103 protein-coding genes and 2 tRNA genes (1 of these 105 cut by a window edge) are annotated in these 110,981 nt (G+C 65.1%); 48 read left to right on the top strand and 57 right to left on the bottom strand.

Annotated elements, in window-relative coordinates:
- Positions 1 to 864: 864 nt before the first annotated feature.
- The 17 genes from Q4E25_RS03255 to der all read left to right on the top strand — a co-directional run bounded on the left by Q4E25_RS03255 (position 865) and on the right by der (position 17,058).
- On the top strand, positions 865 to 1,803 hold the full coding sequence (locus Q4E25_RS03255; RefSeq protein ID WP_303153971.1) for a tetratricopeptide repeat protein: 939 nt from the start codon (positions 865 to 867) through the stop codon (positions 1,801 to 1,803).
- The gene (locus Q4E25_RS03250) at positions 1,803 to 2,786 is read left to right on the top strand and encodes an HAD-IIA family hydrolase (RefSeq protein ID WP_303153969.1); all 984 of its coding nucleotides are present in this window, start codon (positions 1,803 to 1,805) and stop codon (positions 2,784 to 2,786) included. The genes Q4E25_RS03255 and Q4E25_RS03250 overlap by 1 nt, the downstream gene beginning before the upstream one ends.
- On the top strand, positions 2,777 to 2,938 hold the full coding sequence (locus Q4E25_RS03245) for a hypothetical protein (protein ID WP_303153967.1): 162 nt from the start codon (positions 2,777 to 2,779) through the stop codon (positions 2,936 to 2,938). Before Q4E25_RS03250 ends, Q4E25_RS03245 begins: the two co-directional genes overlap by 10 nt.
- A complete protein-coding gene (locus tag Q4E25_RS03240) occupies positions 2,938 to 3,747 on the top strand; it encodes a TlyA family RNA methyltransferase (RefSeq protein ID WP_303153966.1) in 810 nt (269 codons plus the stop codon). The genes Q4E25_RS03245 and Q4E25_RS03240 overlap by 1 nt, the downstream gene beginning before the upstream one ends.
- Positions 3,744 to 4,655 (top strand): NAD kinase, encoded by a 912-nt coding sequence (locus Q4E25_RS03235; protein WP_303153964.1) that lies wholly within the window; start codon positions 3,744 to 3,746, stop codon positions 4,653 to 4,655. Before Q4E25_RS03240 ends, Q4E25_RS03235 begins: the two co-directional genes overlap by 4 nt.
- A 13-nt stretch (positions 4,656 to 4,668) precedes the next feature.
- Entirely contained in the window at positions 4,669 to 6,345 is a 1,677-nt protein-coding gene (gene recN, locus Q4E25_RS03230) for a DNA repair protein RecN (protein WP_303153961.1), read from the top strand.
- A 26-nt stretch (positions 6,346 to 6,371) separates the two neighbouring features.
- Positions 6,372 to 7,556, top strand: coding sequence for a putative cytokinetic ring protein SteA (gene steA, locus Q4E25_RS03225; RefSeq protein ID WP_303153960.1), 1,185 nt, complete (start codon positions 6,372 to 6,374; stop codon positions 7,554 to 7,556).
- The gene (locus Q4E25_RS03220; protein WP_303153959.1) at positions 7,556 to 8,482 is read left to right on the top strand and encodes a copper transporter; all 927 of its coding nucleotides are present in this window, start codon (positions 7,556 to 7,558) and stop codon (positions 8,480 to 8,482) included. The genes steA and Q4E25_RS03220 overlap by 1 nt, the downstream gene beginning before the upstream one ends.
- A complete protein-coding gene (locus Q4E25_RS03215) occupies positions 8,482 to 9,156 on the top strand; it encodes an NUDIX hydrolase (protein ID WP_303153956.1) in 675 nt (224 codons plus the stop codon). Before Q4E25_RS03220 ends, Q4E25_RS03215 begins: the two co-directional genes overlap by 1 nt.
- Position 9,157: 1 nt before the next feature.
- Positions 9,158 to 10,078 (top strand): site-specific tyrosine recombinase XerD, encoded by a 921-nt coding sequence (gene xerD / locus Q4E25_RS03210; RefSeq protein ID WP_303153953.1) that lies wholly within the window; start codon positions 9,158 to 9,160, stop codon positions 10,076 to 10,078.
- A gap of 72 nt (positions 10,079 to 10,150) precedes the next feature.
- Complete coding sequence (locus Q4E25_RS03205; protein WP_303153951.1) at positions 10,151 to 11,251, top strand: hypothetical protein; 1,101 nt, start codon at positions 10,151 to 10,153, stop codon at positions 11,249 to 11,251.
- A 113-nt stretch (positions 11,252 to 11,364) separates the two neighbouring features.
- Complete coding sequence (locus Q4E25_RS03200; protein ID WP_303153994.1) at positions 11,365 to 12,237, top strand: ParA family protein; 873 nt, start codon at positions 11,365 to 11,367, stop codon at positions 12,235 to 12,237.
- A 56-nt stretch (positions 12,238 to 12,293) separates the two neighbouring features.
- Positions 12,294 to 13,118, top strand: a complete 825-nt coding sequence (locus Q4E25_RS03195) for a ScpA family protein (protein ID WP_303153948.1) — start codon at positions 12,294 to 12,296, stop codon at positions 13,116 to 13,118.
- 10 nt (positions 13,119 to 13,128) lie between these two features.
- Positions 13,129 to 13,677, top strand: a complete 549-nt coding sequence (gene scpB, locus Q4E25_RS03190) for an SMC-Scp complex subunit ScpB (RefSeq protein ID WP_303153946.1) — start codon at positions 13,129 to 13,131, stop codon at positions 13,675 to 13,677.
- A 63-nt stretch (positions 13,678 to 13,740) separates the two neighbouring features.
- Positions 13,741 to 14,676 (top strand): pseudouridine synthase, encoded by a 936-nt coding sequence (locus Q4E25_RS03185; protein ID WP_303153943.1) that lies wholly within the window; start codon positions 13,741 to 13,743, stop codon positions 14,674 to 14,676.
- Positions 14,676 to 15,374 (top strand): (d)CMP kinase, encoded by a 699-nt coding sequence (cmk, locus tag Q4E25_RS03180; RefSeq protein WP_303153941.1) that lies wholly within the window; start codon positions 14,676 to 14,678, stop codon positions 15,372 to 15,374. The genes Q4E25_RS03185 and cmk overlap by 1 nt, the downstream gene beginning before the upstream one ends.
- Positions 15,375 to 15,378: 4 nt before the next feature.
- Entirely contained in the window at positions 15,379 to 17,058 is a 1,680-nt protein-coding gene (gene der, locus Q4E25_RS03175; protein WP_303153991.1) for a ribosome biogenesis GTPase Der, read from the top strand.
- A gap of 29 nt (positions 17,059 to 17,087) precedes the next feature.
- Here the strand turns inward: der and Q4E25_RS03170 are convergent, their stop codons facing one another.
- Positions 17,088 to 17,936: a class I SAM-dependent methyltransferase gene (locus tag Q4E25_RS03170; protein WP_303153938.1), complete on the bottom strand. Its 849-nt coding sequence runs from the start codon at positions 17,934 to 17,936 to the stop codon at positions 17,088 to 17,090.
- 84 nt (positions 17,937 to 18,020) lie between these two features.
- Here Q4E25_RS03170 and Q4E25_RS03165 point away from each other — a divergent pair, with 84 nt between their 5' ends.
- The 3 genes from Q4E25_RS03165 (at position 18,021) to Q4E25_RS03155 (ending at position 22,275) form a co-directional block, all read left to right on the top strand.
- Positions 18,021 to 19,460, top strand: coding sequence for an ABC transporter ATP-binding protein (locus tag Q4E25_RS03165; protein ID WP_303153936.1), 1,440 nt, complete (start codon positions 18,021 to 18,023; stop codon positions 19,458 to 19,460).
- A gap of 1 nt (position 19,461) precedes the next feature.
- Positions 19,462 to 21,234 (top strand): ABC transporter ATP-binding protein, encoded by a 1,773-nt coding sequence (locus Q4E25_RS03160; protein ID WP_303153934.1) that lies wholly within the window; start codon positions 19,462 to 19,464, stop codon positions 21,232 to 21,234.
- A gap of 87 nt (positions 21,235 to 21,321) precedes the next feature.
- Positions 21,322 to 22,275, top strand: coding sequence for a PHB depolymerase family esterase (locus Q4E25_RS03155; RefSeq protein ID WP_303153931.1), 954 nt, complete (start codon positions 21,322 to 21,324; stop codon positions 22,273 to 22,275).
- A 47-nt stretch (positions 22,276 to 22,322) separates the two neighbouring features.
- Here Q4E25_RS03155 and Q4E25_RS03150 read toward each other — a convergent pair whose 3' ends face one another.
- Positions 22,323 to 23,573: a site-specific DNA-methyltransferase gene (locus tag Q4E25_RS03150; protein WP_303153930.1), complete on the bottom strand. Its 1,251-nt coding sequence runs from the start codon at positions 23,571 to 23,573 to the stop codon at positions 22,323 to 22,325.
- A 242-nt stretch (positions 23,574 to 23,815) separates the two neighbouring features.
- Here Q4E25_RS03150 and Q4E25_RS03145 point away from each other — a divergent pair, with 242 nt between their 5' ends.
- Positions 23,816 to 23,995, top strand: coding sequence for an antitoxin (locus tag Q4E25_RS03145; RefSeq protein ID WP_303153928.1), 180 nt, complete (start codon positions 23,816 to 23,818; stop codon positions 23,993 to 23,995).
- Between the two features lie 460 nt (positions 23,996 to 24,455).
- Here Q4E25_RS03145 and Q4E25_RS03140 read toward each other — a convergent pair.
- The 3 genes from Q4E25_RS03140 to Q4E25_RS03130 form a co-directional block, all read right to left on the bottom strand.
- Positions 24,456 to 24,529: transfer RNA gene (locus Q4E25_RS03140), tRNA-Pro, on the bottom strand.
- Positions 24,530 to 24,652: 123 nt separating this feature from the next.
- A complete protein-coding gene (locus tag Q4E25_RS03135) occupies positions 24,653 to 25,051 on the bottom strand; it encodes a YchJ family protein (protein WP_303153927.1) in 399 nt (132 codons plus the stop codon).
- Complete coding sequence (locus Q4E25_RS03130; RefSeq protein WP_303153925.1) at positions 25,048 to 26,220, bottom strand: alpha/beta fold hydrolase; 1,173 nt, start codon at positions 26,218 to 26,220, stop codon at positions 25,048 to 25,050. The genes Q4E25_RS03135 and Q4E25_RS03130 overlap by 4 nt, the downstream gene beginning before the upstream one ends.
- Before the next feature lie 88 nt (positions 26,221 to 26,308).
- Here Q4E25_RS03130 and secA2 point away from each other — a divergent pair, with 88 nt between their 5' ends.
- The 5 genes from secA2 to Q4E25_RS03105 all read left to right on the top strand — a co-directional run bounded on the left by secA2 (position 26,309) and on the right by Q4E25_RS03105 (position 31,467).
- Positions 26,309 to 28,600, top strand: a complete 2,292-nt coding sequence (gene secA2, locus Q4E25_RS03125) for an accessory Sec system translocase SecA2 (RefSeq protein WP_303153922.1) — start codon at positions 26,309 to 26,311, stop codon at positions 28,598 to 28,600.
- Between the two features lie 127 nt (positions 28,601 to 28,727).
- A complete protein-coding gene (odhI, locus tag Q4E25_RS03120) occupies positions 28,728 to 29,159 on the top strand; it encodes an oxoglutarate dehydrogenase inhibitor Odhl (RefSeq protein ID WP_303153920.1) in 432 nt (143 codons plus the stop codon).
- Positions 29,160 to 29,314: 155 nt separating this feature from the next.
- The gene (locus Q4E25_RS03115; RefSeq protein WP_303153990.1) at positions 29,315 to 29,995 is read left to right on the top strand and encodes a MerR family transcriptional regulator; all 681 of its coding nucleotides are present in this window, start codon (positions 29,315 to 29,317) and stop codon (positions 29,993 to 29,995) included.
- 149 nt (positions 29,996 to 30,144) lie between these two features.
- Entirely contained in the window at positions 30,145 to 30,783 is a 639-nt protein-coding gene (locus Q4E25_RS03110) for a bifunctional nuclease family protein (protein ID WP_303153916.1), read from the top strand.
- 102 nt (positions 30,784 to 30,885) lie between these two features.
- On the top strand, positions 30,886 to 31,467 hold the full coding sequence (locus Q4E25_RS03105; RefSeq protein WP_303153914.1) for a MerR family transcriptional regulator: 582 nt from the start codon (positions 30,886 to 30,888) through the stop codon (positions 31,465 to 31,467).
- A gap of 173 nt (positions 31,468 to 31,640) precedes the next feature.
- Here Q4E25_RS03105 and Q4E25_RS03100 read toward each other — a convergent pair whose 3' ends face one another.
- From Q4E25_RS03100 to gndA, 4 genes are all read right to left on the bottom strand, one after another.
- A complete protein-coding gene (locus Q4E25_RS03100; RefSeq protein ID WP_303153912.1) occupies positions 31,641 to 32,405 on the bottom strand; it encodes a VWA domain-containing protein in 765 nt (254 codons plus the stop codon).
- 150 nt (positions 32,406 to 32,555) lie between these two features.
- On the bottom strand, positions 32,556 to 33,473 hold the full coding sequence (locus tag Q4E25_RS03095) for a 3-methyladenine DNA glycosylase (protein ID WP_303153988.1): 918 nt from the start codon (positions 33,471 to 33,473) through the stop codon (positions 32,556 to 32,558).
- A 26-nt stretch (positions 33,474 to 33,499) separates the two neighbouring features.
- Positions 33,500 to 34,909 (bottom strand): DEAD/DEAH box helicase, encoded by a 1,410-nt coding sequence (locus Q4E25_RS03090; protein WP_303153911.1) that lies wholly within the window; start codon positions 34,907 to 34,909, stop codon positions 33,500 to 33,502.
- A 51-nt stretch (positions 34,910 to 34,960) separates the two neighbouring features.
- Positions 34,961 to 36,421, bottom strand: coding sequence for an NADP-dependent phosphogluconate dehydrogenase (gndA, locus tag Q4E25_RS03085; protein ID WP_303153909.1), 1,461 nt, complete (start codon positions 36,419 to 36,421; stop codon positions 34,961 to 34,963).
- A 43-nt stretch (positions 36,422 to 36,464) separates the two neighbouring features.
- On the opposite strand from gndA, the gene Q4E25_RS03080 reads away from it, so the two are divergent.
- A complete protein-coding gene (locus tag Q4E25_RS03080) occupies positions 36,465 to 36,911 on the top strand; it encodes a PaaI family thioesterase (protein ID WP_303153907.1) in 447 nt (148 codons plus the stop codon).
- A 52-nt stretch (positions 36,912 to 36,963) separates the two neighbouring features.
- On the opposite strand, the gene corA is transcribed toward Q4E25_RS03080, so the two are convergent.
- Positions 36,964 to 38,037 (bottom strand): magnesium/cobalt transporter CorA, encoded by a 1,074-nt coding sequence (gene corA / locus Q4E25_RS03075; protein WP_303153905.1) that lies wholly within the window; start codon positions 38,035 to 38,037, stop codon positions 36,964 to 36,966.
- A 148-nt stretch (positions 38,038 to 38,185) separates the two neighbouring features.
- Between corA and Q4E25_RS03070 the strand changes: the two genes are divergently transcribed.
- A complete protein-coding gene (locus Q4E25_RS03070) occupies positions 38,186 to 38,788 on the top strand; it encodes a bifunctional 2-polyprenyl-6-hydroxyphenol methylase/3-demethylubiquinol 3-O-methyltransferase UbiG (RefSeq protein WP_303153904.1) in 603 nt (200 codons plus the stop codon).
- Between the two features lie 90 nt (positions 38,789 to 38,878).
- Here the strand turns inward: Q4E25_RS03070 and Q4E25_RS03065 are convergent, their stop codons facing one another.
- Positions 38,879 to 40,228, bottom strand: coding sequence for an NAD(P)/FAD-dependent oxidoreductase (locus Q4E25_RS03065; protein WP_303153902.1), 1,350 nt, complete (start codon positions 40,226 to 40,228; stop codon positions 38,879 to 38,881).
- A gap of 152 nt (positions 40,229 to 40,380) precedes the next feature.
- Here Q4E25_RS03065 and Q4E25_RS03060 point away from each other — a divergent pair, with 152 nt between their 5' ends.
- The gene (locus Q4E25_RS03060) at positions 40,381 to 41,763 is read left to right on the top strand and encodes a class I SAM-dependent methyltransferase (RefSeq protein ID WP_303153900.1); all 1,383 of its coding nucleotides are present in this window, start codon (positions 40,381 to 40,383) and stop codon (positions 41,761 to 41,763) included.
- Positions 41,764 to 41,831: 68 nt separating this feature from the next.
- Here Q4E25_RS03060 and Q4E25_RS03055 read toward each other — a convergent pair whose 3' ends face one another.
- The 4 genes from Q4E25_RS03055 to Q4E25_RS03040 form a co-directional block, all read right to left on the bottom strand.
- A complete protein-coding gene (locus Q4E25_RS03055; RefSeq protein ID WP_303153897.1) occupies positions 41,832 to 44,753 on the bottom strand; it encodes an FAD-binding and (Fe-S)-binding domain-containing protein in 2,922 nt (973 codons plus the stop codon).
- Positions 44,754 to 44,983: 230 nt separating this feature from the next.
- Positions 44,984 to 45,133, bottom strand: a complete 150-nt coding sequence (locus Q4E25_RS03050) for a hypothetical protein (protein ID WP_303153895.1) — start codon at positions 45,131 to 45,133, stop codon at positions 44,984 to 44,986.
- Between the two features lie 25 nt (positions 45,134 to 45,158).
- Positions 45,159 to 45,857 carry a YceI family protein gene (locus Q4E25_RS03045; RefSeq protein ID WP_303153893.1) on the bottom strand — a complete coding sequence of 233 codons (699 nt, stop codon included), beginning with the start codon at positions 45,855 to 45,857 and terminating at the stop codon, positions 45,159 to 45,161.
- 5 nt (positions 45,858 to 45,862) lie between these two features.
- Entirely contained in the window at positions 45,863 to 46,204 is a 342-nt protein-coding gene (locus Q4E25_RS03040; RefSeq protein WP_303153891.1) for a hypothetical protein, read from the bottom strand.
- 169 nt (positions 46,205 to 46,373) lie between these two features.
- Between Q4E25_RS03040 and Q4E25_RS03035 the strand changes: the two genes are divergently transcribed.
- Positions 46,374 to 46,751 (top strand): RNA polymerase-binding protein RbpA, encoded by a 378-nt coding sequence (locus Q4E25_RS03035; protein ID WP_303153889.1) that lies wholly within the window; start codon positions 46,374 to 46,376, stop codon positions 46,749 to 46,751.
- 105 nt (positions 46,752 to 46,856) lie between these two features.
- On the opposite strand, the gene Q4E25_RS03030 is transcribed toward Q4E25_RS03035, so the two are convergent.
- Genes Q4E25_RS03030 through Q4E25_RS03020 form a run of 3 tightly spaced genes read right to left on the bottom strand, consistent with a single transcriptional unit; the run spans position 46,857 to position 49,851 of the window.
- A complete protein-coding gene (locus Q4E25_RS03030; protein ID WP_303153887.1) occupies positions 46,857 to 47,750 on the bottom strand; it encodes a polyprenol monophosphomannose synthase in 894 nt (297 codons plus the stop codon).
- Entirely contained in the window at positions 47,747 to 49,297 is a 1,551-nt protein-coding gene (gene lnt / locus Q4E25_RS03025) for an apolipoprotein N-acyltransferase (protein WP_303153884.1), read from the bottom strand. The genes Q4E25_RS03030 and lnt overlap by 4 nt, the downstream gene beginning before the upstream one ends.
- A complete protein-coding gene (locus Q4E25_RS03020) occupies positions 49,297 to 49,851 on the bottom strand; it encodes an FxsA family protein (RefSeq protein ID WP_303153883.1) in 555 nt (184 codons plus the stop codon). The genes lnt and Q4E25_RS03020 overlap by 1 nt, the downstream gene beginning before the upstream one ends.
- 65 nt (positions 49,852 to 49,916) lie before the next feature.
- On the opposite strand from Q4E25_RS03020, the gene Q4E25_RS03015 reads away from it, so the two are divergent.
- Positions 49,917 to 50,495 (top strand): hypothetical protein, encoded by a 579-nt coding sequence (locus tag Q4E25_RS03015; RefSeq protein WP_303153882.1) that lies wholly within the window; start codon positions 49,917 to 49,919, stop codon positions 50,493 to 50,495.
- On the opposite strand, the gene Q4E25_RS03010 is transcribed toward Q4E25_RS03015, so the two are convergent.
- From Q4E25_RS03010 to Q4E25_RS02950, 13 genes are all read right to left on the bottom strand, one after another.
- Positions 50,492 to 51,238, bottom strand: coding sequence for an SDR family oxidoreductase (locus Q4E25_RS03010; protein WP_303153880.1), 747 nt, complete (start codon positions 51,236 to 51,238; stop codon positions 50,492 to 50,494). The two genes, Q4E25_RS03015 and Q4E25_RS03010, sit on opposite strands and share 4 nt — an antisense overlap.
- A complete protein-coding gene (locus Q4E25_RS03005) occupies positions 51,238 to 52,365 on the bottom strand; it encodes a Xaa-Pro peptidase family protein (protein WP_303153878.1) in 1,128 nt (375 codons plus the stop codon). The genes Q4E25_RS03010 and Q4E25_RS03005 overlap by 1 nt, the downstream gene beginning before the upstream one ends.
- A gap of 38 nt (positions 52,366 to 52,403) precedes the next feature.
- Positions 52,404 to 55,208, bottom strand: a complete 2,805-nt coding sequence (locus tag Q4E25_RS03000) for an RNA helicase (RefSeq protein WP_303153876.1) — start codon at positions 55,206 to 55,208, stop codon at positions 52,404 to 52,406.
- 39 nt (positions 55,209 to 55,247) lie between these two features.
- The gene (gene tatC, locus Q4E25_RS02995; RefSeq protein ID WP_303153986.1) at positions 55,248 to 56,228 is read right to left on the bottom strand and encodes a twin-arginine translocase subunit TatC; all 981 of its coding nucleotides are present in this window, start codon (positions 56,226 to 56,228) and stop codon (positions 55,248 to 55,250) included.
- Positions 56,229 to 56,427: 199 nt separating this feature from the next.
- Complete coding sequence (gene tatA, locus Q4E25_RS02990) at positions 56,428 to 56,715, bottom strand: Sec-independent protein translocase subunit TatA (RefSeq protein ID WP_303153875.1); 288 nt, start codon at positions 56,713 to 56,715, stop codon at positions 56,428 to 56,430.
- Between the two features lie 61 nt (positions 56,716 to 56,776).
- On the bottom strand, positions 56,777 to 57,733 hold the full coding sequence (locus Q4E25_RS02985) for a YafY family protein (RefSeq protein ID WP_303153874.1): 957 nt from the start codon (positions 57,731 to 57,733) through the stop codon (positions 56,777 to 56,779).
- An 18-nt stretch (positions 57,734 to 57,751) separates the two neighbouring features.
- The gene (locus Q4E25_RS02980; protein WP_303153873.1) at positions 57,752 to 58,777 is read right to left on the bottom strand and encodes a YafY family protein; all 1,026 of its coding nucleotides are present in this window, start codon (positions 58,775 to 58,777) and stop codon (positions 57,752 to 57,754) included.
- Positions 58,778 to 58,785: 8 nt separating this feature from the next.
- Positions 58,786 to 60,177, bottom strand: a complete 1,392-nt coding sequence (pafA, locus tag Q4E25_RS02975; RefSeq protein WP_303153984.1) for a Pup--protein ligase — start codon at positions 60,175 to 60,177, stop codon at positions 58,786 to 58,788.
- A 41-nt stretch (positions 60,178 to 60,218) separates the two neighbouring features.
- Positions 60,219 to 60,410, bottom strand: a complete 192-nt coding sequence (locus Q4E25_RS02970; RefSeq protein ID WP_303153982.1) for a ubiquitin-like protein Pup — start codon at positions 60,408 to 60,410, stop codon at positions 60,219 to 60,221.
- Positions 60,411 to 60,468: 58 nt separating this feature from the next.
- Positions 60,469 to 61,986 (bottom strand): depupylase/deamidase Dop, encoded by a 1,518-nt coding sequence (gene dop, locus Q4E25_RS02965; RefSeq protein WP_303153872.1) that lies wholly within the window; start codon positions 61,984 to 61,986, stop codon positions 60,469 to 60,471.
- Positions 61,987 to 62,034: 48 nt separating this feature from the next.
- Positions 62,035 to 63,615 (bottom strand): proteasome ATPase, encoded by a 1,581-nt coding sequence (gene arc / locus Q4E25_RS02960; protein ID WP_303153871.1) that lies wholly within the window; start codon positions 63,613 to 63,615, stop codon positions 62,035 to 62,037.
- Positions 63,616 to 63,691: 76 nt separating this feature from the next.
- A complete protein-coding gene (locus Q4E25_RS02955; RefSeq protein WP_303153870.1) occupies positions 63,692 to 64,528 on the bottom strand; it encodes a tRNA (adenine-N1)-methyltransferase in 837 nt (278 codons plus the stop codon).
- A gap of 33 nt (positions 64,529 to 64,561) precedes the next feature.
- Positions 64,562 to 65,815 (bottom strand): M18 family aminopeptidase, encoded by a 1,254-nt coding sequence (locus Q4E25_RS02950; protein WP_303153868.1) that lies wholly within the window; start codon positions 65,813 to 65,815, stop codon positions 64,562 to 64,564.
- A 46-nt stretch (positions 65,816 to 65,861) separates the two neighbouring features.
- Here Q4E25_RS02950 and Q4E25_RS02945 point away from each other — a divergent pair, with 46 nt between their 5' ends.
- The gene (locus Q4E25_RS02945) at positions 65,862 to 66,698 is read left to right on the top strand and encodes a RecB family exonuclease (protein WP_303153867.1); all 837 of its coding nucleotides are present in this window, start codon (positions 65,862 to 65,864) and stop codon (positions 66,696 to 66,698) included.
- Here Q4E25_RS02945 and Q4E25_RS02940 read toward each other — a convergent pair.
- The 9 genes from Q4E25_RS02940 to Q4E25_RS02900 all read right to left on the bottom strand — a co-directional run bounded on the left by Q4E25_RS02940 (position 66,695) and on the right by Q4E25_RS02900 (position 76,200).
- Entirely contained in the window at positions 66,695 to 68,362 is a 1,668-nt protein-coding gene (locus Q4E25_RS02940; protein WP_303153864.1) for a formate--tetrahydrofolate ligase, read from the bottom strand. The two genes, Q4E25_RS02945 and Q4E25_RS02940, sit on opposite strands and share 4 nt — an antisense overlap.
- A gap of 122 nt (positions 68,363 to 68,484) precedes the next feature.
- Positions 68,485 to 69,792 (bottom strand): anaerobic C4-dicarboxylate transporter, encoded by a 1,308-nt coding sequence (locus Q4E25_RS02935; protein WP_303153863.1) that lies wholly within the window; start codon positions 69,790 to 69,792, stop codon positions 68,485 to 68,487.
- Between the two features lie 240 nt (positions 69,793 to 70,032).
- Complete coding sequence (gene aspA, locus Q4E25_RS02930; protein WP_303153860.1) at positions 70,033 to 71,574, bottom strand: aspartate ammonia-lyase; 1,542 nt, start codon at positions 71,572 to 71,574, stop codon at positions 70,033 to 70,035.
- 113 nt (positions 71,575 to 71,687) lie between these two features.
- A complete protein-coding gene (gene hisG / locus Q4E25_RS02925; RefSeq protein ID WP_303153858.1) occupies positions 71,688 to 72,533 on the bottom strand; it encodes an ATP phosphoribosyltransferase in 846 nt (281 codons plus the stop codon).
- A gap of 44 nt (positions 72,534 to 72,577) precedes the next feature.
- The gene (locus Q4E25_RS02920; RefSeq protein WP_303153855.1) at positions 72,578 to 72,841 is read right to left on the bottom strand and encodes a phosphoribosyl-ATP diphosphatase; all 264 of its coding nucleotides are present in this window, start codon (positions 72,839 to 72,841) and stop codon (positions 72,578 to 72,580) included.
- Positions 72,842 to 72,934: 93 nt separating this feature from the next.
- A complete protein-coding gene (locus Q4E25_RS02915; RefSeq protein WP_303153853.1) occupies positions 72,935 to 73,633 on the bottom strand; it encodes an HAD family phosphatase in 699 nt (232 codons plus the stop codon).
- A gap of 5 nt (positions 73,634 to 73,638) precedes the next feature.
- Positions 73,639 to 74,022, bottom strand: coding sequence for a hypothetical protein (locus Q4E25_RS02910; RefSeq protein WP_303153851.1), 384 nt, complete (start codon positions 74,020 to 74,022; stop codon positions 73,639 to 73,641).
- A 25-nt stretch (positions 74,023 to 74,047) separates the two neighbouring features.
- Positions 74,048 to 75,301 carry a cysteine--1-D-myo-inosityl 2-amino-2-deoxy-alpha-D-glucopyranoside ligase gene (gene mshC, locus Q4E25_RS02905; RefSeq protein WP_303153849.1) on the bottom strand — a complete coding sequence of 418 codons (1,254 nt, stop codon included), beginning with the start codon at positions 75,299 to 75,301 and terminating at the stop codon, positions 74,048 to 74,050.
- Between the two features lie 74 nt (positions 75,302 to 75,375).
- Positions 75,376 to 76,200, bottom strand: a complete 825-nt coding sequence (locus Q4E25_RS02900; protein ID WP_303153980.1) for an undecaprenyl-diphosphate phosphatase — start codon at positions 76,198 to 76,200, stop codon at positions 75,376 to 75,378.
- 144 nt (positions 76,201 to 76,344) lie between these two features.
- Here Q4E25_RS02900 and Q4E25_RS02895 point away from each other — a divergent pair, with 144 nt between their 5' ends.
- Positions 76,345 to 77,376, top strand: coding sequence for a hypothetical protein (locus Q4E25_RS02895; RefSeq protein WP_303153846.1), 1,032 nt, complete (start codon positions 76,345 to 76,347; stop codon positions 77,374 to 77,376).
- A gap of 10 nt (positions 77,377 to 77,386) precedes the next feature.
- Positions 77,387 to 78,499 (top strand): quinone-dependent dihydroorotate dehydrogenase, encoded by a 1,113-nt coding sequence (locus tag Q4E25_RS02890; protein WP_303153843.1) that lies wholly within the window; start codon positions 77,387 to 77,389, stop codon positions 78,497 to 78,499.
- Between the two features lie 23 nt (positions 78,500 to 78,522).
- Here the strand turns inward: Q4E25_RS02890 and Q4E25_RS02885 are convergent, their stop codons facing one another.
- Both Q4E25_RS02885 and Q4E25_RS02880 read right to left on the bottom strand, forming a co-directional pair.
- A complete protein-coding gene (locus Q4E25_RS02885; RefSeq protein WP_303153841.1) occupies positions 78,523 to 78,924 on the bottom strand; it encodes a hypothetical protein in 402 nt (133 codons plus the stop codon).
- 21 nt (positions 78,925 to 78,945) lie between these two features.
- Positions 78,946 to 79,482, bottom strand: a complete 537-nt coding sequence (locus Q4E25_RS02880; RefSeq protein ID WP_303153838.1) for a YbhB/YbcL family Raf kinase inhibitor-like protein — start codon at positions 79,480 to 79,482, stop codon at positions 78,946 to 78,948.
- 286 nt (positions 79,483 to 79,768) lie between these two features.
- Between Q4E25_RS02880 and Q4E25_RS02875 the strand changes: the two genes are divergently transcribed.
- A tRNA-Leu gene (locus Q4E25_RS02875) sits at positions 79,769 to 79,854 on the top strand.
- 143 nt (positions 79,855 to 79,997) lie between these two features.
- Here Q4E25_RS02875 and Q4E25_RS02870 read toward each other — a convergent pair.
- Positions 79,998 to 81,665 carry an HNH endonuclease signature motif containing protein gene (locus Q4E25_RS02870; protein WP_303153837.1) on the bottom strand — a complete coding sequence of 556 codons (1,668 nt, stop codon included), beginning with the start codon at positions 81,663 to 81,665 and terminating at the stop codon, positions 79,998 to 80,000.
- 172 nt (positions 81,666 to 81,837) lie between these two features.
- Positions 81,838 to 82,473 carry a DedA family protein gene (locus tag Q4E25_RS02865; protein ID WP_303153835.1) on the bottom strand — a complete coding sequence of 212 codons (636 nt, stop codon included), beginning with the start codon at positions 82,471 to 82,473 and terminating at the stop codon, positions 81,838 to 81,840.
- Positions 82,474 to 82,611: 138 nt separating this feature from the next.
- Here Q4E25_RS02865 and Q4E25_RS02860 point away from each other — a divergent pair, with 138 nt between their 5' ends.
- Positions 82,612 to 83,328, top strand: coding sequence for a TVP38/TMEM64 family protein (locus Q4E25_RS02860; RefSeq protein ID WP_303153834.1), 717 nt, complete (start codon positions 82,612 to 82,614; stop codon positions 83,326 to 83,328).
- 123 nt (positions 83,329 to 83,451) lie between these two features.
- The gene (locus Q4E25_RS02855) at positions 83,452 to 84,024 is read left to right on the top strand and encodes a MarR family transcriptional regulator (protein ID WP_303153831.1); all 573 of its coding nucleotides are present in this window, start codon (positions 83,452 to 83,454) and stop codon (positions 84,022 to 84,024) included.
- Positions 84,025 to 84,042: 18 nt separating this feature from the next.
- Here Q4E25_RS02855 and Q4E25_RS02850 read toward each other — a convergent pair whose 3' ends face one another.
- A complete protein-coding gene (locus Q4E25_RS02850) occupies positions 84,043 to 84,882 on the bottom strand; it encodes a DUF3097 domain-containing protein (RefSeq protein WP_303153828.1) in 840 nt (279 codons plus the stop codon).
- Positions 84,883 to 84,915: 33 nt separating this feature from the next.
- On the opposite strand from Q4E25_RS02850, the gene Q4E25_RS02845 reads away from it, so the two are divergent.
- Complete coding sequence (locus tag Q4E25_RS02845; protein ID WP_303153825.1) at positions 84,916 to 85,704, top strand: hypothetical protein; 789 nt, start codon at positions 84,916 to 84,918, stop codon at positions 85,702 to 85,704.
- 22 nt (positions 85,705 to 85,726) lie between these two features.
- Here Q4E25_RS02845 and Q4E25_RS02840 read toward each other — a convergent pair whose 3' ends face one another.
- From Q4E25_RS02840 to Q4E25_RS02830, 3 genes are all read right to left on the bottom strand, one after another.
- Positions 85,727 to 86,806, bottom strand: a complete 1,080-nt coding sequence (locus Q4E25_RS02840) for a ferrochelatase (protein WP_303153822.1) — start codon at positions 86,804 to 86,806, stop codon at positions 85,727 to 85,729.
- 30 nt (positions 86,807 to 86,836) lie between these two features.
- A complete protein-coding gene (locus Q4E25_RS02835; protein WP_368502598.1) occupies positions 86,837 to 88,723 on the bottom strand; it encodes a DIP1281 family NlpC/P60 protein in 1,887 nt (628 codons plus the stop codon).
- 1,399 nt (positions 88,724 to 90,122) lie between these two features.
- Positions 90,123 to 90,602 carry a DUF6676 family protein gene (locus tag Q4E25_RS02830; protein WP_303153818.1) on the bottom strand — a complete coding sequence of 160 codons (480 nt, stop codon included), beginning with the start codon at positions 90,600 to 90,602 and terminating at the stop codon, positions 90,123 to 90,125.
- Between the two features lie 381 nt (positions 90,603 to 90,983).
- Between Q4E25_RS02830 and can the strand changes: the two genes are divergently transcribed.
- The 4 genes from can to Q4E25_RS02810 all read left to right on the top strand — a co-directional run bounded on the left by can (position 90,984) and on the right by Q4E25_RS02810 (position 96,325).
- Positions 90,984 to 93,800: an aconitate hydratase gene (can, locus tag Q4E25_RS02825; RefSeq protein WP_303153816.1), complete on the top strand. Its 2,817-nt coding sequence runs from the start codon at positions 90,984 to 90,986 to the stop codon at positions 93,798 to 93,800.
- Positions 93,801 to 93,962: 162 nt separating this feature from the next.
- On the top strand, positions 93,963 to 94,592 hold the full coding sequence (locus Q4E25_RS02820; protein ID WP_303153814.1) for a TetR/AcrR family transcriptional regulator: 630 nt from the start codon (positions 93,963 to 93,965) through the stop codon (positions 94,590 to 94,592).
- A 90-nt stretch (positions 94,593 to 94,682) separates the two neighbouring features.
- Positions 94,683 to 95,459 carry a hypothetical protein gene (locus Q4E25_RS02815; RefSeq protein ID WP_303153812.1) on the top strand — a complete coding sequence of 259 codons (777 nt, stop codon included), beginning with the start codon at positions 94,683 to 94,685 and terminating at the stop codon, positions 95,457 to 95,459.
- Between the two features lie 59 nt (positions 95,460 to 95,518).
- Entirely contained in the window at positions 95,519 to 96,325 is an 807-nt protein-coding gene (locus Q4E25_RS02810) for a hypothetical protein (RefSeq protein WP_303153810.1), read from the top strand.
- Here the strand turns inward: Q4E25_RS02810 and Q4E25_RS02805 are convergent.
- Positions 96,291 to 96,959 (bottom strand): NAD(P)-binding oxidoreductase, encoded by a 669-nt coding sequence (locus Q4E25_RS02805; protein ID WP_303153808.1) that lies wholly within the window; start codon positions 96,957 to 96,959, stop codon positions 96,291 to 96,293. The two genes, Q4E25_RS02810 and Q4E25_RS02805, sit on opposite strands and share 35 nt — an antisense overlap.
- Before the next feature lie 112 nt (positions 96,960 to 97,071).
- Here Q4E25_RS02805 and Q4E25_RS02800 point away from each other — a divergent pair, with 112 nt between their 5' ends.
- Together Q4E25_RS02800 and Q4E25_RS02795 are read left to right on the top strand one after the other, a co-directional pair.
- Positions 97,072 to 97,341 (top strand): ACT domain-containing protein, encoded by a 270-nt coding sequence (locus tag Q4E25_RS02800; RefSeq protein ID WP_303153805.1) that lies wholly within the window; start codon positions 97,072 to 97,074, stop codon positions 97,339 to 97,341.
- Positions 97,342 to 97,343: 2 nt separating this feature from the next.
- Positions 97,344 to 98,708, top strand: coding sequence for a PFL family protein (locus tag Q4E25_RS02795; RefSeq protein WP_303153803.1), 1,365 nt, complete (start codon positions 97,344 to 97,346; stop codon positions 98,706 to 98,708).
- 67 nt (positions 98,709 to 98,775) lie between these two features.
- On the opposite strand, the gene Q4E25_RS02790 is transcribed toward Q4E25_RS02795, so the two are convergent.
- From Q4E25_RS02790 to Q4E25_RS02755, 8 genes are all read right to left on the bottom strand, one after another.
- Entirely contained in the window at positions 98,776 to 100,407 is a 1,632-nt protein-coding gene (locus Q4E25_RS02790) for an ABC-F family ATP-binding cassette domain-containing protein (protein ID WP_303153800.1), read from the bottom strand.
- A 149-nt stretch (positions 100,408 to 100,556) separates the two neighbouring features.
- The gene (locus Q4E25_RS02785; RefSeq protein ID WP_303153797.1) at positions 100,557 to 100,964 is read right to left on the bottom strand and encodes a metal-sulfur cluster assembly factor; all 408 of its coding nucleotides are present in this window, start codon (positions 100,962 to 100,964) and stop codon (positions 100,557 to 100,559) included.
- The gene (gene sufU / locus Q4E25_RS02780) at positions 100,964 to 101,416 is read right to left on the bottom strand and encodes a Fe-S cluster assembly sulfur transfer protein SufU (RefSeq protein ID WP_303153795.1); all 453 of its coding nucleotides are present in this window, start codon (positions 101,414 to 101,416) and stop codon (positions 100,964 to 100,966) included. The genes Q4E25_RS02785 and sufU overlap by 1 nt, the downstream gene beginning before the upstream one ends.
- Positions 101,413 to 102,660: a cysteine desulfurase gene (locus Q4E25_RS02775; protein WP_303153793.1), complete on the bottom strand. Its 1,248-nt coding sequence runs from the start codon at positions 102,658 to 102,660 to the stop codon at positions 101,413 to 101,415. Before Q4E25_RS02775 ends, sufU begins: the two co-directional genes overlap by 4 nt.
- Positions 102,661 to 102,703: 43 nt before the next feature.
- Positions 102,704 to 103,462 carry a Fe-S cluster assembly ATPase SufC gene (sufC, locus tag Q4E25_RS02770; protein ID WP_303153791.1) on the bottom strand — a complete coding sequence of 253 codons (759 nt, stop codon included), beginning with the start codon at positions 103,460 to 103,462 and terminating at the stop codon, positions 102,704 to 102,706.
- 26 nt (positions 103,463 to 103,488) lie between these two features.
- Entirely contained in the window at positions 103,489 to 104,673 is a 1,185-nt protein-coding gene (gene sufD / locus Q4E25_RS02765; protein ID WP_303153789.1) for a Fe-S cluster assembly protein SufD, read from the bottom strand.
- Positions 104,674 to 106,119 (bottom strand): Fe-S cluster assembly protein SufB, encoded by a 1,446-nt coding sequence (gene sufB, locus Q4E25_RS02760; RefSeq protein ID WP_303153786.1) that lies wholly within the window; start codon positions 106,117 to 106,119, stop codon positions 104,674 to 104,676.
- The gene (locus Q4E25_RS02755; RefSeq protein ID WP_303153784.1) at positions 106,116 to 106,841 is read right to left on the bottom strand and encodes a metalloregulator ArsR/SmtB family transcription factor; all 726 of its coding nucleotides are present in this window, start codon (positions 106,839 to 106,841) and stop codon (positions 106,116 to 106,118) included. The genes sufB and Q4E25_RS02755 overlap by 4 nt, the downstream gene beginning before the upstream one ends.
- A gap of 159 nt (positions 106,842 to 107,000) precedes the next feature.
- Between Q4E25_RS02755 and mptB the strand changes: the two genes are divergently transcribed.
- The 4 genes from mptB to Q4E25_RS02735 form a co-directional block, all read left to right on the top strand.
- Positions 107,001 to 108,794, top strand: a complete 1,794-nt coding sequence (gene mptB, locus Q4E25_RS02750; protein ID WP_303153782.1) for a polyprenol phosphomannose-dependent alpha 1,6 mannosyltransferase MptB — start codon at positions 107,001 to 107,003, stop codon at positions 108,792 to 108,794.
- Positions 108,795 to 108,799: 5 nt separating this feature from the next.
- Positions 108,800 to 109,759 (top strand): ABC transporter ATP-binding protein, encoded by a 960-nt coding sequence (locus Q4E25_RS02745; protein ID WP_303153779.1) that lies wholly within the window; start codon positions 108,800 to 108,802, stop codon positions 109,757 to 109,759.
- Between the two features lie 21 nt (positions 109,760 to 109,780).
- A complete protein-coding gene (locus Q4E25_RS02740) occupies positions 109,781 to 110,542 on the top strand; it encodes an ABC transporter permease (protein WP_303153776.1) in 762 nt (253 codons plus the stop codon).
- A gap of 79 nt (positions 110,543 to 110,621) precedes the next feature.
- Positions 110,622 to 110,981, top strand: the beginning of a protein-coding gene (locus Q4E25_RS02735; protein ID WP_303153774.1) for a heme A synthase. The gene runs 612 nt beyond the window's last position; only the first 360 of its 972 coding nucleotides appear in the window; its start codon is at positions 110,622 to 110,624; its stop codon lies beyond the right edge, outside the window.

Here is a 110,981-nt window from a genome sequence, read left to right as displayed (position 1 = left end):
GGTTGTGGGAGAGTAGGTTACCGCCGACACCAAACAAAACACACAACTCAATACCGAAAAAAAGGGGCCCGCCAGGCCCGCACCAAAGCGTGCGGAAAGCCAGGTGGGCCCTTCTCATGGTTTTACCCACACACATGTGTCGGGGCTGGGTGCTACCACACAACCATCCCGGCACGGCTCCCAGCTTCAACAAGCCGCCCAGATCGGGGTGGTATCGGTGGCCTTATTGAAGCTGGGAGAACGTAGAAACCGAGACGGGCCCGGTAAATCTCCCAGCCTCAATTAGCCGCCTAGTTCGGGGCGATAATGGGGGTCTTATTGAAGCTGGGAGACCGTAGAAACCGAGACGGGCCCGGTAAATCTCCCAGCTTCAATCAGCCGCCCAGTTCGGGGCGATAACGGTGGTCTTATTGAAGCTGGGAGTAAGCAGCCGGTGCAAGCGGAGACCCGGGGACGGTCAAGTCCTGGGTAGGGGGCCGCAGACACCACCCCAAAATGGGCGGGGAAGCAAAGAGCAGGAGGAAACTGCCGTGGCGGCCTGGAGACGCTTAATGGGGCTGTACTGAAAACGGAAAAGCTCGATTTACACCATGAAGGCATATATGCGCTCGCCTGTTAGAGACGGGACGTGCGCGTACCATCAACGCCCGCGCACCATCAACGGCGAAGCGGTGTGAACAACGGCCGCGATTGCTGGGTACATGCGCTGATTGCTCAGGCCGGCGTGCGCCCAGTGGTGAGTTGGAAATTCTTTTGATTATGCGTATGGTGATCAGTCTGTCCTGTTCGTGTGGACTGCGAATTCTGACTGTACACTGAGGCAGTACACACGCTCACTTCTCATGCAGAAAGAGTATGACTTCAATGTCTGACACTAATTCCACCGGTGGAGGCGAGCACAATCGCGAGTCCTCCGAGCGCCGCTCCAAGGGCGGCCGTCCCGGCGGCAAAAAGTTCGAGGGACGCGGTGGGCGCCGCGAAGACAACAACGACGGCCGCGGAAATCGCGCGGCAAGGCGCGGAAGCGGCAAGGGCCGCGCCGAGCGCTACGATCGCGGACGCGGGAGCAAGAAGAACTCTCGTAGGAAGATCGCCCACCCGCAGCGCTCCGGTTATCGCGAAGAGCGCATCAACCAGCGCATGGCTGATCCCGATCTTCCCTCCGACATCGACATCGAGGACCTCGACCCCTCTGTTCTGCAGGACCTGAAGTCGCTGTCGAAGGAGAATGGGGAGGCCGTCGCCAAGCATATGATTATGGCCGCCACGTGGATGGAGGATGATCCGCAGCTGGCGCTGCGCCACGCCCGTGCCGCGAAGAGCCGCGCTGGCCGCGTCTCTGTTGCGCGCGAGGTCAATGGCATTGCCGCTTATCGCGCGGGAGAGTGGAAGGAAGCCCTCTCGGAGCTGCGTGCCGCCCGCCGTATTTCTGGTGGCCCAGGTTTGCTGGCCGTGATGGCGGACTGCGAGCGCGGTCTTGGCCGCCCGGAAAAGGCTATTGAGCTAGGCCGCAGTGAGGAAGCCAAGGAACTGGCCCCGGAGGACGTCATCGAGCTGGCCATCGTGGTGGCTGGCGCGCGCCTTGACTTGGGCCAAGCTGAGTCCGCGGTGGTGACCATTCAGCGGGCCAACCCCAACAAGGAAGACACCGGCATGAGCGCGTGCCGCCTGTCCTACGCCTACGGCAACGCCCTGCTCGAAGCCGGGCGCAAGGACGAGGCCAAGGAGTGGTTCCTGCATGCCCAGGCCATCGATGAGGGCGAGTGGACCGATGCCGCTGAGCGTGTAGCGGAGTGTGAATAGTGAATATTCTCAAGTCCCATGACTCGCTACTGCTTGATCTTGACGGTACCGTGTGGGAGGGCGGCCAGGCTTTGCAGTGCGTTGTTGACGTCATAAACTCCTGCGGCATTCCCGCTGTGTACGTGACCAACAACGCTTCGCGCAGCCCGCAGACCGTGGCGCGCATGCTCACCGAGATCGGCCTGGAGACGGACACCGACCGCGTGTTGACCTCCGCGCAGGCTATCTTGCGTCTGGCGGCGCGCGACTTCCCGGCTGGCACTAAGGCGCTGGTGGTCGGCGCGGATTCCTTTCGCACTCTCGCCCGCGAGGCGGGCTTCGACGTCGTCGGCAGCGCTGACGACGAGCCGGCGCTGGTTTTCCAGGGCATGCACAAGTCTGTCGGCTGGGTGGAGCTGTCCGAGGCCGCCTTGGCAATCAACCGCGGCGCGAAGTACTACGCCTCCAACCTGGATACCTCGCTGCCCACCGAGCGCGGTTTCGCCGTGGGCAACGGTTCCTTGGTCGCAGCGGTGGTCTCCGCCACAGGCGTTGAGCCTATTTCCGCTGGAAAGCCCGAGCCGGCGATGTTCGCCTACGCCGCTAAGCGCGTGAACTCGAAGCGCCCGTTGGCGGTCGGCGACCGCCTGGATACGGACATCGCCGGCGGCAACAACGCCGCAATGGATACCTTCCACGTGCTTACGGGTGTGTCCGGCGAGCTGGAGCTCATCGAAGCGCCCATGGAAAACCGCCCCAACTTCATTGGCGCGGGCTTCCACGAGCTCTCGCTCTCTGAGGCTGAGGCCCGCCCGGGCCCGCAGGGTGACTTCACCGCGCGTTTCGACGGCTACGACATCATCCTGCAGGGCGGGCACGCGAAGTCCACGTCGATCCAGGCGCTGCGCACCGTTCTGGAGGTGGCCTGGGCCGCCCCCGAACCGCCGCGCTACATCCAGCCGCGCAGCGAGGCCGCCGAAAGGGCAGTGTCCACATGGCGGTAAAACCTCACGATCCCCGTGCGGTCCCCACCCCTGAGGAGGTCGACGCCCAGGTCAACGAGATCCTTTCGGAACCTGTGGCGTCGCTGGCGGAGGAAGCCGCGCAGCTAGACAAGGCGCACGCTGTGTTGCGCGACGTGTTGCAGGAGAACTAATGGCACCACAGAGGCGTCGTCTAGATGCAGAGCTCGTACGCCGCAAGATTGCGCGCTCACGGGAACAAGCAGTGGAAATGATTAAGGCAGGGCGGGTCACCGTCGGCGGCTTCGTCGCGCGCAAACCGGCCACGATCGTGGAGCCTGAGGTCTCCATCAAGGTGGCTAAGTCCGCGGGCGATGACTGGGCTTCGCGCGGCGCGCACAAGCTGCTCGGCGCGCTGGAGGCTTTCGACGTCGATCTCACCGGGCGCAGGGTGCTCGATGCCGGTGCCTCCACGGGCGGTTTTACTGACGTGTGCCTGCGCCGCGGGGCAGCTGAGGTGCTTGCGGTGGACGTGGGCTACGGGCAGCTGCTGTGGCGGCTGCAAAACGATGAGCGGGTGACGGTGCTCGACCGCACCAACATTCGCAACCTCACGCTGGACATCACCGGCGGGCCTTGCGACGCCATGGTGGGAGACCTCTCCTTCATCTCGCTGAAGCTGGTGCTGCCGGCCATCGTCGAGTGCATGAGCGAGGGCGCGTGGCTGCTGCCCATGGTCAAGCCGCAGTTCGAGGTGGGCAAGGAACGCATCGGCGCAGGTGGGGTGGTGCGCTCGCCGGAGTTGCGCTTTGAGGTCACTCGGGATGTCGCCGAGTTTGCCCAGACCTTGGGGCTGAGCCTGCATGGCGTGGCGGCCTCCCCGCTGCCGGGGCCGAGTGGCAACGTGGAGTACTTCTTGTGGCTAGTCAAGGATGGCTTGTCCACGCCGCAGGCTACGCTAGAGGAGATGGTTCGTCGAGCAATCGAGGAGGGGCCTCAGTGACTCAGCCCGCACACACAGAGGGAATTCCGGAACGGGAGATCCTTTTGGTTCCGCACGCCAGCCGTCAGGAGAACCTGTCGGCGACGTGGCGTGCTGCCGAGCTTCTGCAAGAAGCAGGCATTACCGTGCGCGTCTGTGCCGCCCACCGAGTGCTGCCGGAGCTGCGCCACGTGGAGCACACCCCGGAGGCGGCAGCCGGGTGCGAGCTGGTACTCGTGCTCGGCGGAGACGGCACCTTTTTGCGCGCGGCGGACATGGCCCGCGCCGTCGACGTCCCTGTGCTGGGCATCAATCTGGGCCACGTGGGCTTTTTGGCCGAGTGGGAGGCGGAATCCCTGGACCGCGCCCTCGTGCGCGTCATCGATCGCTCCTACGAGGTGGAGGACCGCCTGACTATCGACGTCCGGGTTTTCGACCAAGACGGCACGCTCAGCGCCACCAACTGGGCGCTCAATGAGGCCTCCATTGAGAAGATCAACCGCTCCGGGGTGCTGGATGCCTTCCTCGAGGTCGATGGCCGCCCGGTGTCCTCCTTCGGCTGCGATGGCGTTTTGGTCTCCACCCCGACGGGTTCTACCGCCTACGCCTTCTCCGCGGGCGGGCCGGTGCTGTGGCCCTCACTCGACGCGATCCTCGTGGTGCCCAACAACGCGCACGCGCTGTTTACCAAGCCGCTGGTGGTCTCCCCGGATTCCAAGGTGGCGGTGGAGTCAGCGTCCTCGACCACGCCCTCGGTGGTGGTGCTCGACGGCTTCCGGGAGATGCCCATGCCGGCGGGCTCCCGTGTGGAGATTGTGCGCGGCGAGCGTCCTGTGCGTTGGGTGCGCCTGGACAATCAGCCTTTTACTGACCGCCTCGTGTCCAAGCTGCGCTTGCCGGTGGAAGGCTGGCGCGGGCCGCAGCGTTAGGAAGGAGTAGGCCATGCTGGTGGAGATCCATATCGAAGATTTGGGTGTTATCCAGAGTTCCTCCGCGGAGCTCTCCGAGGGCTTGACAGTGCTCACCGGTGAGACCGGCGCGGGCAAAACCATGGTGGTCACCGGGCTTCGCCTGCTCGCGGGTGCGCGTTCCGACGCCTCCCGGGTGCGCGACGGCGCACAGAAGGCCGCGGTGGAGGGTCGTTTTCTCAGCTCCTCGCCGGCGGTGGCCGAGCTGGTGGAGTCCGTGGGAGGCGAGCCGGATGAAAACGGCGAGTACATCGCCTCCCGCACGGTGAGCGCCGCCGGACGCTCCCGCGCCTACCTGGGCGGGCGCTCGGTGCCGGCCTCGGTGTTGGGCAGCTTTGCCGAGCACCTTATCACCGTGCACGGGCAAAACGATCAGCTCCGGCTGCTCGCCCCCGAGCAGCAGTTGGCGGCGCTGGATCGCAGCGAGCAGGGCATCGAGAAGCTGCGCGAGGATTACGCCGTGGCGTTTCGCAGCTGGCGGGAGCTGGCCAAGGACTATAAGCGGCGGACTGAGTCCCGCAGGGAGATGGCGCAGGAGGTGGACCGCCTGCAGTTTGCTATCAACGAGATCACGGAGGCCGCCCCGGAGCCCGGGGAGGACGCCGAGCTGGTCACGCTCATCCAGCGCTTGCAGGACGTCGACGGGCTGCGAGAGGCCGCGGCCGCCGCGTTGGTGGCGCTCAATGGCGCCGAGGACTACGACTCGGAGGACTCCGCCACCAGCCTGGTGGGCCGGGCGGAGTCGGCGGTGCTCGGCAGCAGCGACAAAGAGCTCGCGGCGCTGGGGGAGCGCCTGGCGGAGGTCTCCGCGCAGCTCTCCGATATCGCTGCGGAGCTCGGCTCCTACCTGGAGGCCTTGCCGGCGGATCCCTCCCTGCTGGAGAAATCCCTGCTGCGCCAGCAGGAGCTCAAGCAGCTGACCCGCAAGTACGCCGCGGATATCGACGGCGTGTTGGCCTGGCGCGAGGACGCGGAGACGCGGCTGGCCTCGCTGGATACCTCCTCGGAGGCGCTGGAAGAGCTGAAGAAGCAGGTCATGGCCGCTGAAAAGGAGATGGTGGCCAAGGCCAAGAAGCTCACGCAGGCGCGCACTACGGCGGCGGCGAAGCTGGGGGAGAAGGTCACCGAGGAAATCCACGGCCTGGCCATGCCGCACGCGCAGCTTGACGTGGTGGTGAGCTCCGCAAAGTACTCCAAGACTGGCGCCGATGCCGTGGAGTTTCAGCTCAACGGCAAGCCTTTGGCCAGCGCGGCCTCGGGCGGCGAGCTTTCGCGCGTCATGCTTGCCATGGAGGTTGTGCTGGCCAGCGGGGATGGCAGCACGCTGGTCTTCGACGAGGTTGACGCCGGCGTGGGCGGGCGTGCGGCGGTGGAGATTGGGCGTCGTCTAGCGCGGCTGGCTACCTCTCACCAGGTGATCTGTGTGACCCACCTGCCCCAGGTGGCGGCGTTTGCGGATACCCACCTGCACGTCTCTAAGGAGAAGTTCACCTCGGGCGTGTCCAACCTCAGCGCCGAGGAGCGGGTGGAGGAGCTCGCCCGCATGCTCGCTGGTCTGGACGGCACGGATACCGGCCGCGCGCACGCTCAGGAACTCTTTGATCGCGCACAGTCAGAAGTGGAAAAGTTCCGCGCGCCTTCCACACTTTGAGCCGGTGACGGGGGAGAATGTGGCGCATGAGTCTGTTTTCCCGAAACTCCGACCTGCCCGGCGAGCACGGCGTCTTGCGCGATTGCACGCCCGGCGGCAAAGGCATGAAGAAGTTCTCCGCCGGCGACTTCGCGGTGATCAACGCCGCGAATATCTCCCGCCAGGAGGCCCAAACGCTGGTGGACCTCAAGCCTGCCGCCGTCATCAACGTCGCGGAATTTAGCACCGGCTCCATCCCCAACTACGGCCCGCACATGCTTCTCGACGCCGATGTCACCCTGCTCGAGGGCGTGGGCGAGGACTTTGTGAGCAACTTCAAGGACGGTAAGAAGTCCCGCATTACCGAGGAGGGCGAGGTCTTTGTCGGCGACAGCCTGGTGGCTAACGCCACCCCGGTGACCCGCGAGAAGGCCGAGGAGAACTTCTCCGCCGCGCAGCGCGAGCTCATCGACCACATGGAGGCGTACTTCGGGAACTCCATCGAATTCATCCACTCCGAGGGCCCGCTGCTGATCGACGGCCTCGGCGTGCCGGACTCCGGCAGCGAGATGGCCGGGCGCAAGGTGCTCGTGGTCTCCCCGGCCGAGGATCACCGCGCCAAGATCAAGCTGCTGCGCAACTTCATCCGCGAGTACGAGCCGGTGATCATCGGCGTCGACGCCGCCGCCGATTCCCTGGTGGAGATGGGCTACAAGCCGGACTTCATCGTGGGCAACCCCTCCGACATCAGCTCGGAGACGCTGCGCGGCGGTGCGCGGGTCATCCTGCCCGCGGATCCGGACGGCACCGCGGAGGGCTTGGAGCGCATTCAGGACTTGGGAATTGGTGCGATGACCTTCCCGGCGGCGACGGACTCGGCCACCGACCTCGCGTTGCTGCTGGCGGACTACCACGGTGCGCAGATCATCGTGCAGGTGGGCGGCGCCGTGGATCTGGACGATATTTTTGCCAACAAGGAGCACGCCACCCCGGCGGCCATGCTGACCAGGCTGAAGGCGGGAACCCGCCTGGTGGATGCGGACTCTGTCATCGACCTGTACACCGCTCCCGCGGGCGCGGGCCTGGGCTGGCTGTGGGCGCTGCTGGGCGTGCTCGTGGCGCTGGCCGTGGTGGTGCTCATCGTCGGCTTGGGCGGCAGTGAGTCCTTCGGACAGAACCTCATCGATACGTGGAACAACTTCGCGCTGAGCGTGCAGGGGTGGTTTAAGTAATGGCTAAGGGTAATTCCCTTCTGGGAGCGGGCCTCGGTTTCGGTGCGGCCATCGGCATCGCACTGGGCGCGCTCGTCATCGCGCCGAACATGTCCGGCGGCGGTTCCACCAGCGCCAACGAGGAGCTGCGCCAGGAGTACCGCTCGCTGGTGCAGGACCAGCAGATCACCGAGGCACAGGTGGGCTCGGCGGATTCCGTGGTGCGCGACCTCGCGCCCTACGTCGTGGATGGCTCGCTGGCCCAGCGCCCGGTGCTGGTCATCGCCACCGGGGAGGCCGATGACTTTGAGGTCGGGCAGGTGCAGAAGCTGCTCAAGTCCGCCGATTCCGTTAATGCCGGCACCATCACCTTGAGCGACGAGTTCTTCCGCCAGGAATCTGCCGATAAGCTGCTCTCCCTGGTTACCAGCGCACTGCCGGCCGGGGCGACGCTGGATCCGAAGAAGGTGGACGCGGGCACGCACTCCGGGCAGGCGCTGGCCTCGGCGCTCATGCTGGATCCGGAGAGTACGGAGGAGCTGGCCTCGACCAAGGACCGCGCAGCACTCCTGCAGACTCTGCGGGACGCGAAGTTCATCGACTACGAGGACGGCACTATCCTGCCCGCCCAGGCAGTTGTTGTGGTGGGTGGCAAGGGCCTGGACGGCTACTTCAGCGATTCCATGCTCAAGTTCCTCGAGGGCTTTGATTCCGTGGGCAAGAGCACCGTCTTTGCCGGCCGCGTGGAGACGGCCGCGGAGGACAGGGTCATCGGCAAGCTGCGTGAAGAGGACAGCAGCATTTCCACGGTGGACTCCATCAACCGCGCTACCTCGCAGATGGCCGCGGTCATGGCCGTCAAGGAGCAGCTCGACGGCGGTTCGGGCGCCTACGGCTCGGCCGCCAGCGCGAAGGCTGCCGCACCGGCGCTGCCGAAGGACCTCTGATGACGCACAACGAGAGCACCCAGCCGGAGAAGGGCGCGCACGAGTTCCGCACCGTGAGCAGCGAGCTGCTTCTCGACGCCCCCATCATCGCCGTGCGCCGCGACGAGGTGGTCATGCCTGGTGGCAGTACAGCCATGCGCGAGGTGGTGGAGCACTTCGGCGCCGTGGCCATCGTGGCTCTTGATGCCCACGAGCGCGTGGCGATGGTGCACCAGTACCGTCGCAGCGTGGACCGCCGCCTGTGGGAGCTGCCCGCGGGCCTGCTCGACGTCCAGGGCGAGTCCGAGCTGCTCGGCGCCCAGCGCGAGCTGCAGGAGGAAGCCGGCCTTGCCGCGGGGCAGTGGTCGGTGCTGGCTGATATTGTCACCTCCCCGGGCTTTTGCGAGGAGGCGGTGCGCATCTTCCTGGCCCAGGATCTCAGCGAGGTCGAGCGTCTCGATGCCGAGGGCGACGAGGAAGCAGACATGGGCTTTGCATGGGTTGGCCTCGACGAGGCCGTCGACCGCGTGATCTCGGGGGAGATCGCCAACTCAATTGCCGCCACCGGAATCCTCGCCGCCTACGCCTGCGTGCGCGGTGGCCGCCGCCCGCGCCCAGTGGACGCCCCCTTTGACCTGCGCCCGCAGTCGATGGCCGCCCGCCGCCCGGGCCCCGATCTGAAGGCACTGAGCTAAGGTGGAGCCGCATCATCGGGCGGGCACGCCGCTGGAATCCCTCGCCCAGACCTGGCTCAACCACCTTGCGGTGGAGAAGGGCGCCTCGAAGAACACGCTGAGCAACTATCGCCGCGATCTACGCCGCTACATCGAGTGGCTGGGCGAGGCCGGCATTGAGGATCTCCGGGGCGTGGAGCGGCAGCACGTGGAACGCTACCTGGTGGATTTGCGGGGGCGGATGGCGGAGTCCTCGGCTAGCAGGGCGCTGATCGTCGCTCGTGGGCTGCACAAGTTTGCGGTTTCGGAGGGGCTGATCGACGCCGACGTGGCCGCGGAGGTCTCGCCTCCCAAGACGGCGCAACACCTACCGGAGACCCTGACGGTGGAGGAAGTCACGCGCCTCATCGAGTCGATTCCGCAGGATGAAAGCGCCACGCCTATCGATCTGCGAGATCGAGCGCTCTTGGAGCTGCTCTACGGCACTGGTGCTCGTATTTCCGAGGTCATCGGGCTCAGCGTGGATGATGTGACGGATAACGAGGGCATCCTCAAACTGCGCGGCAAGGGCGACAAGGAGCGTCTGGTGCCGGTGGGCACGCAGGCCACTAAGGCCCTTCAGGCCTATCTGGTCCGCGCCCGGCCGGTGCTTTCCCAGGGCAAGAGCCACGCGCTCTTTCTTAACACCCGCGGCGGGGCACTCTCGCGGCAAAGCGCCTGGGCGGCGCTGAAGACTGCGGCGCAGCGCGCTGAGCTGGATACCTCGATTTCCCCGCACACCCTGCGTCACTCTTTTGCCACTCACCTGCTGGAAGGCGGCGCGGACGTGCGCACGGTTCAGGAGCTGCTGGGGCATTCTTCGGTGACGACGACACAGATTTATACTCATGTCTCAAACGATTCTCTGCGTGAGGTCTGGCGCACCGCGCACCCGCGTGCCTAGCACCGAGAAGCATCCTCGCCGCGTCCACCGCGCGCATGCGCCCGAACCAGACTGAAGAAGGAAGCCATAACCGTGACTTTGCCTGCCCATGCCGCATCCCGCGGCGCTGCTATCCCCGCGCCCACCCCGGTTGAGAAGACAACGGTGAGCCGCGCCGCCGCGACCGCCTGCGGTGTACTGGCAGTGCTGGGGGTCCTCACGGGGATGCTGGGCGGCAGCGTTGACCCCCTTAACGTGGCTGTGGCCCACGCGCAGGATGGCGGCATGGACGCCTCCTTTACCGTCCCAACGGGGCAGACCACCACCGTGAGCCTGCCGGTGCCGGTGGAGGTGAACTTTGCTGCCGAGGGCTGGAGTGTCACTGCCTCCGGGGGAAGCGCCACGGTGACCGCGCCGGCCGAGGGCGGCCAGATCACCGTGCCGGTGAGCTACCAGGGGATGAGCGCCCAGCTGACCCTTATTGCGGATGCGGACACCACCGCCGAGGATGTTGTCACGCAGGGCGAGGAATTCTTGGGCGGACAGGAAGGCGCTGGGGACTCTGGTGCCGAAAACCCTGAGCCTGGACAACCCGGTGCCGGGCAGCCAGGCGGCGAAGAACCGGGCGGAGACGTGCCCAACGCCGGCCAGCCGGGCGCGGGGGAGGCCGCACCGGGGGCGCGCAGCGGCGCCGGCTGGGACGGGGTGGATACCTCGGCCACCGAGTTCCTCAACCTGGAGGCCACCACGGAAGGCAATGCCATCTCGGCGCAGCTGGGCCTGCGCCAGGCGCTGGATCTGTATAACCGCTTCAAGGCCATGGACCACGAGGGCGTGACGCTGCGCTACCTCAACGCGCAGGGCGAGTTCATCCAGGGCGTCGAGCGCTCGGTGGACAAGGCCTCGCGCACCCTGACCCTGCGCTACCCGGAGGGGCAGGAGCCGGATAATCCCTTCATCCTGCAGCTGGTGAAGAAGGACACCCAGGAGGCGGTCCTGGTGGTGACCTTGACTGATCCCCACCGCCCGGGCAGCCAGGACGTTCCTGCTGAGCAGCAGCTCGGCGCGCAGGCGCAGGGCGGCGACGGCGAGGAAAAGCAGCAGGATTCCACCTGGGTATGGTTGCTCGCCGGTGGCGTCCTTGCCGTAATTGGCGCGGCGCTCGCCGCATGGTGGTCAAGGCGCAAGAGTTGATCTGGCTGCCTAATGGTTGTGGGCACAGGCAAGCAGGTACTCTAAGTAATGACAACGGTGTAATAATCGCACGCGATAGTGTGTACAAGGCACAGAAGGAAGCAGGTGTGATAGTGAGCGACGAGGGACTATTTGCCGCCCCTGAGCCGCAGGTAGGGCTGACTGGTCGTCCGCTCCGTGAGCTGCCGGAGCCAGCTCCGCTGGAAAAGCATGGACCCGCCACCATCATTTCCATGTGCAACCAGAAGGGCGGAGTGGGCAAAACCACCTCAACCATCAACATGGGGGCCTGCCTGGCCGAATACGGCCGCAAGGTGCTGCTGGTGGATCTGGACCCGCAGGGCGCACTCTCCGCGGGGCTGGGGCTGACCCACGATCAGATCGGTGACACGATCTATGACGTCATGCTGGACAGCCAGGTCTCCATTCACTCGGCCATCACGTCAACGGCTGTGCCTGGACTGGATCTGGTCCCCGCCAACATTGATCTCTCCGCTGCGGAGATCCAGCTAGTCAATGAGGTCGGCCGCGAGCACACTCTGGCCCGCGCGCTGCGCCCGGTGCGCAAGGACTATGACTTCATCATCATTGACTGCCAGCCTTCGCTGGGCCTGCTTACCGTCAACGCGCTGGCTTGCTCCCAGGGCGTCATCATCCCTATGGAGTGCGAGTTCTTCTCCCTGCGCGGCCTGGCGCTGCTCACGGACACCGTGGAGAAGGTCTCCGACCGCATCAACTTTGACCTGGAAGTCATGGGAATTCTGGTCACCATGTTTGACCGCCGCACCAAGCACGCCCGGGAGGTGATGGACCGCGTGGTGGAGTACTTCGGGGAAAGGGTCTTTGACACCGTCATCACCCGCACGGTGCGCTTCCCGGAGACCTCCGTGGCCGGCGAGCCCATCACCACCTGGGCGCCGAACTCGCAGGCGGCCGCCCAGTATCGTGATCTGGCCAAGGAAGTCATCGAGCGCTCCCAGGGCTAGCCGGTACTCGCCGGGGGCTTCTCCGGCGGCACCGAGGACGGACTTTTTCAGCTGTTATGGCGCACACACAACACCCTGAAACCGGCACGCAGCCGGAGATCACCGGCTTTCGCATCGCCCTGGGCAACTTCGAGGGACCCTTCGACCTTCTGCTGCAGCTCATCCAGTCCAAGAAGCTCGATGTCACTGAGGTGGCGTTGTCCGAGGTCACCGATGAGTTCGTGGCCTATACCCGGCAGCTGGGGGAGTCACAGGACTTGGATGAGATCACGGAGTTCCTGCTTATTGCCGCTACGCTGCTGGACCTCAAGGCGGCTCGGCTGCTGCCACGCGGGGAGGTGGAGGACCTCGAGGACCTTGAGCTGTTGGAGACCCGCGATCTTCTCTTCGCCCGCCTGCTGCAGTACCGCGCCTACAAGCAGGTCGCTGACCAGTTCGCCCGTTGGCAGCGCGAGGCCCGCCGCAGCTACCCGCGCGCGGTCTCCATGGAGCAGCAATTCGTGGATCTGCTCCCGCCGGTGAGCCTGGGGCACACCCCGGCTAGCTTCGCGGAGCTCGCCGCGGGCGTTTTTCGCCCCAAGCCCCCGGAGGAGGTGGCCACCGGCCACGTGCACCAGGTGGCGGTCTCCGTGCCGGAGCAGGCCGGCAAGATTCTGGCTACGCTCAAGCTCATGGGGCAGGGCCAGTGGCTGAGCTTTGAGTCGCTGACGCGGGATTGCACGGTGAGCATGGAGGTCGTCGGCCGCTTCCTCGCGCTCCTGGAGCTGTACAAGGCCCGCGCCGTGGACGCTCAGCAGGAGGAATCGCTGGGGCCGCTGGAGCTGTCCTGGACCGGGCTGGACGTGGACCCAGCCGTCGTCGCCGCGGCCAACTGGGACTAGTGTGTCTGGCATGGACTTGCCCCTGATTTCGCAGTTGCGTTCGCGCATCGAGTCGATCCTCCTGGTCATCGAAGCCCCCGCCAGCGTGGAGGCCATCGCCCGCGCCGTGGACGCCGAGGCCTCGGTGGTCAGCGATCAGTTGCGCGTGCTGCAGCGCGAGCTGGATCAGCGCGGTTCCGGCATCGAGCTGCGGGAAACCGCCGAGGGCTGGCGCTTCTACACGCGCAAAGATAACGCCGACGCGGTGGAGCAGTTCCTGCTCGACGGTTCACAGACCAAACTGTCGCGCGCTGCCCTGGAAACGCTCGCCGTGGTGGCCTACCGCCAGCCGGTGACCCGCGCCCAGGTGGCCGCGGTGCGCGGCGTCAACGTCGACGGCGTCATGCGCACTCTGGCGGTGCGCGGGCTCATCCGGGAGCTGGAGGGCACCGAGGGGCTGGCGCACCAGTACGAGACCACGGAGCTTTTCCTCGAGCTTCTGGGCATCGATTCCCTCGAGCGCCTGCCGGATTTGGCGCCGCTGCTTCCCGACGTCGAGCAAATCGACGAGGACTACTGATCTGGGGTAGGATCTGGCCGGAATAGACATCAATTTCATACTTCTACTGAGAGGACACATCTCGTGACCCCACCCGCTCGCCGTGACGGCACACCGGAAAAGAAACGCCGCGACAGCGACATGCTGCTGTCCAACGCCAAGCCGGCCCGCCGTCAGCACGTCAGCAAAGACCGCACCAAGTCCAAGCCCAAGGCCACCGCAGACTCCGTGGCCCGCGACCTCGGCGCCGATTGGTTGCTCGATGACTCCGCGCCCGGCGGCTCCCAGCAAGGGGAGCGCCTGCAAAAGGTTCTGGCCAAGGCCGGAGTGGCCTCCCGCCGCCACTCGGAGATCCTCATCGAGGCCGGCCGCGTCGAGGTCAACGGCAAGGTTGTTTCCCGCCAGGGCGTGCGCGTCAACCCCAACGAGGACGTCATCCGCGTCGATGGCGTGCGCGTCAACGTATCTGAGGAGAACCGCTACTTCATCCTCAACAAGCCCCGCGGCATGCAGTCCACCATGTCCGATGAGATGGGTCGGCCCTGCGTGGGCGACGTCGTTGCGGAGCAGGTGGCCGCCGGCCAGCGCCTCTTCCACGTGGGCCGCCTTGATGCCGATACGGAGGGGCTGCTCATGCTCACCAACGATGGCGAGCTGGCTAACCGCCTCATGCACCCGAAGTACGAGATCAAGAAGACCTATCTAGCCACCGTGCTGGGCGAGGGCGACAACAAGCTCGTGCGTCAGCTGCGCGAGGGCATTGAGCTCGATGATGGCCTCGCCAAGGCCGACTACGCACAGATCGTGGACAAGAACCAGGGCTACTCCCTGGTGCGCGTGGAGCTGCATGAGGGACGCAAGCACATCGTGCGCCGCATGCTCAAGGAGGCCGGCTACCCGGTCCAGCGCCTGGTGCGCACCAAGCTCCACACGGTGCAGCTGGGCGATATGAAGCCCGGCAGCATGCGCGCACTCAATGATTCCGAATTGACCAGCCTCTTCAAGGCGGTGGAGATGTAATGACGATTTCAAACATGCCCGAAGGTGGGCTCATCCTGGCCGTCGACGGCCCCTCTGGAACCGGCAAGTCCACGACCTGCCGTGCGCTGGCCAAGCGCCTGGACGCCAAGTACGTGGACACTGGCGCTATGTACCGCGTGGCCACTCTGGCGGTGCTGCGTGCCGGGGTGGATCCCGCCGATACCGAGGCCGTCATCGCGGCCACCGCCGACCTGCCCCTGGAGGTCTCCGACGATCCGGATTCCACGCAGGTCCTGCTCGGCGGCGAGGACGTCTCCCGTGTTATCCGCGAGGACGAGGTCACCCGCAACGTCTCCGCGGTCTCCGCCATCCCGGAGGTGCGCCGCAACCTGGTGGAGCTGCAGCGCAAACTGGCCGCTGACGCGCACCGCGCCGTGGTCGAGGGCCGCGACATCGGCACCGTCGTGCTTGTCGACGCCCCCGCGAAGGCCTACATGACCGCCTCCGCCGAGGTCCGCGCGCAGCGCCGCCACGATCAGAACGTGGCCGCCGGCATCGAGTCAGACTTCGACACCGTGCTGGCCGACGTCGAACGCCGCGATGCCGCCGATTCCTCCCGCGCCACCTCGCCGCTGCGCCCGGCGGAGGACGCCGTCATCGTCGATACCTCGGAGATGACCCGCGACGAGGTCGTAGAGGCGCTCATTTCTATTGTGAAGGAGTCCGCCAGTGTCTAAAGAGATACCCAACGACAAACAGCACGAGAGCTCTCAGCAGAACGAGGAGGCCGCCACCGAGTTCCACTACCCGGTGGGCAAGCTGGAGGAGGAGGTAGTCCGCGATCCGCACGAGGGCTGGGCTCCCGCCGATTTCGATGCCGAGGACTTTGACTACGAGTTCTCTGACGCCGAGTTCGATGGCGCCGACTTCTCCGACACGGATTTCGATGATTCGGAGTTCGGCGAGGCCGACTACGGCGATCCCTACGAGGGGGCTGGCGCCGACGGCGGTGACATCGACGGCGACCAGGCTCCGCTGAGCGAGGAGGAGTGGGAAGCGCTTTCCCGCGCCTTCGACTCCGCCGACCAGCACACTGAGGAAAACCTCTGCACCGTCGCGGTGGTGGGCCGCCCGAACGTGGGCAAGTCCTCCCTGGTCAACCGCTTCTTGGGCCGCCGCGAGGCCGTGGTGGAGGATCACCCCGGTGTGACGCGTGACCGCGTGTCCTATATCGCGGACTGGAACGGCCAGCGCTTCTTCGTGCAGGACACCGGCGGCTGGGATCCCAACGTCAAGGGCATCCACGCCGCCATCGCCCGGCAAGCCGAGCAGGCCATGGAAACCGCCGATGTCATCGTCTTCGTGGTGGACACTAAGGTGGGCATCACCGAGACCGACTCGGTCATGGCGCGAAAGCTGCAGAAGTCCGAGGTGCCGGTCATCGTCGTGGCCAACAAGTTTGATTCCGAGACCATGTATGCCGACATGGCGGAGTTCTACGCGCTAGGCCTGGGAGATCCCTGGCCGGTGTCCGCACAGCACGGCCGCGGCGGTGCTGACGTGCTTGATGAGATCCTGCGCCTGTTCCCCGAGGAGCCGCGCCACGCCTCGATAACCTCTGGCCCGCGCCGCGTCGCGCTGGTGGGCAAGCCCAATGTGGGCAAGTCCTCGCTGCTCAACAAGCTGACCTCGGAGGAGCGTTCCGTGGTGGATAACGTGGCCGGTACCACGGTGGACCCGGTGGATTCCCTGGTGCAGCTGGATCAGCGCCTGTGGAAGTTCATTGACACCGCCGGCTTGCGCAAGAAGGTCAAGAACGCCCAGGGCCACGAGTACTATGCCTCGCTGCGCACCCGCGGCGTGATCGACGCCGCCGAGGTGTGCGTCATGCTTATCGACGCCTCCCAGGAGGTCTCCGAGCAGGACCAGCGCGTGCTCAACATGGTGCTTGAGGCGGGCAAGGCCCTGGTCATCGTGTTTAACAAGTGGGACCTCATGGACGAGGATCGCCGCTACTACCTCGACCGCGAGATCGACGAGCAGCTTAGCCACCTGCCCTGGGTGACCCGCATCAACGTCTCCGCGCAGACCGGGCGTGCCCTGCAGCGCCTAGAGCCGGCGATGATCGAGGCCCTGGAGAGCTGGGACAAGCGCGTGTCCACGGGCCAGCTCAACAACTGGCTGCGCGAGGCCATTGCCGCGAACCCGCCGCCGATGAAGAACAACCGCCTGCCGCGCGTGCTCTTTGCCACCCAGGCCTCGACTCAGCCGCCGACCATCGTGCTCTTTACCACCGGCTTCCTCGACGCGGCCTACCGCCGCTACCTCGAGCGCAAGTTCCGCGAGCGCTTTGGCTTCCACGGCTCCCCGGTGCGCATTGCGGTGCGCGTGCGCGAGCGCCGCGATAAGCGCAAGCGCTAGGGCCCCGGCGGGCCCTAGCCTTTAAATTCCTAGCACTCATCCCGTACCAGCACGAAGGCATCCGTGCGGTACGGGATGTCCAGTTTTTGTCCCCGCTCAAAGCCCATGTGCTCGAAGAGATACCAGTCGAGGTTATGAGTCATGCGCTGGTGAATCTTCTCCCCGTTGCGCAGCCAGTAGGAGCGGGTGTGCATGAGCTGATGCAGCTGCTCCGGCGTGAGCTCGTGGCTCCACGTCAGGCGCAGCTCCTGGTCGATCTTCCACGGCGAGACCACCTCCGGGTAGAAACCCGGGCGCTGGATGTCGCCGGAGTGCATGATGCGCGCCAGCCGCAGAATCCAGGGATCGGCGCCAACATCCAAGGTGTTCCACACCAGCAGCACCCTACCGCCGGGGCGCAGGATGCGGTCGAATTCCGCGCTGGCCCTGGCCACGTCCACCCAGTGCCAGGTCTGGGCGCAGGCGACGGCGTCCACGCAGGCACGGCCAAGCGCGGTGTTCTCCGCTGTCGCCCGCCAAGTGGGAAGGCCCAATCGGCGCAAGATGCGGGTCATGTCGGGGGAGGGATCGCAGGCCCAGACCTGCGGGTTGCTCAAGCGCTCGGTGAGCTTGCCGGTGCCCGCGCCAACGTCGAGGACCGTGCCAGCATCTGCGATGAGCTCGGCTACCTCCTCCGGGTAGCCGGGGCGCACGTCGTGGTAGGTGTGTGCGCCGTGGTGGAAGGCCAACGCGGAACGCGTGCGGTGGTCGGCGCTGCGGAAGGCGGGCGCCTGCTTGGTGGAGGCGGGCCGATAGCTGGGGTAGTGCTCCGGGCCGGGCAGGTGCTGAGTGCCGGGATGCTGGTGATCGGCGCGGGGAGTCTGGTCTTCGGTGCTCATAGATACCTTCAAAATACCTGCTCCCGCGGGTGGAGGAGCAATGGGCATGGGGCTTGTCCGGCGCGTCCAATACAATGTCCACCCATGACACGTCTTCCCTCGCCCGATGATCCCCGCTGGTTGCTCAAAACCCTCTTCGCGCGCAAGGAGAAGACCATCCCGGCGGCGCTGTTGATGTCCGTCGGTTTTCTGTCCAACGGCACCACGCCGGTCATCGTGGGGCATGCCATCGATGAGGCCGTGCGCACGGGCGAGGCCGCCGCGCTGCTGACCTGGCTGGGCGCGCTCGTGGGTGTGTTCGCGGTGAACATCGTGGTGACGTGGTTCGCGCGCTCCTTCCTGGTCCGAGCGCGCGTGGAGATCGCCCACGAGCTGCGCATGGCGGTTACTGATCGCATCCAGGATCCGCGCGGCATGGCGGGGCGTGCCCGCACGGCCGGCGAGTTGCTCTCGGTGGCCTCCACGGACGTGCAGCGTGTGTCCTTTGCCGTGATGATGACGGTCTTTCCTGCCGGCGAGGCCACGGCGATTCTCTACGTGGCCATCATGACATCTCTCATCCACCTGCCGCTGGGCCTGGCCATCTTCGCCGGCGGGCCGCTGGTGGTCTACATCTCCCTGCGCGCGGCGCGCCCGCTGCGGGCGAAGTCCGCCACGCGGCAGAAGGCCCTGGCACGGGCGGCCGCCATGGCCACCGACGTGGTGCAGGGGCTGCGCATCCTCAAAGGGCTGGGGGCCATCTCCACCGTGCGCAGCCGCTACAACGCGGTCTCCGGCGCGGCCTACGAGAAGACCGTGGAGGCCAACGCCGCGCAGGCTCGGCTCAACGCCGCCACGGAGGCCATTGGCGCCCTCTACGTGGGCGCGGTGGGCGTTGCCGCCGGCTTCCTAGCGCTGGCGGGCACGTTGAGCATCGGCGAGCTCATCACCGTGGTGGGCCTGACGCAGTTCGTCATCACGCCGATGACCATGCTGGGTAAGAATATCGCCTCCACGCTGGCCAACGCCCAAGCCAGCGGTCAGCGAATTCGCGGGGTGCTCGGCGCGGACTTCGCGCACTATCCGGAGGCCAGCCTGCCGGCGCTGCGCCCGGGGCTGAGCGTGATCCCGGAGCACGCGCCGGAGGGCATCGAGCACCTGGACCGCAGTGTGGCCATCGTGGCCCCGCACCGGGCGGACCTCTTTGAGGGAACCGTGGCCAGCAACATTTCCGAGGATCCGGCGGTGGCCGAGCGCGCCTTGTGGGCCGCGGCCGCAGAGGACATCCCGGGCGGCCTTGAGCGCATGGTGGGCGAGCGCGGCGGCAACCTTTCCGGCGGCCAGCGCCAGCGCGTGGCCCTGGCCAGGGCTCTGGCCACCGAGGCGGAGCTGCTCATCCTGCAGGATCCCACTACGGCCGTGGACTCCGTGACGGAGCAGGTCATCGTCGAGCGCGTGGCGCAGGTACGTGGCACCCGCCCCACGGTGGTCTACACCACCTCGCCGGCCTGGAAGGCCGCCGCCTGCGCAGGAAAGGGGGCCTAGCATGCGTTTTCCCACTGCCACCTGGCCCGAGGTCCGCGGGGTTGTCTCCACGGTGGTGCGCACCGTGCCACGCGCGCGCGGCTGGACTGTGCTGTCCGTGCTGCTACTCGTCCTTGGCGCCGTGGGCAACGTCGTGGTGCCCATTCTCTTGGGCCGCATTGTCGACGCCGTCTTAAGCCCCGCCGGCTCCGCCGCGCGCCTGGGAGCCCTCGGCGGCGGGCTGGCTGCCGCCGCGGTGGTTTCCGCCTGCGCCTCGGCCGCCGGTTTTTATGCGCTGTCCAAGGTCACCGAGCGCGTCATCGCCGGCATGCGCGAGGAGATGGTGGGTACGGCGCTGGGCCTGCCGGTGCACCGCGTGGAGGAGGCCGGTACCGGTGATCTAGTTTCGCGCTCCACGGATGACGTGGCCGAGCTATCCTCCGCCGTGACCACCACGGTGCCGGCGCTGTCGAGTTCGATCTTCGCCATCGGCACCACCGCGGTGGCGCTGGTGGGGCTGCAGTGGCAGTTCCTCGCCGTGGTGGTTGCAGCCGCCCCGCTGTACGTGATTGCCTCGCGCAACTACCTCAAGGTGGCGCCGGAGCGCTACAGCACCGAGCGCGCGGCCATGGCTGAGCGCGCCCGGCGCGTCCTCGAGGCCATCCACGGTCGGGACACCGTGCGCGCCTTTGGCATGGAGCAGCAGATGCACGATTCCATCAACGAGTCCTCGCTCGCGGTCTCCCACGCAGGCTACCGCGCGCGGCGCACGCTGATGGTGCTGCAGGCGTGGGTTTCCGTGGTGGAGTGCCTCATGCTGGTGGTGGGGCTCATCGTGGGCTTTTATGCGGTGCGCGCGGGCGCGCTGAGTGTGGGTGCGGTGACCGCGGCGATGCTCATGCTTATCCGCCTGCGTGGCCCCATGCGCTCACTGATGATGGTGCTCGATACCATCCAGTCCGGCTACGCCTCCCTGGCGCGCATCGCCGGCGTGGTCAAGGATCCGCCCGCCCCCGTGCCGCCGGCTGGTGCCCCCGACCCAACCGGTGAGGTCTGCCTGGACGGGGTGTCCTTTGCCTACGGGCCCGCGGGCGGCGCCGGGGACGGGCAGCGCTGGGCCGTGCGCGATGTCTGCCTGCACGCCGAGCCCGGTGAAGTCATTGCGCTGGTGGGTGCTTCGGGCGCGGGCAAGTCCACTGTGGCCGCGCTGCTGGCGGGGCTGCGGGTGCCGGATAGCGGCACGGTCACCATTGATGGGGTAGAGGTACGCCTGCTTTCCGACGTCGAACGCGGCCAGCGCCTGGCCCTCATCTCCCAGGAGGTACACGTCTTTTCCGGCACGCTGCGCGCGGACCTGTCTCTGGCCTGCCCGGACGCCACCGATGCGCAGATGAAGCAGGCCTTGGCCCGGGTGCACGCCGATTGGTTCGAGCGGATGGCCGATGGCCTCGACACCGTCGTGGGCGCGCGCGGCCAGCAGCTCGATCCGGTGGAGGCCCAGCAGCTGGCGCTGGCGCGCATCCTGCTGCTGGATCCGGCGGTGGTGGTCATGGATGAGGCCACCGCGGAGGCCGGATCGGCGGGCGCGGGTGCCCTTGAGGCTGCTGCCGCGGAGGTCACCGCCGGGCGCACGGCCATTATCGTGGCGCACCGCTTGGACCAGGCCGCGCAGTCGGACGAGGTGCTGGTTATGGACCAGGGCAGGGTGGTTGAGAGGGGAACCCACGAGGAACTGCTACATTCTAAAGGCCGTTATTCTCACATGTGGAACGCTTGGCAGAAGGGACGCGACTAAGCTGTGGTGACCAACCCGGAACGTGGAGTTCGGCGAGGAGGACTTGCCCGCGCGTGCTCTCGTGTACTCGCGGCCGTCTCTGCGGCCGTGTGTGTGGGCGCTGTGGCGGCCTGCTCCTCGCCGGAGCCCGAAACCTCGGTGGCGCACCGCGGGCCCTGGGATGAGAAGTCTCCTTTGGGCATCCCGCTGTCCGCGCCGCTGGTGGGCCCCGAACCGGGCGAGACCAAGGTGATCAATTTGCCTTCGGGCAGGCAGTTCCGCCTCCACGTTCCCAAGGACTACGACCCCGAGAAGAAGTGGCCGGTGGTCCTGCTCTTCCACGGCTGGAAGGAATCAGCGGAGAAGATTCAGAACTACTCCCAGATGGATGCCGCCGAGGCGATCCTGGCCTACCCGCTAGGGAAGGATGCCGCGTGGTCTCCGGCGCCCTACGCGGTGACCACTGCGGAGGAGGACCTCGACTTTGTGGAGAAGATCATCGACGGCCTGCGCGCGACCTACACGGTGGATGATTCCCGCATCTACGCCGCTGGCCTGTCCAACGGCGGTGGTTTTGCGGCTTTCCTGGCTTGCCGCATGCCGGAGACCTTCCGCTCTGTGGCCACGGTTTCGGCGGCCTACTACGACGGCATTCACGAGGGCTGCGCGCAGGCCCCGGTGGGCCGGTTGGACATCCACGGTACGGATGACCCTGTGGTGAGCTATTACGGCGGCAAGCGCCACGGCGTGCACTATTCCTCTGTTCCGGAGGTGCTCAATGAGCACCAGAAGCGCAACAACTGCTCCGGGCCCATCCACACGGTGCGCCTGACCAACAATGCGCTGCAGGAAACCTGGCTGGGCTGTGACGCCCCGCTGCAGCACATCCGCATCGGCGGCGGCAGCCACGTGTGGCCCGGCGGGCGCAGCGACGACGCCAAAGCCGCCGGCGCCGGCTTTGCCACCGATAAGGTGCTGGACTTCTTTGGCATCCCCGGCCGCCCGGCAGGCACGGTGGAGCAGGGCGAGGTCGAGGAAAAGCCCGCGCCAACGCTGAAATAGTCGTGGACGGCGGCGTAGCCGCCAGCACTGAAGTAGCGAGCGCGCGCCTAGTGCGCCGCCGGGATCCGCAGGTGGCTAAAGCAGCCTTTCTCCACAGCATTCACTCGTGCGACGCAAATATCGGCCACCGTGGCAAAACCCGCCTTGGCCGCTGCACTGTTGGCCGCGGTGGGCTGGGGCAGCTGCACGAGGTGGAAGCGGCGCGTGCCGCCGTCGGCGTGGTTGAGCTCGAGTACCGCCTGGGCCGTGGTGCCAGATCCGGCGAAGAAGTCGAGCACGACGGCATCGGCGGGGCCCGCAATGGCAATGAGATGGCTGATGAGGCGCACCGGCTTGGGGAACTCAAACACGCCCTTGTGTCCCAGTGCTTCCTCGGCGTCGCGACGCCCGGCGCGGGTGACCCCGAAGCGCTCGCCGTCGAGTAGTGAGCGGGGCCGCGCCCCCTTCTTCTCATAGTTCTTGGTGTAGACAAACCCGCGGCTAAAGACCAGCTCCTCGTAGCGCTCAGCCACCATGTCGGTTCCCCAGCGCCAACGGGCCACCTTCTCCTTGCCGGCTGGCTGGTGGGGGAGGTACTGCTTGCCGTCGGGCCCGGTGATAGGAAAGTCCAGAGTGGGCAGATAGCCCAGCGTCTTGGAATCCAGCCGCACCAACGAATAGTTACCTTTTTCATCGCTGTGGTTGTACTTGGTGCTGGTGTGCGCGAACTCATCGAGGTTAAAGCCCGGGCTGTCCTGGGAGCGCACGTAGCACAGTACGTATTCGTGCTCGACCACCGCGAACTTAGAGTCGTTCTTGCCAGTACCACCCTTCTTCCACACGAACTGCCCGGCGAAGCAGTCCTCGCCGAAGACCTCGTTCATCACCAGCCGCAGGTGCGCGCACTCGTCCTCGCCGATGGACACGAAGATGACGCCTGTTTTCGCCAGCACTTCGCGGGCAAGGATGAGCCGGGGCAGCATCATCGACAACCAGTCGGCGTGCCATTGCCCAAAGTCTGAAGCGCGCTGCTCGCGGCGCTTGCGGTAGTTATCCCGGTACACAAAGTCCTTGCCCGTGTTGTACGGCGGGTCGATGTAGATGACATCCGCCTTAACCCCGTGGTGGACCATGTGCTTGAGTGCGTCGAGGTTGTCCGCCTCGGAGATGGTGTTGCCGTGAGTGAAAGGGGAGCCGGTGCCACTGAGTACCTCCAGCGCCTCCGGCCGGCACGGGCTCGAAGCCTGTGCGGCAGCCTCCTCCTTGCCGGGCCAGTAGAGGCCAAAAGCCGGGATGGTGCGTGTGGTGGCTTCGGGCATAGTGGGTGTCCTTGAAACGGGGGTGTGGTTGGCGAGAGCTGTCAACGCTATCAGCGTACTTTTAGAAACCCTTACGGTGTGGCGGCGCGCCGCAGCTCAGCGCTAGTTTGTGCCGGGCGCATCCGAGGCTCGCAGCTTCCGAGCAAAGCCCTCACTCGCTGTCATCATGGCGAGCCCCACGGCATGTATGTACCGTGGGGCCCTGTAACCCTAGAAGCGAATTTTTTATGAAAGGAGTCACCATGGGAATCATGGACAAGGCCAAGGACGCTCTGAACTCCGACAAGGGCGAAGAGGCTACCGATAAGGTTCTGGACAAGGGCGCTGAGGCTGCCAAGGGCAAGCTGGGCGAGGACAAGGCGGACAAAATCGACGCCGCTCGCGACAAGGCCGATGAGGCCCTGGGCAAGCAGGGCGAGTAAAACCCCGCGGAGCGCTCACGCGAGAACGCGGCGCGAAGCTTTTCTACGAGCGTCCACCCGATTCCTGGGTGGGCGCTCGTTGCGTTTTGTGGGAGGGAACTAGGCGGTTAGTGAGGAAAGGTAAAAGCGCCGCCGGGATGGCCTTGGCTCTCCGCTACCTGTGGAAAAGGGGAAGGGGAGGCGAGTGCGAGGTCACGAGTAGCGATAAAGGGAAGCCGGAAAGGAAAGGACTCAAAGGCCAAGAGGCAAGCGAAGCGGAACGGGCTAAATGAACATGCACTGAAAACGGAAAAGCTCGATTTAGCCCATGCAGGCATCTGTGTCTTTGACTGTGGCAAGTGGGGCCGGTGGCCGCCAGAACAGCGCGGCAAGAAGCACAGCGGCAGCGCGGCAAGAAACACAGCGCAGCAAGAAACAAGAAACAGGCCAGAGCGGTGATTGTGCTCTGGCCTGTTGGCTGTCGGACTAACAGGATTTGAACCTGCGACCCCTACACCCCCAGTGTAGTGCGCTACCAAACTGCGCCATAGTCCGCCGCTTCCCTTATCGGGCAGCTGCCTTAGATTACAACAGTAGTATTCGCATTAGCCAATCGCCTGCTCACAGCGGGTAAATGGTGAAGGGGCGTGAGGACGGGAGCGCTCGGCTGGGGCCATCTTAGAACTGGCCGGCGGAGTAGACCCACTGGCCACCCTGGCGGCGGAAGCTGGAGCGCTCGCGCTGGGAGCCGGTGGCCGCGCCCTTGTAGAAGGCCTCAAACTCCACTACTCCCTCGCTATCGAGCGGGCCACCGGCCACTGTTTCGATGATGTCCAGGCGGTAGAAGCGGATGCCCATGTCTGCCAGCTCCAGGCGCTCCGGGCGGGTGCGCGGATCCCAGGTGCGCAGCAGATAGTCCTCATCGCCGGTGACAAAAGCGCTAAAGCGCGAGCGCATGAGTGCCTCCGCCGAGGGAGCGGGCTTGCCCGCATGGTACTGCCCGCAGCACTCGCCAAAGGTTAGGCCGGTTCCGCAGGGACAGCGCGCGTCAGCCGGCAGGGGATTGAGCACGATCACGCGTTGTCACCCTGCGCCGGCTCGTCCACCACGGAAGCACCGCCGAGGAGGTGATCGATGGAGGTGTCCCGGGCGGCCTCGAGAAGCGCGGCGCGCTGCTCAGCGCTGAGATCGCCGATGAGCTCCACGCGGCGCTCGAAGGTATCGGTGCCCTCGACGTGAGTGACGGCCACGGAGACGTCGTCAAGCGGCATGCCCTTCGCCGCCTTCTTCACCGCCTGTACGCTGGCCGCGGACAGTGCGGACATGATGAGGCCCTCGGGGGTAAAGCCCTGGCCCTTACCGCCGTTCTTCTTGGTGCGGTCCGCGGTCACGCTGCGATCGTTGTGGCGGATGACCGCGCCGAACTTGGTGCCCACCGTCGGGGTGGCCACCGCGGAATCCTCGCCCACCGGCGCCGGGACGTTCTCCGGCACGATGAACTGCTCGGACCACGCGCCGATGAGATCCGCAGCCCGCGCGGCGGTGCCCTGTTTGGTCAGCAGGTGATCGGTCTTGTCCAGGCTCACCAGGGACTTGGGGTAGCGGGTCTTGAGGAAGATGTTCTGGGCGTTGTCGATGCCCACGGTCTGGTCAATCGGGGAGTGCAGCAGCAGAAGCGGCTTGCGTAGGCGCGGCAGGTACTCCTCCGGGTTGGTATCGGCGAGGTCCTCCAGGAAGCCGCGGGAGATGATGAGGTTGCGCCCGCCCAGGATGACCTCCACCTGGCCGTTGGCGTCGACCTCCCCGATTTTGTCGGCGTAGTGCAGCACGGAGTGGGCGGGATCGAAGGGAGCGCCGAGTGTGGCCACGGCCTTGAGGGAACGGATGCCGTTGGCCGCCGCCAGGGAGGCCGCACCGCCCAGGGAGTGGCCCATGAGCAGCTGGGGCGCGGAGTAGTTCTCCTCCAACCAGGCGGCGGCAGCCTGGATGTCAGCCACGTTCTGGCTAAAGGTGGTGTCTGCGAACTCGCCCTCAGACTGCCCCAGGCCGGGGAAATCGAAGCGCAGGGTGGCAATGCCAAACTCGGTGAGCTGCTTGCTCACGCGGGCAGCGCCCGGGGTGTGGCGGGAGCCGGCAAAACAGTGCGCAAATATGGCGTAGGCGCGCGGCTTGGTATCGGGAAAATCGATGGTTCCGGCCATCTTTGTCCCGGTGCTGGAAGGGAGCGTCACGTTCATCGATTGCATGGCCTCAAGGATATAAGGCCAACTGCAACTGAGCTAACCGAGGTTGACTATTGTCAGAAGGGTTAGCAACGTTACGGAGGTTGAGGCTATGGCCGCGTTTAACTGGTTCTGGAAGGCAATGGGCGCGACATCGGAGCGCAACAATAAGAAATCCAAAGCCGTCGTGGAGGCCGCCGGCGCGCAGGCCGCGGACTTAGCCCAGCGTGACGATGCCTTCGTGGTCAACGCGGCGCGGCAGAGCGTGGCCGAGGCAAAGATCGCGGATAAGTCCACCTTCCTCGCCGCGCTGGCCGTGGCGAGTGAACGGCGTCTCGGGATGCATCCTTTTACTGTTCAATCACAGGCGGTGCTGCGCCTGCTGGAGGGTGACGTCATCCAGATGGCCACCGGTGAGGGCAAGACCCTGGTGGGTGCGATGGCCGCGACCGGCTTCGCGTTGACCGGCAAGCGCGTGCACGTGGTCACCGTGAACAACTACCTGGCCGTGCGCGACGCCGAGTGGATGCGCCCGCTCGTGGAGTTCTTCGGGCTGACGGTGGCGTCGGTCTCTGAGAAGAACACCCCCGAGGAGCGGCGCCAGGCCTACCAGGCGGATATCATCTATGGCCCGGTCAACGAGCTGGGCTTCGACGTGCTGCGCGATAACCAGATCACCTCGCGGGAGCAGACCGTGCAGGCGCCCGCCGACGTCGCCTTGGTGGACGAGGCCGACTCCGTGCTGGTCGACGAAGCCCTCGTCCCGCTCGTGCTGGCCGGTAACCGCCCGGGCGAGGCGCCCACCGGGCACATCACCAACGTGGTCTCCCGCCTGCGCGAGGGCTTGGATTACGTGGTGGCCGAGGACGGCCGTACCGTCTCGCTTACAGATGACGGCGCGGCCCGCGTCGAGCGGGAGCTGGGCATCGACTCGCTCTACTCCGAGGAGAACATCGGCAGCATCCTGGTGAAGGTGAACCTGGCGCTGCACGCCAAGGCGCTGCTCATCCGCGATATCCACTACATCATCAACGACGGCAAGCTGCAGCTTATCGACGCCTCCCGCGGCCGCGTGGCCGATCTCCAGCGCTGGCCCGATGGCCTGCAGGCCGCCGTGGAGGCCAAGGAAGGCCTGGAGGTCTCCGAGGGCGGGCGCATCCTGGACACCATTACCCTGCAGGAGCTCATGCGCCGCTACCCGCTGGTCTGCGGCATGACCGGCACCGCCGTGGAGGCCACCGATCAGCTGCGCCAGTTCTACGATCTCCACGTCTCCGTCATTGACCGCAATAAGGAGCTCAAGCGCTTCGACGAGCAGGACCGCGTCTATGCCACGGTGGAGGAAAAGTCCAAGGCCATCGTCGACGAGATCGCAGCGCTCAACGCCACCGGCCAGCCGGTGCTGGTGGGCACCCACGACGTCGCAGAGTCCGAGGATCTCGCTGAGGCCCTGCGCGAGCGCGGCATCGAGGTCAACGTGCTCAACGCCAAGAACGACGCCGAGGAGGCCCGCATCGTGGCCGAGGCGGGTGATCTGGGCCGGGTGACCGTCTCCACCCAGATGGCCGGCCGCGGCACCGACATCAAGCTGGGGGGCGCCGACGAGGCCGACCGCCAGGCCGTGGTGGACAAGGGCGGGCTGGCCGTCATCGGTACCTCTCGCTACCGCACCTCGCGCTTGGATAACCAGCTGCGCGGGCGCGCGGGCCGCCAGGGCGATCCGGGCTTGAGCGTATTCTTCGTCTCCCTGGAGGACGACGTCGTGCTTCAGGGCGGCGAGGACGAGTCCCTGGCGGCCCAGCCGGATGCCACCGGGCGCATCGAGTCCAAGCGAGTCAACGACTTCATCGCCCACTGCCAGCGCGTGACCGAGGGCCAGCTGCTGGAGATCCACGCGCAGACCTGGAAGTACAACCAGCTGCTGGCGGATCAGCGCATTATCATCGACGAACGCCGCGCCAAGCTGCTCGATACCGACCAGGCCTGGGTGGAGCTCTCCGAGCGCGCCCCGGAAAAGGCCGCGCAGCTGGCGGATCTGCCGGAGGAAACTCGGGTGGCCGCAGCCCGGGAGATCATGCTCTACCACCTGGACTTGGCCTGGGCCGATCACCTGGAGCTCATGGACGACGTGCGCGAGTCCATCCACCTGCGCGCCATCGCCCGCGAAACCCCGATCGATGAGTACCACCGCATCGCGGTGCGCGAGTTCAAGAGCTTGGCCCAGGAGGCCGTCGACAAGGCGGTCGAGACCTTCCGCGAGGTGCTAATCGATGCCGACGGGGCCCACCTTGATGACCACGGCCTGTCCCGGCCCAGCGCGACGTGGACCTACATGGTCTCCGATAACCCCTTGGCCGGGGGTGGCAACTCGGTGCTCAAGGGCATCGGTAATATTTTCCGGTAGGCCGCCGGTGACGCCGCCCTGCGGGGAAGCTCGCGGCGAGCAGAATTTTAGGCGAGGCTACTCGCAGAGGCGGTCGAATCGCTACTATGGAATAAGTCAACACGTATCCGTCCAATCGGAGGTAACAATGAGTGAGAACACTGGCACGCCGGAACCGCAGGTAGAAACCACTTCTGTATTCCGCGCAGACCTTCTCAAGGAGATGGAGAACAGCAGTGCTGTAGGTTCTGACACCTCCGCTGCCGGCGTAGAAAACCTGGCCCCGGGCCAGGCTTTGCTCGTCGTCAAGCGCGGTCCGAATGCCGGCGCCCGTTTCTTGCTGGATCAGCCCACCACCACCGCTGGCCGCCACCCGGAGGCGGACATCTTCCTCGATGATGTCACCGTCTCCCGCCGCCACGCCGAGTTCCGCCTCAACGAGGGCAAGTTTGAGGTCGTCGACGTGGGATCCCTCAACGGCACCTACGTCAACCGCGAGCCCCGCAACTCCCAGGAGCTCGAGGTGGGCGATGAAATTCAGATCGGCAAGTTCCGTCTGGTCTTTATCGCTCCGAAGTAAACCTCCGCGGCATACCTCCGGAAAACACACGGGGTACACGCGAGGGTTAGTCAGTACAGGTCAGTAGAGGCATTAAGAGAAGTATCGTGAGCGCAGCAGAATCCGGCTCCGCACTCCGCGCTAACGTGGGGGCGAAGTCCAAGAAGCAAAAGACTATGTCGATCGGCGTCGTCCTGGAACAGCTCAACAAGCAGTTCCCCGACGTCACAGTGTCGAAAATCCGCTTCTTGGAATCGGAGGGGCTGATTAGCCCCCAGCGAACGGCCTCGGGCTACCGCCGTTTCACTCAGGACGATGTGCTCCGCCTGACCTACATCCTCACCACGCAGCGTGATCACTACACGCCGCTCAAGGTCATTCGCGAGCAGCTGGAGGCCATGGATTCCGGCCAGGTCACCGCTATTGCCTCGGCCGCCGGCCAGGGCGATGGCCTGGTCAATGCCGAACAGCTGCGCGCCCCGGTGGTGACTCGCTTGACCGATGCTGACGTGGCCGCCAAGGCCGGCAGCACCGAGGAGGAAGTCGCGGACCTGGTCAAGGTGGGCCTCATTGCGCCCGATGCCGCGGGCTTCTTCAACACCGATGATGTGGCCGTGGTGTCCTCCGCGATGGCCTTGAAGGCCTTCGGCCTGGATAACCGCCAGCTGAAGTCGCTGCGCAACAACGCCCGCCGCCAGGCTGACCTCATCACCCAGGTGGCCTCCCCGGTGGCTAACTCGAAGTCGGATACGGCCAAGCAGCAGGCAGAAGAGCTGTCCCAGCAGATCACCGCGCTGGTGGTCTCGCTGCACGCCACGTTGCTCAAGTCCGACATCCGGGAGGAGTTCCACAGCTAATCGCTGACACAGCCTGCTCGGAGCAAAGAGCGCGATAAGGGTTGCGGCCCGGCACCATGATGGTGTCGGGCCTTTCTCGTTGGCGGGGCAGCGGCGTGTGTGCCGCGGTGGTGCGCGAGCTCGGGGTGAAGTGTGGGAAAGTAGAGGGCATGAGTGAAGTAGAACTGGAGTTTCACGGCATCCACGTGATGGAGCCAGAAAACGATCTGTGCGCGCTGTTTCGTTGGGTGCAGGGCAATCGCATCCTGCCGGTGTGGCTCTCGCCGATCGACGGCTCCCAAGTCATGCAGCGCCTTGGTGGCTACGAGGAAAACCGGCCCACCACTCACGATCTCCTCATTGACTTCGCGGAGACTGCCGGTGGGGTAGAGGCGCTGCAGATTGTCAATCACTATGAGGGCACCTTCATGGTGGACATCATCGATGCCACCGGGCAGACCCACGATGCGCGCATGTGCGAAGCCCTCGCTCTCTCCGATCATTTCGGCGTGCCCATCACCATCGAGGAAGAGCTGGTGAGCCAGGTGGCCGTCTTTGCCACCCCAGAGGACATCGAGGAATACTTCGGCGTGTCCTTTGATTCCCCCGCCTCCGATGGTCAGGAGCGCCCGGATGAGGAGAACGAGTCTGATACCTCGGCGTCCGGAAACCCACAGGCAGACGCCGATTTTGAGGAGATGATGCGCTCGCTGGGTATGTCAGAGGAGGACTTCCACCAGGGGGAGGAGGAAAAAGATTCTAATGACACGCGTGTGACTAATGATGAAAATGGGGATGAAGAAGTCTAAAGTTGTACTCGAGGGTTTTGAGGCGCCTGCTCTTGACGCGTTCCGCCTCGTGCCCTTTAATTAAGTTTTAGAACTCCCCCAAGACATCACTGGAGTAATTACGTGAGCAGCAACGAGCAAGACCACTACGCCGATACCTTCGGCTCCGACGCTAACTACGTTCAGGAATCCCTCTTTGACGTCGGACCCGACGAGGAGCTCGGCTACCGCGTGCCGATCGCCTGCCAGGTCGCCGGCATTACTTACCGCCAGCTGGACTACTGGGCGCGCACCGATCTGGTCAAGCCCTCCATCCGCACCGCGCGTGGCTCTGGCTCCCAGCGCCTGTACTCTTTCAAGGACGTGCTCGTGCTCAAGATTGTCAAGCGGCTGCTCGATACTGGCATCTCGCTGCAGAACATCCGCCTGGCAGTCGAGTCCCTGCGCGACCGCGGCGTCAACGATCTCGCGGAGCTCACCTTGGTCTCCGATGGCACCACCGTCTACGAGTGCCGCTCCAACGATGAAGTCATCGACCTACTGGCCGGCGGCCAGGGTGTCTTCGGCATCGCGGTGCCGGGCATCCTCAAGGAGCTCTCCGGCACCATCTCCTCCTTCCCAGCCGAGCGCGTGGACGAGCTCGACGCGGACGTCGTGGTGGGCATCGACGAGCTGGCTGCCCGCCGTAACCGCAAGTCCTCCTAAAGCCCTAAGCGTGGCCCGCCGGGCCCGAACATTCGCGCGCTGTTTCAAGCGCCCGCAGATGGGACACGCCAGATCCTTGGAACAGGTTTAACCGAATAAGACGAATAAGACAGAGCCTCCGCCTCCTGCAGCTCACGGCAGGAAGCGGAGGCTCTGTCTTATGCTGCGCCGGGCTAGGCCACGCCGGCGGCCGCCTTGATGGCCTTGGACACCTCTGCGCTGTTGGAGGGATCCTTGACCGTGAGGTAGACGGAGGCGGCGTCCTTTATGGGGGCGTCGGCAGGCGCCGCACCCAGGTGCACTACCGAAAGCGAGACGTTATCGGCGCGGGCCTGGTTGAGCGCGTCCTGGAAGGAGGCATCATCCATGTCCTGCTCGGTGCCGGTGGTCACCAACAGCACTCGGGCGTCCGGCCCAGCCGTTGCCGCCTGCTCGCTGGCGTTGGCCATCGCGGCGACCACAGCGCTGCGGGTCTGCGGCACGCCACCGGTGCCGAACTGCTGCACAGCAAAGGCAGCCGAGGCGGCGTCGCCGTAGCCGACGTTCTGGCGGTAGCCCACCGTGGCGCTGGCGGAGATGGGGGAGGAGTAGTTCCACAGAGCCACCGCGGAGTCCTCCTCGCCCAGGGTCGTGGCGGTCTCCGCCAGTGCCTGGGTGACCGGATCGAAGTAGGGGGCCAGCCCATCGGAGGTATCCAGCAGCAGCATTGTGTTGGCCGCCGGCTTGTCGGCACGCGCAGCCGGACCCTTGTTTGCGGGCTCCGACTTCTCCGCGGGCTTGGCCGAGGAGGACGCAGCCGAGGTCGCCGTGGAGGAGACCTGGCTGGAAGACGCCGCCGGTTGGGTGGTGCTGGAGGACGCAGTCGACTCCGCAGTGCTCTGTGTGCTCGTGCCCTGGGCGCTCATGGTTGCATCGTCGGCGTCACCTCCGCGGAGCAAGAAATAGCCGCCGAGAGCTACAGCGGCAATCACCACGACGGCAACCACAATGACCCACGGGGCTACCGCGTACGTGTTCCTACCATTGGAGTGTCGTGCCATCCCTGTCCTTCCACGCTGACGGAGCGCGCGCACCGCCCAAAAGTCCAACTATTGCCTAGATATTGTAGCCGCCGCCGCTCGGTCAACGAGTGCGACAAGCCGCTCACGCAACGGCTCGGCCCGTGCGGCGAGCTCGCGCTGGCGGCGAACGTAGTCCGCCTTTCCCTCAGGAGTTTCGATGGGCACCACGCCGAAGCCCCACTCGCGGCAGTCATAGGGCGAGGCCTCCATGTCCAGCGTGCGCGCGGCCACGGCCAGGCGCAGGGTGTCGAGGAAGAGCTCGCCGGGCACCAGCGGCCCCAGCTTCCACGCCCACTTGTAGAGGTCCATCGTGGCGTGCACACAGCCAGCTTGATCATTGGTGGGCTGGCCCTCGCGGGTCAAGACCGTGAGGTTGAGCGGCCTGGCCGGCGGGGTGAAGAAGCGGAAGGCGTCGTAGTGCGTGCACTTGATGCGATGAGACTCCACCACCTTGTTGGTGCCCTCAGCACCTAGGCGCAGGGGAAGATCGTGGCGCGGGGAATCGGTGCGGTAGACCATCGCCCACTCGTGCAAACCAAAGCAATCGAACTGCGCCGGATTAGTGGCCGAGCGCGCCATGAGATCCCGGATGTAGAGGAATGAGTCCCCGCGGCGCGCCCACAGGGAATCGAGATCGACGGTGACTCCATGTGCGGTGCGGTGGTAGTCCCGCCAGCCCTCGTGCTCAATCTCTACGACCTCGGAGGCCTCTGGGCCCTTTGAGCCCCCTGCGTCCCCTGAGCCAGCTGTGGCACCATCAGCCAGCACAACGCCGAAACCCGGGTGCCACCTGCGCAGGTGGGAGGGACGCACGGGGTAGTACTCGAAGAGGAAGTCGTAAACCGGATGATAGGAGCCCGGATGGCGGAAGCGCCTAAGCAGGTCCTCGGCCTGCTCACGGTGTGCTTCGCGCGCGGGGATCCAGTCCTCCGGCTGCAGGATCACAGGCTCGGTGTCATCGGCGCGCACGGCTACTTCGCCCCGCCGCGCCGGTTGCGGCGCTGACCATTCTGCCGCTGGTTCTGCGTGCCGCCGCGGGAGTTTCTGCCGCGCTCACCGCGCTTCTGGCTGCGCTGGTGACCTCGCTGTCGGGTGCCCTGCGGCGTGGCCTTCTTCTTCGCGGAGGCTCCAGACTTCTTCGGCGTGGCACCGTTCTTCTTCGCGGACTGCTGCTGGATCTGCGGCGGGCCCAGCGGGGAACCGGTGGGCTTGCGGGCGCCGGTGATCTGGGCCAGATCGGGGCTGCCGGCGGGGTTATCACGGCCGCTGATGTCCAGCTCGCTGGCGCTGACACCGGCCTTCTTGATGAGGGAGGCGACCTCTTGGCGCTGGGAGTCCATCACCAGGGTGACCACGGTGCCGGATTCGCCGCCGCGGGCGGTGCGCCCGGAGCGGTGCAGGTAAGCCTTGTGCTCGGCCGGGGGATCCACGTGCACCACCAAGGACACATCGGCGATGTCGATGCCGCGCGCGGCGATGTCCGTGGCCACCAGCACCGGCACGGTGCCTTCGGCAAAGCCCTCGATGGCCGCGGTGCGCGAGCCCTGGCCTTTATCGCCGTGCAGGGGCATCGCGTTGATGCCGGCGCGGCGCAGCTTCTTGGCTTGCCTGTCCACCCCGTGCTTGGTGCGCATGAACATGATGGTCTTGCCCGCGCGCGCCGCAATACGCAGCACCACTTCGTTGCGGGCCTCGCGCTCGCCGACGAAGATCAGGTAATGCTCCATGGTGTCCACGGCGGCCTCCACCGGGGCGGTGGAGTGGGTGACGGGATCGTGCAGGAAGCGCTCCACTAGCTTGCTTACATCCCCGTCGAGCGTGGCGGAGAAAAGTAGGCGCTGGCCCTCGGCAGGGGTGAGCGCCATGAGCTTACTCACCTGGGGTAAAAAGCCCATGTCCGCCATCTGGTCCGCCTCATCCACCGCGCTGATGGACACGGAGTCGAAGAAGAGCTTGCCCTGGTCGATGAGGTCTTGTGCGCGGCCCGGGGTGGCCACAAGGAGATCCACCGGCCGGGCCAGCGAGCGGATGTGGTTGTTGATGTTGACCCCGCCGACCACCGCGAGCACGCGCAGGCCGAGTGCCGCGGCGGGTTCCTCAAGGCGCTGCTGGATCTGTGTGGCCAGCTCACGCGTGGGCGCCAGCACCACGCCGCGCGGATGCGCGGGGCGGGAGGCGCCGGTACCAGCCAGGCGGGCCAGCATGGGCAGGCCGAAGGTGAAGGTCTTGCCAGACCCCGTGGGCCCGCGGCCGAGCACATCCTTGCCGGCGAGAGCGTCAGGGATGGCGGCTTCCTGGATAGGGAAGGGGGTCTTGATGCCCTGCTTGTTGAGGACGCGGACAATGTCATGCGGCAGGCCGAGCTCGGCAAAAGTAGTCATTGTTGGCTACTTTAGTGCGCCGACCCGGATTCCTAAAAGCCGCACGTGGGCCTAGAGTTCGCTGAGGCTGCGATCCCCGGACCACTCGATGTGGAAGGTGCCCTCGCGGTCAGTGCGCTTGAAGGTGTGGGCACCGAAGAAATCGCGCTGGCCCTGGATGAGGGCGGCCGGTAGGCGCTCGGCACGCAGGCTGTCGTAGTAGGACAGCGAGGAAGCAAAGACTGGAACCGGCAGGCCCATCTGGGTAGCGGCGACGATCACTCGACGCCAGGAATCGATGAGGCCGGAGAGCTCAGACTTGAAGTAGGGATCCAGGATGAGGGCCGGCAGCTGCGGGTTGGTGTCGTAGGCCTCGCGGATGCGGTCGAGGAACTTCGCGCGGATGATGCAGCCGCCACGCCAGATGGTGGCGAGGTCGCGCGGATCCACATCCCAGCCGTACTGCTCGGAGCCGGCCTTGATCTCGTCGAAGCCCTGGGAGTAGGCGATGAGCTTGGCGGCGTAGAGCGCGCGGCGCACGTCCTCGATGAACGCCTGCTTGTCGACGCCCAGCCCAGCAATGTCCGCGGCCAGCTCACCGGTGGGCAGCTCGCCTGCGCGGGCGGCCTCACGCTGCGCGGTGGCAGAGGACAGCGCGCGGGCGAACACGCTCTCCGCGATGCCGGTAACCGGAACGCCCAGCTCTAGGCCGTTGATGGCGGTCCAGCGGCCGGTGCCCTTCTGGCCCGCGGCGTCCACGATGACGTCGACAAGCGGGGCACCCGTCTCCGGATCCTTCTGCGCCAGGACCTCGGCGGTGATCTCGATGAGGTAGGAATCCAGGTCGCCGGAGTTCCACTCCTTGAAGACCTCCGCGATCTCCGCGGGCTCCATCCCGGCGCCGTAGCGCAGCAGCTGGTAGGCCTCGCCGATGACCTGCATATCCGCGTACTCGATGCCGTTGTGCACCATCTTGACAAAGTGGCCGGCGCCGTCGGGGCCGATGTGGGTCACGCACGGGGTGCCATCCACCTGCGCGGCGATGGACTCGAGAATGGGGCCCAAGGCCTCCCAGCTCTCGGCCGGGCCGCCTGGCATGATGGACGGGCCGTTGAGCGCGCCCTCCTCGCCGCCGGAGATACCCGCGCCGACGAAGTGGCGCCCAGCGGCGGCCACCTCCTTCTCGCGGCGGATGGTGTCGGTGTAGAGCGCGTTGCCGCCGTCAATGATGATGTCGCCCTCATCCATGGCTGCGACGAGCTGGTCGATCACGGCGTCCGTGGCCTTGCCGGCCTGCACCATGATGATGGCCTTGCGCGGGCGCTCCAGGCTGGCCACGAAGTCCTCGATGGTCTCGGAGGGGATGAATGCGCCCTCGGAGCCGTGCTCGGCGATGAGTGCGCGGGTCTTTTCGGGGCTGCGGTTGTACACCGCCACCGTGTTGCCATTGCGTGCGAAGTTGCGTGCGAGGTTGGAGCCCATGACGGCCAATCCCACGACGCCGATCTGAGCCAGTTCAGTCTTTTCAGTCATGGACACCATCCTACGTCAGGCGGCTCGACTACCCTGTGGTGGCATGGAACACGCAGAACTCTTGAGTGCTCTCATGAGCACCGCCAGTAAGCGCCCGCTTAACGCCGAGGAGCTGGATCAGATGAACTCCCAGCAACGCGGCCTATCCAGCCTGCTGGGAGTGCGCTTTACCCACGTCGGTCCTAAGGAGGTGCGCGCCGAGGTTGAGGTCACCCCGGCCCACCACCAGCCCTGGGGAGTGGCCAACGGCGGGCTGTATTGCTCGGTGGCGGAGACCACGGGCTCGATCGCCAGCGTGATCGCGGCGGGCAAGCCGGCGGTGGGCGTGAACAACTCCACGGACTTCATCAAGGGGGTATCCTCCGGCGTCATGGAGGCCGTGGCCACGCCCGTGCAGCTCGGGCGCCGCACCCACGTGTGGAGCGTGGAGATGCGCCAGGAGGGCGCGCTTGTGGCGCGCTCGACGCTGCGCACCATGATCATGGGCTAACGCTCCGCAGCGATCATGGGCTAACGCTCCGCAGCGAGCATGGGCCGACCTACTACAACCAGTTGTTGCGACGGAACCACCACCACATGGCTCCCACCACCAGCACCATAAGCCCCAGTGCCATGAAGTAGCCCCAGGAGGTGTGCAGCTCCGGCATGAAGTCAAAGTTCATGCCGTAGATGCCGGCCACCAGGGTCGGCGCCGCCCACATGCCCACCACGGCGGAGATGGTGCGCATGTCGCTGTTTTGCTGCATGGATACCTTGGCCACGGAGGCGTCGATCAGCGAGGTCAGGCGCTCATCGAAGGAGGAGACCTGGTCCTTAACCACCATCTCGTGGTCGTTGACGTCGCGTAGGTAGGAGCGGATGGTCTTGCCGATGAGATCCTTGTGGTCCGAAATCATGGAACGCAGCGCCACCGACAAGGGATCGATGGCGTGCTTCATCTCCAGGATCTCGCGCTTGAACATGTAGATGCGGTCAATGTTGGGCAGCTGGTTCGGGGTAAAGATCTCCTCTTCCAGTTCGTCGACCTCAATGGCGATGAGCCGGCAGATCTCCGAGTAGCGGTCCACCATCATGTCGAGGATCTTCCAGGCCATGGCCACGGGGCCCTGCTCCACGAGGTCCTGCTCGTCCTGGATGACGTAGGCCAGGTTAGGCAGCTTGGCGGCGTGGCGCACGGTGATGATGAAGTTGTGGCCCACGATCATCTGCACCTCACCAGTAGAGATGATCTGACGCTTATCGGCTACCTCGTCGTGGTCGCGGTAGTTCACCGAGCGCGCCACCACGAAGAGCTGATCATCGTAGCGCTCCAGCTTGGGGCGCTGGTGGGCGGCCACGGCGTCCTCGACGATGAGCTCGTGGATGTTGAACTCCGAGGCGATCTTGGTCATCTGGGATTCCAGCGGCTCGTGCAGGCCCACCCACACGAATCCGCGTCCGTACTCGGCCACCGCCTGCTGGGCGCTGTGGGGAGTGAACTCGCCGGGCAGCGATTCGCCGTCGACAAAGACGCGGCAGTGCTCGATCGCGCGCTCGACGGGCACAGAGAAGCTGGGGGAGGTACTGGGCGGATCGTTCTTCTTGCGCGGCTTAAATGGCGACGGAACAGACGGCATGGTGTCAGCCTCCCTCTACATCTCTCGGTGGCGCGCTGGAAGGCAAGGAGGCCGAAGCCGTAAGATTCAACTCCCCAGGCACGCGTGGATAATCGTGTATATCGTAGCGGCTAAAGCCTACACCGCCACAGGGCTTATACTAGATTCCATGCCTACCTGGAAAGAAGTTACGACTGCGAACCCCGCGCATTCCCACAACTTTGCGCGCAAGTGGAAGATGCTCGAGGCCCAAGGCAAGGACATCTACGGTGAGGCCAGGCTTATCGACGCCATGCTAGAGCGCAACTCCCGCGTCCTCGACGCCGGCTGTGGTTCCGGGCGCCTCGGCGGCGAGCTGGCCCGCCGCGGGCACACCGTCATTGGCGTCGACGTGGATCCCATCCTCATCGAGCACGCCGAGCACGATTACCCCGAAGCGCAGTGGTTCGTGGGAGATCTCTCCACCGATGAGATCCCCGAGGGCGACTTCGACATCGCGGTGGCCGCCGGCAACGTGGTGACTTTCCTGGCCGTCGACGGCCGCGAGAGCGCCCTGCACGCCGTCTTTGAGTCCCTGCGCCCCGGCGGGCGCTTCGTAGTGGGCTTCGGCGAGGGCCGTGGGTGGAGCTTCGAAGATTTCCTCGACATGGCCCGCAACGTGGGCTTCCGCGTGGACTTTAAGTTCTCCTCCTGGGACCTCAGGCGTTACACGGAGAACTCCACCTTCATGGTCACGGTGCTCACGCGCCCGGGGGCGGATCTCTTGGGCTAAAGCCCCCAGCGCGTGCACACGCAGGCACGCACAAGAAAGCCCCGCAGTTCCGGTCACAATGAACCGGCGCTGCGGGGCGCTGCGACGCTTTTACTTCTCGTCGAGGCTCTTGGTGATGATATTGCGGGCGATGCGCTGCTGCTGGGTGATCTCCAGATTGCCGCGGTCGCGGTTGAGCACGTTGAGCAGCCAGTGGAGGATGACCATGACGCGGCTGCGGAAGCCGATGATGTACATCAGGTGCAGGCCCAGCCAGGCCAGCCATGCCGGGAAGCCGGTGAACTCGGTCTTGCCCATCTTCACCACGGCGTTGAAGCGGGAGATGACGGCCATGGAGCCCTTGTCGAAGTAGTCGAAGGCTTCCTTCTCGTTGGCGGTGGACTCCTCGTTGATCTTGGCGGCGATGAGCTTGGCGGCGTGCTGGCCACCCTGAATAGCCACCTGGGCCACGCCCGGCAGGCGGTTGAGGGAGATCATGTCGCCCACGATGTAGACGTTGGAGAACTCGCCCACAGTGAGGTCCTCGTTGACGGCGACGCGGCCTGCGCGGTCGGCTTCGACGCCGGCCTGGTCGGCGATCATCTTGCCCAGCGGGGAGGCGGCGACACCGGCGGACCAGATCTTGGTGGCGCCCTCGATGGTGGTGACCTCGTCGGTCTTCATATTCTTGTAGGTCACGGCCTCCTCGGTGACGTCGGTGACCATGGCGTTGAGGCGAACGTCGACGCCGAGCTTCTCCAGGGTGCGCTGCGCCTTGCGGCCCAGGCGCTTGCCAAAGGGCGGCAGGACCTGCGGAGCGCCGTCCAGCAGGTAGATCTTGGCGGAGGTAGTGCCGAAGTTGGCGTATTCATCGCTCAGGGTGCGGTGAGCCAGTTCGGCGATCTGGCCGGTGAGCTCAACGCCGGTGGGGCCAGCGCCGACGATGACGAAGGTGAGCAGCTTCTCGCGCTCCGCGGGATCGTCAACCAGCTCGGCCTTCTCGAAGGCGGTGAGGATGCGGGAGCGCAGCTCGAGGGCGTCGTCCAGCGTCTTCATGCCCGGGGCGAACTCGGCGAAGTGATCGTTGCCAAAGTAGGACTGGCCGGCACCGGCGGCGACGACGAGCGAGTCGTAGGCGAAGGTGCGGGTTGCACCATCCAGCTCGGCGGTGACGGTCTGCTCGGTGATGTTGATGTCGGTGACATCGCCATTAATAAAGTTGGCGTTGTCCTGGTTGCGCAGGAGCTGGCGGGTGGAAGGTGCAATCTCGCCGGCGGAGATGAGGCCGGTGGCCACCTGGTAGAGCATCGGCTGGAAGAGGTGGTGGTTCTTCTTATCGATGACGGTGATGTCCACGTCAGCGTTCTTCAGCTGCTTGACAGCGTTCATGCCGCCGAAACCGGCGCCGACGACTACGACGTGGTGACGCCCGCCGCTCGGGCGGTAAGGAGTGTGCTCCATGAGGATTGAAAACCTTCCTAAGCTAGCTCGTATTTAGTACCGGTTCAGTCTAAACCTTTCTACCCGTACATGCATACTTTATGTGCTTTTTACTGCCCGTTTACGGCACGCCTCGGCCGATTGGGGCGCCCGCGGCTCTAAAGTGGAAAGCGATGAATCTTCCCGCTGAATCTGAGTCTGCGCCCGGTGCGGCGCCCAACGCCGGGGCCGGGTCTGGCACTGGTGCCGCCTACCCGCACCTGGCCGCGATCGACGCGCAAACGTGGCCCGGTGTGGCCACCGTGCCCAGCTCACTCTTTGGTCGCTTCAAGGCCCGCCGCGCCGAGGCGGAGTTCGCGCAGGCCTGCGCAAAGGCGGGTATCGAGCTGGATCCGGAGACCAAAGCCGAGACCGGCGCGGACATGGAAGTCCTGCACGACGCGCTCTTTTCCCGCCTCGCCGAGGCCGGTTGGGTGGGCTTTGCCGAGTCCTACATGGCAGGGGAGTGGATCACCCCGGACTCGCAGCGCCTGGTGAGCGTGCTGCGCCGCTTGCTTGGCGTGGGCTACCGCCCGAAGGCTAAGGCATTGGAGCCGGAGGATTCGAGTACCGGTGAGCTGCCCGTCGAACTGGTGAGGCTGTACTCCGGCGATGGTATGACTCATTCCGGGGGCATTTTTGCCAGCGGCGTGCCCACCACGCTGCGCCAGGCGGTGCCCAGCTACAGCCCGCAGGCAGGCCGCAAAGAACCCAAGGAGCACTTCGTCGACGTCACCACCGTGAGCGAGCCGCACGGCGCCGAGCGCGCCGACCTAGGCGATGCCCAACGCCGCGCCGCGCAGTGGCTTCTTGACGCCACCCACACCGGCGCCGGCACCCACCTTTTGGTCTATCCGGCCAGCGGGCTGCGAGTGGCGGTGGAGGCAGTCGGGCGCCGCGCCACCGTGGACGTGCTCACCGCCGATGCCGAACAAAGCCACCTCTTTGAGGAGCAACTGGTGCTCGAGGGTGTGGCGGACTCCGCGCACGTGCAGCTCATCGATAGCGTCATTCCGCACCCGAAGAAGTGGCGCGGGCGCTACGATGCCATCGTCTCCGTGGAGAAGTTGGAGCTGCTCTCACCGGGCGAGCGCAAGAACTTCATCGCGCTGCTGGACCGCAGCGTGGCCAGCGGTGGGCGAGTGAGCTTGAGTAGCCTCGTGGCCACCGAGGAGATGACCCCGGCCGCGCGGGACGCCATCCAGGCACTGCGGGCCTACATCTGGCCGGGGCTGGACTATCCCACGCTCACCGAGGTGCACAAGCTGTGTGATAGGAACTCCACGCTGCGCATCGTGGGGCAGACCCACATCGGCGCGCACTACCTCGAGTCCCTGCGCCAGCAGCGCAGCTTCTTCGAAGGCCACCGCCGGGAGGCCGCGGCCGCAGGCTTCGACCCCGTCTTCCGCCGCCTGTGGGTCTTCCAGTTTGCCCTGCGCGAGGCGCTACTGGAGCTGGGGCTTATCGACGCCGTCCAGCTCGTCGCCGCCCACCGCCACCGCGGCGGGCGCCGCTAGAGCTCGATCAGCGGACACCGCTAGAACTGAATTAGCGGACACCGCTAGAGCTAGATCAGCGGACACCGCTAGGGCGTAACCACGGGGCGCGAGGCGCGCTCGAGGAGCACGGCGATGGACTCGTAGGCGTGCCCGGTGATCATCTCCAGGCCCATCTCGCAGGTGCGGTTGTCAGAGACGAAGGCGTCGAAGTGCTCGGCCTCAAGAGAGGCCCGTTCCTCGCGGGTGGCGGACTCCACCAGCTCGGGGTGAAGCATCACGCGATCGCCCGCGGAGCCGCAGCACATCGCGCCCTCGGGAACCTTGGCGCTGCCGCAGAGGTTGGCCAGATCCACCAGGTCCTGGCTGACACCCATGTGCGCGGTGGAGCAGGTGGGGTGCACCGCGATGGAACCCATGTTCTGCACGATGGGCAGATAGGGAGCGATGTCATCGCGCAGCCACTCGACGACGTCCACGATGCGCAGGTCCTCCCAGAGCTCGCGGTCGGCGTCGCTGAGCACGGGAGCGACGTTATCGAGCAGACCGTGGGTGCAGCTGGCGGCGTCGACGACAATCGGCAACGCGCCGTGCTCGGACCAGTGCCACAGATCGCGCACAATCTTCTGTGCTTGGTAGACAAAGCCCTCCTCGTAGCCCTTCGAGGACCACGGGGTTCCGCAGCAGGTGCCGGCGACGTCCTCCGGGATCCATACCGGCTGGCCGGCGCGGCGGCCCAGCTCGACGACGGCGCGCGGCACGTCCACGGAGTCTGGTGCAGCGCCGGCGGGGCGGCCGAAGATCCGGTTGATGCAGGCGGGGAAGTACACTGCCGCCGCGCCCTCGCGCGGAGTGCGCGGCAAGCGGGAGGCGCCGTGCGGCAGCGGCCCAGGCACCGTGGGCAAAAGGTCCGGCGAGATGACATTGCGTGCCATGTTCGCCCCCAGCTTGAGCGGCTGGTGCGGGATCTTGTTGGCGGAGATGACACCGGCGCGCGCCAATTTCTCCACCACGTCCCAGCGCTCGGCGGTGCTCAGCGCCACCTTGTTGGCCGAGGGTCCTGCTTGCTGGGCGCGCAGCTGTTTCATCACCGAGCCGGTATCGATGCTGATGGGGCAGGGGATAGAACAGGTGCCATCGGCGGCACACATGTCGACGGCGTCGTACTGATACTCCTCCTGCAGCTTGGCCAGCACCTCGGAGCCCTGGGGCTGGCGGGCCATCTCGCGGCGCAGAACGATGCGCTGGCGCGGGGTGACCGTGGCGTGGCGGGAGGGACACACCGGCTCGCAGAAGCCACACTCCACGCAGGGGTTGATCATCGGCTCGACCTTGGGGAAGGACTTGAAGTTGCGCAGGTGCACGGAGGAATCGCGGCTGAGCTTGACGTTGGGCGCCAGGATGCCGTGGGGATCGAGCAGTTTCTTGATCTCCCAGAAGAGCTCGTAGGCCTGCGTGCCCCATTCGCGCTCCAGGAAGGGCGCCATGTTCACGCCGGTGCCGTGCTCGGCCTTCATCGAGCCCTGGTACTTGTCGATGACCAACTCGGAGAGTTCTTCAAGGAAGTCGCCGTAGGCGGCGCGTTCGGCGTCATCATCCAGCTTCGGGGTGAGGAAGAAGTGCAGGTTGCCAAAGGCGGCGTGGCCCATGACGGACTCCGGGTAGCCGTACTTGTGCTGCAGGTCAAGCAGGTCCGCGGCCGCGTTGCCGATCTCCGCCGGCGGGAAGCAGACGTCCTCGGTGATGTAGGCGCTTCCTTGCGGGCGCTCGGCGCCCAGCAGTCCGTAGAGGCCGTTGCGCAGCTCCCAGGCACCCCGCATGCCCTCCGCGGAGGTCTCGAATTCCAGCGGGCGCAGCAGGGGAGCATCCTTGAGGACGCCCTTGAGGCGCTCCATGGCCTCGTCCAACTCCTGCTCGTCTCCGCCGCCGATCTCCACGAGTAGTGCTGCGGCGTCGTCGTCAAGCTCGCGCCAGGTCTCCGGCGCGTGGGAGTAGTGCTCGGCGGAGCGTCGCATGACCGGGGCGACGAGCAACTCGCAGGCCTCCGCGCCGGTCTCCATAATGGGGTGGACAAAGTTGGCGGCGTCGCGGAGATTCGGCAGTTCAACCCAGGTGGTGGCCTTGACACGCGGCAGCTTGACCGTGCGGATGACGGATTCCACAATGGCGCCGAAGATACCCTCGGAGCCCACGAGGAGGCGTTTGAGAATGTGCACCGGCTCGTCCTCGTCGAGGAAGGCGTCGATGCGGATGCCGTTGGTGTTGCGGATGGAGAACTTGCGGCGTAAGAACTCCACCATCTCCGTGTCTGCGCGCAGCTTATCGCGGAATCGCAGCAGCTCAGCGTGCAATTCTGGCTCTTGGGCTTGGAAGGCGGCGTCGCCATGCGCGGTGTTGACGATGCTGCCCGAAGGCAGCACGAAGGTCAGTTCTTCCACACTGTGGTAGGCGTCACGTTCCAGCGAGCAACGCATGCCGCCGGAGTTATCCGCCAGCACGCCGCCGATGGTGCACACCGAGGTCGAGCCCGGATCCGGGCCCAGCATGAAGCCGTGGCGCCCGAGGACCGCTTGGGCGTCGCCCAGAATGACGCCGGGACGCGACCACAGCGCCTGGCCGTCCTTGCGGATCTCCATGCCTGTGAAGTTGGTCTTGACGTCGACGAGGATGTCATCGCCCATGGCCTGCCCGTTGAGCGAGGTGCCGGCCGCGCGGAAGGTCATGTGGCGGCCGGTGGCCGTGCAGTAGCGCATGAGCGCCGAAAGATCCGCCGCGTTGCGGGGTGAGACCACGGTATTCGGAATAGCGCGATACGGGCCCGCATCGGAGGAATAACGGACGAGATCACTCAGGCGCCCGTGGACGTTCTCGACGCCGACGATGGCTTCCATGTCAGCGATGAGATCAACCGGCGAGCCGTTGAGGTATTTGAGGGGGACGGCGTCGTGCTCGGGTTCGGCGCCGCGGGGGCGAGAGATGAAGGCGGGGTCAGGGCTGAAGAGCTTATCCATGGCTATCAACGTAGTACGTGCGGGCGCCGCGCACGGAGGGTTTGCGCAGACTCTACGCAAATGAGGGGGGAACGCCATCCGCATGAAATGACATAATGTACATTATCGGACAATAATATACGGATCCCGGCCCGTGTCCGCTGCGTCCACCGGGTGCAGTAACCCGCCCCTTTACGTCACTGTTACGTAAAGGGGCGGGTTGGTAGGTGATTGTCCGGTGAGTGCGTGAGCTATCGCTGGCGATACGCGATGACCAATTGCCACACGCTGAGTCCACACAATGCGAGCGCCACAAGCGCCACCCACCACAGCCCCTCGACGGCCACGAAGATGCCAAAGGCCACCAAAAGAACCAGCCGCAGCCAAATGAAAGGAATCATGCGTTGAATGCTCATGGTCCCTCGTTTACTTCTGCAGAGTCACGCGCACGTTGATGGCGCCGACCTCAGAGATCTTCGCCGCGATCATCTCCGGAGTCTCGATACCATACTCCAGGCGGTTCACCGGGATGTCGCCGCCCAGAAGGATCGTCTCACCGTCGCGGGCAACCTCAAACTCCTGGGTGATCTCCTTGGACACGCCGTGAATCTCCAAGTCACCGGTGAGTTCGACCTTGCCCAGCGAGCCATCCGCGGGAACCTCAGCCAGATCCACTGGCTTGGTCAGCGTGAAAGATGCCGCCGGGTACGTGGAGGTTTCAAAGAGCTTGGTCTTCATGTTCTGGTCACGGACCTTCTTGTCCGTGGTCAGCTCGTCCATGTTCACCACGATGGATGCTTCCTCCACCGTGGTGCCCTTGATCTCCGCCTGGCCGGTGACGTCCTTGGTGGACCCGGAGGTGGCAGTCTTTTCTGCGGGCAGGATTTCATCGATAGTAAAGCCCACCGAGGTGAAGTTGTGCGGGCTGCCCTTGACCACGCGCCACGAACCGTCCAGCTCCGTGGTGGCCGGTTTGGTGTGCTCGGCGTTGATGGGCTCGGTCTTAACGCCGCGACCCATATAGAGCGAGTACGCCAACGGGCCCAGCGCGACCATGCTGCAGGCCACGATGAGCACCACGAAGATGCTGATCACCAGTTTGCGGTTGCCCAGAAGTTTCTTCATTCTTCCTATCTCAATTCCTCGAGCCGACGCGCGAGCGCGACCAATTCTTCACACAGTTCCGAGATCTCCTCCGGGCTGCCACCTTCAGCGGCCGCGGTGGCGATATCCTCCGCGGAACACCGCAGCTCAAAAAGGCCATCACGCAGGGCATCTGCCCTTTCCGGTGTGAGAATGACCGCCTCAGCCGGGATTGACGTGCCGACTACATTATGTCGTTGTTCGTAGGCGCGCTGCTTACACGACGCCGAGCAGAACTTGCGTGGCCGTCCCCTGCCGCCTTGAGCGATGTCCTTACCGCACCATTGGCAGGTAGCCGCATGCCGCTCTCGGTTCTGTGTACGAATCACTCTCCACACTCTAGCCCATGAGCCTGCGCAGGGAAAAGGGCACCCGGGAACAAAGCCCACAGTCATTTCGTTATACTATTAGTTCTTTGGGTGAGGTTTCTCTCCCCCGAGTCTTCCCTGTTGTCATTGTGTCATTGATTGTCACTGAGCTGGAAAAGGATGATGTTGCATGGCAGATCGCGTACTGCGTGGTAGCCGTATGGGTGCGGTGAGCTACGAAACCGACCGTGACCACGATCTGGCACCGCGCCAGATGGTGAAGTACCGCACCGAAGACGGTGACATCTACGAGGTGCCGTTTGCCGATGATGCCGAGATCCCCGAGGAATGGATGTGCAAGAACGGCAAGCTGGGCACCCTCGTCGAGGGCGAGGGCGTGGAGTCCAAGCCCACCAAGCCGCCGCGCACCCACTGGGACATGCTGCGCGAGCGCCGTTCCATCGAGGAGCTTGACGAGCTGCTCAGCGAGCGCATCGAGCACCTGCGCTCCCGCCGCCGCTCTGCCGCCCGCCTGCTCAAGGAGCAGCAGGAGAACGCCGAGAACTAAGTCACTGTACCGGCCGTCCGGGCAGCAGTCCGCATAAGACAACCCCCAACCACTCCAGCGCGAAGTGGTTGGGGGTTTCTTTCGGCCCACATGACGCGGCGCTGGCTACTTCTTGTTGCCCTTGAGCTTGTGCTCCACCAGGTTCTTAACCTCGCTGAGGAAGTCGCCAGTCCAGGCCAGTGCGGAGGATGCCTGCTCCTTGGCCTTCTTCAGGGAACCATCCTTGACCTCGTGGGCGACAAAGGAAGACACTCCCTCAGCTAGATCCTTGGCCTGCTCGGAGCGGTGCGCCACTCCCCACTTGGTGACCTCCAGCAGGGAATCCTTGACAAAGGAACCATCCAGTTTGGACTCGCCCAGCTCGCGCTCGGTGAAGGTGATGGGCACCTCGCGCACGTCGAAGCCGTCCTTGATGGCGCGGAAGGCCACGTCCACCTGGAAGATGTAGCCGGCCTTGGAGAGATCCTCGAAGTCGAGGTGCTCCAGCAGCTCGCGGCGGAAGGCGCGGTAGCCGGCGGTCATGTCATTGATGCCGGCGCCCAGGGCCACGGAGATGTACTTGTTGCCCAGGCGCGAGAGCAGCTCGCGGTTGGCCGGCCAGTTGACAGTCTCGCCGCCGGGCACGTAGCGCGAGCCGATGACCAGATCGGCGCCCTTATCGATCTCCTCGAGCAGCAGGTGCAGCTGCTCCGGGGCGTGGGAGCCGTCAGCGTCCATCTCGCAGAGCACCTGGTATCCCTTGTCCAGGCCCCACTCGAAGCCGGCGATGTAGGCGCCCAGCAGGCCGCCCTTGCCCTCGCGGTGCAGGACGTGGAGGTGATCGTCGGCAGCCGCCAGCTCATCCGCGGCCTGGCCGGTGCCGTCCGGGGAGTTATCGTCGACGATGAGGATGTCCACCTCTGGCGTGGCCTTGCGGACGCGGCCGGTAATCAACGGGAGATTCTCAATCTCGTTGTAGGTAGGGATGATGACCAGGGTGGATTCGCTGGTTGTGCTCACAGTTTTAGCTCCTCATCAGTGTTCTTGGGTGAGCGCTGGGCGCGGTTCTTGGGTGAGCGCTTGACGCGGCTAAGAACCACGGCATACAGCGCACAGACTGCTCCAATGATAGCGAGTGCCCACTGCATGAGCGAACCATACCGCACCGCAAAGGTCACGGAATCACGCAGCGGCAGGGTCTCAGAAAGGTATTTCGGCTCGAAGATTTCGCTGTGCTGGCTCACCCCTCCATCGGGGTGGACGATGGCCGAGACACCGGAGGTGGCCGCCACCACCACAGCGCGGTCCGTTTCTATCGCGCGCAGGCGGCTCATGGCGAGCTGCTGGTAGGTCATGTCTGAGTAACCGAAGGTGGCGTTGTTGGTCGGCGTGGCCAGGATAGTGGCGCCGTTTTTAATCGAGGATCGGAAGGCCTGATCGAAGGACACCTCGTAGCAGGTGGCCACGCCCACGCGGTAGTCCCCCATGGCCACCACACCGGGCCCGTCGCCCGGCTTGAAGTCCCCGGCCAGATCCACCAGATCAGTGAACGTGCGGAAGAACTCGCGCATGGGCATGGTCTCGCCGAAGGGCTGCAGGTACTTCTTGTAGTGGTGCTCGCCGGCGGTGCCGTCCGGGTTGAAAACCTGCATGGTGTTGCGCGCGCCCACGGCGTCGTGGGTCAGGGTGCCCACGAGGATGGGGGCGGCGATGTGGGCCGCGGCGGCGTCAATAAGCTGGCGGGCATCCGGGTTGGCGAAGGGGTTGATATCGGAGGCGTTTTCCGGCCAGATGACGATGTCCGGCCTCTCCCCTCGCGCGGCGGCCTGCTCGGTGACCTTGACGTGGTTGTCCAAAACCGCGCGCCGCTGGGCGGCAAAGTCCAGGCCCATGCGGGGTACGTTGCCCTGCACGGCAGCCACCTCGACCTGGCCGGTGGTGGCCTCCGGCCGGTTGATCCCCAGCGCCGCCAGCAGGCCAGCGCCCAAAGGCAGTGCGATGAGCACCAGGGCCACTGCGCGCTGGGCGATGCCCCGGGTGGCCAGGCCCACGAAGCCGGCGGCGATGCACACCGTGGCGAAGGTGATGAGCGCCGGCCCTCCCCAGGGCGCGAGGTTGGCCAGCGGGCCCTCGATCTGGCCCCAGGCCAGGCGCACCCAGGAGAATCCGCCGAAGGGAACCGAGGAGCGCAGCATCTCCACCGCGACGTAGAAAGCCGGAAAGGCCACAAAACCCCAGCGCAGCCTCAGTAGCGCCGCGCCGCCCGCGCCCAAGATCAGGCTGTAGAGCGCCAGGAAGAAAGACAGGGCAATGTAGGGCATCGCCCCCACCAGCTCCCCGATCCAGGGCAGTGAGAGCAGATACAGCACCAGGGAATGTGCGAAGGCGACAAGCGCGCCGCCCCACAGGGAAAGCTGGCGCGGCTTGCCCCAGGCGGGCAACAGCGCGGCCATGAGCAGTGCCGTGCCGATGACACCGGCCTGCCACCAACCGCGCGGTTCTACGGACAGAAAGGCCAAGCCCCCGCCGGCAGCGGCGAGGGCAAGGCGTGCGATGAGCTCCCCCACTACTTCTGACCGTCCCCGAAGTCCTCCGGGCGCACGGAGTCCGACCAGCGGCGGATCTCCTCCTCATCGATCACAAGGTCCCCATCCGCCCCGCCGGGTTGAGCAGCGCTGCTGCCGAAGGAGCCATAGTTATCGCGGTGTTGGGCCATGGGAGAGGCCTCGAAGATGCGCACGCCCATGTTCTCAATCTTGCGGTAAAGCGAGGCCGCCAAAATCGCGCGAATGAGCGCGCGGGTGGGCGCGAAGATGAGCAGCAAGCCCACGATGGTAGAGACAAAGCCCGGCAGGGAGAGCAGGATGCCGCCCACCATGGTTAGGCCTACGTTGCCGGCGGTCTTGCCGGGCGTGGGGTCGGTGACCACGTAGACGCCCTCGGCGGTTTGGGTGACACCACGAGACATGATGCGGCGCACCTCCAGGCCAGCGATGCTCATGCCGAAGAACATCGTGATAAACAGCGCGAGGACTGCCCACAAAACTCCAATCCAGTTAGCCACTGCCCAGAAGGCGAGCGTTTCTAGGAAGATGTAGGCGAAAAATAGTACGAAGGGCATAGCCAACACAGTACTAACTCACGCTGACACGTGGCTGACAACCCGCCCCGGCTAGACTATTCGCCATGAGTTTCAGCCCAGACCAGCCCGCGCAGCAGCCCGCGCTGCGCTTCTACCCCACCGACGGCCTCGTGGCTCCCTCGGCGTGGGCGGCCCTGGCGCGCGCCGCGCGCGACTTCGCTGACGCCCACATTCACCTCGAGCACGAGCGCGCCGCCGCCCTGCACAACCTGCGCGATTCCGCCGCCGCGCACGCGGCCCTCGAGGAGGCGCTCTTCCCTGATGCGCGCAGCGAGGACGCCGGCAGCACACCCGGCAGGCTGGTACTTCACAGCAGCACCCCTACCGCACAACCGCCCACTGGCACCAACCCGGCCGGGCCCGCTGCCGAGGCGATGCCCATCGGCTGGCTGGCGGACCGCACCACCGCCGGGCGGGTGGACCTCGGCGCCGGGCTGCACCGCGGGTTGCTTCCCGCCGAGTACGCGGAGCTCATCGCTCACCTGGAGGTGCCGATCAGCATCACCCCGTGGCGCGGACTCATCTTCCACGACCTTGCCGAGGGCGACGCCGAGGTGGTTCTGCGCGTACTGGCACCCCGCGGCTTCATCTTCGACATCAATTCCCCGCTGCTGGCGGACTAGCGCGGCATGTGCCGCCACACCGGCCGCGGCACGCAGCGCATCACCCAGGCCAGCGCCTGCAGGGCGCGCGGGATCCACAGGGTCCTACTGCGCGGGGTGCTGCGGGCGGCATCGGAATGGATGGCGTTGGCCACTGCCTCAGCCACCACGTCCGGAGTCACCGATAGCGGCGCCGGCTTCATACCCGTGGTCATCGAGCCGATCACAAACCCAGGCCGCGCGGTGATCAGCGCCAGCGGGCTGCCGTGCAGGCGATCAGCGAGGCCCTGGCAGAAGGAATCCAGCCCGGCCTTGGTGGAGCCGTAGACGTAGTTGGCCCGCCGCGCGCGCCACCCCGCGATGGAAGAAAAGGCCACGATGTGCCCGCGCCGCATGACGTCCGCCAGCACGGTGAGCATGGAGACCTGCGCGGCGTAATCAACCACCGCGATGTCATAGGCGTGGGCTTCGTCGCGCTCGGCGCGTTCCTGCTCGCCTAGGATGCCGAAGGCCACCACCGCCGTGGTGATCTCGCCGGCCTTGGAGTGTGCGCGTTCCACGAGCTCACGGTGCTTGGCGACGTCCCTCGCATCAAAGTCCAGCGTATGTACCTCGGTGGCGCCGGCAGACCGCAGCCGTGCCGTGATGGCCTCCATACCATGGCCGCCGCGCGCGGCGAGCACCACTGGGCGGCCCGGGGCTAGGCGCAGGGCCAGCTCGCCGCCGATGTCGCTGCGCCCGCCGAGAACGAGCAAGGCACCCATTAACGCACCTCCCGCGGGCAGACATTGAGGGACTCGCAGCCCTGCGAGGTGGTGATCACGATGTCCTCCAGGCGCATCCCCCACTTGCCTGGCACGTAGATGCCCGGCTCGATGGAAAAGGCCATGTCCTCCTCCAACACCATCTCGTTGCCCTCGATGACGTAGGGCTCCTCGTGCCCGGACAGGCCAATGCCGTGGCCGGTGCGGTGGGTGTAGTACTCGCCCCAGCCGGCCTCCTCGATGACCTGGCGGGTGGCCCGGTCCACCTCCTGGGCGCTGACCCCGGGGCGCGCCATAGCGCGGCCGGCCGCCTGGGCCTTCTCGAGCACCGCGTAGGCCTCCTGGAAGTCCTGCGGTGCCGCGGCGATATCGCCGCCCACCACGTAGGTGCGGGTGCAATCGGAGTGATAGCCGCTGGCCAGCGTGCCGCCGATGTCCACCACCACTGGATCGCCTTTCTCAAGCACGCGCGGGCCAAAGTCATAGTGCGGATTCGCGCCGTTAGGGCCGGCGCCGACGATGATGAAGTCCACCTCGACGTGCTCGCGCAGGATCAGCTCGCGCAGCTGCGTGGCCACGTCCGCTTCGCTCTTCCCTGGCACCAGTAGGCCCGGCACGGCCTCGTGCACGGCGTCGATGGCGGCGGCAGCAGTACGTAGCTCGGCGATCTCCGCCGCGTCCTTGCGGCTAAAGAGCTCGGATAAGGCGAGGGTGGCCAGCTCCCAGCGTGCCTGCGGGAGCATGGACTGGAAGCGCAGCACGTGATCCGCGGTCAGCGAGGCTCCCAGCGCCACGCGCTGGGCCTCCCCCTGTTTCTTGAGGGCCAGCGCGTAGGGATCTTCGCCATCGCGCCAGCCGCGGATCTCGATGCCCAGCTCGCCCACCGGGGAAGACTCTAGCGACGCGTTATCGGTCGCAGGAGCCACGATGACGGGCGCACTGCCCGGGGCGATGACCAGCGCCGTGAGGCGCTCGTGGGAGGAGATCCACGAGCCGGTGAGGTACGCGAAGTCCGCTCCGGTGCCCACTAGGAGCAGGTCGATGCCCTGCTGGGCCGCGATCTCGCTCGCGCGCTGCAGGCGCTGCGCATAGACGGAGGAGGGGAAGGTTTCTGCCAGTTCACTCATGCGGCAAGCATACCCGCGCCGCGCGAGCGTGCCTGTGCTTAGGCGCCGATGGCCACCACGCCGCGCTGGATGGCGTCGATAGCGCGCCGGGCGTTGCGGCGGATCTCCTCCTCGTAGCCGGTCTTGGCCACCTGCTGGAGCAGATCCACCACCTGGCGGCACCAACGCACGAAATCGCCGGGGGTCAGCTCCGCGCCGGACTCGTTGGCTGCGGCCATGCAATAGGCCAGCGGGGCGCCGGCCGTCCACTGGTGGATAGCCAGGGCAAAACCGGGCTCCGGCTGGCGGGTCTGGGGCAGGCGGTGGCGGCGCTCGTCGGCGGTGAGCTCGGAGTAGATGCGCCAGGTGGCCTCCATGGCATCGGCCATGGCATCTGTCGCCGCCTCCGGCTCCCCGCCCGTGGCCTTGCGGTTTTCGAACACGCACAGGGAGGCCACGCCGGCCAGCTCGGCGGGATCCAGCTCGTTCCAAATACCGCGCTTGAGGCACTGGGCCACGAGCAGATCGGACTCCGAGTGGATCTGCGCTAGGCGCTCTCCCTCGTCGGTGATGACGGGCTCGCGCTCCTCGCCGTAGCCCTCGAACTCCACGTAGTCCATCTCGGAAAGGAGATCCACGATGCGCTCGAAGGTGCGGCCAAGGGTATCGGTGGCGCGCTCGACGGTGGCCTCCAGCTTGGCCAGGTCGCGCTCGCGGCGCGCCAGCTTAGTGGCCAGTCCCGCCAGCTGCTCGCGGTCGGTGGCCGGCCAGCGGTGCGCGGGGTGGTTGCGGATGGCGTCGCGAAGCTCGCCCACCTTGTGGTTGGTGCGCGTGCGCGGGGTCATGCGCATCTTCTTCGGGCGCGGGTAGGAGTTACGCTTGAAGGATTCCACCACGAAGTTCGCGTTGCGGCGCGGGTTTTTCTGCACGTGGCGCGGCAGCTTCATGTGGCCCACACTGATGGGCGGGTTCGCAATGCCCTCGGAGTCGATGCGGCCAGACCAGCCGGTCTCCGTGGTGACCCACGGACGCGGATCCGCCTTCTGGTTCGCGGGGGTGTTGACCACCGCCAGCGTGGGGCGCTTCTTGCCGGCGATGGCGATGACATCGCCCACCTGCAGGCGCGAGAGCACCACGGTGACCTCAGCGTTGCGCTCCTTGCGCTTGCTTTCCACCGCCTTCTTCTCCTCCGCCGTAAGCTCGCGGCGCAGGCGGATGTAGTCCATGAGCACCTCGCGGGCGTTTTCATTGTCCCGCACCGGCGGAGCGAGCGACTCGAGGGCGGCGTCGAGCTGGCTGCGCAGCTCCCGCACGCGGTGCTCGGCGCGCTCGATTTCGCGGGTCTCGGAGACCACGGAGCCGTCTGCCTGGAACTGCGCGAAGGACTTCTCCAGCAGACGTAGCGAATCCTCGAAGCCCATCATGCCCAGCAGGTTGATGGCCATGTTGTAGCCGGGCTCGAAGGTGGAGATAAGCGGGTAGGTGCGCGTGGAGGCAAGCCCCGCCACCGCCTGGGGGTCCATGGCTGGGGCCCACTGCACCACGGCGTTACCCATGGTGTCGATGCCGCGGCGCCCAGCGCGGCCGGTGAGCTGCGTGTACTGGCCGGGGGTGAGATCCACGTGGGCCTCGCCGTTGAACTTAATGAGCTTTTCCAGCACCACCGTGCGCGCCGGCATGTTGATGCCCAGGGCCAGCGTCTCGGTGGCGAAGACGGCGCGGACCAGGCCGCGGACAAAGAGGTCCTCAACGATGTGTCTGAAGGCCGGCAGCATGCCCGCGTGGTGGGCGGCAAAACCGCGGCTTAAGGCCTCGCGCCAGCGCTTGAAGTCGAGCACCTTGAGGTCCTCCTCCGGGATGCCCTCCACGCCGGCGTCCACAATGGCCTTGATCTGTTCCGCCTCCTCCTGGGTAGTGAGCACCATGCGGGAGCGCAGGCACTGGTAGAGGGCGCCGTCACAGCCCGCGCGCGAGAAGATGAAGGTGATGGCCGGCAGCATGTTCATGCCCTCCAGGGCCTGGATGACCTCCGGCCTGCCCAGCGGGCGGTAGCGGTCCTGGCGGCGGGGTGCCCCGCTGCGGGACTCGCGTGAGCCGCCCTTGTGGCGTGCGCGGGCGCGAAAACCGCCGCGGTGTTCGCGGTAGGCGGAGTGCCCACCGCCGCTATCGCTATCCCCGGCCTCGAGCCTGCGGATCCGGCGGGCCAGCTCGGCGTTGACCTGCCCGCCGGAATCCGGCTCGAAGAGCGGGTAGATCTTGCGGCCAATCATCATCCACTGATCCAGCGGCACGGGCCGGTGCTCGGAGACGATGACGCGGGTATCCCCGCGCACGGTGCTCAGCCACTCGCCGAACTCCTCGGAGTTGGACACGGTGGCGGAGAGCCCAATGATGGAGACGTGTTCCTCGAGGTTGAGAATGACCTCCTCCCACACCGCGCCGCGGGAGGCGTCCGCGAGGAAGTGGATCTCATCCATGACCACGTGGGTGAGGCGGTCAAGGGCACCGGACTCCGCGTAAATCATGTTGCGTAGCACCTCCGTGGTCATCACAACCACCTCCGCCTGTGAGTTGATGGAGACATCGCCGGTGAGCAGCCCCACGGCGTCCTCGCCGTGCACGGCGACGAGATCGTGGTACTTCTGGTTGCTCAACGCCTTGATGGGGGTGGTATAAAAACAGCGCGTTCCCTGGCTCAGCGCCAGGGAGACGGCGAATTCGCCCACGATGGTCTTGCCCGCTCCGGTGGGCGCGCAGACGAGGACTCCGGAGCCGTCCTCCACCGCCTGGCATCCAGCAATCTGGAAGTCATCCAAGGGGTGCGAGAGGCTGCGGCGGAACTGCTCCAAGTGTGGGTACGTCATAGCCTCTCACCCTACCCGGCGGGCGCGGGTGCGACAGAACTAGAGGACGTCGTCGAAAAGCCCGCCCGCGGGCGGTTGCTTGGCGATGTCCCGCTGTGCCACCGGTGCGCTGTGCTCGGCGTTGGCGGGGCGGACGGTCCGCGGGGAGGGCGAGGCCTGCACGCTGCTGGGCGCGCTGACCGGAGTGGGGGCTTGAATGCCTCCCGGGGCCTCCCCCAGCGCGGAGGCCTGTTCATCGTCCATGTCCATCCAGTCGGGGCGTTCGCGCTTGCGGCGCTTATCGTTGATGCGGCAGAACTGGAAGGATGCCTCCATGAGCAGCTCCAGAGCACAGGCCAGCACGATCATGGTGAAGACGTCCTGGCCCGGGGTGACCACCGCGGCGAAGATCATCACCACGACGAAGATCAGGCGGCGCTTGGACTTGATGTGGCGGTACTCCAGGATGCCCACGATGTTGAGCGTGATGATGAGAAGGGGGATCTCAAAGCTCACGCCGAAGATGAGCAGCATGGCCAGCAGGTAGTAGAAGTACTTCTCACCCGTGAGCGCGGCGGTCTGGAACTCGGAGCCGATGCCCACGAGGAACTCCAGGCCAACGGCCAGGATGAAGTAGGCCAGCACGGCGCCGGCCACGAAGAGCGAGACCGCGGAGGCTACGAAGATGATGGTGACCCGCCGCTCCTTCTTGTGTAGGCCGGGCACGATGAAGGCCCAGATTTGATAGAGCCACACCGGCGAGGAGAGCACGGTGCCGGCCAGCGCGCCGATCTTCATGCGCAGCATGAGCATTTCGAAGGGGCTGGTGGCCAGCAGGCGGCATTCGCCGTCCTCGCCGAAGGAAAGACGCATCTCCGGCGGAAGCGAACAATAAGGCTTACGCAGGATTTCACCCAGCGGGTCCATGCCGAAGGGCGCTTCCTGGTACCAGATGAAGCCGATGACCGCGCCGATGAACACAGCAACCAGGGAGACAACGATGCGGTGGCGCAGCTCCTGGAGGTGCTCAACGAGGGTCATCTCCCCCGTCGGGTTCGCCTTGGCCCTGCGCTGTGCGCGCAGCTTCTGAAACAGGCCGGACTGCTTGCCCGGGCGCTTGGGCGCCCGTGGCTGAGTGGCAGTCTGCGGCCGCGGCGCGCTTCCCTTCGGGGTGGACATGAAGAATTAATTCCTTTGCAGGCGAGTGCAGGCAACAAATATGCAGGACAGTAGCGAGCGCTTACTGCTGCGGGCCGGCCTGCTTCTGCTGATCAGCCTGGTTCGGGGCCGCCTGGTTCTGTGCGGCCTGGGTGGAACCCGGTTGCATTTCCGGGCTGTTCCAGAACTCTTCCTCGCTCTGCTTCTTGGAGGAGATCTCGCCCTTGTTGTTCTCGGCGTTCATCTCGTTGACCTCAGACTTGAAGATGCGCATCGAACGGCCGACGGAACGGGCCAACTCAGGAAGCTTGCGGGCACCGAACAAAAGAACGATGACGAGCGCAATGACGATGATCTCTCTAGGTCCCATGGGTCCTCTTTTCTCGACCATTGGGCAGGCACCGTGCCTGCCCTGGGTGTGCAATAAACAGTTAAAGAGTATAGCCCGCCAGGGCTTGCTTTCGGTGATCCGCCAAGGCCTCCACCACGCTCTCGGGGCCCACGACGCGGAATCTATCCCCCTGGCCTAAGGCAAAGCGCAGGAACCACGCCAACGAGCCCCCGCGCATCGTTGCAGCTATATAGCCGTTTCCGAGGTCCTCGCCGAGCTCGATATCGTACTGCTCGGCCAGCCACGTGAATTCTTGGTGAATCTCTAGCTCTATGGCCAGTGCGTGTCGCATGGAGAACGGATCCTCCGGGTCAAAATCCAGCTCCCGCAGGCGGGGTTGAGCTGGCTCCTCCAGGAGCCGGACCTCGCGCATTCTATCGAGGCGGAAGGTGCGGTGCTCGCCGTTGGCTTCCTCCCAGGCCACGAGGTAGGGCTCGTCCTCCACGATGAAGATGCGTGCGGGATCGACCACGCGCTGGCTTAAGGAGTCCGAGCTGGCACTCCAGTACTCAAAGCTCACCTTCACCCTGCGCTCCACGGCCTCGGCCAAGGTGGCTTGCACCTCGGACTCGGTGGGGTCGGTGTGCGCCAGGGAGTCGTAGATGGCCGCGGTCTTTTCATCCATGATCCCGCGCAGCTTGGCCGCGGCGGACTGGACCGCGGCGGCGTCGATAAGCCCCGGCGTCGCCTCCAAGGCCTCGAGGGTGAGCAGCAAGGCTCCAGCCTCGGTGGGAGTCAAGCGCAAGGCCTTGTTGAGGCCCTGATCGTTGAAGATCTGGATCCCCTCGCGGTAGCTGAAGGAGAGATCGATGAGGTCCTCGGTGTTGCGCCCCACCCCGGAGCAAAACAGCCGGTCCACGGCCTCCTTGAGCTCCTCGGGGCTCATCCCCAGATCGGTGGCAACCTCCATCGGGGTCTGCTCCGGGTGGCTGCGGAAGTACGGGATGAGATTGAGCGAGCGCACCAGCGCGTGCAGTTTGCTGGAAGCATCGGTCACGGTCTCGTTCTCCTCACTCTAGTTCTCTTCACTGGCTCTCTTTTCCGGCACTTCAGCTCTCATGTATGGCTCTTCGCTGTCGTGCTCGTCCGTTATGCCGGCCCGCAGCAGCGCGCGGATCTCCTCGCGCACCGATTCTGGCTCCACCACGATCACCTCGGGCGCGTAGCCCGCGGCGGTGCGCACCAGCCAGTCACGGCCCACGCCTTGAAGCTCCACCAGGCCGTCCGCGCGGCGAGCCCCGGCCTCGCTGAGCTCGAGCGCCCGGCCCTGCGGGATGCGCAGCACTGCGTCGACAGTACCGTCGCGCTGCAGGGCCTGCTCCACAATCTCCTGCAGCGGGGCCGGAGCCCCGAGGTGGGTGGCCTCTTGGCGGGAGCGCTTGACGTTGGAGACGCGCGTGATGCGAAAGACCCGGGTGTCTTCCCTATCGGCATCCCATCCCACCAAGTAGACGCGGCTGTGGTGGGTGACCAGCCCCCACGGATCCATGCGGCGGCGCACGGGCTCGGCTGAGGGGGTGGCCCGATAGTCAAAGGAGATGCGCAGGCCCGCGCGCACCGCGGTGAGAATGGCGGTGGTCAGCTCTGGGCTCATCCGGGTGATGTCGTTGACCGCGGTGTACACCGGCGCGCCAGCCAGATCTCGCGAGGCGCCTGAGGCGGCAATCTTGGTCCACGCGGAAAGCGTAAAGTCACCGAGCCCGCCGGGTTGGCCGATGCCGCCGGCGATCCCCAGAACCATGGCCTCCTCCGGGGTGAACTCGACGGCGGGAAGCTGGTATTCCTCCGGGTTGAGCCGGTAGAGGGTTCCCTCCTCCGCCGAGGATTGGACCACGGGCACGCCCGCGCGCTGCAGCGTGGCCACATCGCGGGAGACCAGCTTGTAGAAGGCCTCGTCGCTGCGGCCCTGGTAGCCCTCGACGTGCTTGCGGATCCACGCCGCGCTGCGGTCGGGAGAGGCGCCGTCAGATGCCGCCCCCTGCAGGGCAAAAGAGAGGTTGGTGAGACGCTCAATGGTGTTGTCTCGCTTGCTCGAAGCCATTGCTGCTGCTATTTCTCCCGGTTCATGTACGTGATCAACTCCTCGAGGCGCGGATCCTCGCTAGCGAAGGGATCCAGGAACTCCTCGGTCATCGGCTCCGGCCGGTTGACCTTGAGGCGCGTCCAGTCCACCGTGACATCCGCCTGCGCGGCGTGGGCGGCGCGCAGGAACTCCCCGCGCAGCTTGGCGCGCGTGGTGCTCGGCGGGGTATCCACGCAGGCCGCAATGGCTTCGTCGGTGGTCCAGCGCTGCACCATGCCGCGGCGCTCAAGCACGCTGTAGAGCCCGCGGCCCGGGCGAATGTCGTGGTAGGTGAGATCGATCTGGGCCAGCTTGGGGTGCTCCCAGCCCCCACCCAGGCCTTGGACTCTTAGCGCGCTGCGGTAGCGCTCGAGCAGGCCTAGCTTGATCACCCAGTCGATCTCGCGATCCACCGCGCTGAAATCCTGCGAGGCAATCGCCGCCAGGGTGCGCTTCCACAGGTCTACCACTCGGGCCAGCTCGCTGGTTGGGGTTCCGGCATCCTCGCGGTGCTCCAGCCAGGACTCGGCCGCGGCACACAGTGCTTGTTGGATTTCCAGGGCGGTGACGGAAGAACCCTCCTCGAGGGGCAGCTCGGTGGCACCGGTGAGATCCTTGGAGATGGCGCGGATGTGCCGGATGGGGTCCACCACGGCGAAGCGCGGGAGCTCGAAGCCGGCCTCGAGCATCTCCAGCATAAGCAGCGTGGAGCCCACTTTGAGCGCCAGGGTGGGCTCGGCCATGGTGGAGTCGCCCACGATGACGTGCATGCGGCGGAAGCGCTTGGAATCCCCGTGCGGCTCGTCGCGGGTGTTGATGATGGGCCGCGAACGGGTGGTGGCCGAGGACACACCCTCCCATACCTGGTCAGCGCGCTGCGAGAGCAGGAACTGGGCGGGGGCATCGCCCTGGGCGGGCTGAATCTTGCCGGCGCCGCAGATCAGCTGGCGGGTGATCATGAAGGGCAAAAGCGCCACGCCCAGATCCTTGAGCACCACGTGGCGGCCAATGAGGTAGTTCTCATGGCAGCCGTAGGAGTTGCCCGCGGAGTCCACGTTGTTCTTGAGCAGGTACACGTGGCGCTTTTCGCCCTGGGCGGCGTAGGTTTCCTCGGCGCGGCGCGAGAGATCGTCGACAAGCAGGTCTCCCGCGCGCTCGTAGTTGATGAGCTGGGTAAGGCTATCGCATTCAGCGGTGGCCACCTCCGGGTGCGAGCCGACATCCAGATAGAGCCGGGAGGCGTTGGTGTGAAAGATATTCGAGGACGAGTACTTCGCCATCACCGGCCGGAAGAGCGTGCGCGCAATCTCGTCGGGTGACAAAGCGCGCGCGCCGCTCGGGGTCGAGGCCGTGATGCCGTACTCGGTCTCGATGCCCATGATGCGGCGCGCGTAGACGGGTCCGCTGCCGTGCTCCACTCCTATTCGCCGCCCTTTTGGACGTAGGAGCGCACGAACTCCTCGGCGTTATTTTCCAGCAGGCCGTCGATTTCCGCCAGGAGATCATCGGTGCCAGCGCTGTTGATGCTGACCTGACCTGCGGAAAGCTCCTCTGCGTTGTTCTCGTCTGCCGGGCCGCCGCCGGCGTTGACCTGGGACTGTCCGCCCATGATTCTCTCCTTCCTCATTCATGGTGCGCGTGCACGGTCCTCGCGCACGCGGCTAGCGTGCTTAAGAATACTCCACGGCGATGCCCGAATGGCGCAGTTCAGCCAGCAGATCCTCCACACTGGTGGCTGCCTCGAGCGCAGGGCCCACTGCCTCGGCGTTCAGCTCCGTGGTGCCGTCGAGGGCCACGCGTGCCTGGCCGCCCGGGGCGCGCAGCGTGATGGACTGCCAGGACGCCGCCAAAACGTCCTCGGCAAAGTCTGTGGTCACCCGCCCACGGAAGAAGGCGCGGGTATCGGCCGGCGGCACCTGCGCGGCCTGTTCGATGGCGGTTTCATCTACCAGGGTGCGCATCTGCCCCTTGCGCACCAGCGCGTGATAAAGGGAGCGCTGCGGATCGATGTCGCAGTACTGCAGGTCAATGAGCGCGAGCTTGGGATCCTCGATGGCCACTCCCCTGTCCACGTAGCCGCTAATCAGTCGGTACTTGGCCACCCAGTCCAGCAGGTGCGCGGCCTGCAGCGGGTCCTGCGCCAGGAGCCCCACCACCTCATCCCAGCGATCGAGCACCTGCTTCTCGACGTCCCCGCGCGCCGTCACCCGCTCACGGTACTGCGCCAGGAGCTCCAGGGCGGTGAGCCGGCGCCCGTCGCGCAGCTCTAAGGCGTGGGTGAGGGTGGGATCGTGGCTGACGCGGGATACCTCGGCCACCGGATCGCGCAGGGTGAGGCCACTAAAGTCAATGCCCTCCTCGATGGCGTCGAGCACCAGCGAGGTCATGCCCAGCTTGAGAAAGTTTGAGGTCTGCGACATGTTGGCATCCCCGATGATGACGTGCAGGCGGCCGAAGTCCTCGGCGATGGCATGCGGCTCGTCACGGGTGTTGATGATGCCGCGGTTGAGCGTGGTTTCCAGCGAGATTTCCTGCTCGATGTAGTCGGCGCGCTGGGAGATCTGAAAGCCCGAGTCCTCCCCGTCCTGGCCGCGGCCCACGCGCCCGGCACCGGTGACCACCTGGCGGGCGACGAAGAAGGGGATCAGCCCGCTGGCAATCGCTTCGAAGTCCGTGGAGCGCGAGTACTGATAGTTCTCGTGCGAGCCGTAGGAAGCGCCTTTGCCGTCAACGTTGTTCTTGTAAAAGCGCAGCGGCGGGCAGGGCTCGTGGTTGGCCAGCACCGAGGTACCCTGCTTGCTGAGCTCCTCGACGGCCGCGGCGGCCTGGCGTAGGACGAGGTCCCCGGCGGCGTCGTAAAGCATGGCGTCCCAGGCGTTGGTGCACTCCGGGGAGGAATACTCCGGATGGGCGTGGTCGACGTAAAAGCGCGCGCCGTTGGCGGTGACCACGTTGGCCACGCCGATGGCGTTGGGGTCGACCACCGGCACGGTTTGATAGCGCTTGAGATCAAAACCGCGGCTATCGCGCAGCGGGTGCTCCTCGCTGAAATCCCAGCGCGAGCGCGCCCCGGTGCGCAGTGCGGCGTAGGCCACCACCGCGTGGGTGGATGTGATGATCGGGGACAGATCCGGGCGCTGCGGAGTCGAGATTCCGTACTCGGTCTCAGTACCCATAACTCGTGCCATGTGGGGGCCTTTCTTTCAAACCGGATTGTGGATGACGAGGGTGGCGCCTTAGGTCAGCAGATCAACGCTGCCGACGTGCGCGCCGGTGCGGGTGCCGGCGATGATCTTGGCCCACTCCTCCGGGTTGGTGGAGCTCGGCACGTACTCTGACTCCGCCTGCTCGGCAGCGATGGCCTCGCGCAGGTGGGCGGCGCTCAGCCCCGCCGCGTCCTGAGACTTGATGGAATCCTTGATGGCGAGCTTCTTGGCCCGCGCGACGACGTTCGCGATGAGCGCGCCGGAGACAAAGTCGCGGTAGTGCAGCACCTGGGACTCGCCGCTGTGGAAGTTGAGCCGCACGAAGGGGCGGTCGGCGTAAAGCTCCTCCACGGCGGCATCGATAAGCCCGGCTAGCTCCCCCTCGTGCGGGATGGACTCGTCGAGGTGGCGGGCAAAAATATCGCGCGCGCCCTGCTTGTTCGGCCGGTTGACGCGGATCTTGATGTCCAGGCGGCCCGGGCGCATGATGGCGGGATCGATGAGCTCCTCGCGGTTGGTGGCACCGATGACGATGACGTTGCTGAGCTTCTCGACGCCATCCAGCTCCGTGAGCAGCTGCGGCACCACCGTGGTTTCCATGTCGGAGGAGACACCGGAGCCGCGGGTGCGGAAGATTGACTCCATCTCGTCGAAGAAGATGATGACCGGGCGTAGGGTGCCGTCCTCCCCCGGCGTGGCCGCCAGCTCGCGGGCGCGCTCGAAGATGAGGCGGATGCGGCGCTCGGTCTCGCCCACGAATTTGTTGAGCAGCTCCGGGCCCTTGACATTGATGAAGTAGCTGGGCGCGGTGGCACCCAGCGAGGTGGACAGGGAGTTGGCCACCGCCTTGGCGATGAGCGTCTTGCCGCAGCCAGGCGGGCCGTAGAGCAGCACGCCCTTGGGCGGCTGCAGATCATAGGCGCGATAGAGCTCCGGGTGGGTGAAGGGCAGTTCCACCGAATCACGGATCTGGGAAATCTGCTCGTCGAGGCCGCCTATGTCGGCGTAGGTGACGTCCGGAACTTCCTCGAGGGAGAGCTGAGCGACCTCCGTCTTGTGTACGCGCTCGGTCGCCACGCCCGATTTGGTGTCGATGAGCACGGTATCGCCGGCGCGCACGCTTTCCCGAATCGCGGCTGCCAGCACGATGATCTGCTCCTCCCCGGTGGAGTTGGCCACAATGGCGCGCTCGGCGCCGAGGCGCTCGTGCACCGTGGCCAGCGCCCCGGTGGCAGCGGGCGGGCAGTCCTGCACGACGATGAAGCCCTCCCCCAGGCGCACCTGCTGGCCCACCTGGAGAATCCCCGGCTCCACCAGTGGGGAGATCTTGACCCGCATGGCGCGCCCGTTGGTAAAGACCTCGGCCTCGGCCGGGGCAGCGTAGCCCAGGAAGACACCGTAGGTGGAAGCCGGCTGGGAGAGCTCGTTGACGTCCGCGAGCATCTGTTGCAGCTTGTCGCGGGATTCCTGCAGCAGCGCGGCCAAGCGGGTGTTGCGCTCGGAGAGCTGATCGATCTGCCGGCGCAGCGCGGCGGTATCCCGGGCTCGGCCCCTTACTCGGTCCTGGGGGAGATCGCTAGCCCCATCGTGGGCACGTGTGGCGTCGTTCATAGCTCCACACTAGCGCGTCGCCCGGGCACTTCTGGGCAGAACCGGCAGGCAGCTTTGCGCCCGAGTGCCCGAGCGCCTAGCGGCGCGCGCGGCGCTGTGGGCGCGGCGGGGTGACGCCGTCGGCGAGGCGGCGCGTCCAGATGAGGAAGGCGGTGTGCGCATTCATGCGGTGCTCCGGGCGGGTGGCCAGGCCCTCGACCTTCCACTCGCGCACCAGGGACTCCCAGGCGCGCGGCTCGGTGAAGCACTGAAGCCCGCGGATGCCCTCCATGACCTTCATCAGCTGCGGCACAGTGGCCACGTAGGTCATGAACACGCCGCCGGGGATGAGCAGATCGCGCACTTTCTCCAGGTGCTCCCAGGGTTCAAGCATGTCTAAGATGATGCGATCCACCGGGCCGCCGAGATCCTCCACCGTGACATCCGCGAGATCGCCCAGGCGCGGGCTCCACCACTCCGGCTGTTCGCCGAAGTATTCGCGGACGTTATCCACCGCGTACTCCAGGTGATCCTCGCGGATCTCGTAGGAGAAAACGTGGCCCTGCGGACCCACGGCGCGCAGCAGAGTCATGGACAGCGCGCCGGAACCAGCACCGGCCTCCAGCACGCGCGCGCCCATGAAGATGTCTCCCTCCACGAGGATTTGCGCGGAATCCTTGGGGTAAATTACCGCGGCGCCGCGCGGCATGGACAGCACGTGATCCACCATGAGGTGGCGGAAGAGCAGGAAGGAGCTGCCCAGGGTGGAGTCGATGACTGAGCCCTCGTCCAAGCCCACGATGTCGTCATGGCGGATGATCCCCTTGTGCGAGTGGAACTCACCGCCCTCCTCGAGGACCACGGTGTAGTGGCGGCGCTTGGCGTCGGTCAGCTGCACGCGGTCGCCGTAGTGGAAAGGACCTGAGTAGGGCATGGAGGTTATCCTTTGGTCATCGAATCGGGGAACCTAACCCACCAAGTATGCCTCAAGAGCCTCGCCCAGCCATACTTGGTCGCGCTCGCCCACCATCTCGCGGGCGGAGTGCATGGAGAGCATGGGCACGCCGACGTCGACGGTGTCAATGCCCAGGCGGGTGGCCGTAATCGGGCCGATGGTGGAGCCACAGGGGACGTCATTGTTGCCCACGAAGCGCTGCACCGGCACGCCGGCGCGCTCGCAGGCCGCCTCCCACAGCGCCACCGAGCCGGCGTGGGAGGCGTAGCGCTGGTTGCCGTTGATCTTGGTCACTGGGCCCTTGCCGATGATCGGGTGGTGCGTGGGATCGTGCTTGGCCACGTAGTTGGGGTGCACGGAGTGGGCGGCATCGGCAGATACGCACGAGGATCGGGCAAACATCTGGTAGCGCTGCTCCTCGTCCGCGCCCAGTGCCCGCGCGGTGCGGTTGAGCACATCCGCCAGGATCGGACCGGCCGCGCCGTAGCGCGAGGAGGAGCCCACCTCCTCGTGGTCGAAGGCTGCCATGACCAACACATCCTTCCCCGCGTAGGAGGCTGCGGCGGCCTTCATGGCCAGCAGCGAGGCGTGCACTGAGGAGAGATTATCCATGCGGCCGGCGGCGATGAAGCGCTCGCCCATGCCAAAGACCGCGCCGCGCTGGTTATCGGCGGTAATCAGGTTGAAGGCTGCAATCTCCTCCTGGGAGATGCCCAGCTGCTTGGCCGCGACCTCCAGCACCGATGCCCCCGGAGTTCCCACCGAGAGCACCGGCTGCATGTTGTGCTGGCGATCCGGCTTGAAGTTGTCCTCCCGGTAGAGGTGGATGGCCAGCGAGGGAAGGCGCAGGATGGGCCCGGTGTTCACCAGGTGCTGGGTGCCGTCCTTGGTTACCACCTGGCCGGCTACGGTGAGCTCGCGGTCAAACCAGGTATGCAGGAGCGCGCCGCCGTAGACCTCCACGGCCACCTGCTGCCACCCGGCGGAGTCAAAGTCCGGGGTGGGCTTGAGCGAGAGTCCCGGGGAGTCCGTGTGGGAGCCGACGATGCGGAAGCCCGAGTCTGGGCCCGCGCCCTCCGGCACGAACCAAGCCATGACCGCTCCCCCGCGGATCATGAGGTGGCCGCCGGGGGCTGCGGACCATTCCGCGGACTCGTCCTGGCGCTGGAAGCCGGCGTCTTCCAGCTGGCGGGCCACCTCATGGGCGGCGTGGTAGGAGGAGGGGCTAACGGCGATGAAATCTAGAAAGGCATCCGAAACACTCATACCTCCTAGCTTGCCATGGTCAGCCACGCGATAGTCTGAATTAATCATGAATACTGCTCGCACTCCCCGCCCACTTGCCCTTTCCCCCTCCCGCGCCTCGGATTATCAGCAGTGCCCGCTGCTCTACCGCTTCCGGGCCATTGACCGCCTGGAGGAGCCAAAGACGCTGGCGCAGGTGAAGGGAACCCTGGTGCACGCCGTGCTGGAAAAGATGCACAAGCTGCCCGCCCAGCAGCGCGACTACCCCGCGGCGGTGAAGATGATTAAGCCGGAGTGGGCTGTGCTCCTCGAGGCCGATCCCTCCCTGCGCGAGCTCGTCCCCGAGGAAGCGGAGCTCGACTTCTTTGTGGAGGCCCGAAGCCTCATTAAGGGTTACTTCCAGATGGAGAACCCGCAGGGCTTCGACGCCCACGAGTGCGAGATGTACGTCGACACCGTGCTGCCCAACGGCGTGCCGGTGCGCGGCTTCATCGACCGCGTGGACGTAGCCCCCACCGGCGAGGTGCGGGTGGTGGACTATAAGACCGGCAAGAAGCCGCTGCCCCGCTACTCCCACGACGCCCGCTTCCAGATGCACTTCTACGCGCTGGTGTACTGGCGTCTCTTTGACACCATCCCCACTCAGCTGCGCCTGATGTACCTCAAGGTGCTCGACTCGATGTTTTTGAGCCCTAGCCGCGAGGAGCTGGAGTACTTCGAGCGGGATCTGGGCCAGCTGTGGGCGCGCATCGAGGGTGATGGGCGCAGCGGCACCTTCCGCCCCAAGAAGTCCAAGCTCTGCGGGTGGTGCGCCTTCCAAGACCTGTGCCCCGAGTTTGGCGGCACCCCGCCGGAGTACCCGGGTTGGCCGGGCTCCACGGCGGATGCCGCACGGCAGGGCTAGAAGAGGCCGGAGATCTTGCCCTCGCCGTCAACGTCGATGTTGTTGGCGGCCGGCTTCTTGGGCAGGCCCGGCATGGTCATGACGTCGCCGGTCAGGGCCACGATGAAGCCCGCGCCGGTGCGCGGCTGCAGCTCGCGCACGTGGAGGGTGTGGCCCTCGGGCGCGCCGAGTGCGGCGGGGTTATCGGAGAAGGAGTACTGCGTCTTGGAGATGACCACCGGGAAGTTCTCCCAGCCGTTGTCCTTGATGTACTGCAGGTCCTTCTTGGCCTTGGCGCTGTACTCCACGCGCTCGGCGCGGTAGATCTCCGTGGCGATGGTCTCGATGGAGGCCTCGATGCCCTGAGCGGGATCGTAGAGCTGGGTGGCCTGGCCTTCCACCAGATTCTCCACGAGGAGCTTAGCCAAATCCTCGGCGCCCTCGCCGCCCTGGGCCCACACGTTGGCTTCCTCCAGCGCGACGCCGAAGTCCTGGGCCCAGCTGCGCATGAACTCGCGCTCGGCCGGGGTATCGGAGCCAAAGAGGTTGAGGGCCACGACGGGCTTCACACCGAACTTGCGCATGTTCTCCACGTGGCGCTCCAGGTTGACCACGCCCTTTTTGAGCGCCTCCAGATTCTCGGCGGTCAGCTCCTCGCGCGGCTGGCCACCATTGTACTTCTGCGAGCGGATCGTGGCCACCACCACCACACCGGCGACGTCGAGGCCGCCGAAGCGTGCCTTGATGTCCATGAACTTCTCGCCGCCGAGATCGGCGCCAAAGCCGGCCTCGGAGAGGACGATGTCACCGAACTGCAGGGCGGTCTGGGTAGCCAGCAGCGTGTTGCAGCCATGGGCGATATTGGCAAAGGGCCCGCCGTGGACAAAAGCCGGGGTGCCGCCGAGCGTCTGCACCAGGTTGGGGTTGAGGGCGTCGCGCATCAGGGCGGTGAGTGCGCCCTCGGCGCCGAGCTCGCGAGCGGTGACAGGCTGCTGGTCATAGGTGAAGCCGATGGTGATGTCACCTAGGCGCTTCTTAAGATCGGCGAGGTCGGTGGCCAGGCCGAGGATGGCCATGATCTCCGAGGCGGCGGTGATGGTGAAGCCGGTCTCGGCGGGCACACCGTGTGCGGGGCCGCCCAGGCCGGTGACCACGTTGCGCAGCGCGCGGTCATTGACATCCACGCAGCGCTGCCAGGTCACGCGGCGCGGGTCGATGCCCAGCTGGTTGCCCTGGTGGATGTGGTTATCGATGATGGCGGCAAGAGTGTTGGTGGCCGCGGCAATGGCGTGGAAATCCCCCGTGAAGTGGAGGTTGATGTCCTCCATCGGCACGATCTGGGAGTAGCCGCCGCCGGCCGCGCCGCCCTTGATGCCCATGACTGGGCCCTGGGAGGGCTCGCGCAGCGCCACGATGGACTTCTTTCCGATGCGCGCCAAGGCGTCCGTCAGACCGATGAGGACGGTGGACTTGCCCTCGCCTGCCGGCGTGGGTGAGACGCCGGTGACCAGGACCAGCTTGCCCTTACGGGGCAGATCCTTGATGGCGGTGATATCCACCTTGGCTTTGGTGGTGCCGTAAGGAATGAGCGCCTCGGCTGGGATGCCGGCCTTGGCGGCGATGTCGGAGATGGGCTCAAGCGTGTGGGCTTGAGCGATGTCAACGTCGGAAAGCTGTGTACTCATAAGGGCGAGACTACTCTAGAATCGTGACCTTGGCCGCGGGGCAGGTGCCCCTGAGATCGGGAACACCCCGCGGGCGTACCGCGGGGTGGAAAAGTTCGAGCTGTGGCTCAGGGCTCTGGGGTTTAGAGGAGCACGAAGCCGAGGGCGTAGCCCAGCAGCACCGAAATCACGATGCTCACCGTGCCCGGAATGATGAACGGGTGGTTGAACACGGCCTTGCCGATGCGCGTGGAGCCGGTATCGTCCATCTCCACTGCGGCCAGCAGGGTCGGGTAGGTCGGCAGGATGAACAGCGCGGACACAGCCGGGAAGGCGGCGACGGCGGTAATGGGATTGACGCCCAGCGCCAGCGCAGCCGGCATGAGGGCCTTGGTAGTCGCGGCCTGGGAGTAGAGCAGCGCGGCGGCGAAGAAGAGAACCACGGCCAGCAACCACGGGGCGGCGTCGATGACGTTGCCCGCCATGGACTGGATCTGCTCCAGGTAGTGGTTGATCAGCGTGGTACCCAGCCAGGCAACACCCAGCACACACATGGAGGCGGACATGCCGGACTTGAAGACCTGCGTGTTGAGCACGTCAGCGGCCGGAACCTTGGTCACCATGACGATGATGGTGGCGGCCGTGAGCATGACGGTCATGATGGCCTCGTTACGCGGCAGGGTCGGGTCAGCGATGAGGCCCACCTGCTCGGAAGTCAGGGTTGCCCAGAGCATGACGATGACGATGGCCACCAGGAAGATGATGACAGAGCTCTTAGCGCCCTTCTGCGGCTCGTAGGTGTGGGAGCCCTGCGGCATTTTCACCAGGCCCTGGGCGACGCGCTCTTGGTACACGGGGTCGTCATCAAGCTCCTTGCCCAAGTGGTTGGCCAGCCAAGCGGCCGGGAAGATGGACAGGAAGGTCGCGGGAATGAGAACGGCGAGAATCTGCAGGTAGCCCACGCCCATGGGCTCCAGGAGGGAGGCGATGAGGACCACGGCCGCGGAAATCGGCGAGGCACAGATGGCCATCTGGGAGGCGACCACCGCAATGGACAGCGGGCGTGAGGGGCGAACCTTGCCCTCCTTGGCCACCTCGACGATGACCGGCAGGGTGGAAAAGGCGGTGTGGCCGGTGCCGGCCAGGACCGTCATGAGCCAGGTGACAATCGGCGCGTAGTAGGTCACGCGCTTGGGGTTCTTACGCAGGAACTTCTCTGCAATGTAGACGAGGTAGTCCATGCCGCCTGCGCGCTGCATCGCGGCGATGGCGGCGATCACCGTCATGATGATGCCGATGACGTCAAAAGGAATGTCTTCGCGGGTAACGGGGATGCCCGTCAGGCCCAAGAGAAGGACGCCCAGACCGCCGGCCATACCAATGCCGATCGAACCAATGCGGGCGCCCAAATAAATCGCTGCAAGGACGATGAGGATATGCACAACAACCATATCGGTTACTCCAAACGTGCTGGATCAGTGGAGTGGCCCAAAAATGGCGGCAGCCTGCCGCGGCCACGCTCTAACAGTATCCATTTTGCCCTATTCGTGTGGGGTTAGCGAGATTTTAGGCCCGATTGTGTCCGTTCCCACACGAAAGCCCGCGCCTCCCTTTTTGATCGGGAGGCGCGGGCTGTGCGCTGGAGCTACGGTGCTTAACTCACCGCATTATCTATCGCTCTATTCGGCTCTTTACTCGTCGATGTAGAGCTGCCCGCGGAACTCCGGGTGCATGAGGTTCTCCACGGAGAGGACCTTGCCCAGGGTTTCCTCGTCGAGCAGGCCCTTCTCCAGGACGAGCTCCTTGACGCCCTTGCCAGTCTTGAGCGACTCCTTGGCAATGAGATCACCGTTGTGGTGACCAATGAAGGGGTTGAGGTAGGTCACGATACCGATGGAGTTCTCCACGTAGGCGCGGCAGACATCAGCGTTCGCGGTGATTCCGGTGACGCACTTCTCACGCAGGGTGTCCACGGCGTTGCCCATGATGCGGATGGACTGGAACAGCGCCTCGCCGATGACCGGCTCCATGACGTTGAGCTGGAGCTGGCCAGCCTCAGCGGCCATGGTGACCACGTGGTCGTTGCCGAAGATCTTGAAGCAGGTCTGGTTGACAACCTCCGGGATAACCGGGTTGACCTTACCCGGCATAATGGAGGAACCAGCCTGGCGCGGCGGCAGGTTGATCTCAGCCAGGCCAGCGCGCGGGCCGGAGGCCAACAGGCGCAGGTCGTTACAGATCTTGGAGAGTTTCATCGCAGCGCGCTTGATGGCGGAGTGAACCAGGACGTATGCGCCGCAGTCGGAGGTGGCCTCGATGAGGTCGCGGGCGGTCTTGATCTCCAGGCCGGTAACCTCAGACAGGGCCGCGGTGACCTGGTGGCGGTAGCCGGCCGGGGTGTTCACGCCGGTGCCGATGGCGGTGGCGCCCAGGTTGATCTCCAGCAGGCGCTGCTGGGCATCGCGCAGCACGGCCTGCTCCTCAGCCAAGTTGTGGGCGAAGGCCTTGAACTCGTCACCGAGGGTCATCGGAACGGCGTCCTGGAGCTGGGTGCGGCCCATCTTCAGGATGTCCTGGAACTCGTTGCCCTTGTCGTGGAAGGCGTGCTGCAGGGCATCGAGGCGCTCGATGAGGGCGTCCATGGCGTAGTACACACCCAGGCGGAAGCCGGTGGGGTACGCGTCATTAGTGGACTGGGACATGTTGACGTCATCGTTCGGGTTGATGATGTCGTAGGCACCCTTGGGCTCACCCAGGTGCTCGAGGGCGAGGTTGGCCACAACCTCGTTGGTGTTCATGTTCAGAGAGGTACCGGCGCCGCCCTGGAAGACATCCAGCGGGAACTGGTCCATGCAGCGGCCCTTCTCCAGAATCTCGTCACACGCCCAGATAATGGCCTCCGCCTTCTTCTTCGGCAGCACGTGCAGACGGCGGTTGGCCATCGCGGTGGCCTTCTTCACCTGAACCATGCCGCGGATGAAGTCGGGGATGGTGTTGATGGTGACGTAGGAAATCTGGAAGTTCTCAATGGCGCGCAGCGTGTGGACGCCGTAGTAGGCGTCATTGGGAACCTCCAGGTCACCGAGCAGGTCAGTCTCAGTGCGGGTGCTCTTGGCCGCCTTGGAGGCCTTGATGTTTTCCTCTTCCTTAGCGGCGGCGGGCTGGTCGGCCGAAGGCTTCTCTTCGCGAGCCTTTGCCGCCGTTTGTGCATCCTTCTTAGTGGTCTTAGCCATGGTGGGCGGACTCCTTGCAAATTAAATCGAAGAACGATGGATTCGGTTCAATGAACTCACCGCCCATGGTAACCACGCAATCCCACACGATGGGGTTAAATTTTCAATTACCCCTAAAAGCGGGCAATGCGTACATCGGAGGCCAGAATTGCCTCCGCACCCAGCGCAGATAATCTATCCATCAGTAGATTTGCACTCTTGCGCGGGACCATGACACGCACCGCTACCCAGCCCGATCGGGCAAGAGGAGAAATAGTCGGGCCTGTCAGGCCGGGCGTGACCTTCTTGGCCTCCTCCAGGGAGGTCTCCTCCACGTTGTAGTCCAGCATGACGTAGTTGCGCGCGTGCAGGATGCCGCGGATGCGCTCGAGAACCACGCGCTCCTCCTCGTTGACCGGCTCGCCGGAGCGCTTGATCACCACCGCCTCGGAGGAGACGATGGGCTCGCCAAAGGGCTCGAGGCCTTGCTGGCGCAGGGTGGCGCCGGTAGAGACGACGTCGGCAATAGCGTCCGCCACGCCGAGGCGGATAGAGATCTCCACCGCGCCCTCCAGGCGGATAACCTCGGCGTCGATCCCGCGCTTGCGCAAATCCGCACGCACCAAGTTGGGATAGGAGGTGGCGATGCGCTTGCCCGCCAGCTTGTCGATGTCCCACTGCTCACCGCGCGGGGCGGCGTAGCGGAAGGTGGAAGCACCGAAGCCTAGAGCGAGCACCTCGTCAACGTCGGCCAGGCAGTCCCCCGCCAGATCACGGCCGGTAATGCCCAAATCGAGCACGCCCTGCGCCACGTAGATGGCGATGTCCTTGGGGCGCAGGAAGAAAAACTCCACGCCGTTGTCCTCATCGACGACGTTGAGCGCCTTGTTGTTGCCGCGGCCCTTGTAACCGGCCTCGTTGAGGATGTCGAGCGCGGCCTCCGACAAAGAACCCTTGTTGGGTACAGCGATAGTGATCATGTGTGTCCCCTCCCGTGGGACGAAAACTCTTTACAGGTACTTCTTTACAGGTACTTATAGACGTCGTCCAAGCTCAGGCCGCGCTTGAGCATCATCACCTGCGTCCAGTAGAGCAGCTGCGACATCTCCTCGGCGAGCTCGGCATCGGATTGGTACTCGGCGGCGATCCACACCTCGCCGGCCTCCTCGATGATCTTCTTGCCGATGGTATGGACGCCCTTATCAAGGGCTTCCACGGTGCCGGAACCGGCGGGGCGCTCGGCTACCTTGGCGGACAGTTCTGCAAACAGCGACTCAAAGTTCTTCACGGAGATTCATTCTTTCATAGTTGCGCATAAAATGTTGCGCATTGGGTGTAGAAAAACGGGGAGAGTGCCTCTCCCCTGCCCAGCGCGCGCTCTCTACCGGGTAATTTCCTCCCACCACCGGGAGATGGCAGCGGCATCCGCGCCATCCAGATGGTGAGAATTATGCAAAGTAGAAATGGTGACGGCGCCGCGGGGCACGTGCACGTGCTCCCCCTCGGGAAGGCCGATGACCCGGCAACCGGCGTCCAGGGCGGCGGTCATGCCGGCGGTGGAGTCCTCAAAGACGAGGCACCGCGAGGGGTCCACGCCCAGGCGCGCTGCCGCCTCCACATACATGTCCGGCGCGGGCTTGCCGGAGGCCACCTCGTCGCCGCAGATGGTGTCCACAAAGTACTGCATGCCGAGCGCCTCCAGGGCGGGATCGGCCACCTCGCGCTCGGTGTTGGTGGCCACCATCATCGGCATTCCTTGGGCCTTGAGCTCCTCCAGCAGCGCCACGATTCCCGGGAAGACCTCCAGGTTATCCGTGTAGAGATTCTTGACGTAGTCGAAGGTCAGCGCTCGATAGTAGGGCTCATCCGCGGGGTCGAGCTCGACGCCAGCGATGTCGGCGCAGATCCGCAGGGTATCGGAGAAGGTGGCGCCGACGGTAGCGAGCCGCTCGGTGGGAGTCAGGCGCCTGCCCACCTTCTCCGAAAGGTAGAAGGTGGCCTCCGCCCACAGCGGCTCAGAGTTAATCAGGGTGCCGTCCATGTCCCAGAGGATCGCGGAGGGCATCGGTGAATTGGGCATAAGTATTAGAAATCTAGCTCCGGGAGTTGTGCGAGTGCGTCATCGTCGGCGCCGGTGGCCGCCGAGGCGTTGTAGAAGAGCTCGGTGAGCTCCTCCTTCTCCTCCGGCTCCACAATGGCGTCCTCGTTGTTGTGGTTGAAGGTGGCAATTTTCTCGACGGCCGGGGAGACCACGGAGACGAGGGCATTGCCATCGGGGTCATCGGGCAGCCTGTCCAGCCCGTCAAGGGCCTCCTCCAGGATCCCGCGAAGCTGCGGCAGGACGCTGGCGTCAAAGGGGGCGTCCCAGAATTCCTTCTCCTCATCCTTGAGGTAATCACCGGTGGCAAAGGACTCGAGATTGCCAATGAACTCGTCGACCGTGGGCTGAAAATCTGCGCGAATGCTCATGGTTAGAAATCATGCCTCAACTTTGCTAGAGCCGCACGCCAAGCAGCGAATTAAGTGCGGTGCGCACCAGTTGGGCCGCAGCCGGGTCATCCTCACCGGATTCCTGTCCCGCCGCGCTTGCCGACGCCCACTCGTCAACCACCCGAAGCACCTCCGGGGTATCGAGGTCGTTGGCCAGCGCCTCGCGCACCGCTGCCACCGCTGCCTCTGCCCGCTGCAGGCTGCCCGGGGTCTCAAGGGCGGCGCGCCAGCGCTCCAGGCGGGCCTCAGCCTGGTGCAGCACCTCATCGGACCAGTCCCGCTCGCTGCGGTAGTGGCCGGCAAACACGCCGAGGCGGATAGCCGAGGGCTCCACGCCCTGCTCCACCAGCTTGTGCACGAAGACGAGGTTGCCCAGCGACTTGGACATCTTGGTGCCGTCCAACCCGATCATGCCGGTGTGCACGTAGAACTGGGCCATACGCTCGCAGCCCAGGGCGGCCTCGGCGTGGGCTGCGGAGAACTCGTGGTGCGGGAACTTGAGGTCGGATCCGCCGCCCTGGATGTCGAAGGAGTCGCCCAGGCGCTTGGTGGCAATCGCCGAACACTCGATGTGCCAACCGGGGCGGCCCGGCCCGAAGGGCGAATCCCAGGCGGGCTCACCCTCACGGTGCGCGCGCCAGATGAGGGCGTCGAGCGGATTGCGCTTGCCGGGACGCTCCGGATCCCCGCCGCGCTCGGCGAAGAACTCGGTCATCTCCTCCAAGGAATAGTTGGACTCGTAGCCAAAGTTCTCGGTGGCGTCGATGGAGGCGTAAACATCCGGGTACTCCGGGTCATCGACCACGTAGGCGGCGCCGGAGTCCACGAGCTTGGTTACCATCTCGTTGATCTCCTCGATGGCCTCCATGGCGCCCACGTAGTGCTGCGGCGGGAACACGGAGAGGATCTCCATATCGGAGCGGAAGAGATCGATCTGGGAGGTGCCCAGCTCGCGCCAGTCCACGCCGTCGCGCTCCGCACGCTCGAAAAGCGGATCATCAACGTCGGTGACGTTTTGCACGTAACTGACGTTGTAGCCGTTATCCAGCAGTGCGCGGTAGATAAGGTCAAAGGTCAGATAGGTGGCAGCGTGCCCCAGGTGGGTGGAGTCATACGGAGTAATGCCGCACACATACATCGTGGCGGTGTCGCCCTCGATGTGCAGATCGCGGATCTTCTGGTCTGCAGAATCGTAGAGGCGCAGCGGGGAGGCTGCGCCGGGGACAGAATCATACTGCGGTGTAGGCCAAGAGTGCATGGGCTACATCCTATCCTTCACTTCCCCGCCTGGGCACTCCGGCTCACGCGGCAGGACGCTGCCCCAGCGCCACACTAAGCGGCGAGCACGCCAGTGGCCAGCAGGATCATCACGATGACGCCCACCGGGATGCGGTAGGCCGCGAACCACTCGAAGGAGTGGTTGCCCACGAACTTGAGCAGCCAGGCAATCGAGGCGTAGCCCACGACGAAGGCGATGCCGGTGCCCACCAGCAGCTGCATGCCTGTGGCAGACTGGCCCACGGTGGGCCCGAAGGCGTCGCCAAGCGAGAAAAGCCCCGAGGCTAGCACCGCCGGAATGGCCAGCAGAAAGCTAAAGCGCGTGGCTACCTCGCGGTCCAGGCCCAGGAAGAGGCCGCCGGAGATGGTGCCGCCGGAGCGCGATACACCCGGGATGAGCGCCAGGCACTGGCACAGGCCCATGACGATGGCGTCCTTCATGGTCAGCTCCTCGAAGCTGCGGGTTTTCTTGCCCACGCGCTCCGCCACGATGAAAACGAAGGAAAACAGCACCAGCATGGAGGCAGTGATCCACAGGTTGCGCAGGTTATCGCGGATGAGATCCTTGCCCAGCAGGCCCAGCACGCCGATGGGGATGGATCCGACGATGACCATCCAGCCCATCTGATAGTCCTGCCCGCGCTTGTCCTTGTTGGCCAGGCCGATGAACCAGCCCTTGAGGATCTGCCAGATCATGCCGGCGAAGTAGACCACCACCGCCAGCTCGGTGCCCAGCTGGATCACCGCCGTAAAGGAAGCACCGGCGTCCTGGCCCCAAAACAGGGTGGAGACAATGCGCAGGTGCCCCGAGGAGCTCACGGGAAGGAACTCGGTGAGACCTTGGACAATGGACAAGACGATGACCTGCATCCAGGTCATTGCATCACTCGCTACGTCAGTATTCACCCGCGTAAGCCTACCTGCGCACCCCACGGCTGCCGCGACCACCACGCGCTCGGGAGCTCGCCAGAGGTGCTGATAGGATGGTCAATCGTGATTGCTCGGTCCTTAAAACAGAAGATTGTGCCCGTTGCGCTGCTGGCCAGCGCGCTGAGCGTGGCCGCGTGCCAAAGTACCGTTGGCGTGGGCTCTGACCCCAAATCCGCCGTGCAGGGCGACGCCACACCAGCCTCCTCCCCGCAGCATTCCGGCGAGGACAAGCCCGCCGGCACGCTGGTGGACTTTCCGGCCGAGGTCAGCGACATGGCCGTGGTCGATGAGATCCTGGCGGTGCGCTCAGCGGAGTCCTTGAGCATCGGCACCGCCGCGGACTTCTCCGCCCAGGAGGCCACTGAGCTCCCCGTGAACAAGGAGTGCGGTGACCTCACCGCTTCGGACAAGCACTTCGTGCTGGCCTGCGGCGACAGAGTCTTGCTCATCGATCCGGGCGCCCCGGACTCCCCGCAGGAGATCGCCATGGAGGAGGACTCCCCCGTCACCGTTGCCGCGGAGCTTTCCACCGGCGAGCTCTTCGTCGGCTCACACGAGTCCACCACCATTGCCCTGTATAAGGACGGCGCCCGCGAGGACGACCTCTCCGTGGAGGACGGATCCGACCAGCTCATCCCGGTGCCCAACGCCTCCGGGCCGGACAGCCTGGTGCGCATGCTGCGCGCGGACTCCACCGTGCAGACCGTGGACTGGCAGAATGACCGCGCCGGTGGCCGCCTGCGCGTGGGGCAAGGTGTGGGCCAGATCTCCGCCGGCGAGGGCTCCGTGGTGGTGGCCTCCGATGTGGTGGGCAAGCGCCTGGCCATTTACACCGCCGATGACGTCGTGCGTCTGCACCAGTACGGCAACACTGAGGGCACGCCCTGGGCCGTGGCCTGGGACTCCCCGCGCCAGCTGGCCTGGGTTACCACGACGGACAATAACCAGCTGCACGCCTATAAGGTGGCCAGCGGCGTCCCGGAGCTGTCTGGCACGCTGCTGACCATCAAGGATGCTCAGAACATTGCCGTGCTTGGCGACGGCACCCTGGTCACCGCCTCCGCCACCGGCGATGGCCTCCAGTTCATCACCCCCGACACGCTCGACGGCGAGCTTGAGAAGTAAAGGTCACGACATGCAGGAAACCTTCAGCCACCGCGTGCGCCGCAACGCCTACCAGCTTGCCTTGCGCGGAATGTTCCGCCTGGATCCCGAGCGCATCCACGGCATCATCAACCAGGGCCTGCACGTAGTGCAGTCCATCGGCCCCCTCAACCGCGCGATGGCCAAGGTCATCGCGGTCAACGATCCGGTCTTGGAGCAGACGGTCTTTGGCGTCACCTTCCCGCGCCCGCTGGGCCTGGCCGCGGGCTTTGATAAGAACGCCGCGGCTGCCGACGCCTGGACGGCCGTCGGCTTCGGCTACGCCGAACTGGGCACCATCACTCCCCGCCCGCAGCCGGGCAACCCGGCCCCGCGGCTGTTCCGTCTCAAGGCCGACAAGGGAATTCTCAACCGGATGGGCTTCAACAACGAGGGCGCGGAGCACGCAGCGCGCAACCTGCGCAAGCGCCGCTACTCGGATGTCATTGGAATCAACATTGGCAAGAACAAGGTCACGGAGGCGGACCACGCGGTGGATGACTACCGCATGACCGCTTCCGTGCTGGGCGATCTTGCCGATTACGTCGTGGTCAACGTCTCCTCCCCCAACACCCCGGGCCTGCGCGACCTGCAGGCGGTGGAGTCTCTGCGCCCCATCATGGAGGCCGTGGTGGAATCCACCTCCTCGCCGGTGCTGGTGAAGATCGCCCCCGATCTCTCCGACGAAGACATCGACGCCGTGGCCGACATGGCCGTCGAGGTGGGCCTGGCGGGCATCGTGGCGACCAACACCACCATCTCCCGCGAGGGTCTGCGCACCCCGGCCGCCGAGGTTGAGGCCATGGGCGCGGGTGGTGTCTCCGGCCCGCCGGTGGCCGCGCGTTCTCTCGAGGTGCTCAAGCGCCTGCACGCCCGCGTGGGCGAGAAGCTGGTGCTCGTCTCGGTGGGCGGTATCAGCACCCCGCAGCAGGCCTGGGAACGCATCGCTGCGGGTGCGAGCCTGCTGCAGGGCTATACCGCGCTCATCTACGGCGGCCCGGACTGGATCCGCGATATCCACCGCGGCATCGCCCGACAGATCCGCCTGCACGGCCTGCGCAACATTTCCGAGGCCGTAGGCTCCGGTCTGGAGTGGCGGGACTAGCGCCGGCTTATCCCGGCTGGGCCCTATGAGACCCGGCCGTGCGCTGTGCGGCGGATGATCAGCGCGCAGATCAGCGCGGCGCCGGCATAAAGAAAGAGCATGTACTGCCCCATGGTGGTGAGAACCACGTGGGGCAGTAGCATGCTGCCCGCGATGAGTACAACGGCGATCACCAGTGCGATCACTTGCGTGCGGCTGGCCTTTTGATCGCGGCGCTGCGTGGCGAAGGCACCCACGAGCAGCGCCGCCACGACGAGCGCCAGGTTGCGCCACGTCCAGTCGAAGCTGGCGCCGAAGCCATCGCGCAGCATGGACACAACACCCATGAGAAGCAGAACGGCTGCGAGGCTGAGAAAGGCCCCGCCGATGCGGAGCCCCACGGGGATGTCTACGCCGCTAGAATCAGTCCTTGGAGAATCAGTCATTCTGCGGAGTCTACTGGGTGACTAGGTGGTCTCGTACCATCCCCACACAATGGCACGGCCCAGCGTGTGGAAGTAGAGGTTGAAGCCCAGCACGGTGGGGGTGGACTCGGGGTCGATGTCGAGCTTCTCCACGTCCACGGCGTGCACGGCGTAGAGGTAGCGGTGCGGGGCGTGACCGGCCGGCGGGTTCGGCCCGTAGTAGGTGCGCTGGCCGGAGTCACCGCGCAACGATACCACGCCCTCGATACCGAGATCCTCGGCGGAGCCGGCGCCCGTGGGTAGCTCGGTGGTAGCGGCCGGAATGTTGAAGGCGGCCCAGTGCCAGAAGCCGGAGCCGGTGGGCGCGTCCGGGTCGAAGCAGGTCACGGCGAGGGATTTGGTACCCTCCGGCAGATCGGACCACGCCAGCTGCGGGGAAACGTTGCTCGGGGCACGGAAGCGCTCGCCGATCTCCTCACCGTCCTGCAGATCAGTAGAACTCAGCGGGAAGCTGGGCACGTCACCGAGGGGTGCGTAGGGGTCGGGGCCAGGGAAACGATCATCGATGTAGGAAGTCATGGATCCCTTTGTACCGGATTGCGCCGACGCGTGACGCGAGCCACGGGCAACACCGAGACCGGCCGAGCGCACAGCACCACGCATGTGCCGCCCAACCACTCCGCAGTCTCCTCTCAGCAGTCGCCCAACAACTGCTCTTCACCCGAGTTACATCGCTGTTCTTTATGACGCACATACTCGCCCATTTCTGTAGCCATTTTCCTGCCCCTAGCTGCAGATTTGTTTATTACACGCGCTTCACGCTACAGTATTCAAGTGCCCAGCCGAGAGGCTGAACAAACACCCAGCCCGGGTGGCGGAATGGCAGACGCGCTAGCTTGAGGTGCTAGTGTCCTATTAACGGACGTGGGGGTTCAAGTCCCCCCTCGGGCACAGATGAGAGTCCCGGTTTACCGCACAATGACGCGGTGAGCCGGGACTTTCGCATGCGCGACGGCCCCTTCTCCTTCCAGCCGGTTCTTCGGTTCTTCTTTTCCTTCCTCTTTTCCTTCTCTCCTCTTTTCCAACCTCTTCCTCTAGGCCACGTCGGGTGGCGGCTGACATGTTGCACCGCCTTTCCGCGTGTTCGTTGTCCCTCTCCGGTCTGCCGGGGCCGGTCCTCTCTGCTTGTCTCCCGGTTCATCTCTAGGTTTGTCTCCCAGCGGGCTTTCCTTGTTGCCGTGCTTCCCGCCGCGGTCCCGGTGCTTATCCTTGCGCTCATCCTTAGCTCTGGATTTCTCCGCCGCCCTACGCCCCGGCGCCTTCTGGGCCGCGGGGGAATCGTTGAAGCGCAACGGCTGCCCCGGCGCCCTGAACCCAACTCGTCCGGTATCGGGATCTCGCTCGGCGTGACCCATATTGCGGAAGCCATCTTGGGCGTCGTTGTTATCCACGTGATGACCCCGGCACTGAAGCGTCAGGTTGGCCAAGTTCGTCGGCCCGCCGCGCGTCCAAGCTTGCACATGGTGCACTTCGCACTCCGTCCACGGCTTATCGCAGCCCTCATGCGAGCACACCAGCTCCTTTACTGCGAGTGCCAGCTTCTGCCACACGGTGGCTCGCCTCACGGCATAGCCCATGTCCAGCGGGTGCCCATTGCGGTCCACTATGCAAAAGAGGTCATTGTCCGCCAAGCCCAACCGCAAAATATCCAGCGCGGACAGCTCTACGCCGACGTTGGTGGCAAAACGGGTGTATTCGTCCACGCCTTCCAGCTCATCCATCGTGGCTGCGACCAGAATAGACCGCAATCCCCTGCTCGCGCCCTGGGCTCGCTCCTGCTGGTTCTGCAGAAAGGAATCCATAACCACTGTGAGGTGATCCGCCATTTTCTGTCTATAGGTGCGCTTATCCTCCTGCCCTACTGCAGGGTTGAGGGTGGTTAGCTTCCCTGGGGCAAAGATGGCGTTAAACATCGCCGCGGCGTGCGGTTCTAAATACGCGCTGACCCAGATGCCGCCATCCTGATCCGGACGCGAGGCCTTGAGGAAGCGCTTCGGGATCGCATTGCCCAACTGGCCGCGCGTGGACTTGTTCGCCTGCCTGATGGCATCCCGCAGCCACTGCCGCAGTTCCATCCCACTTAGCACGTGCGCCTTGAGAGTGGCCTGCTCGCGCAACTCGGCCGGCCCAGGCGTGGCTCCTTCGTTGAGGTTGCGCAGTTGGTCCTCAATAAGCTTGATGATGTGCGGCGGCAGGGGCTTTTTGAGCATCTCCTCGCGCCGCTTCCTCTCGGCCTCACGCTCCCGTTCCTCGCGCTCTTGACGTTCCCGCGCCTTACGCTCACGCTCCGCGCGGGCCGCATTCTCATCACCCAGCTGCTCATCCTGCGACTCCCCACCTGCCGCCGGATCAGGCTGTTCTGACTGCGACGACCCCAGGGACTCCTCCAGGGAACCGAAGAGCTTCCTGCCGGCGTCGAGGCGGGCCTGGGCTTCCTGATAGGGAATGCCCAAGCGTTGCTCTAGATAGTCGTCCGCCCGCGAGGAGCTGACGTGCCGGCCGGCATCGTCACGCTCCGCAATGAAAGCAAAGGATGCATCGATGATCCCCTTGAAAGACTGCATCGCCTCGAAGTCTTCGAAGCCCTGGCGCACTCTCCCGAAGTACACGTCAGAGGGGTCCTGCATCAGCGTATGTAGGCCAGACAGCGCCTTCGACGCAGTGGCCAGCAGCTCATTGATGCGCTCGTGCTTATCGTGCATGTTCCCCCCTCGGTGTTCGCCTATGCGTTCTATCCTAGCGCGTAAACCCTCCGCGTCAAGACCAGATTCGAACACATCTTCGCGCGTCAAATTGAGCCCAACCCGCCAGTAAAGCACAGCCACCAGACAAGCAGCCTCGAACAGGGAAGGTGGGCAGACCCACCTCCTGCAGCTAGTCCGAGTCAACCGCGGCGGCGCCGCGCTGCTTCTGCGCGTAGCCAAGCACACCCTTGACCGCGATGGGCAGCACCGAGACGAAGACCACGAGCACCATAATCTTGTCGATGGAATGTGCGATACCCGGGATGTTGCCCAAGAAAACCCCCACCATGGTCATCGACAGCACCCACAGCACAGCGCCCGAGACATTCCAGCCCACGAAGTCCTTATAGCGCATCTGCGCCGTGCCGGCGGCCACCGGGATAAAGGTCCGCACAATCGGCACAAAGCGCCCCAGCACCAGCGCTACCGGTCCGTGCGCGCGAAAGAACTCCTCCGCCGCCGTGAGGTGCTCCAGCTTGAGCAGGCGCGCGTCCTTCGAGAATAATCCGCGCCCGTACCTATGCCCTATCCCATAGCCCACCTGGTCACCTACGACGGCAGCCATCACGCCCACCGCAAGGAGGGCCCAGACGGAGACACGGAGGTCGTCGTGAAGCATAGCCGCGCTAACCAGAAGGGAATCGCCAGGAAGAAAGGGGAAGAGTACCCCGGACTCAATAAAGACCACCACCGCGGTACCCACCAGCACCCAGGGGCCAAAGGACGCGAGCAGTGTGCCGGCATCCATGTAGGAAAGAAGATTCATGGCGCACATCCTAAGCCTGTACGCTGGCAGCATGCAGTAGCGGAGATCCATCTGCGGGCATGTTATGCCCAACTCCACAGCTTTTGCGCAGGCTCGTCGCGTGCGCCGAACAGCGCGGCGGGACTAAGCTGACTGCCCATGTCAACGTTTGCTTCCTGGACACGCAGCTTCGGACGTTTCCTACAGTCGCTGGCGCGCTCCGCAGGCCAGGCCATGGCGGTGTGGTCGTGGAAGCGCTGGGTGACGGTCATCCTGGCGGCGTTGGCCCTTATCCTTGCGCTGATGTTTGTGGATATCCCGGACATGGTGGCGCTGCGCCGCTGGGCAGAACACCTTGGCCCGTGGTTTGTTGTGGCTTTTACCGCAGCCTATGTCTTTTTTACTCAGTTTCCCTTTCCCCGTACGTTCTGGACCGTCGCGGCGGGCGTGCTCTTCGGACCCTGGCTGGGGCTGGGCATCGCGCTGGTGGCCCTGACTATCTCGGCCACGCTCTCACTGCTCATCGTCCGCAGGCTGCTGGGCTCCTGGATTCGCCCGCACCTCACCCACCCCGCGGTGTTTAAGATCAACGCGCGCTTGGAGCGGCGCGGCTGGCTGGCGGTGGCCTCCCTGCGCATGGTGGCCGGCGTGCCCTTCTCGCTACTGAACTACGTCGTGGCGCTGACCCCGATTCCGCTGGCGCAGTTCACGGTAGCCACGCTGATCGGTTCCATCCCCACCACGGCCATCGGCGTCTTCTTCGGAGACACGCTCACCAGTGGTTTCAGCCCGGGCGTTGTGGCGGCGCTGGTGGTCTTCGCGCTGCTGGGCGCGGGCGGCCTCTACGCGGATACTCGCCTGCCCGCCCGGCCCTAAACATGCCTTCACCCCCGGGCTATTCCGGCAAGTCAAGCGCTGATTCCGGACTTTGAGCGTTAAACTAAACGGGTAGGCACGTGAAAGCAGTAGCGCAAAGCCATCAAGCATTAAGGAGGAAGCGTGCTCGCAGTTCATGCTCGCTATCGAGGGCGTTCCGTACGCCGCGCAGAATTGGTGCAGCGCTCTGCGGCTGCGCTGAGCACCCTCGATGGCGTTGGCGAGTTCCAGGTGCTCGGCGTGGAGGATATCTGCGCGGTGGCGTACTCGGCGTCGTCAGTGTGCGACGTCGTCATGGCACTGCTTGCCGACGGCGATTGGGCCATCGGCATCGGCATCTCACCGGGACAGCGCGGCGATGAGGAGAGCGCTCGCGCGGTGGCCACGGCCTCGCTCAAGGGCGCGGCGCGCGCGGGACAGGTCTACGCCAAGATCAGCAAGCGCGGCCGAGCCTCCGAGGCTAGCGACATCGCCGCGGCGTTCGCGCTGCTGGGCTTCGTGCTCGCCAAGCGCACCATGGAGGGCCGCGAGGCTACCTCGCTGGTGCGCGCGGGGCTTAACCAGAACGAGGCAGCGGAGGAGCTAGGCATTTCTAAGCAGGCCATGTCCCAGCGCCTGCAGGCGGCGGGCTGGGCGGCTGAGATGGCTGGTTGGCAGCTCGCGGTCAACCTCATCGAGCGCGCCAATACGCCCTAGCGCGCAGCGCCGACACCCCTAGAGTAGGTCTTCCTTCCGCAGCTGCGGGGTGGTCACGAAGTCCACCAGACGCTCCACTGCGCCGATGAGGCTGGAATCGAGATCGCGGAAGGAGTTAACGGCGTTGTAGACACGGCTCCACCCCTCCTTCGGGTCGCTCCAGCCCAGGCGCTGACAGATGCCCGTCTTCCAGTCCTCGCCATAGGGCACCTCGGGCCAGGCGCGCATGCCGAGGCGCTCGGGCTTGACAGCGGCCCAGATATCGATGAAGGGATGTCCGGTCACCAGAACGTGCTCGCCGAGACGCTGGGTCATCCGCGTCTCCTTGGAGCCCTCCACCAGGTGATCGGCCAGCACGCCGACGCGACGGCCGGGCCCGGGATGGAATTCCGCCAGCCGCTCCTCAAGGTTGTCCAAACCCTCGAGGTACTCCACCACCACGCCCTCGACGCGGAGATCGTGACCCCAGACCTTCTCCACAATGGCGGCGTCGTGAATGCCTTCGACCCAAATGCGGGACGGTGCTGCGACCTTTGCCTCGACGTTGGCCACGCGCCGCGAGCCCGAGTTGGAGCGGCGCGGCGCTTGCTTTTCCACGTAGCGCGTCAGCGTGACGGGCTGGCCCTCGAGCAGGAATCCGCCCTTGACGAGCTTGAAAACCCGCTCGTTGTCATAGCGATCCGCCAGCCTGACCACCGGGCCCCACGCGGTCTTGTCGACGCCCATCACAGCACCAACGAAGTCCGTCCCGCGCACCTCGACCACCATGCCGGGCTCGGCGGGGACCTCCGGGTACTCGGGTGTGCGGCTGCGGGCATGTCCGGCGAAGATGTCGCCTGCATAAGGGTCTGTACTCATAGCTCACTAGCCTATCGAGTAGACTTGCCCGCCATGGATATGCGCGCCGAGGTGTGGTCACCCTTGCAAAATACTGCCGTCTGGCTAGGTGCCTGGCTGTGGGGACATGTCTCCGCCGACGATCTGCTCGAGGCGCTCACCGCGTTGGGCGGCGAGCACACCGTGGAGGAACGCGACGAGTACGGCAACGTGGAGCAGCTACCTTTCATCGATCTTCTCTCCGAACTGCGCACCGCCACTTCTGACATAATCTCGCGGCGCGAGCGCGAGCCGGTGCTCCGCGTCGTGCTGGGCGGGCCGGGCGAAGCCGTGGCTCTGCCCGCGGGCACCTCGGCCGGCCGCGCAGCGCAGTCGACGGGCGGCGCCATCGTGGTGCGCACCAACAATCCCAGCACTCACATTATCCTCACTACCCACAGCAGGCCCACTGGCACCAGCTGGCGGGTCTTTGATGAGGAGGCGCCGCTGCCCGCGCCCGCGTGGCTCAGCCCCGGCGAGGCCGATGCCCTCCTCAGCGCCGCCACCAACGAGGCAGCCGCGCTCATCGAGGCGCAAGGTTATGTCAGCACGGAGCTTAGCAACCCCCGGCTTACCGTGGGCACGCTCAGCGATTTCTACGACACCCCCGGGCTGCCCAGCTGCGTGCCGGGCCGCGCGGCCAAGCTCTTCGCGCGCGCCGACCGGGTGGCGGCTATCATAGAAACCGTCACCCAGCGGGCCGGGGATCACCGCTACGATCCCCAGCTCTTCCGTCTGTGGCGCCACATCCGCCAGGCCCGCATAGCTGGTGTGTCTTATGCGCTCAGTGACTTCCCCCGCTAGCGCCCACTCCTAGCGCCAATGCCTAGTGGCCGCGGCGCAGCGAACGGATATCGCAGCAGCCCTCGGCGCAGGGCGCGCCGTTGACGGTGCACCCCTGCACGGTGACCTCGCCCAAGGATTCCGGGGCCTTGCCCTGCTCCAGCTCATCCACCAGATCCACGATCATCGAGGCGAAGCGCTGGGAAGGCCCAGCCGTGCGGGCACGAGAGACTTGCACTCCCAGCTCCTCGGCGGCCTGAACCAGCTCGGTATCGAGGTCCCAGACCACCTCCATGTGATCGGAGATGAAGCCGATCGGACACACGGCAATGGCCTCAATGTGTTCCTCGCGGTGTAGCTGTGTGGTGTGATCCACGATGTCCGGCTCCAGCCACGGTGTGGCCGGGTTGCCGGAGCGCGACTGCCAGACGATGTCGTAGTCCTCGATGCCGGCGTGCTTGGCGACGAGCCGCGAAGCCTCGGCCACCTGGCGGGAGTACAGGTGCTTGTCCCCCTCCGCTCCGCCGACGGCGTCGTGCGCGGTGGGCACGGAGTGGGCGGTAAAGAGCACGCGGGAGCGCTTGCCTTCCGGAATGGCGGCGCAGGCCTCCCTAAGCGCCTCAGCCATTTCGGCGATGAACTTCGGGTGATCAAAGAACTGGCGCAGCTTGGTAAAGGTCATGTCGACGCCGCACTCGGTACGGGCGACGTCGTCTAGCGCGGCAATGTCTTCGTCGTACTGCCGGCAAGCGCTGTAGCCGCCCCACGCCGAGGTGGCAAAGACCGCGACGTTGCGCACGCCATCAGCGGCCATCTGCTTGACCGCCTCCGCCCCGAAGGGGTGCCAGTTCCGGTTACCAAAGTAGACCGGTAGATTATGTCCGCGGTTCTTCAGCTCCTGCTCAACGTTGGCAATGATCTCCCGGTTGAGTTTGTTGAGCGGGCTGACCCCGCCAAAGTGAAAATAGTGCTCGCCAACCGCCTCGAGCCGCTCGCGCGGAATGCCGCGACCGCGCGTAACGTTCTCCAAAAACGGAACGACCTCCTCGTTTCCTTCCGGGCCACCGAAAGAAAGAACGAGGAGGGCGTCGAAGCTGCGGTTGGTCTGTTGTGCGTCAGTCATACCGCAACTTTACCAACCTGAGGTTGGGGCTTAGAGGAGGCGCACGGCGTACGGGCTCATGCCCGCCCAGCGCACTGGGCTGATCTGCACCGTGGAGCCAGACTGAGGTGCCTCAATCATGGTGCCGTCGCCAAGATAGATTGCTACGTGCTGTTCTGCGTTCGGCCCGTAGAAGATGAGGTCGCCGCGCTGCATTTCGCTCGGGCTGACCTTGGTTCCCTTTTGGTACTGGTAACCGGTGTAGTGCGGCAGAGAGATGCCCGCAGCGGCATAGGCGTACAGGGTCAGGCCGGAGCAGTCGAAGCCCACCTTGTTGTAGTCGCCGTAGGAGTCCGCCACACCACCATCGCGAATGCCCTTCGTCGGACCGTTGGCGTTGCCGCCGCCCCAGGCGTAGGGCACGCCGATCTGCGACTTCGCGCGAGCGATGACCGCCTCGATTTTGGCCTCGCGGCTGGCATCGCCCAGGGCACCCGTGGCTTCATCGGTTACCGAGTCGGTGGTGCCGAGATCCTCAAGCACGCCGCCGACCTCGCTGTCGACGCCGTCACTCGCGCCGCTTCCGCCACCCTGCAGGGCGGCCAGGCGTGAGGAGCCCTGCGCCAAGGAATTCAGCTCGTCTTTGGTCAGCCCGGTGTGGTTCGGCTCGGAGGCGGCAATGATCGCCACTGCCGCACCGATGGCACCGGCACCCAGCGCGATGGTGTCCATGTCGATGCTCGAGCTTCCACCTTCGAAGCCGCGCGAGGAGAGCTCCTGCACGTTGGGATCCGAGGAAAGCTTGACCGCCCCGTCGATGACGTTCTTGACGTCGGAGGCAGAAACCTGCGGGGAGCCCTCTGCCTGGTACTGGCGGGTGACTTCCTCGGCCTGGGCCGGATCCTGCGCCGGGGCCTGAGCTTCAGCGACGGTGGCCGGAGCCTGCCCTGCCGGGGCCTCGGCGGCAGCACCATTGTGCTCTGCCGATGCCTCGGGCGCGACATTCTCAGCCGCCTCGGGCGCGACACCCGTGGCTGCCTCTGCCGGGACCTCGACGGTGGATGCTGGGTCCTGCGCCGGGGCGCCCTGGCCGGTGTTCGCCTCGACGGCCTGCTGATCCGTCAAGGCATTTGGCTTGACGTTAGCATCGGCGGGGTTGCCGCCCTTCTCCTCAGTATCCAGCCCCTTGGCTTGATTTAGCGCTTTAGTGAGGGAGCTAAGCTGAGAGAGGAGATCCTCGCGTTCCTTGCTGGCGGATTCGACGTCAGTCTGCGACTGCGCCAGCTGCTCACGGGCGCTGCGCTCCGCCTCATCGGCTCGCGCCTCACGCTCTTCGGCGAGCTGCTGGGTCTTGCGCAGCTGTGACTCCTTGTTTGCCTTTTCCGTGCGCTGCTTTTGCAGCTCGTCGATGACCCCTTGCTGCTGGGTCGAGCGGGTGCGCAGCATCGCCTGGCGCTCAAGCTTTTCCGCACGAGCCTCGCGGCCCGAGAGTGCGGAGACCGAGTCAGAGTTGGCGCTGCGCCGGTACGCCGAGCGGGAGATCTCATTCATCTTCTCCTGCGCCTCAGTGACGCTGTCTTGCGCCGCGTCGAGCTCGCCGCGCGCGGTCTCGGTGCCGCGACGGGCCTGCTCGGCCTGAGTACGGGCGTCCTGCAGATCCACGAGCGCGCGGTTCACGGCCTCCCGGCGGGTGCCGATCGTCGCCTCCGCCTGCGCGATCTGATCTTCGATGGCCGCGATAGCGCCGGCCAGATCAGAAATCGAGGGGTTGCTCGAGGAAAGCAGTTGCTTCACGTCGATGGGTTCGTGCTCCTGCGCTACTGCGGGAGTCATCGTTGAAACGGTGGACAACGTCGCGGTAGTCGCGACGGCGGCTAGAAAGGCGCGCACACGCCGAAAGCCAAAAGCTGTGGTGGCCACGAGGTATCTCCTAGTCACCCACCTGACAGTGGAATCGCCGCACTACCCCGCCGTCTCCGATGGGCACGCATTGCCTGCGCCGCACACAGGACCGCGAATCGCACAATGCAGTTCCTGGCGCCGATGAGGCAGTGCCGCCGGCGTGAGCCATGCCTGTCACGGTAAACAGATGTCACCGCAAGCAGAAGCGGGTACGCCGCAAGGTCTCGCCCCTGCCGCCGCATAGGCAGACAGAAGGAGTCTCGATCTTCAAAGGGAGGATTTACTCTACAGCGATGGGAGTCCAGGGGCCGCTGCTAGCCCGTATGAGCCGTCTGCCAGACCGCGGCTACCTTGTCGCTCTTGCGCCACAGCGTCACTAGGTCCTGCCGCGCGGATGTCGTACGTCCGCGCCGCCGGCGTCCTACTGGAGGGCGCAGCGTCTGCCACGATCTGACCACAGCCCGCACGAGGCGGACCCAGCACTAGAACACGTCCCGTCTCTTCCGTACTCCGCGCTCGCCTTCAGCGATGCGGGCCGGGCGCAGATCTCCGCGCGCAAACCTGGCCGGCACTCCTCGTGCGGCGTCGCGCGGCGCGCTGTCGCTTCCCCGGATGATGCCCGTGGATGGCCCGCCCGGCGCTCGTTGGCGCGGCGGCGAAGCCTTTCCCGGCGGACATCACAGGGGGACTCGGCAGAGCGTTGCCTGGACGGTGTGTCCCCAACAAGTCAGTGGGTGTGATGAAAGTGAAAGTTTTCGAACACTGGTATCGACCACGTTGTCTTCTCGCCGGCGTTGCGGTGTGTCCCCGCGACATTCGCGGCCCTCATGTGCCAGACGGTGAACCCCAATCCTGTGATGCGCTCGTGGCGTGCTTCCCCACATACCCGTGCGTCGTCTCGATTGAGAGTCAAGGCTTGGCCCATGAACGTTTGGAACAAGAATCAACCCGTGAGTCGATACGTGAACCATACGTCACCGACACACCTATCCGCACACTTTCCTCAAAATTCACACGAGTTCAGTCGCGCCACAGGGCGTTACTGGGTTACCTAACCTGCAACGATTTTGTTACAGATCCGTGATTGTGAGCTTCATCACTCTTGGGAATATCTACCCTCCCCCACTGCACCCCACAGTCCCTCTCGGAACCACTCCCCCGCTTGTGCGTCAAGGCAGGGTGGTTGACCATGCTGGCCACTTCCCCACTGCCCGAGCGTGACAGGAGGAGAGCGGCAGTCCATCGCGAACCTACTTCTCTGCCTCGCGGGCACCTCGCCGCGCCGCTACAAGTCGCCCTACCCCACTGGCTCTCCGACGAGGCTCGCCGCGCTTTACGACGCCCCCGACAGACTTGCTTTCCCCCTCGTGCACGTCGTCGAAGCGCTCTCGGCGGGATGCTTTCTCGAACAAAACACCCGCCGATCGGCTACCTTCTAGGCCGGTCCCGCGGCGCCGCGGGTCACGCGCGCGGCGCGCCACGCCGCCCACCCCGCGGCGATCAAGAGACAGAAAATCGGGACCAGGATGAGCTCCCAGTGGACCTGAAATCCGTCAACACTTCCATAGAAGCGATCGAGGAGATCGGTCTGCACCAAGCCCGGCTCCAGTCCCCGTTGCGCCGATTCGAGCGCCGCACGATCATAGGACTCGCTGACAGCTGAGACCCGGGAGGGCGCTTGGACAATCATAGTATCGAGGCCGGTACGCTCCTGGAGCGCCGTGGCGAGGTCGCGCACGTCGGCCGGACGGTCTGGGTACAGGTCCGCCACCGCGATGCCGTGGCCAGGGCGCAGCGCCTCAACAACCGGTGCTTGAGCCTCTAAATCTAGCGCAAGGGCTTGATTTGAGTAGGCTACCCCATCCTCCTGGAGCTGGCGGGCCAGCCCATCAATGTCCACGCCCTCTGGAAGCATGGCCACCTCTCTTCAGTACAACACGGCAAAACGGCGGAAGAACGCTCAAAGTAGAACTGCCATGAACCTAGCGCGTCGCGGGCAGGGGTAGCGCCACGACGCGCCGATACCCCTGAATGGGATGAAACAGAACGCACGTACTGTTATAGTCACAGCAGGCGATAGTTCTAACCACTACTATGGACTAAGAACCTTCGCGTTCTTCTCGCTTCACCGAGCCTTCACACTTGTGAGCCAGGAGCCAACGCACTCCTTATATATAAGGGATAGTTTCATAGCCCCGAGAGTGCCGCCGCCACCGAGCCCACCAAGCAAGGCACGGAAGGAAGCACGACAACAGAACATATTTATACGTTCTACCAACAAGGAATGGAGCTCCCTGTGACTGAAAGCCTGAACTCCTTCGGTGCCAAGAAGACTCTTGATGTCAACGGAAAGTCCTATGAGTACTTTGACATCAACGCAGTCGAGGGCCTGGAGAAGCTGCCCTACTCGCTCAAGGTGCTTGCTGAGAACCAGCTGCGCTTCGAAGACGGCAAGAATGTGACCAAGGATCACATCAACGCCCTGGCAAACTGGGATCCGTCCGCTGAGCCGGATACCGAGATCCAGTTCACCCCGGCACGTGTGCTGATGCAGGACTTCACCGGCGTCCCCTGTGTCGTCGACCTTGCCACCATGCGCGAAGCCATCACCGCCCTGGGCGGCAAGCCCGAGCAGGTGAACCCGCTTAACCCGGCCGAGATGGTTATCGACCACTCCGTTATTACTGAGGCCTTCGGCTCCCCCGAGGCCCTTGAGAAGAACGTTGCCATCGAGTACGAGCGCAACGAGGAGCGCTACCAGTTCCTGCGCTGGGGTGCTGAGAACTTCTCCAACTTCCGCGTTGTTCCTCCGGGAACTGGCATTGTTCACCAGGTCAACATCGAGTACCTTTCCCGCGTTGTCTTCGACAACGACGGTCTGGCTTACCCGGATACCTGTATTGGTACTGACTCCCACACCACCATGGAAAACGGCCTGGGCATCCTGGGCTGGGGCGTCGGCGGCATCGAGGCAGAGGCCGCCATGCTGGGCCAGCCGGTGTCCATGCTTATCCCGCGCGTCGTGGGCTTCAAGCTGACCGGCGAGATTCCGGTGGGCGTTACTGCTACCGACGTCGTTTTGACCATCACCCAGATGCTGCGCGAGCACGGCGTTGTTCAGAAGTTCGTCGAGTTCTACGGCAATGGTGTTAAGTCCATCCCGCTGGCCAACCGCGCCACCATCGGCAACATGTCCCCGGAGTTCGGCTCCACCGCCGCTATCTTCCCGATCGACGAGGAGACCATTAAGTACCTCGAGCTGACCGGCCGTCCGACCGAGCAGATCGAGCGCGTCGAGGCTTACGCCAAGGCTCAGGGCATGTGGCTGGAGCAGGACGCTCCGGAGGTTGAGTACTCCGAGTACCTCGAGCTGGACCTCAGCACCGTCGTTCCGTCCATCGCTGGCCCGAAGCGCCCGCAGGATCGCATCGTCCTCTCCGAGGCTAAGGAGCAGTTCCGCAAGGATCTGCCCACCTACGCCACCGGCGAGGTTTGCGTTGACGAGTCCAGCGTTGAGGCTAAGCGTATGACCGCTGAGGGTGCTGACGATAACTCCCTCGTCGACGTCACCGGCGGCCTGAACCAGTCCCGCGCTGGTGAGGGCGAGTCCGCAGCAAAGGGCGCTAGCGGCCGTCAGTCCAACCCGGTCATCGTCACCTCCCCCAACGGCGGCGAGTTCACCCTGGACCACGGCATGGTTGCTATCGCCTCCATCACCTCCTGCACCAACACCTCCAACCCGTCCGTCATGGTCGGTGCTGGCCTCATCGCCCGCAAGGCTGCTGAGAAGGGCCTGAAGTCCAAGCCGTGGGTCAAGACCATTTGCGCTCCGGGCTCCCAGGTTGTGGACGGCTACTTCCGCCGTGCAGATCTCTGGAAGGACCTGGAGGCCATGGGCTTCTACCTCTCCGGCTTCGGCTGCACCAGCTGCATCGGCAACTCCGGCCCGCTGCCGGAGGAGATTTCCGACGCCATCAATGAGCACGACCTGGCTGCCACCGCAGTCCTGTCCGGTAACCGTAACTTCGAGGGCCGCATTTCTCCAGACGTCAAGATGAACTACTTGGCCTCCCCCATCATGGTCATCGCTTACGCTATTGCCGGCACCATGGACTTCGATTTCGAGACCCAGCCGCTGGGCCAGGATCAGGACGGCAACGATGTCTTCCTCAAGGACATCTGGCCTTCCTCCCAGGAGATCGAGGAGACCATCCAGTCCGCCATTTCCCGCGAGCTCTACGAGGCCGACTACGCCGACGTCTTCAAGGGCGACGACGCATGGCGCAACCTGGACGTTCCGGAGGGCGAGACCTTCAAGTGGAACGAGGACTCCACCTACATCCGCAAGGCACCTTACTTCGACGGCATGCCGGCTGAGCCGAACCCCGTTGAGGACATCAAGGGCGCACGCGTGCTGGCCAAGCTGGGCGATTCGGTCACCACCGACCACATCTCCCCCGCTTCCGCCATCAAGCCGGGCACCCCAGCCGCTCAGTACCTCGACGCCAACGGCGTTGCTCGCCAGGACTACAACTCCCTGGGTTCCCGCCGTGGTAACCACGAGGTCATGATGCGCGGTACCTTCGCCAACATCCGTCTGCAGAACCAGCTGGTTGACGTCACCGGTGGCTACACCCGTGACTTCACCCAAGAAGGTGGCCCGCAGGCCTTCATCTTCGATGCTTGCGAGAACTACAAGGCCGCGGGCATCCCGCTGGTCGTCCTCGCCGGCAAGGAGTACGGCACCGGTTCCTCCCGTGACTGGGCTGCGAAGGGCACCAACCTGCTTGGCGTGAAGGCCGTCATCACCGAGTCCTTCGAGCGCATCCACCGCTCGAACCTCATCGGCATGGGCGTCATCCCGCTGCAGTTCCCGGAGGGCGAGTCCCACGAGTCCCTCGGCCTGGACGGCACCGAGACCTTCGACATCGAGGGCATCACCGCCTTCAATGACGGCGGCATCCCGAAGTCCGTTCACGTCACCGCCACCAAGGAGTCCGGCGAGACCGTCGAATTCGACGCCAAGGTCCGCATCGACACCCCTGGTGAGGCCGAGTACTTCCGCCACGGCGGCATCCTGCAGTACGTGCTGCGCCAGATGGTTAAGTCCTAAGTCCTAGGGCTTCCTGCCATCACCACGCCTGAGCTCTCCTGGGGCTGAGGCACCGGCTTCGGCCGACTGAAGGCCAGCCGGCAACATCGATTGCTGGCTGGCCTTCCTTAATTCTTTTCTCACTGATTTACCCACTTACTTTTCACCCGGAGGAGCGCCCCCATGCCCATCGTGAGCGATTCTGAGCTCAACCGACGCCGTCACGATATCCTCATGGGGGCGCGAAAGTGCTTCGCCGAGCACGGCTACGAGGGCGCTACCGTCCGCCTGCTCGAGGAGGCCACCGGGAAGTCGCGCGGCGCCATCTTCCACCACTTCGGGGATAAGGAATCGCTCTTCCTCGCCCTGGCTCGTGAAGACGCCGCCCGCCAGGCCGAGGTGGTGGCCAACAATGGTCTGGTCGAGGTCATGAGCGAAATGCTGCGCCACCCCGAGCGTCACGATTGGCTAGCCACCCGCCTCGAAGTGACCTCCATGCTGCGTACCGATCCCTCCTTTGCCGCGCGCTGGCGCGACCAGCAGGAGATCGTGGATCGCGCCGTGCGCACCCGCCTGGAAGCCAAGGCCGAGAAGGGGCGCATGCGTGATGACGCCTCCATTGACTCCCTCGTCCTCTTCTTGGAGACCTTCATGGACGGCTTCATCAACCGGCTCGCCCTCGGCGAGACCGAGCACCTCGAGGAGGTCCTCGACCTGGTGGAGCAGACGGTGCGTGGTTCCATTAACAGCCACGCGGCTGACAGTGTTGCTGACAGCGCCCAGCGCGGTGAGGAAGGCTCCGAGGAAAGCTAGGTCCCACACGGGAGCACTCACCCGGGCGCGGGGCGGAGTCTTCGGTACTCTAGGAGAGAACTGTTGCCTAGATCACCGCAGAGGATAGCCATGCCCCAGCCCCTCCGCCTGCCGCGCAGCGAGCTCCGGCCGCTGTCGGAGACCAGCAATACGCTCACCCCGACTAAGGACTCCAGCTACTACCATTCTGCGAACCCGCACCCCGATCTCAGCGGCTCGCACCAGGTTATTGAGTCCACCGGGCCTGCGCCGGGAGCGCGGGTCTCACTGCTATCCACCTTCGTCTACTTCTTTTTCCTCATCTTTGGCGTCTTTTTTGCTCTCATGGGCGGGGTGTTCAGCTGGTTTACGGGCGGATTTTCTGATTTTGATTGGCACGGCTTGTTCTTCGTTGGGCTTGGCCTGCTCTTCGCCTTCATCGGCGGCTTCCTTCTGATCCGGCAATCCAAGGAACGCACGCGCTTGGCCGCTGCCTGGCGCAACGGCTGGATCAGCTTCTACCCCGCCCTGGTGGGGGAAATCTACCTGCACCGCACCTACACCACGAGCTCAGATAACGGGGACACCACCCACTACATGTACAAGGCCCCACTGCTGGTGCTCTTCCCGGATGGTTCCATGAACCGCATGCACTCCTACGAGTTCCAGCTCAACCGCAGGCCCGCGTGGTATCGCAAGAGGGGATTTAATATGGCCGCCGGGCCGGACTCCGCCTTCGTGGACTTCAACGACAACAACGGCTGGGCCATTGTGGGCATCAATCACGCCCTCAACGAGCCGCGCGCGGAGCTCTCCACGGGCCTGAAGCGCGACCAACAGGAGGCGCTCTTTGCCTTCGCCGAGCAGAACTGGGTGCCCCAGCAATAGGCACAGCACATCACCACCGTCCGCACTGGACAATGAGCTGAAAGCACGAGCGTGACACCATGGCAGACTTCCTGATTACTCCGCTGCTGACGGGTGAGAAGACGATCAGCCCGCGCCTCATGCCGGGCAACAGGAGCGCAGTGCAGGAGAGGAACCCGCAGCCGCGGACTCCCCACGTGGCCCGTGCGCTGGCCCAGGCCGGATCTGCGCCCGGCGGGTTCAAGGCCACGGCCGAGGAGCTCAAGAACCCCAGAATCAGCTTCGGAGTATTCCTCGTGCTGTGGGTGCCCACAACGGTGGTCTTCCTCTTCGGGGAGTCCATCAAGCTCTGGGAATATGTGCTATTTACTGCCTTTTGCTTCTTCGTCCTCTACATCGCAGTGCGCGATTTTTGGCGTCTCACCGGTGGCCCGCGGCACTACCACGAGGCCTTCACGCACGGCTGGGTGAACTATTACCCTGCCCTGCTCAGCGAGTGTTGGTGCACGCTGCGCGACGGCGGCGAGGGTTCCCCGAACTACTACACCACCGCAGCCAAGGCGCGAGTGATCCTGCCCGACGGCCACGTGGAGGAAATCGTCACCGAGGACCTTGACTTCGGGAATCCGGAGCACGTGGAGGAGATCGGCTGTGTCGTCGTCGAAAGCGAGAAGGAGGCCACCTTCGCCCGCGACAACGGCTGGACGCTCGTCGCCTGCCTGGAGGGAAAGCCACTGAGCCAGGCCTCCGTGTGCCACGGTCTCAATGAAGAACAGATTGAAGCCGGGGTCAATGCTGCCTTGCGCCCCGGCTTCGACCCCCGATCGTTCACCCCCGATAGTTCACGGGCAGCTAGATATCGGCAACCTTGCCGTCGCCGTCGATGAACTCCAGCGGGGTGGCCGGGAAGGTGTCGCGGCCGACCACCTCGGTGACCACCTGGGCCACCAGCTCGCGGGAGGTCGTTGCCTCACGCGAGGGCTTATCGATGACCTCAATGCCCTGCGCGGGCTCCTCGGTCAGCGCCGCGGGGCCGAGGATGAGGTAGTTGAGATCCGTGGAGTTGAGCTTGTTGTCCACGTCCTTCTTTGCCTCCACGTAGGCGTACCAGGACTCGTCCGAGGGATCGGTGGTGTTCTTGGTGGCGCCCATGTAGGAAATCATGACGTAGCCGGGAACGTTCTTGCCCTCGGCCTTGAGCTTCTCCAGGGCCTCTATTGAGGCCAGTGCGGCGTCGCGGTCCACAGCCGTGGTGACCTCTGCTCCCGCGCGGCCGCCGTTGCCGGCGCCCCACACGACGACGTCATAAGCCGTGAGCAGCTCGGCCCAGTCCTCGACGCTGAGCTGGGTGACGTCGTAAAGCTCTGCCTGAGCGCCCAGCTTCTCGATGTCCTTCACCTGCTCCTGCTTGCGGATTAAGCTGTGGACCTCGTGCCCTGCCTCAGATAGCATCGGTGCAGCCAGAAGGCCTACTTTGCCGTGTCCGCCGATGTACAAAACTTTCTTCTGTGAATCAGTCATGGCCCCACCCTACGCGGGTGATCCGAGCGCGACCACCGTCCCCGCGCACGCCAGCGGCATCTGCGCCATGGCACACGCGAGCGTCACCGGGCGGGCAGCTAAGATAATCAGCATGATTGCCATCATGACCGTCACCGGTGTCGATAACACCGGAATCATCGCCGCCGTAACCACCAACCTCGCCGAGCTGGGCGTCAACATCGTCGACGTCTCCCAGACCCTCATGTCCGGGTTCTTCACCATGATTCTGCGTGTGGAATTCGATGAGCAGAAAGTGAGCCTTGAGCAGATCCAGGAGCGGATGAACACCGTGGGTGAAAAGATCAACCAGTCCATCCGCGTGCAGTCCGAGGCGCTGTTCACGGCGATGAATGAGATCTAGCCATGCTTAATCGTTTCAACACCACCAGCATCCTCGACACCATCGAGATGATCGAGAAGTACCGCCTCGACATCCGCACCGTGACCATGGGTATCTCCTTGCTCGGCTGCACCCGCCCCACCATGGAAGCCACCGCGCAGGCGGTCTATGACCTCGTGACCACCCGGGCCGCCCGCCTCGTCGAGGTTTGCGAGGGCATCGAGGCCGAGCTCGGCATTCCGATTGTGAATAAGCGCATCTCGGTGACCCCGGTCGCGCTCGTCGTCGCCGGCGTGGAGGGCAACCCCGTGGACGTGGCCCGCGCACTGGACAAGGCGGCCACCGAGACCGGCGTCAGCTTCGTCGGCGGCTACTCCGCCCTCGTGGAGAAGGGCGCGACCACCGCGGAGAAGAAGCTCATCCGCTCCATCCCAGAGGCCCTCAACGAGACCGGGGCTGTGTGCTCCTCGGTCAATATTGCCTCCTCCCGCGCAGGCATCAACATGAACGCCGCCGCGCAGATGGGTCGCATTGTCAAGGAGGCCGCCGAGCTCACCGCGGATCGCAGCGCCATCGGCTGCGCCAAGCTGGTGGTCTTTGCCAACGCCGTGGGCGATAACCCCTTCATGGCCGGCGCTTTCCACGGCGTCGAGGAGCCCGATTGCGTGGTCTCCGTCGGCGTGTCCGGCCCGGGCGTGGTGGACCGCGCCCTCGGCAGCCTCGAGGGGGCGAGCCTGGACCAAGTGGCAGAGGAAGTCAAGAAGGCCGCCTTCAAGATCACCCGGGCGGGCCAGCTGGTGGGCAACATGGCCTCCGAGCGTCTCGGGGTTCCCTTCGGCATCATCGATCTCTCCTTGGCCCCCACCGCGGAGTTGGGTGATTCCGTGGCCCACATCCTGGAGCACATGGGCCTGGACCAGGTGGGCACCCACGGCACCACCGCCGCCTTGGCCTTGCTTAACGACGCCGTGAAGAAAGGCGGCATGATGGCGTGCTCCCGCGTGGGCGGCTTGTCTGGCTCCTTCATCCCGGTCTCCGAGGACAAGGGCATGATCGACGCCGTACGCAGCGGCGCCATCAGCGTGGACAAGCTCGAGGCCATGACGTCGATCTGCTCGGTGGGCCTGGACATGATCGCCATCCCGGGCGACACCCCGGCCACCACCATCGCCGGCATGATCGCGGACGAGGCCGCCATCGGCGTGATGAACCATAAGACCACCGCCGTGCGCGTCATCCCTGCCCCAGGCACCAAGGCCGGTGACGAGGTCAACTTCGGCGGGCTCCTAGGCTACGCCCCGGTCATCCCCGTCAACGAGGTGGGTAACACCACCTTCATCGAGCGCGGCGGCTTCATCCCCGCGCCCGTGCACGGCTTCCGCAACTAGCGCCGCTTAGGCGATCCGGGCCAGCACCGCAGCGGCGCGCAGCAGCTCGCGGTGCGGACGGTGCCCATTAGGCTAGCTCCACGATTTCCATGTACTCGTCGCTCCACAGATCCTCGTCGCCGTCGGGCATGATGATGACGCGCTCGGGGTTGAGCGCCTTGACCGCGCCCGGATCGTGAGTGACCAGCACCACCGCACCCGTGTACGTGCCCAGAGCGTCGAGCACCTGCTCGCGGGACTGCGGGTCGAGGTTGTTGGTGGGCTCGTCGAGGAGCAGCACGTTGGCGCGGGAAGAGACCAGAGTGGCCAGCGAGAGGCGGGTCTTTTCACCGCCGGAAAGCGTGCCGGCAGGTTGCTCCAGCTTGTCGCCGGAGAACATGAAGGCACCGAGCAGTCCACGGAGATCCTGCTGGCCGGCGTCCGGGCAGGCGTCGATGGTGTTCTCCCACACCGTCTTATCCGGATCGATGTTGTCGTGCTCCTGGGCAAAGTAGCCAATGCGCAACCCGTGGCCGGTGACGATGCCGCCCTCGCCGTCGGTACGCTCCACACCCGCCAGGAGCTTGAGCAGCGTGGTCTTGCCGGCGCCGTTATAGCCCAGGACCACCACGCGCGAACCCTTATCAATAGCGAGGTCCACGCCGGCGAAGACCTCGAGCGAGCCATACATCTTGGTCAAGCCCTTGGCGTTCATTGGCGTCTTGCCGCAGGGCGCGGGCTCCGGGAACTTGATGTGGGCCACCTTATCGGCCACGCGAACCTCGTCCAGCTCGCTCATCATGCGGTCCGCACGCGCCAGCATCTGCTTGGCGGCGGCGGCCTTGGTGGCCTTCGCCCCCAGCTTGGCCGCCTGCTTCTGCAGGGCGGAGGCCTTCTTTTCCGCGTTGGCTCGCTCGCGGCGGCGGCGCGCCTCGTCGGTGGCGCGGGCGTCGAGGTACTTCTTGAAGCCCATGTTGTAGATGTCCGCCTCCCCGCGCACGGCGTCAAGGAACCAGATCTTGTTGCACACGGCCTCAAGCAAGTCGACGTCGTGGGAGATCATCACCAGGCCACCCTCGTGCTTGGCCAGGAAGCCGCGCAGCCACACAATCGAGTCCGCGTCCAGGTGGTTGGTGGGCTCGTCCAACAGCAGCGTGGTGCGGGACTTGCCGGAGCCCTCGGTGGCGGCAAAAAGAATCTGCGCCAGCTCGACACGGCGGCGCTGACCGCCGGAGAGCGTCTTGAGCGGCTGGTCCAGGATGCGCTGCGGCAGGCCCAGGTTATCGCAGATCTGGGCGCACTCGGCGTCGGCCTCGTAGCCGCCTAGCGCGTGGTACTCCTCTTCCAAGCGGGAGAACTTGCGGATGGCTTTATCGCGGTGGGAGTCGGACTCGGTGGTCTCCATAATCTCCTGCTGCTTGGCCATGCGGCGCTTGATCTGGTCGAGGCCGCGCGCGGAGAGTACGCGCTCGCGCGCGGTCTGCTCAATGTTGCCCTCGCGGGAATCCTGCGGCAGGTAACCAATGGGCCCGGAGCGCGTCACCGAGCCGCCATAGGGCTCGGTCTCCCCCGCCAAGATGCGCATGGTGGTGGTCTTTCCCGCGCCGTTGCGGCCCACCAAGCCAATGCGATCTCCCGGCTGCACGCGCAGGTGCTGGCCGGGTGCGTCCAGAAGCGTCCGTGCGCCGACGCGCACCTCGAAATCATTGGTCACAATCACGGGGGAAAATTGTACCAACCAGGCAAAAATAAGCTAAACGCCGCGATGCCCACGGCGGTGTGGCATGGTGCATCGCGGCGTCGCTAAGCACAGCTATGTCAGTGCCGATATGGACTACCGATATCGATTGCTGATATGGAGTGCGGTGCCTAAACCGCAAACCCCAGGGCCTGGAGCTGCTCGCGGCCCTCCTCGGTGATCATGTTCGGGCCCCACGGCGGCATCCACACCCAGTTGAGCTGGACGGCCTCGGCGAGCTTGTGGCCGACGATGATGTCCTCGACTTGCTCGGCAATGACATCGGTGAGCGGACAGGCCGGCGAGGTCAGGGTCATGTTGAGCACGGCGGTCTCCTTGCCGTCGATCTCCTCCAGCCACAGGTCATAGACCAGGCCGAGGTCGACGACGTTGATGCCCAACTCGGGGTCGATGACATCGCGCATGTACTCGGTGATGTCAAAAGCCTTGGAAATCTGCTCCTCCGTCTGCTCGGGGCGCTCGCCGCCACCGTCGAAGGAGGAGTTGGCGTTCTGGTACGGATCTACGGGATCAGCCATTACTTCTTCTCCATTTCACTCAGCGCCTCCACGGTGGCGGCCTGGAAGGCCTTCCACCCCAGGAGGGCGCACTTAACTCGGGCAGGGAACTTGGCCACACCGGCGAAGGCGACGGCGTCGCCGATGAGTTCGTCATCGCCTTCCACCTCGCCGCGGGAGGTAACCATGGCGTCGAACTCCTCGAGCTTGGCCTTGGCTACGTCGAGGGGCTGGCCGATGATCTCCTCGGCCATCACCGAGGTGGAGGCCTGCGAGATGGAGCAGCCCTCCGCTTCGTAGGAGACATCCTCGACGGTCGTGCCATCCTCGGAGAGCTTGACGCGCAGCGTGAGCTCGTCACCGCAGGAGGGGTTGACGTGGTGGACTTCGGCCTGGCCCTCGCGCAGGCCAGCGTGCTTCGGGTTCTTGTAGTGGTCCAAGATGACGTCTTGGTACATCGCGTCTAGGTTCATGCCTCAACTCCAAAGAATTCGCGGGCGGCCTTGACCGCTTCGATGAGTGCGTCGACTTCTTCTTCCGTGTTGTAGAGGTAGAAGCTGGCGCGTGCGGTGGACTGCACTCCGTAGCCGCGGTGCAGTGGCCACGCGCAGTGGTGGCCGGTGCGGATGGACACACCGCGGGAATCCAGGACTTGGCCCAGATCGTGCGGGTGCACGCCGTCGACCACGAAGGACACCGCTCCACCGCGCTTCTCGGTGCTGGTCGGGCCCACGATCGTCACCCCGGGGATGGACATGAGGCCCTCCAGCGCGCGGGCGGTGAGCTTCTGCTCGTGGGCGTGGATGGCGTCCATGCCCACCTCGCTGAGGAACTTCACCGCTGCGCCCAGGCCCACCACCTGGCTGGTCATCTGTGTGCCGGCCTCAAAGCGAGTGGGCGGGGCGGCGAAGGTGGTCTTTTCCATGGTGACCACCTCGATCATGGAGCCACCCGTCAGGAAGGGCGGCAGCTGCGCCAGCAGCTCTTTCTTGCCGTAGAGCACGCCAACTCCGGTGGGCCCGCACATCTTGTGGCCGGAGAAGGCCGCGAAGTCGACGTCGAGGGCGTGGAAGTCCACGCTCATGTGGGGCACGGACTGGCAGGCATCGAGCACCACCAGCGCGCCTACCGTGCGGGCGCGGGCCACCAGCTCCTCCACTGGGGCGACAGCCCCGGTGACGTTGGACTGGTGGGTGAAGGCCACCACCTTCACGGACTCATCCAGCTCGAGCGAGTCGAGGTCGATGCGCCCGTCCTCCGTCATGGAGTACCACTTGAGCGTAGCGCCGGTGCGCTGGCACAGCTCCTGCCAGGGCACGAGGTTGGCGTGGTGCTCGAGTTCGGTGACCACCACGGTGTCGCCCTCGCCCACGTAGAGCTCGCCTGAGCGTTCGTCACCCAGTGCGTAGGCCACCTCGTTGAGCGCCTCCGTGGCGTTCTTGGTAAACGCGATCTCGTCGCGCTCCGCACCCACGAAGGCCGCGATGGCCTGGCGGGCGGATTCATAGGCCTCGTCGGCTTCCTCGGCGAGCTGGTAGGAGCCGCGGTGCACGGGCGCGTTGGTGCCGAGGACGAACTCCTCCTCCGCCTTCCACACCGGCAGCGGACGCTGCGAGGTAGCACCCGAGTCCAAGTACACCAGCGGCTGGCCGCCGCGCACGGTGCGCTTGAGAATCGGGAACTGCTCCCGCACAGCGCTGACGTCTAGTTCAGGCATAACGTGGATTGCCCTGCCCTTCCTTGATCGTGTGGGTGAATGCTTACTTGATGAACTGGTCGTAGCCGTCGGCCTCGAGCTGATCTGCCAGCTCGGCGCCACCGGTGGTGACGATGTGGCCATCGGCGAAGACGTGGACGTAGTCCGGGACGACGTAGTTCAGGATGCGCTTGTAGTGGGTGATCATGAGGATGCCACCCTTGGTCTCCTCCTGGTAGCGGTTGATGCCCTCGGAGACCACGCGTAGCGCGTCGACGTCCAAACCGGAGTCCGTTTCATCCATGATGGCGAACTTGGGCTTGAGCAGATCCAGCTGCATGACCTCGTGGCGCTTCTTTTCGCCGCCGGAAAAGCCCTCGTTCACGGCTCGGTGGGCGAAGGACTTGTCGATGTCCAGCTTCTCGCGGGCCTCAGTCAGCTCCTTGTTCCACTCGCGCAGCTTCGGAGCCTCGCCACGGATGGCGGTCACGGCGGAGCGCATGAACTGAGCCATCTTCACGCCCGGCACCTCGGTGGGGTACTGCATGGCCAAAAAGAGGCCAGCGCGAGCGCGCTCGTCCACCTCCATCTCCAGGATGTTTTCGCCGTCGAGAAGCACCTCGCCCTGGGTCACCTCGTACTTCGGGTGGCCGGCGATGACGTAAGACAGGGTGGACTTGCCAGAGCCGTTGGGGCCCATGATGGCGTGGGTCTCACCGGAGTTGATGGTCAGGTTGACGCCCTTGAGAATCTCCTTGGGCTCCTCGCCCTCTTCGGTGGGCAGCACCTGTGCGTGGAGGTTCTTAATTTCCAGAGTAGACATAGCTGTATTCCTGCTTTCGGGTGTATTTAGGCGTTAATCTTGGCGAGCTCGTCGATGACGCGGTTCTCCAGGTCCTCACGCAAGGACTCGACCGGCATGCGGTTGATGACCTCGGAGAAGAAACCGCGGATGATGAGGCGGCGTGCCTCGGCCGCCGGGATGCCGCGCGACATGAGGTAGAAGACCTCCAGGTCATCGAAGCGGCCGACGGTGGCTGCGTGGCCCGCGCCGACGATCTCACCGGTCTGGATCTCCAGGTTCGGGATGGCGTCCGCACGAGCGCCGTCGGTGAGAATCAGGTTGTTATTGGTCTCGTAGGTATCCGTATTGGTGGCGTTCTTGCGGATGAGGACGTCACCGACCCAGCAGGTGCGGGCCTCCGGGGCGCGCCCGGTGCTTTGTGCCAGCTCCTCCTCGGTAGCGCCCTGCAGCGCGCCCTTGTAGAAGACGCGGGAGCGGCAGTTGGGCACGTCGTGGTCCACCAGCAGGCGGTTCTCGAAGTACTGGCCGGCATCAGCGAAGTAGACACCGTTCATCTCGGCGTCGGCACCCGGGGCGTTGAAGACCACGCGCGGCACGATGCGCACGATCTCGCCGCCGAAGATTGCTGTGTTGTGCCGCAGCACGGCGTCGCGGCCCATGGAGACGATCTGATGGGACAGGTGCAGGGCGTCGTCGTTCCAGTCGGCGTCGACGATGACGGTGAGCTGTGCGCCGTCGCCCACGATGAACTCGACGTTATCCGCGTGGGTGCCGCTGCCCTCGTACTTCAGTACGACGACGGCCTCCGCGTGGTGGCCCACCTGCACGGATGTAGCGCCGAAGGTGGTCACGCCCTCACCGGCGCCGGTGATGGTGATCTCCACCGGCTCCTCCGGGCGGGCCTCGGCGTCGATGGTGACGATCTGCGCCTCAGGCATGGAGGTCCAGGCCTGGGCCGCCACGCGGTCCGCGGGAGCGCCGGCGGTGCCCAGGCGGTGGTCATCCGGCGCGACGGTCTCGGAGCTCACGCCAGCGGGCGTGGTCACGGAAATCCTCTGTGCGGCTGCCGGGGCGAAGTCACCGGTGTGCAGGCCGCGCAGCTTGCGCAGGGAAATGAAGCGCCAGACCTCGTCCTTGCCGTGCGGTACCGGGAAGTCCTCGACGTTAAAGGAGGTGAACTGATCGCCCTTGGTGACGTCAGCGGGGTTGAATTCGTTGGAGGCTACCACTTAGCCCACCGATCCTTCCATCTGCAGTTCGATTAGGCGGTTGAGCTCGAGGGCGTATTCCATCGGGAGCTCCTTGGCAATCGGCTCGACGAAGCCGCGGACGATCATCGCCATGGCCTCTTCCTCAGCGATGCCGCGGGACATGAGGTAGAACAGCTGCTCCTCAGAAACCTGGGAGACAGTGGCCTCGTGGCCCAGACGCACGTGATCGTTGCGGATGTCGTTGTAGGGGTAGGTATCCGAGCGCGAGTCGTTATCCACCAGCAGCGCGTCGCATTCCACGTTGGCGGTGGAACGCGAGGCATTGGCGTTGACCTGCACCAGACCGCGGTAGGCCGCGCGGCCGCCGTTGCGGGCCACGGACTTGGACACGATGTTGGAGGAGGTGTTCGGTGCCATGTGCACCATCTTGGAGCCGGTGTCCTGCACCTGGCCCTCGCCGGCAAAGGCCAGGGAGAGGACCTCGCCCTTGGCGTGCTCGCCCATGAGCCAGCAGGAGGGGTACTTCATGGTGACCTTGGAGCCGATGTTGCCATCGACCCACTCCATGGTGCCGCCCTCTTCCACCTTGGCGCGCTGGGTCACCAGGTTGTAGACGTTGGTGGACCAGTTCTGGATGGTGGTGTAGCGGCAGCGGCCGCCCTTCTTCACCACGATCTCGATGACACCGGTATGCAGGGAGTCAGAGTTGTAGATCGGCGCCGTGCAGCCCTCGATGTAGTGGACGTAGGCGTCCTCCTCCACAATGATGAGGGTGCGCTCGAACTGGCCCATGTTTTCGGTGTTGATGCGGAAGTAGGCCTGCAGCGGGATGTCCACGTGCACGCCCTTGGGCACGTACACGAAGGAGCCGCCGGACCAGCAGGCGTTGTTGAGGGCGGAGAACTTATTATCGCCGGCTGGGATGACAGTGCCGAAGTACTCCTGGAGTATCTCCGGGTACTCCTGCACGGCGGTGTCGGTGTCGACGAAGATGACGCCCTGGGCCTCCAGGTCATCGCGGATCTTGTGGTAGACCACCTCGGACTCGTACTGCGCGGCCACGCCGGAGACCAGGCGCTTCTTCTCGGCATCCGGGATACCCAGCTTGTCGTAGGTCTCCTTGATGTCGGCTGGCAGATCGTCCCAGGTCTGCGCCTGCTTCTCGGTGGAGCGGACGAAGTACTTGATGTTGTCGAAGTCGATTCCGGAGAGATCCGGGCCCCACTTCGGAACGGGCTTCTTGTTGAAGGTACGCAGTGCCTTGAGGCGAGACTCGAGCATCCATTCCGGCTCGTTCTTCTTCTTGGAGATGTCGCGGACAACGTCCTCGCTCAAACCACGATGTGCGGCCTGGCCGGCTTCGTCGGAATCGCGCCACCCGTATTCGTAGCCACCAATCGAGGAGATGATCTCATCATCGCTCATCTTGGTGTCAAGCCCTGGCGCTGGTTGTGTCTGTGTCAAAGCCCGCTCCTTTCGTGCTTCATGTTTTCAGTGCTCTGACCGTGCCGCGTGTGCGTCACGGCCGTCACGGGGATGTTTGTGGTGCAAATTCCGTGGCCATCGGCAATCGAGGCCAGCGGTTGCACGTGGGTGCCTAACAGTGCGGAGAAGACCTCTTGCTCTGCCTCACACAGTTCGGGGTGCTCGGCGGCTACGTGCGCCACCGGGCAGTGATGCTGACAGATCTGCACTCCCTGACCAGCGCTGGCCACCGTTGCGGCGTAGCCATGCTGGTCCAGGACAGCTGCAAGTTTACCCGCTGCCTCCTCGAGCGTTTCATCCTCAGCGAGCAGCGGCTGCAGATCGCTGAGCATCTTCTCAAAGCGTGCCCGCGCAAAGTTGCGCACGGCCTCCGCGCCGCCCGCGGCGCGCAGTGCCGCTAGTGCGTCGGAAGCCAGCTCGTCATACGCGTGCCCAAACTGGGCGCGCCCCTTGTCCGTGAGGCGAAAATGCTTGGCGGGGCGTCCCCTGCCGGCGCCTGGCTTGGGCCGGACGTGGACAACCTCCGTCAATCCTTCTTCCACCAAGATGTCTAGGTGCCGACGAATGCCAGCGGCCGACAGGCCAAGGCGCTCCCCCACATATGGAGCAGTCACCGGTCCGTCCTTCAAAAGGAGCAGCATGACCTGTCGCCGCGTGTCGCCCTCGATAGAGCGCAACTCTTGAGCTTGCGTCGCCGCCACGTAATGCACCTCCTTTAATCCGTTCGGTCCATAGTGCTACCCCGCCCTGCGCGGAGCGCCTCCCTATTAGACAACACTAGTGTTCCCTAATTCATTCCTAATTTCCACCAGGCCAGCTCATCGGCGCGTCGCCCGGGCGAGCGTCTAAGGTAGACACTCATGAAGAAGCGCACACCACCCACCCGTTCGGGGCGGCTTGCCGACGCCCTCCTGGGTGTCCGCCGCGAGCTTCCCCGTCTGGGTAGCGCGGGCTCGCGCTCTGCCCTTCTCCACCAAGAGGGAAGCGACGACTCCGCTGTCCTCGTCGGCGCCACCACCGCTGAGCGCCGCCGCACCATCGCCCACCTGCGCACGCAGTTCGCGCTGCGTTGGATCGGCACCACCGGAACCTTCCTCATCGCGCTCGGCGCGCTGGGCGCGGGCGCCCTGCCGGTGGCCGGCAATCCCTACGACAACGTGCCCTTCGGCTCACTGATGTCACGGATGCTGCAGTCCTCCTCGGCGCTGGTCATGCTCGGCGTGGGCCTGCTCGTGGTGGCCTGGGTCTTCATGGCGCCCTTTGTCGGCGCGCCCTTGCGCTCCTCCCACCGCAGCGCAGTCAACTCCGCCTACCGCACCAACGTGGTGACGGAAACCCAGATGTGGCGCACGTGGGCCGGCTGGGTGCTGCCCTTGTTAGTGACCAGCCCGATGTTCACCCAAGACATCTATTCTTACCTGGCCAACGGCTCTATCGTGGTCCACGGCATGGATCCCTACTCGGCGGGCCCGGTGCAGCTGCTGGGCACGGAGAATCAGCTCGCACGCTCGGTGCCCTTCATTTGGGCCAATTCCCCGTCGCCTTACGGGCCCGTCGCCCTCGGGCTGGCAGCGATTGTCAGCTGGGTCACGCAGGACTCCATCATGCTCGGTGTCATCGCCCACCGCCTGCTCTCCCTGGCCGGCATCATCGCGGCCGGTTGGGCGATCACGCGCTTGGCGCAGCGCTGCCGCGTATCCCCGGAGGCAGCGCTGTGGCTGGGCATCCTCAACCCGTTGACTACCCTGCACCTCGTGGGCGGCATCCACAACGAATCGATCATGCTGGGCCTCGCTCTGGTGGGCATGGAGTTGGGCCTGCGTGGCGTCGACAAGCTGCGCAGCGCCACTACGCCGTTCGGCGCCGAGGCCAAAGCCGCACCATCCGGCACCGAAGCACGCTCCGCCCACCGCCGCGAGTGGCTCGCCTTTCTGGTGGCCTCGGGCTTTCTCATCTCGTGCGCGGGCATGGTCAAGGTCACCGGGTTTATCGGCTTGGGGTTCGTGGGCATGGCGCTGGCGCGCGTCCTCCACGAGGACCGCGGGCTTTCCACCGCCCGGGCCATCCTGCGCGCCGCCGTAGTGCAGGCGCTGCTGCTCGTTCTCAGCATTGGGCTGGTCACGCTGGTCTCCGGCATCGGTCTGGGGTGGATCTCCGGGCAGGGCGGGGCTGCCACCATCCGCTCCTGGCTGTCCAGTTCCACGGCCGTCGGCGTGGGCGCGGGCTTTCTCGGCATGATGCTGGGGCTCGGGGACCACACCGACGCTATCCTCAACTTCACCCGCGGGGTGGGCGTGACCATCGCCATCGCTTTCATGGCTCGCATGCTGCTGGCCACCTACCGCGGATCCATTCACCCGGTGGGCGGGCTGGGCATTTCCACGCTCGTGCTGGTGATCTTTTTCCCCGTGGTACACCCCTGGTACATCCTGTGGGCCGTGTTGCCGTTGGCCGCCTGGGCCAACCGCCTCATCTTCCGCCTGGCCGTCGTGGTCTACTCCGCGGCCATGAGCTTTTTCGTCCTGCCCCGTGGGTTGGGCCTGCCGCCTTCGACCATCCTGGTCATTTACGTGGCCGCTGCGCTGTCCTTCGCGGTGGTCGCGGGCGTGTGGTGGGTTGCTTTGCGCCGCGCCGGCGTCCATGTCCTAAACTGATCGCCGTGAATGCAACTTTCGATGGAGACGCACGGCCCACGGCGGCCGGGAGTGGAGAGCCCGCCCTGGTTCTCGATTCCGTGGTGAAACGCTACGGCGAGAAGAACGCCGTCGATTCCTTGAGCTTTAGCGTTGCCCGCGGCGAGATGCTCTGCCTGCTCGGGCCCAACGGCGCCGGCAAGACTACGACGATCGAGATGTGCGAAGGCTTTAAGAAGCCCACCTCCGGCAGCATCCGGGTGCTGGGCCTCGACCCGGCCAGCCAACCCGACGCCGTGCGCTCACGCATCGGGATCATGCTGCAGGGCGGCGGCTCCTACTCCGGCATCAAGGTCAAGGAGATGATGGAGCTCAGCGCCTCCTATAACGAGAATCCGCTGGATCCGCAGTGGCTGCTCGACATTCTGGGCCTGCGCGGGGTGGCCAAGAACACCTACCGGCGCCTCTCCGGTGGCCAGCAGCAGCGCCTCTCCCTGGCGCTGGCTATCATCGGCCGGCCCGAATTGGTCTTCCTCGACGAGCCCACCGCCGGCATGGATGCCCAGTCCCGCCTGGCGGTGTGGGATCTGATCCGCGCCCTGCGCCGCGATGGGGTCACCACCATCCTCACCACGCATCTCATGGACGAGGCCGAGGCACTGGCAGACCGCGTCATCATCATGGACCACGGCCGCCTGGTCACCAGCGGCACCACCAAGGAACTCATGGAAACCGCGGACACCCCGCAGCTGCGTTTCGAGACCACCACCGAGGTCGATCTGGCACAACTCAGCGCCCGCGGCGTTTCGGCCGAGGCCATACGCCCGCTGCACTACCGCCTCAAGGCCCCCACCAGCCCGCAGACCATCGCCACGCTGGCCGCCAGCCTGGCCGAGCAAGACATCACCCTGCGAGCCCTGGATACCAGCCACCGCAACCTCGAAGAGCTCTTCCTCGACCTCACCGGCCGGGAAGTACGCAGCTAAGGCACGTGAGGAAGGCAGAACATGACCACCTTTGAACCAGGCACCTTCGCCCCCGCTCCCCGGCGGGCCAGCATCCCCGCCATGCTCAAGGCACAGGGAGCTATCGAGTCCAAGCTCATGCTGCGCCACGGCGAGCAGCAGCTGCTGAGCATCATCATCCCACTGGCCATCCTCGTCGGCGCTGCCAAGCTGGAACATGTCACCGGGCACGGCTTGCACGAGATTTTCCCCATGGTGCTCGCCGTGGCGGCCACCTCGGCGGGCTTTACCGGCCAGGCCATCTCCGTGGCCTTCGATCGCCGCTACGGTGCCCTCAAACGCACGGGCGCTTCGGGCGTGCCGGCCTGGGCGATAGTCATGGGAAAGATCATCGCGGTCTTTTCCATGGTGATCCTCCAGGTCATCGTGCTCGGCGGCGTTGCCGCGCTCATGGGGCTGCGCATCGGCGCGCTGGGCATCGCCGTCACCGCGCTGACACTGCTGCTGGGCGTGACCACCTTTACCGCGCTGGGCCTGCTGCTCGGCGGCACGCTGAGCCCTGAGATCGTGCTCGCGCTGGCGAACCTGCTGTGGTTCCTCCTGCTAGGCGCGGTGGGCTGGGCTATGTTCGCCCAGGGACTCGGCGATAATGGGCTGGTCTCCCTCATCCCCAGCGTGGCCTTGGCCGCCGGCCTCGACTCCGCGCTCGACGGCTCGATGCCCTGGACCGAAATCCTCATCCTCATCGCCTGGGCCGTGGTGGCGTCGGCCGCGGCGGTGCGATGGTTCCGCTTCGACGCCTGATTGTGACTTTTTACTTCCACGGCCCTCGTTCCCCGAGAATATTCGGCCTTTTGACCTGAGAAAGGTAAGCTTTTTAACCGTGAATTCCGGAACTAAAACCTCGCCCGAGACCCCGCGCACCGACGCCGCCGCGGGCCCCACGCTGAAGCCCCAGCGCGTCCTCGCGCTCATCCTGCTCATCTGCCAGGCGGGTATCACCTTCACCGGCGCCATCGTCCGCGTCACCGGCTCAGGCCTGGGCTGCGTGACCTGGCCGCAGTGCCACCCGGGTTCTCTGCTCCCTGAGGCCGGTGCGGCGCCAATGATCCACCAGGCTATCGAGTTTGGTAACCGCCTGCTCACCTTCGTGCTCGTGGCCGCCGCCGCGGCGGTCATGTGGGCGCTTTACAAGGCCGGCCGCCGCTCTGAGCTTAAGACCTACGGCTGGATCAACGTCGCC

Source organism: Corynebacterium sp. (assembly GCF_030532325.1).
In the GTDB taxonomy this organism is placed as follows: Bacteria; Actinomycetota; Actinomycetes; order Mycobacteriales; family Mycobacteriaceae; genus Corynebacterium.
Note: the sequence above shows the minus strand (reverse complement) of the source record. Positions and strands in the feature narration are given on the sequence as shown.

Bases quoted from the DNA above. Each gene is read 5' to 3' on its own strand.
- Q4E25_RS02830 (WP_303153818.1), bottom strand. From the start codon at position 90,602: ATGCTTCCAGAGGGCGTGGACATTGATGGGCTGGCCCGCCAGCTCCAG.
- Q4E25_RS02865 (WP_303153835.1), bottom strand. From the start codon at position 82,473: ATGAATCTTCTTTCCTACATGGATGCCGGCACACTGCTCGCGTCCTTT.
- mptB (WP_303153782.1), top strand. From the start codon at position 107,001: ATGAAGAAGCGCACACCACCCACCCGTTCGGGGCGGCTTGCCGACGCC.
- Q4E25_RS03050 (WP_303153895.1), bottom strand. From the start codon at position 45,133: ATGATTCCTTTCATTTGGCTGCGGCTGGTTCTTTTGGTGGCCTTTGGC.
- Q4E25_RS03170 (WP_303153938.1), bottom strand. From the start codon at position 17,936: ATGAGCACCGAAGACCAGACTCCCCGCGCCGATCACCAGCATCCCGGC.
- corA (WP_303153905.1), bottom strand. From the start codon at position 38,037: ATGCCGTCTGTTCCGTCGCCATTTAAGCCGCGCAAGAAGAACGATCCG.
- Q4E25_RS03165 (WP_303153936.1), top strand. From the start codon at position 18,021: ATGACACGTCTTCCCTCGCCCGATGATCCCCGCTGGTTGCTCAAAACC.
- arc (WP_303153871.1), bottom strand. From the start codon at position 63,615: ATGAACGACGCCACACGTGCCCACGATGGGGCTAGCGATCTCCCCCAG.
- mshC (WP_303153849.1), bottom strand. From the start codon at position 75,301: ATGCACTCTTGGCCTACACCGCAGTATGATTCTGTCCCCGGCGCAGCC.
- Q4E25_RS03160 (WP_303153934.1), top strand. From the start codon at position 19,462: ATGCGTTTTCCCACTGCCACCTGGCCCGAGGTCCGCGGGGTTGTCTCC.
- recN (WP_303153961.1), top strand. From the start codon at position 4,669: ATGCTGGTGGAGATCCATATCGAAGATTTGGGTGTTATCCAGAGTTCC.
- odhI (WP_303153920.1), top strand. From the start codon at position 28,728: ATGAGTGAGAACACTGGCACGCCGGAACCGCAGGTAGAAACCACTTCT.
- Q4E25_RS02935 (WP_303153863.1), bottom strand. From the start codon at position 69,792: ATGGTTGTTGTGCATATCCTCATCGTCCTTGCAGCGATTTATTTGGGC.
- Q4E25_RS03150 (WP_303153930.1), bottom strand. From the start codon at position 23,573: ATGCCCGAAGCCACCACACGCACCATCCCGGCTTTTGGCCTCTACTGG.
- Q4E25_RS02870 (WP_303153837.1), bottom strand. From the start codon at position 81,665: ATGCACGATAAGCACGAGCGCATCAATGAGCTGCTGGCCACTGCGTCG.
- hisG (WP_303153858.1), bottom strand. From the start codon at position 72,533: ATGATCACTATCGCTGTACCCAACAAGGGTTCTTTGTCGGAGGCCGCG.
- Q4E25_RS03020 (WP_303153883.1), bottom strand. From the start codon at position 49,851: ATGCCCTTCGTACTATTTTTCGCCTACATCTTCCTAGAAACGCTCGCC.
- Q4E25_RS03055 (WP_303153897.1), bottom strand. From the start codon at position 44,753: ATGGATAAGCTCTTCAGCCCTGACCCCGCCTTCATCTCTCGCCCCCGC.
- Q4E25_RS02980 (WP_303153873.1), bottom strand. From the start codon at position 58,777: ATGGCTTCGAGCAAGCGAGACAACACCATTGAGCGTCTCACCAACCTC.
- Q4E25_RS03090 (WP_303153911.1), bottom strand. From the start codon at position 34,909: ATGACTACTTTTGCCGAGCTCGGCCTGCCGCATGACATTGTCCGCGTC.
- dop (WP_303153872.1), bottom strand. From the start codon at position 61,986: ATGGCACGAGTTATGGGTACTGAGACCGAGTACGGAATCTCGACTCCG.
- Q4E25_RS02880 (WP_303153838.1), bottom strand. From the start codon at position 79,482: ATGACTTCCTACATCGATGATCGTTTCCCTGGCCCCGACCCCTACGCA.
- Q4E25_RS02800 (WP_303153805.1), top strand. From the start codon at position 97,072: ATGATTGCCATCATGACCGTCACCGGTGTCGATAACACCGGAATCATC.
- Q4E25_RS02805 (WP_303153808.1), bottom strand. From the start codon at position 96,959: ATGACTGATTCACAGAAGAAAGTTTTGTACATCGGCGGACACGGCAAA.
- Q4E25_RS02860 (WP_303153834.1), top strand. From the start codon at position 82,612: ATGTCAACGTTTGCTTCCTGGACACGCAGCTTCGGACGTTTCCTACAG.
- Q4E25_RS03130 (WP_303153925.1), bottom strand. From the start codon at position 26,220: ATGCAATCGATGAACGTGACGCTCCCTTCCAGCACCGGGACAAAGATG.
- Q4E25_RS02845 (WP_303153825.1), top strand. From the start codon at position 84,916: ATGGATATGCGCGCCGAGGTGTGGTCACCCTTGCAAAATACTGCCGTC.
- Q4E25_RS02820 (WP_303153814.1), top strand. From the start codon at position 93,963: ATGCCCATCGTGAGCGATTCTGAGCTCAACCGACGCCGTCACGATATC.
- Q4E25_RS02890 (WP_303153843.1), top strand. From the start codon at position 77,387: ATGCAGGAAACCTTCAGCCACCGCGTGCGCCGCAACGCCTACCAGCTT.
- Q4E25_RS03110 (WP_303153916.1), top strand. From the start codon at position 30,145: ATGAGTGAAGTAGAACTGGAGTTTCACGGCATCCACGTGATGGAGCCA.
- Q4E25_RS03060 (WP_303153900.1), top strand. From the start codon at position 40,381: ATGAATCTTCCCGCTGAATCTGAGTCTGCGCCCGGTGCGGCGCCCAAC.
- tatA (WP_303153875.1), bottom strand. From the start codon at position 56,715: ATGGGACCTAGAGAGATCATCGTCATTGCGCTCGTCATCGTTCTTTTG.
- gndA (WP_303153909.1), bottom strand. From the start codon at position 36,421: ATGACTGAAAAGACTGAACTGGCTCAGATCGGCGTCGTGGGATTGGCC.
- Q4E25_RS03035 (WP_303153889.1), top strand. From the start codon at position 46,374: ATGGCAGATCGCGTACTGCGTGGTAGCCGTATGGGTGCGGTGAGCTAC.
- Q4E25_RS03115 (WP_303153990.1), top strand. From the start codon at position 29,315: ATGTCGATCGGCGTCGTCCTGGAACAGCTCAACAAGCAGTTCCCCGAC.
- Q4E25_RS02910 (WP_303153851.1), bottom strand. From the start codon at position 74,022: ATGAGCATTCGCGCAGATTTTCAGCCCACGGTCGACGAGTTCATTGGC.
- sufC (WP_303153791.1), bottom strand. From the start codon at position 103,462: ATGTCTACTCTGGAAATTAAGAACCTCCACGCACAGGTGCTGCCCACC.
- Q4E25_RS02740 (WP_303153776.1), top strand. From the start codon at position 109,781: ATGACCACCTTTGAACCAGGCACCTTCGCCCCCGCTCCCCGGCGGGCC.
- Q4E25_RS03010 (WP_303153880.1), bottom strand. From the start codon at position 51,238: ATGGGTGCCTTGCTCGTTCTCGGCGGGCGCAGCGACATCGGCGGCGAG.
- Q4E25_RS02775 (WP_303153793.1), bottom strand. From the start codon at position 102,660: ATGCCTGAACTAGACGTCAGCGCTGTGCGGGAGCAGTTCCCGATTCTC.
- Q4E25_RS02840 (WP_303153822.1), bottom strand. From the start codon at position 86,806: ATGACTGACGCACAACAGACCAACCGCAGCTTCGACGCCCTCCTCGTT.
- Q4E25_RS02900 (WP_303153980.1), bottom strand. From the start codon at position 76,200: ATGACCTGGATGCAGGTCATCGTCTTGTCCATTGTCCAAGGTCTCACC.
- Q4E25_RS03245 (WP_303153967.1), top strand. From the start codon at position 2,777: ATGGCGGTAAAACCTCACGATCCCCGTGCGGTCCCCACCCCTGAGGAG.
- scpB (WP_303153946.1), top strand. From the start codon at position 13,129: ATGGACTTGCCCCTGATTTCGCAGTTGCGTTCGCGCATCGAGTCGATC.
- Q4E25_RS02850 (WP_303153828.1), bottom strand. From the start codon at position 84,882: ATGAGTACAGACCCTTATGCAGGCGACATCTTCGCCGGACATGCCCGC.
- secA2 (WP_303153922.1), top strand. From the start codon at position 26,309: ATGGCCGCGTTTAACTGGTTCTGGAAGGCAATGGGCGCGACATCGGAG.
- Q4E25_RS03240 (WP_303153966.1), top strand. From the start codon at position 2,938: ATGGCACCACAGAGGCGTCGTCTAGATGCAGAGCTCGTACGCCGCAAG.
- sufU (WP_303153795.1), bottom strand. From the start codon at position 101,416: ATGAACCTAGACGCGATGTACCAAGACGTCATCTTGGACCACTACAAG.
- Q4E25_RS03080 (WP_303153907.1), top strand. From the start codon at position 36,465: ATGGAACACGCAGAACTCTTGAGTGCTCTCATGAGCACCGCCAGTAAG.
- Q4E25_RS02940 (WP_303153864.1), bottom strand. From the start codon at position 68,362: ATGAGTACACAGCTTTCCGACGTTGACATCGCTCAAGCCCACACGCTT.
- Q4E25_RS03220 (WP_303153959.1), top strand. From the start codon at position 7,556: ATGGCTAAGGGTAATTCCCTTCTGGGAGCGGGCCTCGGTTTCGGTGCG.
- Q4E25_RS03070 (WP_303153904.1), top strand. From the start codon at position 38,186: ATGCCTACCTGGAAAGAAGTTACGACTGCGAACCCCGCGCATTCCCAC.
- Q4E25_RS02955 (WP_303153870.1), bottom strand. From the start codon at position 64,528: ATGCCCTACTCAGGTCCTTTCCACTACGGCGACCGCGTGCAGCTGACC.
- Q4E25_RS03145 (WP_303153928.1), top strand. From the start codon at position 23,816: ATGGGAATCATGGACAAGGCCAAGGACGCTCTGAACTCCGACAAGGGC.
- Q4E25_RS02915 (WP_303153853.1), bottom strand. From the start codon at position 73,633: ATGCCCAATTCACCGATGCCCTCCGCGATCCTCTGGGACATGGACGGC.
- Q4E25_RS03065 (WP_303153902.1), bottom strand. From the start codon at position 40,228: ATGGAGCACACTCCTTACCGCCCGAGCGGCGGGCGTCACCACGTCGTA.
- Q4E25_RS02945 (WP_303153867.1), top strand. From the start codon at position 65,862: ATGAATACTGCTCGCACTCCCCGCCCACTTGCCCTTTCCCCCTCCCGC.
- aspA (WP_303153860.1), bottom strand. From the start codon at position 71,574: ATGGCTAAGACCACTAAGAAGGATGCACAAACGGCGGCAAAGGCTCGC.
- Q4E25_RS02885 (WP_303153841.1), bottom strand. From the start codon at position 78,924: ATGACTGATTCTCCAAGGACTGATTCTAGCGGCGTAGACATCCCCGTG.
- steA (WP_303153960.1), top strand. From the start codon at position 6,372: ATGAGTCTGTTTTCCCGAAACTCCGACCTGCCCGGCGAGCACGGCGTC.
- Q4E25_RS03255 (WP_303153971.1), top strand. From the start codon at position 865: ATGTCTGACACTAATTCCACCGGTGGAGGCGAGCACAATCGCGAGTCC.
- Q4E25_RS02810 (WP_303153810.1), top strand. From the start codon at position 95,519: ATGGCAGACTTCCTGATTACTCCGCTGCTGACGGGTGAGAAGACGATC.
- tatC (WP_303153986.1), bottom strand. From the start codon at position 56,228: ATGACCCTCGTTGAGCACCTCCAGGAGCTGCGCCACCGCATCGTTGTC.
- Q4E25_RS03015 (WP_303153882.1), top strand. From the start codon at position 49,917: ATGAGTTTCAGCCCAGACCAGCCCGCGCAGCAGCCCGCGCTGCGCTTC.
- Q4E25_RS03045 (WP_303153893.1), bottom strand. From the start codon at position 45,857: ATGAAGAAACTTCTGGGCAACCGCAAACTGGTGATCAGCATCTTCGTG.
- cmk (WP_303153941.1), top strand. From the start codon at position 14,676: ATGACGATTTCAAACATGCCCGAAGGTGGGCTCATCCTGGCCGTCGAC.
- Q4E25_RS03215 (WP_303153956.1), top strand. From the start codon at position 8,482: ATGACGCACAACGAGAGCACCCAGCCGGAGAAGGGCGCGCACGAGTTC.
- Q4E25_RS02795 (WP_303153803.1), top strand. From the start codon at position 97,344: ATGCTTAATCGTTTCAACACCACCAGCATCCTCGACACCATCGAGATG.
- Q4E25_RS02950 (WP_303153868.1), bottom strand. From the start codon at position 65,815: ATGAGTGTTTCGGATGCCTTTCTAGATTTCATCGCCGTTAGCCCCTCC.
- Q4E25_RS02815 (WP_303153812.1), top strand. From the start codon at position 94,683: ATGCCCCAGCCCCTCCGCCTGCCGCGCAGCGAGCTCCGGCCGCTGTCG.
- Q4E25_RS03005 (WP_303153878.1), bottom strand. From the start codon at position 52,365: ATGAGTGAACTGGCAGAAACCTTCCCCTCCTCCGTCTATGCGCAGCGC.
- pafA (WP_303153984.1), bottom strand. From the start codon at position 60,177: ATGGGCATCGAGACCGAGTACGGCATCACGGCCTCGACCCCGAGCGGC.
- Q4E25_RS03195 (WP_303153948.1), top strand. From the start codon at position 12,294: ATGGCGCACACACAACACCCTGAAACCGGCACGCAGCCGGAGATCACC.
- Q4E25_RS02785 (WP_303153797.1), bottom strand. From the start codon at position 100,964: ATGGCTGATCCCGTAGATCCGTACCAGAACGCCAACTCCTCCTTCGAC.
- Q4E25_RS03000 (WP_303153876.1), bottom strand. From the start codon at position 55,208: ATGACGTACCCACACTTGGAGCAGTTCCGCCGCAGCCTCTCGCACCCC.